The sequence below is a fragment of the Planobispora rosea genome (assembly GCF_014648175.1).
GTDB lineage: Bacteria > Actinomycetota > Actinomycetes > Streptosporangiales > Streptosporangiaceae > Planobispora > Planobispora rosea.
In genome coordinates, this window is the sequence record NZ_BMQP01000012.1 from 113539 (window position 1) to 200746 (window position 87208).

Genomic DNA, 87208 nt, shown 5'->3' on the forward strand with positions numbered 1-87208 from the left:
AGGCCGACCTGCGCAGCCTGATCGCCTACGTCCCCCAGGAACCCGCCATGTTCCACCGGTCCGTGCGCGACAACATCGCGTTCGCCCGGCCGGGCGCCACCGAGGCGGAGATCCTCCGGGCCGCGCGGGCGGCGCATGTCACCGACTTCGTCGAGGCGCTGCCGGACGGGTTCGACACCCTGATCGGCGAGCGGGGCGTCAAGCTCTCCGGCGGCCAGCGGCAACGCGTCGCCCTCGCGCGGGCCATCCTGCGGGACGCCCCGATCCTGCTGCTGGACGAGGCGACCAGCGCCCTGGACTCCGAGAGCGAGATCCTCGTCCAGGAGGCCCTGTGGCGCCTGATGCAGGGCCGTACCACGCTCGTCATCGCGCACCGCCTGAGCACCGTGGTCCGCATGGACCGGCTCGTCGTGCTCAACCGGGGACGCATCGTGGAGCAGGGCAGCCACAACGAGCTGCTCCAGGCCCAGGGCCCCTACGCCCGGCTCTGGCACCACCAGTCCGGAGGCTTCCTGCTGGACGACGACACCGCATCCGCCGACGGTTCCGTCGCCGCGCGCTGAGGGAACCCGCCTGTGGTTCCGCCGGCGCGGGCGGGCGCAGGTCGAGGAAGCAGGCGCAGGCCGAGGAGGAGGGAATGACGCCGGGATGCCAGCCGATGCGTGCCTCTATTATTTGCGACTTATTTGCAATAGCAAGTCCTAGGCTCTACGGTCGCCAGCATGAGGCGCAGATTCGTACTGATCGGGGCAGTCGCCTTCGCGCTGGCCGGATGCTCGGCCCCCTCGCAGTCCGCGGCCCCCCGCGGGGCGCAGGACACGGTGGTGCTGGGGCTGGGGTCGGAACCGGACTCGCTCAGCCCGGTGCTCGGCTACACCCCGGACGGCGGTTCGCTGATCTTCGACGGGCTGGTCCGCCGGACACCGGACCTGAAGCTGGAGCCCGCGCTGGCCGAGGCGCTGCCCGAGGCGTCGGGCACCACGGTGACGTTCACGCTGCGCCAAGGGGTCACCTTCCACGACGGCAGGCCGCTGACCGGCGCCGACGTGGCCTACACCTACAACGAGGTGCTCGACCCGGCCAACAACTCGCCGATCCAGGGTGACTACGCGGCCATCGAGCGAGTCGAGGCGCCGGACGCGCGGACGGTGGTCTTCCGCCTGAAGTACGCCTACGCGCCGATCCTGCAACGGGCCACGCTCGGCATCGTTCCCGACAAGTCCGATCCGAAGGCCGACCCGGTCGGCACCGGCCCGTTCACCTTCGTCTCCTGGACGAAGGGAGACAAGATCACTCTCAGGGCCAACGAGCGTTACTGGGGCGGCGCTCCGGCTGTGAAGAACCTGGTGCTCGCCTACACCGCCGACGACAACGCCCGCGCGACGCGGATGGCCGCCGGGGAGTTCACCGCGACCGAGCTGCCGCCCAAGGCGGTCACCCGGTTCAGGAACCAGCCCGGCCTGACCGTGTACGAGGCGCCGAGCGCGGACTACCGCGGCGTCATGTTCCCGCTGGATCAGCCGGTCACCGGCGACCTGGCGATCCGTAGGGCGCTCAACCTGGCCCTCGACCGGGAGGCGATGGTGTCGGTGATCCTGGCGGGTGCCGGGCAGGCGGCGTTCGGGCCGATCCCGCCGGGCACCGACTGGCACAACCCGGCCGTCCGGGGGTCGGCGGCGCCGGACCGGGCCGGGGCCGTACAGGTGCTGGAGGAGGCCGGGTGGAAGGCGGGCGCCGACGGCGTCCGGGTCAAGGACGGCATGACCGCGGCGTTCACGCTGATGTATCCGGCGGGCGACTCGCTGCGCAAGGAGCTGGCGCTGGCCGTGGCCTCCGACGCCAAGAAGATCGGCATCGACGTGCGGCTGGCCGGGCTGGACTGGGACGCGATCGAGCCGCGCATGGCGGAGGACGCGTTGATCATGGGCTGGGGCACCCCGTTCGACCCCGACTACATCAACTACGAGCTCTTCCACTCCTCCTTCGCGGGCAAGGGCTTCTTCAACCCGGGCCGCTACGACAACCCCGAGGTGGACGAGCTGCTGGAGCAGGGACGGCGGAGCACCGACCCGGCGGTGCGCAAGAAGGCCTACGACGAGGTGCAGCGGCGCATCCACGACGACGCGGTCTGGTTGTACCTGGTCTACCTCAAGCACACCTACGTCGTACGCGGTGACTGGAGCGGCCTGACCGTGGGCGTGGAGCCGCACGCCCACGCCACCGGCGGCCTGCTGGGCACGGTGGTCGGCTGGAGGCCCGCCTCGTGACCTGGGTGCGGATCGTCGCCTGGCGGGCGGCGATGGCGGTGCCCCTGCTGCTGGCGGTGACGTTCGCGATGTTCGCCCTGGCCAAGGCGTCACCGTTCGATCCGGTACGGCAGTACCTGGGCGACCGGGCGATGACCACCAGCCCGGAGATCGCGGCGCAGATCCGCGCCAACTGGGGACTGGACCGGCCGCTGGTCGAGCAGTACGCCACCTGGCTGGGCAATCTGGTCACCGGCGACCTGGGGGAGTCGCGGTCGCTGCGGCTGCCGGTCACCCAGGTGATCGGTGAGCGGCTCGGCTGGACCCTGCTGGTGGTGGGCTGCGCGCTGGTGCTGATGCTGGTGGTCGGCCTGGTGGCCGGCACGCTGGCGGCCTGGCGCCGGGACTCGTGGCTGGACCGCCTGGTCACCGGTACGGCGTTCGCCAACGAGGCCGCGCCGGTCTTCTGGGTCGGGCTGCTGGTGATCTGGGTGTTCGCGGTCAAGCTGGGCTGGCTGCCCGCGGGCGGGCTGACCGACGCCGCCTCGGCCACGGTGACGCTGCCCGACCTGCTGCACCACCTGGTGCTGCCGGTGGCGGTCCTGGCGTTCTCGCAGTCGTCGTGGTTGCTGCTGTTCGTCCGCGAGTCGGTCATCGGTGTGCTGCGGGAGGACTTCATCCTCGGGGCGCGGGCCAGGGGCCTGCGTTCCCGGACCGTTCTGGTACGGCACGCGCTGCGCTCGGCGCTGCTGCCGTTCATCACGATCATGGGGGCGCGGGTGCCCGAACTGGTGACGGGGGCGATCCTGGTGGAGGCGGTGTTCTCCTGGCCCGGGGTCGCGGGAACGACGATCAAGGCGGCGCTGGCCGTGGACTTCCCGCTGCTCGCGGCGCTCACCCTGCTGGCGACCGTCGCGGTGGTGCTCGGCAACCTGCTGGCCGATCTGGCCTACACCGTGGCCGACCCCCGGGTGCGCGTGCTGGGGGTGAGCTGATGGCCGCACCGGAGACGCCGAAGACACCGAAGCCGACGGAGGCGACCGAGACGACGGGGACAGCCGGGACGCCGGAGACGCCGGAGACGCCGGAGACGCGGTGGCAGGCGCGGGCGGAGGTATCCGGCCGGGCCGCGGGACGGCCCGCCCGCCGCCGCCTGCTGGCCCTGGGCACCCTCGCCGTGCTGGTCACGGCCGTGCTGCTGGTGCCGCTGTTCGCCCAGCTCGACCAGCAGCTCGTGGACCTGCGCTCGGCCGGGCGGCCGCCGTCGTGGGCGCATCCGTTCGGCACCGACGAGGTCGGCCGTGACGTGCTGCTGCGCTCGATCTACGGCCTGCGGGTCTCGCTCCTGGTCGGGCTGACCGCGGCGCTGGTCAGCGTGGTGATCGGCGGGCTGGTGGGGCTGCTGGCGGGTGCGGCCGGAGGGGTCGTCGACAGGCTGCTGATGCGGATCGTGGACGGCTTCAACTCGCTGCCGCACCTGTTGTTCGGCATCTTCATCGTGGCACTGTTCGCGCCCAGCGCGACCGCGGTGGTCGTGTCGGTGGCCGTCACGCACTGGACGACGGCCGCCCGGATCGTCCGCTCCGAGGTGCTGTCGCTGCGCGGACGCCCCTTCGTGGACGCCGCGATCTCCGGCGGTTCGTCGAGGGCACGCATCGTTCACCGTCATTTCCTGCCGAACCTCGCGCCGCACCTGCTGCTGGCCACCGTACTGATGGTCCCGCACGCGATCTGGCACGAGACTGCCCTCAGCTTCCTCGGCCTGGGCCTGCCCGCCCACCTCGCCTCGCTCGGCAACATGATCAATGACGGGCAGCGCTCCCTGCTGGCGGGAGACTGGTGGTCCAGCCTCTTCCCCGGCCTGCTGATCCTGCTGCCCACCCTGGCGATCTCCGCGCTCGCCCAGCACCTGCGCGACCGGAGCAACCCGCGCCACCGATCGGAGCTGACCCTGTGAAGCTGCGTGTCGACGGCCTGTCGGTCCGTTTCCGGCTGCCCGGCGCGGTCGTGCAGGCCGTCACCGACGCCCGGTTCGAGCTGCGCGAGGGCCGCTGCCTGGCGCTGGTCGGTGAGTCCGGCTGCGGCAAGTCGGTCATGGCCCACGCCCTGCTCGGCCTGCTGCCCGCCAACGCCACCGTGACCGGTCACGCCTGGCTGGACTCCCTGGACCTGATCACCGCCGGTGAGCGGACGCTGGCCCGCGAGGTGCGCGGCCGCCGCATCGGCCTGGTCCCGCAGAGCCCCGCGGCCCATCTCACCCCGGTCCGCACGGCACGCGCCCAGCTGGCCGAGGCGCTGCGCGAGCTCGACCGGCCCGAGACCCCCGACGAGCTGGCCCGGCGGGCCGGTCTGCGCCCCGGCGACCTCGACCGCTACCCGCACCAGTTGTCCGGCGGCATGGCCCAGCGCGTCGCCAACGCCCTGGCCCTAGCCGGGGACCCGCCGCTGATCCTCGCCGACGAGCCCACCACCGGCCTGGACCGCCCGCTCGTCGAGGCGACCATGGCCGAGCTGCGCCGCCTGTGCGACGAGGGCAGGGCGGTCCTGCTCATCACCCACGACCTGCGCGCCGCCGAACGGGTCGCCGACGACGTCGCGGTCATGTACGCCAGCCGCGTCGTCGAGATCGCCGAGGCCCGGACCTTCTTCACCGCCCCCCGCCACCCGTACGCCGCCGGGTTGCTGGACGCCCTGCCCACACGCGGCTTCACCCCGATCCCCGGCCGGCCGCCCGAGCTCACCCGCCTGCCCGCGGGCTGCGCCTTCCAGCCACGCTGTTCACGCGCCACCGCCCTCTGCGACGAGCAGCCCGTCCTGAACGGAGTGGCCTGCCACCATGCTTGAAGCCGCCGACATCACCGTCACCTTCGGCCGTCACCGGGTCCTCGACCGGGCGGCCATCACCGTCCGCCCCGGCGAGGTCGTGGGGCTGGCCGGGCCGAGCGGGTGCGGCAAGTCCACCCTGACCCGGGTCCTCGCCCTGCTCCTGCGCCCCTCCGGCGGCCGGGTGGTCCTCGACGGGCAGCCGGTCCACCGCTGGCGGCACCGCGCGCCCCGGCGGACCGCCATCGGCCTGGTCTTCCAGCAGCCCCGCCTGGCCGTGGACCCCCGCTTCACCCTGATCGAGGTCATCGCCGAACCGCTGCGCGCCAACCGCCGTCCCCTGGCCCGCGCCCATGAGCTGGCCGAGGAGCTGGGCCTCACCCCCGAGCTGCACTCCCGGCGCCCCCACGAGGTCTCCGACGGCCAGCTCCAGCGCGCGTGCGTGGCCCGCGCGCTCGCGCTCGAACCCCGCTACCTGATCTGCGACGAGATGACGACCATGCTGGACGCCTCCACCCAGGCGCACCTGGTGGCCAGGATCGAGGCCTACCGCGCGCGTACCGGCGCCGGAGTCCTCGCCGTCAGCCACGACCTCGAACTCCTGGAGCGCTGGTCGGGCGGGAACGTGCGCGAGCTCGCGCACCGCTATCCGGCGTAGGTCTCGTACTCGGCGATCTTGGGCGTGCCGGTCGAGCCGGTGATCTCGAAGGTGAGCTTGCGCAGCGAGGTCCGGGGGAAGGTGATGACGCCCGCACCGCTGCCGGAGGTCAGGACGGCGCCGGTGTCGCCGTTGACGACCCGCCAGGTCTTGATGCTGCCCGCGGAGCCCGGCGCCTCACGGACGTTGATCTTGGAAACCGCGGTGGCGGAGCCCCACTTGATCGAGATGGAGCCGGTCGAGCCGGCCGGCGACCAGTACGTGCTCATGTCGCCGTCCCGCACGTTGCCGTAGCTCGTCCCGCCGGCCTTGCTGGAACCGTCGGAGCCGGCGCCGATGCTGAGGTTGGTCCCGCTGGGCTGGGTCGAGGTCGGCGTGGCGGTGGGGGTGACGGTCGGCGTGACGGTGGGGGTGACGGTCGGCTTCGACGTGGGCGTCACGGTCGGCGTCGGTGTCGGCGTCTGCGCCGAGCAGCTGCCGTTCGACACCTTCAGTCCCTTGTTGGCGCCCGCCGTCTGCGTCACGATGCCCGGCACGCAGCTGGCCGCGTCGAGGCTGTAGGGGTACGGGATGGTGACGGTGGTGTTGGACTGCGGGTTGGGGCCGGCGGGCTTGTTGTCGGTCCCGGGGCTGGACCAGGTCACGTTGTCGAAGATGTTGCCGCTGACCTGCCAGTAACCGGCCGCGTCGGTGTAGAAGGTGCCCAGGACGTCCTTGGAGTTCTTGAAGTAGTTGTTGTCCACCTTGGCGCGTGCCCCGGCCCGGGAGTTGATGCCGGACTCGTTGAGGCTCACGTAGTAATTGTTGTAGATGTGGGCGACGCCGCCACGCAGCAGGGGCGTACGGGAGTCGATGTTCTCGTACAGGTTGTGGTGGTAGGTGATGAAGCCGTTGGAGAGGTCGCTCTCACTGGACCCGACGAGGCCGCCGCGGCCGGAGTTGCGCAGGACGCTGTAGGACAGGGTCACGTACTGGGTGTTGCCCTTCATGTCGAAGAGGCCGTCGAAGCCCTCCGACTCCCCGCCTGACGCCTCCAGGGTGGTGTGGTCGACCCAGACGTTGCGGACCGTGCCCTCCATGCCGATGGCGTCGCCGCCGTTGGACGTGGGCGAGCCCGACTTCTTGACGTTCCGGACGGTCACGTTCTGGATGATGATGTTGCTGGAGTCGCGGATGTGGATGCCCAGCTGGTCGAAGACGGCTCCGCTGCCGACGCCGACGATCGTGACGTTGCTGATCTGCTTGAGCTCGATCAGGCCGGCGGCGGTGCTGCAGCTGTCGCCCGAGACCTTGCCGGTGTTGCCGTGGTTGATGGTCCCCTCGACCTCGATGATGATCGGGGTGCTGCTGCTGGCCCGGTTGCACAGGGCCGCGTGGATCGCGGTTCCCGTGGTGGCCCGTACCGTCTGCCCGCCCGCGCCGCCGGTGGTCCCGCCGTTCTGGGTCGCGTAGCCGGTGGCGCCGGCGGCTGCCGCCGACGCCGCGGGCATCGACAGAACCACACCGGTCGCGGTCGCGATGGCCGTCGTGGCCAGCGCCGCACAGAGCCGCGGTGCGACTGATCGTCTCATTCTCGTGTTCCCTTTCAGCTTCGAACGCCGGGTACTGCTACGTGTCGTGGTCGTCTCGGCGGGCCGTCGAGGCCGCCGGTCTGTCGCCGGGCAGGCCCGCGGCCCGGCCCGGAGGCGGGTGGTCTTCTCGGTGTGGATCGGTTCGGGGGTTCCGCTGCGGTCCGGGTCACGGGGAGCCGTCGCCGTTCACGTCGTGAGGGTGGCGCGATGGTCGCCTCCACCGGAAGAATCCTGATAAGTTAGGAAAGCGCTTTCCATCCGGGAGGATAGGGTGGCGTCTGTCGGGTTGACAAGACTGTCGTTGCCGAAAATTCATCTGCCCAGGTCAGTGGCGTGCTCGTACGCCCAAGGGAATAAGGGCTGTCAGGGCGCACGGTCATGATCGCGCCGGAGGCCCCCTGTCCCGCTCCGGCCGGCCCGTCGGCGAAGGGCCCGCCCGGCGTTCCGGCGACGGGGATCACCTCCGGAGCCGGGGCGATGTCATCGGACGGCAGCCGTGTTCCGCTCGGCCGGTTCCCGAGAGGGAGCAGATAGTTCGCTCGGCGAACAATGAGACGGGTGAATGTCACCCGGGCCGGGGCGTATCGCCCCGGCCGTACGCGAGGCGGTCGCGAAGGAGAACGGCCGAGCCGCGCATCGCCGCTCCTGAGGCCGTCACGGAGTGACCGCGGTGTACTCCAGGTCGATCTGATCCATCTCGGCGGCGGGCCCCTCGGCCAGGACGCGTACGGGGCGGCCCTGGAGATCGAGCACGACCACCTCCTTCTCCCTCCCCCCGGACCTGACCGCCAGCAGGTTGCGCCCGCCCAGCCAGCCGGCGAAGGCCGTCCCCTCGGCGAGGGGTACCGTGGCCTTCTTCGCGCCGGTGACGTAGTCCCACAGGCAGATGTTTCCGGATTCGTCGGGACAGACTGTGGTGACAACCGTGCCCAGCGGGGTGACCGCGACGTCACTCCACGTCATCTCGCCGACCGAGGGCAGCGTGCGGACGAGTGTGCCGTCCAGGTTCCTGACCCGGACCGCGCCGCCGGGAGCCTGCTGGATCACGGTGGTCCCGTCGGGACCCCAGGCGTAGATGCGGGGCTCGTCGTTGTCATCGGCGACGGGGACGTGCCGCCCGCGGCGCGTGGCCATGTCCACGATCGTGAAGCCTGTGCTCCGCCCTATCAGCTGCTTCGCGCCGACCGTCCCGAAGGTCGTCAGCAGCACCAGGGAGCCGTCGGGCGACCAGCGCGGGTAGCGGCTCTGCGCCGGTCGCTGGACCGTCCGCACGACGGACTGCTGCCCGGTGACCCGGTCGACGATCCGGACCTGGTCGAAGTCGAAGAAGTCGGTCTTGAAGTGCGGACTGGCCACGAAGAACGAGCCACCCGGAGACACGACGAGGTCGTGCCTGCCCTCGAACCGCTCGAAGGTGTCCCCGTCCCGGGCCCTGACGGACGCGAGGCCCGAGAGCACGGTGTCCCGGTTGTCCTCGTAGGAGGTGACCCGCCAGGAGTCCGCGGGGTTCTCCCGCAGGGTGATCCGCGTTCCCGGAATCCGTACCGACGTGGTCGACTCCGGGGCCATGGTTCCGTCGGTCCTGCGCTGCGCGAGCGGGGCCGCCGTCTCTTGATCGGCCGCCCCGCGATCCGCCGTACCGGCACCCGGGCCCTCCGGCCGTTCGCCCGCGGCCCGCGCCAGATGGATCCCCACCCCGGCGGAGAGCGCGAGCGCCACCGCGGCGAGGCCCGCCACGGCCGTACGGCGACCCCGCGCCGGAGAACCGGGACCCGGCGCGGGAAGCGTGTCCCGGAGCCCGGCCGGGTTCTCCTGGCCACCGGTCTCCCCTCCACCGGTCTCCCACCCGCCGGTCTCCCGTCCGGCGCCTTCCCGCTCACCCGCCTTCCGCCCGCCGGCTTCCCGGCCGCCGGTCCTCTGCCTCCCGGTCTCCTGCCCGGCGGCCCCGTACCCTCCCGCCTGCGCGCGTCCCTCGGCCAGCAGGCGCGGCGGCGGCACGGAATGGCCGAGCAACCGCAGCAGCGCGGTCGTGGCGGTCGGCCGCGCCGCCGGATCCTTGGCCAGGCACTGCAGGACCAGCTCCCGCAGCTCCCCCTCCAACTCGCCCAGCTTCGGCTCACCGGACAGGATCCGGTGGATGGTCGCCGGCACCGGTCCCGTCCCGAACGGGGGCGTTCCGGTCGCCGCGCAGGTCACCGTGGCCGCCCAGGCGAACATGTCGGAGGCCGGTCCGGTGGGCGCCCCGTTGAACTGCTCGGGCGCCATGTAGGGCGGAGTGCCGACGACGTGCTCGGCGGTCGCCTCGGAGTCCGCCGCCCGGGCGATGCCGAAGTCGATGACGCGGGGCCCGTCCCTGGCCAGCAGCACGTTGGCGGGCTTGAGGTCCCGGTGGACCACCCCCGCCTGGTGGATCGCCGACAGCGCGGTGAGCGTCCCGACGGCCAGCCTGCGCAGCTCGGTGCCACGCAGGACCCCGCGCTCGGAGATCACCCGCGCGAGGCTGGGGCCGTCGACGTACTCGCTCACGATGTACGGCATGCCGCCGAACTCGCCGTGCTCCAGCACCTGCGCCGTGCAGAAGGCCTTCACCCGCAGCGCCAGCTCGATCTCCCGGTGGAACTCGCGGAGCCCGGCCGAGTCGGAGTCGCCGACGCCGGTGCGCAGGAGCTTGACCGCGACCCGCTCGCCCGAAGGCGACTCGGCCAGGTAGACCACGCCCTGCCCGCCCGCGCCCAGCCTGCCGATGATGCGGTGGTGACCGATCCGTGCGGGATCGGCGGTACGCAGGGGATCGACCGGCATCAGGGGGCCGACCTGCGGGTGAAACTCAGGACCGCGGTGATGTCCTTGCCCTTGGCCTTCTCGTCGACCCTGCCCTTGATGTCGGCGAGCACCCGATGCGTCCCGCCGACGAAGTCGATCACCTGGGCCTGGCGGTTCTTCCCGACGTTCTTCACCACCAGCAGGTGGTTCTCGTTGAACCAGCCGATGAGCTCGGTCACACCGTCGTCGGGAACGGTGTGGCGGCGGTTGCCCGTCACCGTGTCCCACACGCAGATGCCCTTCTCCTTGGGACAGATGGTGGTGAAGAGCCTTCCGGACGGGGAGAACCAGTCCGTGCCCCGGGGGGTGCCCACCCAGCGCATGGTCCGGACGATCTGTCCCTGGAGGTTGTAGAAGTCGGCCCCGGGGGTCTTGCCGTCGAAGAAGCGCCGGGCGACCGTTCCGTCGGGGGCGAAGGTGAAGGGGGCGGTGGAGGAGCCGACGACCTCGGTCACCACGAGGGTGGACTTCTTCGCGGCCACGTCCACGATCACGAATCCGCCGCTCACCGGCTTGTCCTTCTGGATGACCGTGAGCAGCACCTTGGAGCCGTCCTTCGACCACACCGGGAAGGCGCTCTCGAACGGCTTCTTCACGGTCGGCACCGTGAAGGACTCACCGGTCGAGACTTTGGTGATCTTGAGGTAGTCCGTGTCCGACTGGGTGAACTTCAGGCCGGGGCTGAGGGCCACCAGTTCCTCGTCGGGTGACAGCGCCGGGGACGTCAGGTTGTCCACCTGGCGGTAGGAGTCCTTCCCCCGTTCCCGGACGTAGGTGTTGAAGGGCTCCTTCACCCACATGTACCCGCTGAGCCTGACCGGGTCCTTCGGGTGCTCGTGCAGGGTGATGCCGACCTCGGGCAGGACGATGTCCTTGGACGCCTTCTCCACCTCCTCCAGCGGGGAGAGGACGATCTCCGGCCCCGTGGCGCCGGGCGCGGCGGCGGGCAGGAGCTCTCCGGCCGGGGACGGCGTGCCCGCCGCGGCGGGCGCCGAGGCCGCCGACGGGGACGTGAGCAGGTACACGGCGCTCCCGGAGAGCAGCGCGACGGCCACGGCCCCCGCGCCGAGCAGCAGCGGCCGGCCGCGCCGTACCGGACGGGGGGCCGCCGGGGGAGGGCCGAGGTCGGTGGTGAGCAGTTCGCCGACCAGCTTGAGCAGGACGTCGCTCGCCGTGGGGCGGGCGTGCGGATCCTTGGACAGGCAGGCCGCGACGACGCCGCGCAGGTCGTCCTCCACCGCTTCCAGGTCCGGTTCGTCGTTGAGGATGCGGTTGACGGTCCCGGCCATCGAGCCGCCGTCGAAGGGGGAGCGCCCCGTCGCGGCGAACGCCAGGGTCGCGGCCCAGCCGAACAGGTCGGCCGCGGGCGCGGGCGCCTCGCCCCGGAGCAGTTCCGGGGCGGTGAAGGCCGGGACGCCGACGCTGCGGGTGTCGGCGGCGTCGGTCGAGGAGAGGGCCCTGGCCACCCCGAAGTTGATCACTCGTGGCCCGTCGGGGCCCAGCACCACGTTGTCGGGGCGGATGTCACCGTGCGTCATCCCGGCCTGGTGGACGGCGACCAGCGCCGTCATCATGCCGACCGCGAGCCGGTGCAGCGCCGGGCCCCGCAGGGTGCCCGAGGAGGCGACGGCCTCCTTGAGGCTGGGGCCGTCGATGTACTCGCTCACGATGTACGGCCGGCCGTCCGCCACCCCGGTGTCCAGGATCTCGGCGGTGCAGAACGCCGAGATCTCCCGCAGCGGCCCGGTCGCGGCGAGGAAACGCCCCGGATCGAGATCGGCCGGGAGCAGCCTGACGACGACCCGGTCCCCGCCGGGCGGGCGTCCCAGGTAGACCGCCTCCCCGAGCCGCCCGGCGATCTCGTACCCGTCCACGCTCCCGGGATCTCCCGGGCCGATCGGCGCGACATCCGGCATGTCGGCTCCCCCCTGCGGCGGTCATTGCGGATCATCAATTATGAGGATCAAGAGCGACAGGGAGCAGCATTTCGTGACTACGGGCCGGAAGCGGCCATCCAGGCGGCGATCTGCGCCCGCGAGTTGAAGCCCGGCTTGTTCATGATCGTCCGTACGTGGCTGTCCACCGTGTGCTCCGAGATGAACAGCCGCTCGCCGGTCTGCCTGTTGCTGAGCCCCTCGGCGACCAGCCGCGCCGTCACCGGCTTCCGGCCGGGGGACGAGGTGTACGGCGGCTGCGGCCTGGACCTCGTGCCGGGCACGACGGGCCTGGCCGAGTACGCCTGTCTGCTTCAGGACGGCATGCTGCGCGCGATGCCGGCCGGGCTGACGTTCGAGCAGGCCGCGGCCGTCCCGGTGGCGGCGCTCACCGCACTCCAGGGGCTGAGCGACAAGGGCCGGGTCCGGCGCGGGCACCGGGTGCTCGCGCCCACGGGCGTCTTCGTGGAGGCCGTCCGTTATCTCGAACGGGGACACGCGAGGGGCGAGGTCGTGGTCACCATGGACGGCTGACGGCTGACGGCTGACGGCTGACGGCTGACGCCGGTCCGGGCCCCATCGCGGCCGGTCCGTGCCGTGCGATCTAGGATCGGTGCATGCCCCTGACCGCGAGCGACGTCGACCGGTTCGAGGCCTCCAGACCGCGTCTGCAGGCCATCGCCTACCGCCTCCTCGGCTCCGCCGGGGAGGCCGAGGACGCCGTGCAGGAGACCTTCCTGCGCTGGCAGGCCGCCGACGTCGACCGCATCGAGGTCCCCGAGGCCTGGCTGACGAAGGTCCTCACCAACCTGTGCCTCAACCAGCTCACCTCCGCCCGGGCGCGCCGCGAGACCTATGTGGGCCAATGGCTTCCCGAGCCGCTGCTGGGAGGGGACCCGATGCTGGGCCCGGACGACACCGCCGAGCAGCGCGAATCGGTCTCCTACGCGGTCCTCACCCTCATGGAGCGCCTGTCCCCCAACGAGCGGGCGGTGTACGTGCTGCGGGAGGCCTTCGACTACCCGCACCGGGAGATCGCCGAGATCCTCGACATCACCGAGGCCGCCAGTCAGCAGATCTTCCACCGCGCCAAGAAGCACGTCGCGGAGGGCAGGGCCCGTACCGAGATCGACGAGGTCACCGCCCGGCGGATCGTCGAGGAGTTCCTGGCGGCCGCCACCAGCGGCCGGATCGAGCCGCTGGTGCGCCTGCTCACCGAGGACGCCGTCTCGATCGGCGACGGCGGCGGGAAGGTCCCGGCCCGCGCCAAGGCGTTCGAGGGCGCCGTCGCGGTCGCCACGTTCCTGCGGGGCCTGTTCAAACCCGGCCCGGCCAAGCGCGCCCTGGTCGGCGGCACGGCCGAGGTCTACGCCTGGACGGCCAACGGCGACCCCGCCGTCGTGGCCGTCGTGGACGGCCGGGTCGTCGGCATCATGTGCCTGGAGGTCACCGCCGAGGGCATCGCCGCGTTCCGCAACCAGATCAATCCCGACAAGCTCGAACGCGCGACCGCGCTCTGGGCGGCCACCGACCACGGGGAACCCCTGTTCACCGCCTTCTGAGCGTCGTGTGAGGTGCTTCACATCGCGTTCCTGTCAGGAAAGGGCGGGCTGCCCGGTTCAAGGGGCGAACCCGCGAACCCGCGGGCCCGCGTGAGACAGGAGCAAGCACATGCGGCACCGCATCATCGTCCTCGGAGCCGGATACACCGGAGCCATCGCCGCCGGCCGCCTCGCCAGGCGGCTCCGCCGCGAGGATGTCGCCATCACTCTCGTCAACGCCGAGCCCGACTTCGTCGAACGTGTCCGCATGCACCAGCTGGCGGCCGGCCAGGACCTCAAGCCCCGGCCGCTCAGCGAGATGTTCGCGGGCACCGGTGTCGAACTGAGGCTCGCCAGGGTCACCGGCGTCGACGTCGATCGCAGGACGGTCACCGTCGCCGGGACCGGGACTGAGGCCGGGGCCGGGACCGAAGAACTCGCCTACGACACGCTCGTCTACGCCCTCGGCAGCGGCTGGAACGCCCAGGGCGTCCCCGGGACCGCCGAGCACGCCTACGAGATCGCGAGCCGCCCCGGAGCGCTCCGGCTGCGCGAGCGCCTGGCCCGCCTCGACACCGGGCAGACCGTGGTCGTCGTCGGCGGCGGCCTCACCGGCCTGGAGGCCGCGACCGAGATCGCCGAGGCCCGCCCGGACCTCGACGTCGCCCTCGTCGCCCGTGGCGGCCTCGGCGACTGGCTCTCACCCAAGGGCCGCGAGCACCTGCGGAAGGTCTTCGGCAAGCTCGGGATCACCGTGCACGAGCACGCCGTCGTCACCGGAGTCGGAGCCGACCGCGTCACCACCGCCGAGGGCGAGGTCATCCCGGCCGCGGTCACCGTGTGGACCACCGGCTTCGCGGTCCACCCGATCGCGGAGGCGACCGCCCTGGAGGTCACCGGCACCGGTCAGATCGTGGTCGACGGGACCATGCGCTCGGTCTCGCACCCGGACGTGTACGCCGTCGGCGACGCGGCCATGGTGACGGGCCCCGGGGACAAGCCGCTGCGGATGTCGTGCGCCTCGGGAACGCCGACCGCGTGGCAGGCCGCCGACGCGATCGCGGCACGCCTGACCGGAGGGAAGCTCCCCGACGTGCCGATCCGCTACTTCAACCAGTGCATCTCGCTGGGCCGCAAGGAGGGCCTGATCCAGTACGTCACCGCCGACGACCGCGCCGTGCGGGCGGCCCTGACCGGACGGCTCGCCGCCGTCTACAAGGAACTGGTGTGCAAGGGCGCCGCCTGGAGCGTCGCCAACCCGACGCTCGGACTGCCGGCCCGGCGCCGCCGCGTCACGCGGGAGGAGGCCGCCGCTCGCTCGGCCGTCAAGGCGCCGGCGTAGAGCACGAGGCGCGGCGGGCGCCCTCGGGTGCGGGCGTTCTCGGGTGCGGGCGCCGGGCACCCGGGCGCGGTGTCGTGTCAGCGGCCGTGTCAGTACGGCGACGGCCCGGTATCAGGGCGGCCGACGACGGTGGACGCCATGAACGGTTCAGCGATCGCGGCCTCGGGGCTGCGGAAGGCTTACAAGGACAAGACCGTGCTCGACGGCATCGACCTGGACGTCCGGGCCGGAACGATCTTCGCCCTGCTCGGGCCCAACGGCGCCGGGAAGACCACGACGGTGAACGTGCTGACCACGCTGCTGACCCCCGACGCCGGGAAGGCGGTCGTCGCCGGGCACGACGTGGTCACGGAGACCAGGGCGGTGCGCGCGGCGATCGGGGTCACCGGGCAGTTCGCCTCGGTGGACAACCTGCTCACCGGCGAGGAGAACCTGCTGATGATGGCCGATCTCCTGCACCTGCCCAGGAAGGAGGGCAGGCGGATCACCGGCCGGTTGCTCGACCGCTTCGAGCTGGGGGAGGCGGCGGGCAAGCCGGCGGCGTCCTACTCCGGGGGCATGCGCCGCAAGCTGGACCTCGCCATGACGCTGGTCGGTGACCCGCAGATCATCTTCCTGGACGAGCCCACGACCGGACTCGATCCGCGCAGCCGCCGCACCATGTGGGAGATCATCCGGGAACTGGTCGCCGACGGTACGACGATCTTCCTCACCACCCAGTACCTCGAGGAGGCCGACCAGCTCGCCGACCGCATCGCCGTACTCGATCAGGGCCGGCTGGTCGCCGAGGGCACCGCCGACGAGCTCAAGCGCCGGATTCCGGGCAGCCACGTCCGGCTGCGGTTCACCGATCGGCACGACTTCGACGCCGCGGCACGGGTCCTGCCCGAGTCCGCGGGCGACGACGAGGAGCTGACCCTGCGCGTCCCCGGCGACGGCGGCGTCAGGTCGCTGCGCGCGCTGCTCGATCGGCTCGACGCGCATTCCATCGAAGTCGATGAGCTGTCGGTGCACACCCCGGACCTGGACGACGTCTTCCTCGCCCTCACCGGCCACGGGAACAAGGAGGTCAACGTACGATGAACGCCATCTCGGCTTCCCTGGCGGACTCCGCGACCATGCTGCGGCGCAACTTCCGGCACACGACGCGGAATCCGGTGGCGCTGTTCAACGGCATCGTCATGCCGGTCTTCCTGATGTTCCTGATGGTCTACGTGTTCGGCGGCGCGTTCAGCGTCGGCGTGGACTACGCCGACTACGCGACGCCGGGGCTGATCCTGACGACCATCTGCTACGGCATCGGCTCCACCGCGATCGCGGTGAACTCCGACATGACGAACGGGTTCATCAACCGGCTCCGCGTCATGGACGTCTCCCGGGCCGCGGTGCTGAACGCGCACGTGATCGAGAGCGTGCTCCGGAGCCTGGTGGCCATCACGCTCGTCACCGGGGTCGCGTTGCTGATGGGATTCCGGCCGTCGGCGGGTTTGGCGCAGTGGCTCGGCGTGGTCGGCATCGTCGTGCTGACGGTGGTGGCGATCAGCTGGCTGACCGTCGCGGCCGGTCTCGCGGCGAAGACGCCGGAGAGCGCGGGCATGACCGTCGTCCCGCTGATGCTCCTTCCCTTCCTGAGCAGCGCGTTCGTGCCGGCCGACAAGATGGGGCCGGGCGCGCGGCAGTTCGCGGAGCACCAGCCGTTCACCTCGATCATCGAAGCCCTGCGCGGGCTGCTGACCGGCGCGCCGTCGGCGAGCTCGATCGTCACGGCGATCGCCTGGTGCGTGGGGGTCACGCTGATCGGCTACCTGTGGGCGCGCAGGGCGTTCACGAGGCAAGGGTGATCTCGGCCAGCTCACGCCAGTCCTGCCGTCCGCCGGCACGGATCGCCTCGGTGAACACGGGTTCACCGAGGCGATCGCGCGTCTCCGCGGCGATCCTGGCGACGTCCGGGTGCGAACGATCCGGCGTGCCGCGCACGCCGTCGCTCGCCGCGAGCAGCCGCACGGCCTGCTCGTACTGTCCCCGGCGCAGGGCGAGGTCCGCGATCCCGATCAGGATGTCGGCGATCGTCGGCGGATGCGTGTGCTCCGAGACCGTGGCCGCGCGCAACGCCTCGGCCCGGTACGCGCGGGACTCGTCGAGATCCTCGGTGAGGTAGCCGTACAGGTCCATGGTCGCGGCACGGACGGAGTCGGACATCCCCTCATCGCCCAGCGCCGCCCGCACCGTGGCCAGATGCTCGCGTGCCTGGTCCGGCTCGCCGCGCCAGTACGCCAGCTGCGCCTGTGCGAGAGCCAGCTGGGCCAGGGCGTCCGGCCAGGTGATCCCGCTCACGCACCGCTGCGCCTCCGCCATGGCGGACACGCTGGAGCGCTCATCGCCGAGCAGCCAGTACAGCTGGGCCTGCCGCGCCCGCATGCCGACCACGTCCTCGATCGCGCCCGCCTCGGTCGTCGCCGTGATCGCCTCTCCGTAGTGCTCGCACGCGCGTGCGAACTCACCGCGCGAGGCGAGGCGATCGGCCAGGAAGGTCAGCGCCAGCGACATCCCCATCCGGTCGCCCAGTGCGCGGAACTCGGCGAGGGCGATCTCGGCGTCGGCGTCCACGTCGGTCTCGTCGCCGCCGAGCACGAGCCGGAACCGGCCGCGAGTGAGCCTGGCCTGCGCGCGCACCCACGGATCCTCGTCGGCGATGAGCGGCTCGACCGCGGGAAGGAACTCCGTCGGGCCCCGCAGCGTCGCCTCCAGCAGCCCGGCGAACCCGAGCATCGGGTGGCGGGACCCGCTGCGCAGGGCGAGCCGGTGCGCTTCCTGGATCCACTCCCGCGCCTGGTACTGGTCGCCGCTGACCCCGGCGGTCAGGAACATCGTCACCATGAGGTACGCCAGCGCCCGGACCTCGTCGGGCACCTCACCGCGCAGCGAGGCCGCCGCGACGCACAACTCGGTGCCCTCGGCCCGGTGCCCGCTGAGGTACCAGTACCAGCCCGAGGCCGCGACCAGCCGCATCGCCTCCTGGGCCCATCCCTCGGCGATCGCCCCGCGCAGGGCCGCGCCGATGTTGTCGTGTTCGGCCTCCAGTACGGCCAGCCATTCCAGTTGCCGGGCCGTGCGCAGGTGCGGATCGGCCGTCTCGGCCAACTCGGTGAAGTAGGCGAGATGCGCCCGCCGCGCCGACTCGCTCTCCCCGGCCTCGACGAGCCGGTGCGCCGCGTACTCCCTGATGGTGCCGAGCATCCGGTAGCGCGGCGTGCCCTCGCCGTCGGCGACCAGCAGCGACTTCTCGATCAGCGCGGTCAGCAGGTCGAGCACCTGCTCCCCGGCGACCGTCCCGTCGCCGTCCCCGTCTCCGTTCCCGTCCCCGCACACCCGCTCTGCCGCTTCCAGGCTCGCCCCGCCGGAGAAAACCGACAGCCGCCGCAGCACGCCGCGTTCGGCCTCGGTGAGCAGATCCCAGCTCCAGTCCACGACCGCGCGCAGCGTCCTGTGCCGGGCGAGGGCCGTACGGCTGCCGCCGGTCAGCAGACGGAACCGGTCATCGAGCCGGCGTGCCAGCTGATCGACGGACATGGTGCGCAGCCGTGCCGCGGCCAGTTCGATCGCCAGCGGGATCCCGTCGAGGGCCCGGCAGATCCGCGCCATGGCCGACAGGGTGTGCGCGTCGGAGCCGATGTCCTTGCGCACCAGCTCCGCGCGGTCCCGCAGCAGCCGGACCGCGGGTGAGGATCCGGCCTCGGAGGGGTCGGCTCCCCGTGCGGGCAGCGCGAGCGGCTCGACCTGCCACAGCACCTCTCCGGTGATCCCGAGCGGTTCCCTGCTGGTGGCCAGGATCCGCAGCCTGCGGCACTCTCCCAGGAGCCGATCCGCGAAAGCCGCGGCCGCCTCGATCACGTGCTCGCAGTTGTCCAGGATCAGCAGGATCGAGCGTTCCCGGATCGCGGTGACGAGCCGATCCACCGGTTCCCCGCTCGGCGCGGCACCGAGCAGTGCGTGGTCGCGCAGGCCGATCGCGGTGAGAACGGCCTGCGCCAGATCACCGCCTTCCCGCACCGGGGCCAGTTCGACCAGCCACGCCCCGTCCGGCAGCTCGGCGAGCATCGTCCGCGCGGTCTCCGTGGCCAGCCTCGTCTTGCCGGAGCCTCCCGGTCCCGTCAAGGTGACCAGCCGGTGCCTGACGACCAGACCGGTGACCGCGGAGACGTCGTCGTCCTTGCCGACGAAGCTCGTCAGCTCGGCGCGCAGGTTCGTCCTGTGGTTGTCCGCCCGCTCACCCAGCTCTCCCCGGAGCAGCGCGGTGTGCAGCGCGGAGAGCTCGGCCGACGGATCGGTGCCCAGCTCCTCGGCGAGCCGCTCGCGCGTCCGCTGGTACACGGTCAGCGCCTCGGCCGCCCGTCCCGCCTCGGCGAGCGCTCGCATCAACGCCGCCACGAACCCCTCCCGCAGCGGGTACGCGGCGACCAGCTCGGTCAGCTCGGAGACCAGCTCCGAGCCGCGGCCGAGGCGGATGTCCGCATCCACCCGGTCCCCGAGCGCGGCGACGTGGAGCTCGTCCAGACGCGCGACCGCGGCGTCGAACAGCTGGCTGTCCTGCAGCGCGATGTCCGCCATGGCCGTGCCGCGCCACAACGCCAGGGCCGAGCGGAGCAGGTCCGCCCGCGCCGCGGGCTCGGCGGTGCGGGCCTGACCGACCAGCTGCTCGAACCGGCACACGTCCACGGCGTCGGGAGCCACGGCCAGCCGGTACCCGCCGGACTCCGCCTCGATCACCGCCTCCGGCACCGCCCTGCGCAGCCGGGACACCAGCGCCTGCAGGGCGTTCACCTCGTCCGCGGGCGGCTGCCGCCCCCAGATCCAGTCCACCAGCCTCGCACGCGTGACGATCCGGCCGGGTTCGAGGGCGAGCGCTGCCAGCAGCGCACGCAGCCGAACTCCGGGAACCTCCACCACGACCCCGTCGCGGTTGCGGACCTCGAACGGTCCGAGCAATCCGACTCGCACACCGGCAATTGTGCCGTGGCCGGCGGCCGAGGTTCGTAAGGGGGAATCTTCCGTCACGGTTGGACATGGTACGCGTAGCCGCGATATATCGCGGCTTCCCCGGTGCGCTGTGCGGGCGGCCGTCCGCGCACTCACCGCTCAGCCGGTCGCGTTCGCCGGTCGATGCGCGATGCCGGTAACCCGGTAAACCGGACGCGATCACGGATTTACGGTAGGACATTCCTTGTGCCTGCCCTGCCCCTCGCCGGCACGAGGAGTGTCATCATGTCATCTGACCCCGACTCCGATCCCGAATCGATCTTCACCGTCACCGTCGGCCTGTACGCCGGCGTCCTGGTCGTGCGCGCGACCGGGCAGCTCACCGAGGTCTCCGCCCCGCTGTTACGCGCCCGGCTGTCCAGCCTGTGGGACTTCGCGGACATTCCCACGATCATCATCGACCTGGACGACGTGGTCTTCTGCGACTCGGCCGGACTGGCCGAGCTGATCGACGCCCAGCGTCACAGCCGCGCCCACGGCCGCCACCTGATACTGGCCGGCCCCGGCACCCAGCTGACGCAACTGCTGGAGATCACCGGGCTGCGGACCCACTTCGAGATCCATCCCGGGACGGCCCCGGCCCTGCGCGCGGCCATCCGGGCCCGCGCCCGGCCCGGGACGGGCGTCCCTCTGGCTCAGGCGGGGACGGACTCTAGCTCGGCGCCGTCGAAGGGCGGATAGCTCTCGCCGCCGGTCCGCTCGGCCGCGGCGATGTAGTCGGCGAGAGCGGTGCGGGACTGGGCGAGCCGGTCCATCTGGTCGTCCAGCCGCCGCAGCCGTGACCGCATCGCGGTCAGCAGCTCGGGACACCCCGGCAGTTCCGGGGCCTCTCCGACCGCGCAGGGCAGCAGGTACGCGATGTCCTCGGAGGACAGACCCGCGCCGAGCAGGTGCCGGATCTGCTTCACCCGCAGCACGGCGCTCTCGTCGTAGTTGCGGTAGCCGTTCGCGCCGCGGTCCGCCCTCAGCAGGCCCTGGGCCTCGTAGTAGCGCAGCTGATGGGTGTTGACGCCCGTACGACGGCTCAGTTCCCCGATCCGCATCGGAAATCCCCCTTGACCTTCACACCGATATCAACGTTGACGATGCTGCCATGAACCACAGAACCGATACATCCGTGACGGTCATCGGACTCGGGCTGATGGGCCAGGCCCTCGCCGGAGCGTTCCTGAAGGCCGGGCATCCCACGACCGTGTGGAACCGCACGGCCTCCAAGGCCGACCACCTGGTGGCCGCAGGCGCACGACTGGCGCCGACGGTCGGCGACGCGCTCAAGGCGAGCTCCCTGACGATCATCTGCCTCACCGACTACCAGGCCGTGTACGAGCTGCTCGGCGCGGGCGAGGCCGAGCTGGACGGCACGATGCTGGTCAACCTGACCTCGGGCACCTCGGCCCAGGCCCGGCAGGCCGCCCGATGGGCCGCGCAGCGCGGCGCCCGTTACCTGGACGGCGCCATCATGGCCGTCCCGCCGGCGATCGGGACCGCCGAGGCGGTGATTCTGCACAGCGGGCCGCAGGCGGACTTCGAGGAGCACAAGCCGGCCCTCGACGCGCTCGGCACCGTCACCTACCTCGGTGCGGACCACGGACTGGCGTCGCTGTACGACGTGGCCGGCCTCGTCATGATGTGGAGCATCCTGAACGCCTGGCTCCAGGGCACCGCCCTGCTCAGGACGGCCGGTGTCGACGCCGCGACGTACGCGCCGTTCGCCCGGCAGGTCGCCGCCGTCGTGGCCGGGTGGCTGCCCGGATACGCCGAGCAGATCGACAGCGGCTCCTTCCCGGCCGAGGTGTCGGCCCTGGAGACCGACGCACGGGCGATGGAGCACCTGATCGAGGAGAGCGAGGCGGTGGGGGTCAACGCCGAACTGCCACGGCTGATCAAGGCGATGGCCGACCGCGCGATCGCCGCCGGGCACGGCGGGGAGCAGTATCCCGTGCTGATCGGAGAGTTCGGCAGGCCGCACGCCGGCTGACCGGATCCGGCCCGAGGGGCACGGCCTCCGAGGGCCGGATCAACCGATCGGTTGATGGCCGGATCCACCGTACGGAATCCCGCTCGGACGATCCGGACGAGCCTCAGCCGGAAGATCCTCGTCCTATGACGACACATGAGGCGCCCGCGCTCCGGGCCACCGGCCTGCGCAAGGTCTTCGGCGACCGGGCGGCGGTCGAGCAGGTCGACCTGTCGGTCCCCGCCGGGTCGCTCTACGGGCTGGTCGGCCCGAACGGCGCGGGCAAGACGACGACTCTGGCGATGGCGGTGGGCCTGCTGCGGCCGGACGCGGGGCACGCCGAGATCTTCGGAGTGGACGTGTGGAAGGACACCGTCCGGGCGAAGTCGCTGATCGGGGTGTTGCCGGACGGCCACGCGATGCCCGAGCGTCTCACCGGGCGGGAGGTGCTCACCTATCTGGGGCTCCTGCGCGGCATGGCCCCGGAGGTCGTCGTGGAGCGGACCGAGGAGCTCCTGCAGGTCCTCGAACTCGACACCGCCGAGGGCACACTCGTCATCGAGTACTCCACGGGCATGCGGAAGAAGATCGGGCTCGCGGTGGCCCTCCTGCACGCACCGCGCCTGCTGGTTCTCGACGAGCCGTTCGAGGCCATCGATCCGGTCTCCGCCATGACGATCCGGACCATCCTGCGGCGCTTCGTCGAGGGAGGCGGATCGGTGGTCATCTCCAGTCACGTGATGGCGCTGGTGGAGGGGATCTGCGACCACGTCGGCGTCATCTCCGGCGGCCGGGTGGTGGCCGAGGGCCGCCTCGACGAGGTCCGCAGGAGCAGGTCCCTCGAGGAGGCCTTCGTCGAGCTGGTCGGCGCCCGAGCGGGCGGGACGGAGGGGCTGTCGTGGCTGTCGTCCTGATCCGGATGAGACTGGCGCTCCTCCGGCATGCGCTGCGCGGCGACCGCGCGTCCTCGCTCGTCCTCGGCACGGTGATCGGCCTGATCCTGGCGGTGGGCACGGTCGCCGTCGCCGTGTTCTGGCCGCCGCTGCTGCCGGCGGCACTGGCCGTCTGGCTGATGGGCTGGATCTTCGGCCCGATCTTCACGGGCGGCGGCGAGGCGCTGCGCCCCGAGTACTTCACCATGATCCCGGCCGCACCCCGCCGGATGGCCACCGCACTGCTGGCCGGGGCCTTCGCGAGTCCCGCGGTCATGATCACATCGGTGGCGCTCACCTCGATGGCGGTGTACGGCTGGCGCTTCGGCCTCCTGGCCACGCTCGTCGCCCTGGTGGCGGCGGTGATCACATTGATCACGATGGTGCTGGTCTCCCGCGTCACGGTGGCGATCTTCGGGCTGCTCGTCCGGTCCCGGGCGGCGGCGGTGCTCGCCGCCTTCGTCACCGGGACGGTCCTCGCGCTGAGCGGCAACGGCTGGGCCCTGCCCGTCGCCGCCGCCACGGCCGAGGACCTGTCGTGGGCCGGGGCGCTGGTGCGGCTGCTGCCCTCGGGGTGGGGCATCGCCGCGATCGAGTCCTCCCCGCCCGCGGCGCTCGGCATCCTGGCCGCATCCGCTCTCGTGGTCGTCCTGCTCGTGGCAGTGTGGGCGGTCCTGCTCACGCGGCGCGTCACCTCGGCCGCCCGCGGCGGCGTCCCGGCGCGCCGCCGCAGGCCGCGCCCGTTCCCCATGGTCCGGGGCGTCCGCGCCGTCGCCGCCAAGGAACTGCGCACCTGGTCACGCGATCTGATCAGGGTCCACCTGCTCAGCTTCGCCTTCTTCTACGCCGTGGTGTTCACCCTGCTGCCGGTGGCCATCGGCTGGTGGGGCATGGTGCCGTTCGTCGGTCTCATCGCGGTGCTGATGGGCGCGGGCGTGTCGGCCAACCTCTACGCCACCGACGGGACCGCGCTGTGGCTCACGCTGATGACGCCCGGCGCGGAACGCGCCGACGTCCGCGGACGGCAACTGGCCTGGCTGCTGGCCGTCGGACCGGCCACCGCCCTGCTCTCGGTCGCCGGAGCCGCCGCGAGCGGTGAGACCTGGGCCTGGCCGTGGGTGGCCGGACTGTTCCCCGCCGTCCTCGGCGGGGCGGCCGGGCTGGTGGTCCTCGTCGCCGTCACCGCGCCGGTCCCGGCGACCGATCCGCACAGGCGCGGCGGCGATCCGCTCAGCAGCGGCGCCGACGAGGGCGGGGAGACCGGGCTGGTCTGGCTGATGCTGATCGCCGTTCCCGTGACGGCGCTCCCGGCGGCGGCCGCGGTTCTGATCGAGCCCTGGGCAGGGGTGCCCGTGGGCGTGGCGACCGGGGTCCTGTGCGTCTGGGGGTTCGGCAGGATCGCCGCCAGGCGGCTCGCGTCCGGCGGGACCGAGCTGCTCGCCCTGCTGAAATACGGCTCCGCCGCCGGACGCACGGTCCGTGAGGAGGAGGCGGCGGCAGCCGCGCCCGACCTGCCCCTCGGCCACAAGATCGCGGTCATCGTGTGCTACTCCCTCGCCTGGCTGCCGCTGTTCCCGCAGGGAATCGTCCCGATGTTCTTCAAACTGTTCGGGGTGGAGGACCGCGTCTGGTTCCTGGCGCTCTACCTGCCCGACGCCTGGCAGTGGCCGACGATCACACTCATGATCTCTATCGGCCTGCTCATGTACGGCTATGCGATCCTGTTCCCCATGCGGTACAGAGCCCCCGAGACAGAACAGGCATAAGGTCGCCACCATGGCTGATCCCTTCCCCCTGTCCCGCTGGGAGCGGCGTTTCGACAGAGCCGCCGAGCTGATCCCCTACTTCTGCCTGGGCATCTCGACGATCATCAGCCTCACGACCCCGGACCGACCCGGTGGCACGGCACTGGTGACGCTGGCGCTGGCGTCCGTGGCCCTGGTCTGGCTGGTCTCGCGGACGCTGCTGCCCGGACGGTGGCGGCAGCGGCGCGGAGTCAACGCCGGCTACTTCATCGGGGTGCTCGCCACCGCGGCGGTCCTCGCGCTCCACGATCCGGTCTTCACCATCTACACGATCTCCGGGTTCTTCCTGGCCTTCCTCTTCGCCCCGTCCAGATGGACCTTCGTCGCGGTCGCCGTGACCTCCCTCGTCCTGTACGGCACCGTCCTGGACTGGTCGCAGGTGAGCGTCCAGATCGTCCTCTTCCATGTCGCGATCGTCATCGTCCAGACCTTCTCGATCGGCGGCGGCCACATCGCGGCCATCAAGATCGATGAACGGCAGCGGAGATACCGCAAGGCCCTCGACGACCTGGAGACGGCGATGAAGGAGAACGCCGACCTGCACGCCCAGCTGACGACCCAGGCCCACGAGGCGGGGGTGCTCGACGAGCGCCAGCGGATGGCCCGCGAGATCCACGACACCCTCGCCCAGGGCCTCATGGGGATCATCACGCAACTCCAGGCCGCCAAGCGGGCCGGGGACGTGAGCGACCACGTCGATGTGGCGCTCTCGCTGGCCCGGGACAGTCTGTCCGAGGCCCGGCGGTCCGTACAGGCCCTGCGGCCGCGCGAGCTGGAGGTCGCCCAGCTGCCGGACGCGCTGTCGGCCATGGCGCGGCGCTGGGCCGAAGGCTCGGGGATCGACCTGCGCTTCGAGGTGACCGGGGAGAGCGTGCCGCTCAGCTCGGCGATCGAGGTCACCCTGTTCCGCGTCGCCCAGGAGGCCCTGACCAACGTCGCCAAGCACGCGCGCGCCTCCCGGGCCGGGCTGACGCTCTCGTACGCGGGCGACGTCGTCCTGCTGGACATCCGCGACGATGGAGACGGCATCAGCGGCGTCGGCGGCGTCGGCGGTATCGACGGTGAGAACGGAAAGGGCCGGGGATTCGGGTTGAACAGCATGCGGCAACGGGTGCGGGGAGTCGGCGGCACGCTGGAGATCGAGAGCACCCCCGGAGAGGGCACGGCGGTCAGCGCCAGCGTCCCGGCCCTGCAGGCGGCCCAGAAATGATCCGGTTGCTGATCGTCGACGACCACCCGATCGTGCGCGGCGGCCTGCGCGGCGCCTTCGCCGGAGAACCCGACATCGAAGTGGCGGGTGAGGCGTCCAACGGGCGCGAGGGCGTCGAACGGGCGGCGGCCCTGGCCGTCGACGTCGTGCTCATGGACCTGCGGATGCCGGTGATGGACGGCGTCGCCGCGATCGCGGCCCTGCGCGCGTCCCATCCCGAGATCAGGGTGCTCGTGCTGACCACCTTCGACGGCGACGCCGACGTGCTGCCCGCGATCGAGGCGGGGGCCACCGGTTACCTGCTCAAGGACGCCCCGCCCGATGAGCTCCTGCGCGCCGTCCGCGCGACCGCCGCCGGCGAGGTCGTGCTGGCGCCGTGGGTCGTCGAACGGCTCGTGGGCCAGGTCCGCAATCCCGTGCGGGCCACCCTCACCGATCGGGAGCTTCAGGTGCTGCGGCTCGTCGCCGACGGCGCCTCCAACCGTCAGGCCGCCGCCCGGCTGTTCATCAGCGAGGCGAGCATCAAGACCCATCTGCTGCACATCTACGACAAGCTCGGCGTGCGCGACCGGGCCGCCGCCGTGGGCGAGGCGTACCGGCGCGGCATCCTCACCTCATGATCCGGCTCTAGCGCTGCTTGAGGCGCTGCGCCTCCTTGCGCACCTCGGCCTGGACCGCCCGCTCGCGCTGCAGCCACTCGGGGTTCTCCGCCTTGATGGCGTCGATCTCGGCGGTGGTGAGCGGCCCGGTGATGCCGCCCCTGGCCAGGCCCGAGTTGGAGACGCCCAGCTTCGCGGCGACGACCTGCCGGGGGTGCGGCCCGTTGCGCCGGAGATCCGCCAGCCAGGCCGGCGGGGCGGCCTGCAGCGCGTTCAGCTCATCTCTGGAGACGACTCCCTCCTGGAACTCGGCGGGAGTGGCCTCCAGGAGCACACCCAGCTTCTTGGCCGCGGTCGCGGGCTTCATCGTCTGGGTGGTCTTGAGCTTGGTCATGGTGTCAAGGGTATGGCGCGAAGCCGTCTCCTCTGACATCGGTACTCTGGGCAAGTGACCGACAGGGAGTTCCGGCTTGCTTACGTGCCCGGGGTGACGCCCGCCAAATGGGCCGGCGTCTGGGCCGAGCGTGTGCCCGGCGTGCCGCTCACCCTGATCCCCGTCGCCGCCGCCGACGTGGTGCGGCTCCTGCGCGACGGCGGTGCCGACGCCGGTTTCGTACGGCTGCCCGTGGACCGCGAGGGGCTCAGCGTGATTCCCCTCTATGTCGAGACCACCGTGGTTGTGGTGCCGAAGGATCACATGGTGGCCGCCGCCGACGAGGTGACCGTCGCCGACCTCGCCGACGACGAGGTGCTCCATCCGATGGACGACACCCTTGAGTGGACGGCCCTGCCGGGGCTGCCGGCCTTCACGCGTCCGGACACGACGGCGGAGGCGATCGAGCTGGTGGCGGCGGGGGCCGGGCTGCTGCTGGTCCCGCAGTCGCTGGCGCGCCTGCACCACCGCAGGGATCTGACCTACCGGCCGGTCGTGGAGACGCCGCGGTCGCAGGTCGCGCTGGCCTGGCCCACGGAGGCGACGACCGAGCTGGTGGAGGACTTCATCGGCATCGTCCGGGGACGTACGGCGAACAGCTCGCGGGGCCGTACCCCCGCGCCCGCCCAGCAGAAGACGCGGAAGCAGCCGCGGAGTCCCGCTCCGGGCGGGTCGGGCCGCCGGGGCGCGCAGACCGGCCGGGGCAGGAAGGGCCACCGCCCCCGCTGACCCGGGAAGACCGGCTGCCTGCGCCGCCCCCGGCCGGACGCGAGACGCCCGGCGCGGATCATCCCACCTGGGAGAGTAGGGCCAGCCCTACCCCGAGAAGCCTGCCGGCAGGATCGATCCTGCGACCCCCGGCTCGTAGCGTCGGTTCCATGAGATCCCTCCTGCACCGCATCGGCACCGACACCCGCTACCTGATCATCAGCTTCCCCCTGGCCGTGATCGCCTTCTGCCTGATGGTCGTCGGCCTCACGGCCGGCGTCGGGACGGTGATCGTGTGGATCGGCGTGCCGATCCTGGCGGCGACCGTGATGCTCGCCCGGGGCTTCGCCGACCTGGAGCGCCGGATGCTGCCCGAGGTGCTCGGCCGCCGGGTCGCCCGGCCGCGCTACCGGCGGGTCCCGCGGGACGCCGGGTTCTTCCGCCGGGTGGTGAACCCGCTGACCAGCGGGCAGTCCTGGCTGGACCTGCTGTACGGCATCGTGAACCTCCCGGTCGCCATCGTGACGTTCTGCCTCACGGTGACGTGGTGGGCCGGGGCGGTCTTCGGGCTGACCTATCCGATCTACGGCTGGATCCTCGAAAGGATCCCGGACAACAACAACCTGCCCGAGCTGCTCGGCCTCGGCGACAGCGTCCTGGTCGGCGTGATCTTCACCACCGCGATCGGTGTGCTGTTCGCCGTCACGCTGCCGGTGGTGGTCCGCGGCGCGGCGCTGGTGCAGTCGGGGCTCAGCCGGGCCATGCTGACCGGCATGACCGAGTCGCACGAGCGCGACGACCTGACCCGCACCGGTGAGCCCCTCACCTTCGCCGACTGGGTCCGCGATCACCCCGCCGCCTTCACCGACTGAGAGAGGCCGCCGGCCGTTTCCGCCGGTCCGAAGTCGAGGGCGGAGAGGTCGAGGAGGTGCAGCGCGGCCTTCGACGGCGAATCGGACTCAGCGCTGTAGGCGATGATGCGCTGCCCCGACTCGCCGGGGATGAGGAGGTTGTCGAAGGAGAGCTCCATCGGGCCGACGACCGGGTGGTGGAAGTGCTTGACGCCCGAGGTGCACGTGCGTACCGGGTGGCGGGCCCAGCGCGTGGCGAACTCCTCGCTCTGGATGACGAGCCGGCCGATGAGCTCGGCCAGGCCGCGGTCGTCCGGGTGGCGTCCCGCCGCCAGGCGCAGGGAGGCGACGGCGAGCGTGGCCTCCTCGGACCAGTTCGGATAGAGCTCGCGGAAGTGGCCGTCGAGGAAGAGCAGCCGGGTCAGGTTGGGCCGCGTGGCCGGGCTGCCGGGGGCCGCCGGGTCGAGGTGACCGGCGAGCAGCGCGTGGCCCAGCCTGTTCCAGGCCAGGATGTCGTTCCTGCGGTCCAGCACCAGGGCGGGCACCTCGGTCATCGCGTCCAGCAGCCGCCGGACCGAGCGGCTCGCGTGCTCGGGCCGGGCCGGGGCGGGCCGCGCGGGCGCCGAGGGCCGGGCGAGGTGCTTGAGATGGGCCGTCTCGTCCTCGGTCAGCCGCAGGGCACGGGCCAGCGCGCCGAGCACGGCGTCGGAGGCGCCCGCCGCCCTTCCCTGCTCCAGCCGGGTGTAGTGGGTCACGCTCACACCCGCGAGCATCGCGAGCTCCTCGCGGCGCAGTCCTGACACGCGGCGGCGCGCGCCGTAGACCTTCAGCCCCAGCTCCTCGGGATTCAGCCCGGCCCGCCGGCTCTTGAGGAAGTCGCCCAGTTCCTTCGCCCTGTCCATGTGTCTCATGATGCGTGATGGACGGGGCGCAGGGGCGGCGGAAGCCTGGTCATGAAATGACCACCCTCCCGGATGCCGGTCTGGGCCCGGTTCTGGCTGGCCGGGGCGGAGCGGATGAGCCTTCTCTCGTCACAGTGACCGAGAGGAAAGGCTTTCTCCGACCATGTCGACCGCTGACACCGCCGGCACGACCGACATCACCGGCGCCTGCGCCCCCGGGACCGCACGGCCGGGAACGGCCCAGCGGCTCACGCCCCGGCTGCTGCTGGTGCTGGTCGTTCTGCTGGCCGCCCAGTTCATGCTGGCCGTGGACTTCTCCATCCTCAATGTGGCCCTGCCGGTCATCGGTGAGGGCCTGGGATTCTCCCTGGCGTACCTGCAGTGGATCGCCACCGCCTTCGCGCTGTGCGCCGCCGGGTTCACGCTGCTGTTCGGCAGGCTGGCGGATGTTTTCGGCCGCCGCAGGATCTTCCTGGGCGGGCTCGTCGTCCTGGGCGCAGCCTCACTGGTCGGCGGCCTGGCCCAGAGCCCGGAAGCGCTGATCGTCGCCCGCGTCTTCCAGGGACTGGCCACCGCGGCGGTCACCCCGGCCGGCCTCTCCCTGCTGACCACGTCCTTCCCGGAGGGGCCGCTGCGGGAGCGGGCGCTCGGCCTCAACGGCGCACTGATGTCGGCCGGGTTCACCACCGGCGCCATCCTGGGCGGGCTCCTGACCGACCTGCTGTCCTGGCGGTGGGCGTTCTTCATCAACGTGCCGGTGGCCGCGCTCGTTCTCGTCACCGCGCCCATCGTGATCAAGGAGTCCAGGCCGGACAGCCGCCCGCGGCTGGACGTGCCCGGCGCCGTCAGCGTCACTCTCGGCCTGCTCGCCGTCGTCTTCGGCCTCACCCAGGCAGGAGAGCACGGCTGGGATACGGCCGGGGCGCTCATCCCGCTGGCGGTGGGCGGGCTGCTGCTGGTGGTGTTCCATCTCGTCGAGCTGCGGGCCCCCGCGCCCCTGGTGCCCCCCGCGGTGCTGGGCAGGCGCACGGTCGCCTGGGGGAACATCGCCGGACTCATCGCGTTCCTGACCGAGACGTCCCTGGTCTTCCTGCTGACGCTCTATCTGCAGAACGTGCTGGGCTTCTCGCCGCTGGCGGCCGGCCTCTCCTTCGGCGTACTGGGGCTGGGGACCGTGCTCGGCGGCTCGATCGCACCGAGGGTCATCGGCGGGATCGGCGCCCGGGCCACGCTCATCGCCGGCGGCCTGGTGCAGGCCGTCTCCACCGCCGCCCTGCTCGGCCTGGGAGACGACCGGTCCTGGATGTGGCTGCTGCTGGCGGCCACCTTCGCCGGCGGCGTCGGCAACATGCTGGTCATCGTCGGATTCATGGTCACCGCCACTTCCGGCCTGCCCGACCACGAGCAGGGTCTGGCGACCGGCCTGGCCACCATGACCCAGCAGATCGGCATCACCATGGGCACTCCGATCATGAGCGCGATCGCCACGTCGGCGATCGCCGGGACCGGCGCGGCGGCCGTGCTCGGCGGGCTGAAGGCGGCCATCGCGGTGAACGCCGCCGTCGTGCTGCTGGGAGTCCTCACCAGCCTGGTCTTCCTCCGCGGGCCGGCCGGCCCGGCGGGGGGAGCACGCCTGCCGCGCTCGAACCCGGAACCCATGGATTGAGGGAACCGCCCTGTGTCCGGGCTCCGGCGGCTTGGACACAGGGCGGTTCCCGGCTGTCGGTACAGCTAGACGGCCGACTTGTCGAGGATGGCCGCCACTTCCGCCGCCGCTGTGAACACGAACCCCGCGTGGGTGGTGTCCAGGGTGTGGACGTCGTAGGGATTGCCGGGGGTCAGCGCATCCGCTTCGGCGATCAACCTGTCCTGCATGGCCAGGGGGATGGACCGGTCGTCGGTGAGGCGGACGTAGGTGCGGGGGATCGTGCCCCAGGTGTCGGCGTGCCCGCGGGCGTCGGCCGTCATCACCGCGATCGACTCGTCCGGCTGCAGGATGTTGAGGAAGGCCCTGAACCGCTCGTCGGTGACGTCGGCCATGGTCGCCGCCTTGAGGCCGGCCAGCAGCTCCGGATCGGCGGTGCGGTAGTTGGCCCGGCCGACGCCGAGCCGGGCCGGATCCCCGACGTTGAACGCGGCCAGGGACGGCATCAGGCTGTCCGCGTACTCGGGCTCCTGCATGTACTCGATGGGGTTCGACCGTCGCACGCACGCCCACGCGGAGATGTAGACCAGCCGGTCCACCAGGCCGGGAAGCGTGTTGCCGACTCCGGTGACGGTCACCCCTCCGAGGCTGGCGCCCACCAGCACCATCGGCCCGTACTCGGCCACCCGGCGGACGACGTCGGCGACCATGTCGACGTTGTCCTGGAGGGTGACCCCGGCCAGGGTCGAGGGCTCGGCCGCCCACGCGTCGAGGTCCTGCGGAGCCTGGTAGGCGACGGGGTACTGCGCGTCGAGGCCGTGTCCCGGCAGGTCGACGGCGAGGCTGCGGTGGCCGAGCAACGCCAGTTCACGCTGGACGGAGGACCACATGAACGAGTTGGAACCGGAACCGTGGACCAGCACGAAGGTGGGAGCGGTGCCGGATGCGGATCGAGGGTGTGACGAGCTGGTGGGGATGGCAGGCACGTGAATCAGTCCGATCGGATCGAAGGTGGAAGACGGCGTGGCGCCGGATGAGGACGCGTCGAGCCGCTGATGACGGGAGGGCCGGCATGCCCGCCGGGGGAGCTCGCCGGAAGCCGATGACGGCGCAGGCGACTGTGGACCCCGGTGGCAACGGGCCGGACCGCGGCAGACAGCCGGAAACGGAACGCGGCTGCCTACGCCGGCGGGCGGGTGCGTGAACGACGGGTCGGCCGGGCGGAACGCGGCACGCGGGATCCGGACCGTGACGTCGGCGGGATCACTTCAGCTGCCGCTGATCGCTGAGCGACCGGTGGGACACCGTCTCAGACGGTCCGGAGACGGATGAACGCGTAGACCATGATCGAGACCATATCAGGCCGCGGACGCCGCGGGCGACGGGAAATCCGACGCCGGCCGCGCGGCCGTACGGCCGGTCATCGCTCCCGGTCGAGATGGAGATCGAATCCCTCGGCGGCGAGTTCGGTCAGGAAGGCGACGGGGTCCACCAGCTGCTCGATGTGCCGGACGCCCGGATGCGGGGCGGGCAGCTGACGGATGAGCAGCGCGGCGGTGCGCCCGGTGGCGCGGCTCTGCAGCCGTCCGCTGAAGGAGGCCCGGGCCGTACCGGCCTGGACCGTCACGGCGAACCCGTCCCCGCCGAGACGGATCTTCTCCAGCGCCTTGAACAGCAGGCTGCGGACCTTGGGGCGGCGCAGCAGGCCGGTGACGGGAGGCCGGCGGGCCGCGGCGAGCAGACCGGTGGTGAGGCGGGAGTCCAGGCACAGCCCCGTGCTCGCGGAGGCCACGCCGAGGGTGCCGGGCAGCGTGTACTGGTCGGAGAACGGGAAGCGGTGGACGGTGCGCTCGCCGTACGGTGCCGGAAAGCGCATCGTCCACGAGCCGTCGAGCCGGCCCAGTCCGTCCAGGGTCCAGGCGATCGCGGCCGGACCGTGTTGTTCTCCGGAGCCGAGCAGCACGCCGATGCGCAGGTCCCGGCCCGGTGAACGCCCGGCGCAGATCCGCGCCAGCAGGTTGGTGACGCCGGGGACGAGGCCGACGCTGAGAGCGGCCGTCGCACCGCGTTCCGCGGCCAGGCCGTCGAGTTCCTGGATCCCGGTGAGCAGGTGCCGGGAGGCCGAGACGTCCACGTAGTCGATGCCGCGCTCCAGGCAGGCGCGGGCCACGGCGACGTTGCCGGGTTCGACGCACATGAGCACGGTGTCCACGCCTTCCAGCGCCCTGTCCAGCCCGGCGGGGTCGGATACGTCCACGCGCAGCGCGGTGGTCCCCGGGACGGGGCGGGCCCGGCCGGGATCGCGTCCGGCCACGATCACCGTCATGCCCGGACGCTCGGTGAGCGCGGTCGCGGCCTCGCGGCCGACGGCGCCGTATCCGCCGAGAACGAGGATGGTGCTCATCGCTGGGATGCTCCTTGACGCTGGACGGGAACGGTCGCGCTGTCCGCGCGGTGGCGGGTGAACATGGTCAGGGCGCACACGACGCCGAGGATCGCGAGACCGGCCGCGACGGCGAATCCGATCCGCAGCCCGTCGGCGAGCGCGCCGGTGGTGCCTCCGTGGGCGGCGGTCCACGCCGCCGAGGCGAGGAGCACGCCGGTGATGCCGAGGGAGGCGCCCAGCCGCTGGGCGGTGTTGAGCAGTCCGGAGGCGGTCCCCCTCTGCTCTTCGGGGGCGGCGCGTACGGCGGAGGCGGTGGAGCCGACGAACACCGCCGGCAGCCCGACGGCGAAGGCGAGACTGGGCGGGAGGACGGCGGTGAGGAATCCGGCACCCGGGTGCAGGAACGCCGCGTATCCGGCCAGGCTGAGCGCGAGCAGGCCCATGCCGGCCGCCAGTACGGCACGCGTTCCGAAACGTCCTGCCGCCCAGGGCACCACGGTACGGGCGGTCACCATGTTGACCACGGCGATGGGCAGGACGGCGAACCCGGCGGCGATCGCGGAATAGCCCATGGCGTCCTGCAGCATCAGCGACAGCAGCACGAACGCCGGGACGTGGGCGGCGCCCACCAGGGCGTTGGCGACGGTGCCGGCGCGCACCTCCGGCTGCCGCAGCAGCGCGGGAGGCAGGATCGGCTGAGGGTGGCGGCGCTGACGGGCCCAGAAGGCGACCGCGAGCACCACGGTGACCGCGGTCGCCACGCCGGTGAGCGCGTCCCAGCCCCGGGCGGGGAGCTCGGAGGCCGCGAGCACCATGGCGAGCAGGCTTCCGGTGCCGGTGAGCGCGCCCAGCAGGTCGAAGCGCGGCCCGCCGGCGCCGCCGCGCGCGGCCGGCAACCGGTCCGCGGGGAGCAGGCGCGGGCTCACGGCCAGTGCCACCAGACCGATGGGGACGTTGATCAGGAAGATCCACGGCCAGCCGGCCGTCTCGGTGAGGATTCCTCCCAGCGCCACGCCGGAGCCGGCTCCGGCGGCCGCCATGGCGCTCCACACCCCGAACGCGCGGCGGTAGGCGGCGGGCTCGGTGAAGATCGCTGAGAGCAGCGCCAGCTCGGCCGGGACCACGAGCGCCGCGCCGACGCCCTGCACGGCCCGGCCCGCCAGCAGCGTGCCGGCGTCGGGCGCGAGGCCGCACAGCAGGGACCCCGCGGTGAACAGGGCGATGCCGGCCTGGAACATCCGGCGGCGGCCGAGCACGTCGGCGGCGCGTCCGCCCACCAGCTGAAAGCCGCCGAAGGTCAGCTGGTAGGCGTTGACGACCCAGGCGAGGCCCGTGTCGGCCAGGGCCAGAGCCGCACCCATGGCCGGAAGGGCGACGTTGACGATCGACACCTCAAGGAAGACCACGAGTTCGACCGAGGTGAGCAGCAGGAGAGCCGCGAGGGCACCGGGCGCCCAAGTTTTTGTAGTCACACTTCAATAATGTTTTTAGAGTACCGCTATAGTCAAGTCATGAGCGAAACACCACAACGTGCGGGCGGGCGGGGCACGGGGAGAGAGGACGGCCGGACCGCGCGGGCCCGGGCCACCCGCGCCCGCATCGTCGCGGCGGCCACCCGGCTGTTCACCACGGCCGGCTACACCGCCACGAGCATCGCCGCCATCGCGGCCGAGGCGGGGGTGAGCGAGCAGACCGTCTACTACGCCTTCGGTACCAAGCGAGCCGTCCTCACCACCGCCCTCGACCTGGCCATAGCGGGTGACGACGAGCCCGTTCCCACGCTCGGGCGGTCCTGGGTCCGTGACGCGCTCGACGACCCCGAGCCGCTGGGACAGATCCGCCGCCAGGTCGCCGGAGCCGGAGACATCTACCTGCGCGTCGCGCCGCTCCTGGACGTCGTGCGCAGCGCCTCCACGACCGATCCCGACCTGGCCGAGGTCTGGACCGCCAACATCCGGCAGCGGCTGAGCGTGCAACGCGTCTTCACCGAGGCCCTGGCCCGCAAGACGGCCCTGCGCGACGGTCTCTCCGGCGACGACGCCGCCGACATCGCCCTGACGGTCCTGTCGCCTGAGACCTACAACCTGCTGGTCCGCGACCGCGGCTGGGACCACTCGCGCTGGCAGGCGTGGGCCGTCGACGCGCTCACACGCCTGCTCACGGAGCTGTGACCTCCGCCGGCCTCGCTCGTCCGGCGGGTGGTGCAGGATGCGGTCACCTTCTAGATTCGGGGTGTGCGGAAACGGGTGCTCCTTACGGTGATCCTGGCGGCCGCGCTGCTGAGCGGTTGCTCCGAGGACGTGGTCGTGCCATACGGACCGGCACCCACCCCGCGCGGCCCGCTGGCACTGGCCGCGCCCGACAACGGCAGGCTGCGAGCGCGGGACTGGCCGCGCGCCTGCGACCTGTTGACCGAGGCCGACATCCGAGCGATCCTGCCCTCCACCACCCGCGTCAGCAGTACGTCGGAGGATGGCAAGTTCATCAGCACCGGCGGCGAGGCCCCGTACAACTTCGTCGTGCCGGACGCCAGGTGCGGATACGAGGTCTTCTTTCCCGGCACCTACGATCCTTCCCGCGGCGCGTCGGTCTTCGCCGAGGTCCACTTCGCCGGCAGCCCCGAACTGGCCCGACAGAACTGGGACAAATTCGTCGCCGACCCGGGCAACTTGCAGTGCACCGCTGACTTTCCCGGCCTGGGCGCCGACGCCTGCTTGCGGGACAGGCTGACGAAGTATTTCACCGTGCGGAAAAAGGGGGTGATCGTTCAGATCGGCTCGCACGATCCGAACCTGGCCCAGGGCACCCGCCTGGCCGGTCAGAGCGCTGAAGACGCCGCCGCCAGTGCCTGGAATGCCACCCGTGTCTGGGAGGCCGAGGTGACCCCCCTGTTCGTCCGCCCCGTCCTCGCCCGGCTGCCCTGAGGCGTGGTCCCGCAGCTCCGTTCCGTGGGGACGGTGGGTTCTCATTTGAAGCTGATAAGGACGTTGCGTGGTGGAAAAGGGGAACTAAAGTAATACGCATGTATTGAGTCGGCCATCGTTGGCGCCCAGGCTGCACAGCCTCCCCGAACGGCATTCGGACCCCGGCGCAAGGGACTTGACCTCTTGTCTCCAAAGACCCGGAGGCCCGAGGAAGGTCTTTCGCGCCTTTGGAGGGTCGCAGATGCCGTCTTGGTGGCCGTTGCCGGAGATCCCAGCCTGGGCTTGCTTCGTTCTGGCGACACTCACGATCGTCACCACGTTCCTCATCCGCCTGGCGAAGGCTCTCTGGCCGCAGGACTCTGCACACCGCGCAGAAGTTCTCAAGGGCTTCATCGCCTTCCTTCATGAGCGCTCTCGGCGTCGGGTCGCCACGAAGAGGCACCAGCCGAGCCCGCTTCGAGGTTCAGCTTCCCCCGCCGAATCTTCCGGTGATGGTTTGTAACTTTTGGGGATCCCGGACCACTTCCTCCTGTCAATGGTTTCCGGGACACGTGAGGGGCTGGGGCGGTGACGAGCGATCGAGAGCGCTTCACCACCATCTACGACGAGTGCCGACAACGCGTCTGGGCCTACGTGGTCAGCCGCACCGGCCGGCAGGTGGCCGACGAGGTGGTGAGCGAGACGTTCGCCATCGCCTGGCGCAAGTTCGACCAGGTGCCGCAGAACGCCCTGCCATGGCTGCTGGGGGTGGCGCGCAACGTGCTGCGCGACAACATCAGGGCCGAGGTCAGGCGGGAGGGGGTCCGGCGCGAGATGCGCGAGTGGATCACCGGTGACGTGGCCGACCACGTGGCCGAGCGCCTGGGCGTCCTCAAGGCCATGGCCAGGCTCACCCAGGACGAACGGGAGATCCTCATTCTCGTCGCCTGGCAGGGCCTGAGCCCGAGAGACGCCGCCAGAGTGCTCGGCTGCTCGGTGCCCACCTTCCGGGTCAAGCTGCACCGGGCGAGGAAACGCCTGCAGGCCGAGCTCGAATCGTCGGCGCCGTCCCAACCCCGGCTTGTGGAGGAGTTGTCATGAATGCGATGGAAGAACTGCGTGCCGCCCGCCCGGCCCATCTGACCGGCGGGCCGGTCGACCCGCGGACCCGGCAGGCCGAGCTGGCCCGTGCCCTCGCCCAGCCCAGGCAGGTGCCGCGGCGCGGCAGGAAGTCACTGGGCTGGGGGCTGGGCCTGGCGGGCGCGGCGGCGACCGTGAGCGCGGTCGTGCTGGTCGGTGGGCTGGCCCAGGGACCCGCGTCCGTCGTGTCCCCGACGGCATCGGGTACGGCGGCGCGGCCGGTCAGCCTCTCCGCGAAGGAGGTGCTGCTCGTGGCCGCGGCCGGCGCGGAGCGCCAGCCCGCCGCCACCGGCGACTACTGGCACGTCTCCAGCCGCTCCCGCACCCTCCAGCCGGTCGGCGAAGGCTTCGTGATCTCCATAGAGCAGGAGAGTGAGAGCTGGGTGGGCGCCAGGGAGCAGTGGGGCTCCATGCGGACCCTGGCCATCAAGCCCGCGACCGACGCCGACCGGGCGGCCTGGGAGAGGGCGGGTTCACCGCGCGAGCTGACCTTCGCGGGCCGCAAGGGGATCACGATCAGGGAGCGGGGACAGAAGCCCTACACCGGTCACACGAAGAGCGAGGAGATCTTCTGGCTCGGCCGCAATGTCACCATGGCCGACCTGCGGAGCCTGCCGACCGATCCGGAGGCGCTCAGGGCCGACCTGCTCCGTTTCTACGAGGGCAAGGACACCGAGGCCGATGTCCCGATGGCGGAGGACCCCTGGCTGTTCCGGGTGACCGAGGGGCTGATCATGGACATGCCGGTGAGCCCGGAGGTGCGCGCGGCGGCCTTCCGGATGCTGGCGGACCTGCCGTCGGTCACCTCGCTCGGCCAGGTCACCGACGCCGCCGGGCGCACGGGCACCGCGATCGCGATCGACGGCGCCTCGCAGCGCTCGCCCGGTGACACCGACGAGGGCGTGGTGCAGATACGGCTGATCATCGACGAGCGGTCCGGCCGCGCGCTGGCGCGCGAGAGCGTGGTCGTCAAACCGGGCGGCATGCAGGCCGGGCTGGAGCCGGGGACGGTGTGGAACACCACCACCGTCCTCGAAACGGGCTGGACCGACGAGCACCCGTAGCCGCTCGGCCTGCATCGGGACCCAGGACCGCCGGGCTCGTCGGATGGGGACGACGCCGGTCGGCGTGACCGTGACACGACCATGACACGGCGCTGACGGGGCGGGGACACGGCCGGCCGACAGTGGACGGGGCCGACCGGCGGCTGCTCCTGGCAGCGGATCCGGTCGGCTCCGTGCCGCTGAGGAAGGCTGATCGATCGTGACCGAACGCGTACGCGTGGCCGTGCTGGCCGGCGGGCCATCCGCCGAGCACGAGGTGTCGCTGCAGTCGGCGCGGGCCGTGCTCGATGCCCTGCCGAGGGATCTGTACGAGCCCGTCCCCGTCGTCATCGACCGGCAGGGCAGGTGGCCGGTGGAGCTACGACGCGATCTGGCGGACGTGGTCTTCCCCGTGCTGCACGGGCCGTTCGGTGAAGACGGCGTCGTCCAGGGGCACCTGGAGACCCTGGGCATCCCGTACGTGGGCTGCGGCGTCCTGGCGTCGGCCGTGGCGATGAACAAGGTCGCGATGCGGCGCGCGTTCCTGGCGGAGGACATCCCGGTCACCCCGCATGTGTGGTTCACCGAGCACGAATGGCGCGCCACGACCGACCACTGGGGTCTGGTGAAGGCGCTCGACTGGCCGATGTACGTCAAACCGGCCGCCATGGGCTCCTCCATCGGCATCTCGCGTGTCACCTCCATGGAGGAGCTGCGCGCGGGAGTGGACCTGGCGCTGACCTACGACCGGACGGTCGTCGTCGAGCAGGGGGTGACCGCACGCGAGCTCATCTGCGGCGTGCTCGGCGGGCATGACGCGCCGGCGGCCTCGGTTCCCGGCGAGCTCCTCGTGCCCGGCGACTGGCTCGACTACGGGGCCAAGTACCTCAGCCAGGCGGAGATCGCCACCATCCCCGCCGTGCTGCCGGAACGGGTGGCCGAGGATGTGCGCGAGCTGGCCCTGCGCGCCTTCCGGGCGATCGACGGCTACGGCCTGGCCCGGGTCGACTTCCTCTACGGGGAGGACACGGGACGCCTGTACGTGCTGGAGATCAACACCATGCCCGGTTTCACCTCCCGCTCCGTCTACGCCAGGGCCTGGGCCGCCAGCGGTGTCGCGTATCCGGACCTGCTGCGCCGCCTCCTCGACCTCGCGTTCACCAGGCGCGGCTCGTGATCCCCATGACGCTGAACGAGATCACGCAGGTCGTCGGCGCGAGCATGCACGACGTGCGCGACCCGGAGGCGACGGTGACGGCGCCCTCGGCGGTCGACTCCCGCGAGGCGGTGCCTGACCAGCCGACCAGCACAAGCCAACGAACGGAGTTCCATGCGCGTTATCGGCCTCATCGGCGGGTTGAGCTGGGAATCGACGGTGATCTACTACCAGATCATCAACCGGCGGGTACGCGAGCGACTCGGCGGCAGCCATTCCGCCAACAGTCTCATCTGGTCGGTCGACTACACGACCGTCGAGGACCTCATCTTCGCCGACCGCTGGGACGAGGTGGGTACGCTGCTGGCCGGTGCCGGCAGGAAACTGCAGGATCTCGGCGCCGAGGTCCTGCTCGTCTGCAGCAACACCTTCAGCCGGGTGAGCGACGACGTGGCGCGGGCCGCGAGCGTGCCCGTGCTGCACATCGCCGACGCCGTGGGCGCGCAGGTCCGTGCCGGGGGGATGCGCAAGGTCGGTCTGCTGGGCACCCGCTTCACCATGGAGCAGCCCTTCTACCGGGACCGGCTGGCCGCCCACGGCTTCGACGTGGTCGTCCCGCGGCGCGATCATCGGGAACTGGTCCACCGAGTGATCTTCGACGAGCTGGTGCGCGGGGTGCTCCGGGAATCGTCCAGGGACGCGTACGTCCAGATCATCGCCGATCTCGCAGCCGACGGGGCCGAAGGCGTCATCCTGGGCTGCACGGAGATCGAACTCCTGATCACCGAGAAGGACACGGCCATCCCGCTGCTGCCGAGCGCCCGGCTGCACGCGGAGGCGGCGGCCGTCTTCGCGCTGTCCGGCTGACGTACCCTCGGGCGGGCCCTTCCAGGGCTCGGGTACAGACGCCGATGCCGGTGAGGCGGGAGCCTCACCGGCACTGCTCCGGGTCGTCATCCTCGCGGGCCGAAGCCGGTCATCAGGACGTGGACGGCGATGAGGACGGCGACCCAGATCATGGCGCGCCGGGACGGTGCGGGACCGTTGCGCAGCAGCGAGACGCCCAGCGGGATGAAGGCGAGGCACAGGCCGCCCACGGCGATGAAGGACTGCGGTTCGGTGCCCTTGAGGGGGCCCAGGGCCAGGGCCGACATCAGGCCCAGGGCGATGGAGCGGCCCAGGCCCAGGGCGCCGGAGCGCCAGGCGCCGACGGCCAGCACGATCCAGCCGAAGAAGGCCGGTCCGGACATGGTCCTGAACGGGTGCCACAGGGTCTCACGCCAGGCGTCGTAGTAACCGGTGATGCCCTCCAGCATGGCGGGCAGGCCCAGGACGTCGGTCAGGTGGAAGGCCAGGTGGTCGATGCCGAACTGGAAGGTCCGGGTGAACAGGCCGATCATCACCAGGCAGCCGCCCCACATCCCCCACAGCGGGTGGGTGGCGGAGATCCTCTGCGCCAGCGTCATCACCGCCGGCCACAGCAGCACGAAGCCGAAGGCGAAGCAGGCGTAGGCGGCGGTGATGAGGGCGGGCTGCTGGCTGTAGGCGTGCAGCTGGTAGGGGACGAAGTAGTAGAACTCCGAGCGCAGGATGGTCCCGGCCAGGATCAGGGTGGGACCGACGATCAGCGAGATGCCGCTGACCCATCGGCCGGGAAATGCGGGCTGGCGGTCCAGGTTGGCGGCGGCGTTGGCGGACCGGCGGTCCGTGCCGGTCCGCCGCCAGCGGGTGATGCGTTCCTGAAGATCAATGCTCATGATTGCCGTCCATCGTGTCCGTGTTCAGTGCGCCCCGGGCCGGTCCGCCGGGCACATGAGAATGGTGCTGGCCGGGGCGGGGCGCGCGCGTCTGGCTCGGGTCGCATCTTGACGGGCGGGCACGGGCGGGCGGTGCGACTGCAGACGGATGCGGATGTCTGACCGTGGGCAGATGCCGAGTGATCTGTTGCGGCGATGACTTCCGCCGTGGAGTGGCGGCGGAGCCGCACTCCACGGGGTCGGGCCCTCGCTGGTTCCGCAGACGCCACCACAAGGCCGCTGTCGATCAAACCAATGGATTCTTGGGCAAGTCAGTGGAGGAGAAGTCACTCCCGCCCATGGCTGATCAATATGGTGGAATAACGATCAAGCGACAGCCCGTGGAGTGACACGCTATCCAGGCCACAGGTCTGGCACGAGGACGACGACGGTGACGGTCAGAAAGGTGGTGCCGATGTCCGGCGCGCAGTTGTACGACACCATCGGAGCCGACTACACCGTGACACGGCGCACTGAACCGCGCATCGCCGCGCAGATCTGGGCCGCCCTCGGCGACGCCCGGACCGTGCTGAACGTCGGGGCCGGCCGGAGGCGTACCTGGAGGAGAGCGTCCGTCGCGGGGTGTCGGTCTGGGCCAGAGTCGGGCCGGACGCCGAGCGGCGCGCGGTGCACAGCCTCCGCCAGGACCTCGCGTCCGGTCACTGGGCCGAACGCAACCGGGACCTCCTCGATCTCGACGCGGCAGATCTCGGCCTCCGCCTGCTGATCGCCTGAACCCGCGCCGCGGCCGGTCACCGGCGATCGCCTGAACCTTCGCCGCGGCCGGTCACCGGCGGCCGTCCGGGTTGGTGACCAGCCCGCCCTCGTAGGCGGCGATGACGAGCTGGGCCCGGTCCCGGGCGTTCAGCTTGGCCAGGAGACGGCTGATGTGGGTCTTGACCGTGCCGACGGTGAGGTGCAGGTGCCCGGCGATCTCGGAGTTGGACATGCCCCTGCCGATGAGGGCGAGCACCTCGCGCTCGCGTCGGGTGATGTCGTTGAGGTCGCGTGAGGCCGGGGCGTGGCGGGGACCGTGCAGGAACTCGGTGATGAGCCGGCGGGTCACGGTGGGCGCCAGCAGCGCCTCGCCGGAGGCGACGACGCGGATGGCGGCCAGGAGCTCGCCGGCGGTGGCGCTTTTGATCAGGAAGCCGCTGGCGCCGGCCTGCAGCGACGCGTACACGTAGTCGTCCTGGTCGAACGTGGTGAGGATCAGTACGCGCGCGCCGGCACTGGCAGGGTCGGCGCAGATGCGTCTGGTCGCCTCGATGCCGTCCATGTCGGGCATGCGCACGTCCATGAGGATGACGTCGGGCCGATGCCGGTGGGCCAGGAGTACGGCTTCGGCCCCGGTGCCCGCCTCGCCCACGACGGACATCCCCGGCGTGGCGTCGATGAGGACCTTGAAGCTGTCGCGGATCAGAACCTGGTCCTCGGCGAGCAGGACCCGGATCGGCCGGGGCGGGTTGTGCGGGGCGTCGCCGACGCTCATGTCGTCGCCGCTCATGTCGTGGGTGCTCATGTGGTCGCCGCTCATGTCGTGGGTGCTCATGCCGGGGCGCCTTCCGGGTCGTAGGGCAGTCGGGCCGACACGTGGAAGCCTCCTCCGGGCCGGGGTCCCGCGCTGAACGTGCCGCCGTACAGCTTGGCCCGTTCGCGCATGCCGATCAGGCCGTGACCGCCGTGCTCGGCGCGCGGCGGCCGGCCGTGGCGGGGACCGTCGTCGATGACCTCGATCACGGCCTCACGCCCGTCGACGTCCACGGTGACCGCGCAGCGGGTGGGTCCCACGTGGGTGACGACGTTGGTCAGGGACTGCTGAACGATCCGGTACACCGACATCGCGACCGCGGCGGGCAGCGCGGCCTCCTCGCGGACGGCCAGCTCCACCTCGATCCCGGCCGAGCGGGCGTGAGCGGCCAGTTCGGGCAGGTCGGCCAGGCCGGGCACGGGAAGATGGGCCTGCTGGGGATCGCCGTCGGCGCGCAGCAGGTTGAGCACCCGGTGGATCTCGGCCAGCGTGCTGCGGCTGGTCTGCTCGATGACGGCCAGCGCGGCGCGGGCCTCCTGCGGGCGGGCCTCGGCGACGTGGTTGGCCACGGTGGCCTTGACCGCGATCAGGCTCATGCTGTGGCCGATGACGTCGTGCAGCTCCCGGGCGATGCGCCGGCGCTCGTCGGACACCGCGGACTCGGCCAGGTGGCGCACCAGGCGGGCGGTGGTGTTCCGCTTCCAGCGCGCCACCGCGCCGATGGCCCATGCGGCGGTCAGGAGCACACCGATCATGCCCATCTCGATCGGCCAGGCCGGTGGCAGCTCACTGGGCGTGGCCGGGGGCGCGAGGCCGGGGAACACCTGCGCGTAGAAGACCAGGACCGCGGTCGCCGCGGCGGACAGGCAGGCCGCCAGGGCCGCTGCCGACCACGCGACCGGGGCGGTGGAGGCCACCAGGTACAGCACGAGCACGGTCGGCACGAACGACACCCAGATCGCGCCCGCCGCGACGGCGCCGGCCACGGTCGTCGCCAGGGCCGCGGCGCACGCGAGAGCGAGCATGACCCGCGGCCGGCGCCGCCGGAGGACGATCGGGAAGCCCAGGACCACCGCCACCGGCCAGGCCAGCCAGGCGGGCCAGGGCGAGGACGGCCCCGGCGGATCGACCATGGCGTACCTGATGAGGAGCGCCACGGCGACCGCCGCCACCGCGTCGGCGACATCCCTCGCGCCGAGCCGCCATCCAGCCCATTTCATGAGGTGAAGGTATCGCCTTATAGATCATCCGGCATCTGCCCACGGTCGGACATCCGCATCCGCCCAGGGTCATACCACCGGCCGGCACGGGCCCGCACCGCTTCAAAAGTCGTTGCAGGGAACCTCGATCCGCGGGCCGGCCGGAGATCGCCGATCACTCCCAAGTCGTACGGAGATCGGCCCTCCCAGGTGATCATGAGGCCGATCCCATGGCGTAGCCTGCCGAGGGCGGACAGGCCGGCGGAAGAGGTGCGGGTGAATGACGATCGGGATGACGGGCTGGCTCGCGGTGGTGGGCTTCTGGCTGATCATCGGCCGTAGGACCTGCGACGGGGCGGGCCGTATCGCCCCGGACGGCGAACGCCGGGAGTGATCCGCCGGACGGCCGACGTGGCGGTGGAAGGTGGGAGGCGTCAGGTGAGCCCCGCCTCGCGGGCGCGGGCGATGGCCTCGGCGCGGTCGGCCACGCCCAGTTCGGTGAAGATGTTGGACAGGTGGTTCTGCACGGTCTTCGGCTTGATCCGTAGCTGCCGGGCGATCTCGCCGTTGCGGAACCCGGCGGCGACCAGCGCGAGGACCTCCCGCTCCCGGTTGGTCAGCTGCGGGAAGTGCGGTGTCGGGCCGGGTCGCCGGAAGTGGTGCGCCACCTGGGTCGCGATCCCGCTGCCGAAGACCAGGTGACCCGAGGCGACGGCGGTGATCGCCTGCACCAGCTCCGGCAGCGGCGACGTCTTGAGCAGGTAGCCGCAGGCGCCCGACCGGATCGCGGAGACGACATACTCCTCCCGGTCGAAGCTGCTCAGGATCATCACCCGGGCCTCAGGGCGGCCCGCCACGATCTGGGCGGTGGCTTCGATGCCGGAGAAGTCCGGCATCCGGATGTCCAGCACGACCACGTCGGGCCGCTGGTCGGCGGCGAGCGCGACGATCCCGGCGCTCGTGGTGGCGGTGCCCACCAGCCGCATGCCGGGCGAGCACGACACGACCAGCTTGAGCCCTTCGAGAAAGGTCGGGTGGTCGTCGGCGATCGCCACGCTGAACGGCTCACTCATGGCCGCTCACCGGGATGACCACGACCAGTTCGGTGCCGCCGCCCGGCGCCGGATGGATCAGGCAGGACCCGCCCAGCTCCGCGGCGCGCTCGCGCATCGACCGCATCCCCGATCCCGGCTTCAGCGGGGTCGGCAGCCCGGTCCCGTCGTCGCGGACCCGCAGGCGGAGCGCTCCGTCGAAGGTGAGACGCACCGTGCAGTGCCGGGCCGAGGCGTGCCGCACGACGTTCAGCATCGCCTCGACGGCGATCCGGAAGGCCGCGACCTGGACACCCACCGGCAGCGACGGCAGGTTGTCGGCGGTCAGGGAGATGGCCGGACCGGCCTGGCCGCTGAAGGTGATCGCCTTCTCCTGCAGTGCCCGGACCAGGCCCAGCTCGTGCAGTACAGGCGGGCTGAGGTCGTGCATCACCCGGCGCACGACCTCGGCCGCCGCGAGGGTCTCGGCGACCAGGCGGCCGAGGGTGTCGCGCAGCCCGGCCTGCTCGGATGTCAGCGCGCTCTGCGCGATCTGCAGGTGCAGCGCGGTCGCCGCGAGCGTGGCCGTGGTGCCGTCGTGCAGGTCGCGGTAGATGCGGCGGCGCTCCTCCTCGCGGGCCAGCACGAGCCGCTCGCGCGAGCGGCGTACGTCGGCGGTCAGCCGGGCCACGTGGACGGCCGCGCCGAGTTGCGGCGCCAGCCGGTCGATCAGCTCCCGGTCCAGCGAGGACGGCGCCCGCCCCGGAGGCCACTCGACCAGCAGCAGGGCGACCTGCGCGCCCTGGTAGGTCAGAGGCACCGGCTCGGGCCGTACGGGACGGCCCGAGCCGGTGCGGGCGCCGTCGGACGGTTCGGCGGTGATGCGTGTGCCGTCGGGCAGCTCGACGGCGACGGCCGGGAGACGCAGCTGGGCGCCGATCAGCCGGACGGCCTCCGAGAGCGCCTCGGCGGGCGTCTGCGCCTGGTCGATCCGTTGCGCGAGCCGGTTCGCCAGCCGGTACGGATCTCGCTCGCCGTAGGTCCACCTGTTGACCACCGCCTGGACGCGTTCCCTGATCGGTTGGAAGGCCAGGGCGACCACTCCGCTGGCCGCCACCGACGAGACGGGATGGAACCACTGCGCGAACAGCACGCTCAGCACGGCGACCACCGCGGCGTACCCGCAGACGACCACGGCCGTCATCGTCAGCCACACCGCCGACCGGTTGACCGCGACGGTGATGTCCAGCATGCGGTGGCGCAGCACGGCCGCGACGATGGTGGCCGGGACCGGCAGGAACAGCAGCGGTTGCAGCGGCGGGGCCAGCAGCGGTTCACCGGTGACCGACTCGGGGACGATGGCCAGACAGGTGAACGCGGCCGTCGCCACCGCGATGGTGAGCCCGACCAGGCGCGCCTGGTCGTGCAGGTGCGTCCCGGCGCAGGCCCGGTAGCCCAGGGCGAGGAAGGCCATCAGCAGGACCGCGGGCGTGATCTGCTCGACCGGTGAGGAGGTCAGCGCCGCCTCGGCCGACCGCTGTGCGAGCGCGCCGATCGGCCGGATCGCGGGCAGCGCGAGGTACACCGCCGGGATCAGCCACCGGTGCCGGACCGCCAGCGGCTGCCGTTCCGGAAAGACCAGGGCGAAATGGATGCCGCAGGCCCACAGGAGTTGGTAGGCGGCCCCGCTGAGCACCCAGCTCGCCAGGCAGGCCGGCCTGGTCAGGTCGCTGGCGGTGAACCCGAAGACCCACGCGACCGCGGCCACCGCCTGGAACGCCGAGCACCAGGCCAGCAGCCGGCCGGCCAGCGCCTTCGGGCGCCGCCGCAGCAGGAAGGCGCTGACCAGGGCCAGCGTGGCGACCCACAGGATCGCGGGCCAGTTGTCGGCCAGCTGGCGGTCGAGCGGGTATCGCCGCAGGGGAAGGGTGACCTCCCGCGTGCCGCCGCCGGGATCCCGTACCAGGTAGGTGATGTCGCCCGCCGGGGCGGGGAGGCGGTGGGGACGGACGATCCAGTCGGCGGGAGGGCGGCCCTCGACGCGCAGGATCTCGGTGCCCGGCGCGAGCCCGGCGGCGGTCGGCCACTGGACGGTCAGTCTGCCGTCCGGCCAGAGTCTCTCGCCGTCGTTGACGAAGACGCCGTCGGTGGGCGTCGCGGCCCGCACGCCGACCAGGGCCAGAGCCAGCAGGAAGAGCACCGCCAGGAGGGGCACGGGCGAGCGTTCCTGCGCCAGCATGACCCCTATCATCCCCACCCGGTCCGGAGCGGGCCATGGGGTCGGGAAGAAATCCCGGTTCCCTGGGACCCCGCACCCATGACACAGGGAGTCACGCTCGTCACGATGGGTGACATGTTGCGATTACGCTGGATTCTCGTCCTGTCACTGGCCCTGACGCCCATGGTGCTCACACCCGCCGCCCATGCGACGGAGGTCCGGCAGATCTGCCGTGTCACCTTCGAGATCACGATCGGCCAGGACGGCTTACGCGACGACTCCGAGGAACGGATCAGTCTGGGCGGTCAGGAGTTCCTCTTCGAGGACCCGGACGGCGACGGCGTGCTCGACGAGAACCGTGACGGGGCCGTCGACGAGGCTCCCGTCCACCGGGGCGGAACCGGTGACATCGCCGGGGCCGCCTTCCGGTGGAACGGCCGCCTCGCGGACTGCGTCTCCAGCGAGGCGCTCCTCGACGGCTTCACGCTCTCCCATCGTTCTCCCTCCGACGACATCTCGGCGGACAACTGGAACCTCCAGGCATTGAAGATCATCGACCGGGCCGACGGTGTCATCCTGGTCGATCTCACCAGCCGGGGACCCGCCGAACCCTGCGTCGCCGGTGACCCGCGGCCTCCTGGCGACCCGGTCTTCCGGTTCTGCAAGAACGCCCACCAGACGTTCAACACCAATCAGGGGCGACCCGACGCCGACACCGACGGTGACGGCCTGACCGACCGGGTCGAACTGCGCGGCATCCCCAAGCCGGACGACACGCTGGACACCTGGCTTCCCGATCACGGCTCCGACCCCTGCCGGAAAACCCTGGCCGTGGAGATCGACTGGCTCGCGGACGGTACGGTCTCCGACCGGCCGGACCCGGCCGCGCTGGCCGAGGCCCGGCACATGTTCGACACCGCCCCGATCGAGGCCGCGGCGGGATGCCCCTACGGCACCGGCGGGACCGGCATCCAACTGCTGATCGACGAGTCGAACGAGATCACGGTCTCCCCCGAGCAGCGCCGCCGCCCGCTCCTCGGACGCGGAGACCAGGAGCGTGACTGGGACTTCACCGCCTACCGGACCGCGAACTTCCCCGCCTGGAGGCAGGGCTTCTTCTTCTACAACCTGTGGGGCTACCGGCACAACGGCACGACGAGCGGCGGCAGCTCCGGCCACGGCCCGAAGGACAACGACTTCGTGGTGACCCTCGGCGTCTGGAAGAAGAAGTCGGTGCGGACCCAGAGCGCCACGTTCGTCCACGAGCTGGGGCACGCGCTCGCGCTGCGGCACGGAGGCATGCAGGACGAGCCGAACTTCAAGCCCAACTATCTGTCCGTCATGAACTACCGCTACGCGACGATCGGGTTGCCCGACTGGAGCGCCTGGCGCGAGGCGCTCGACCGGATCCCGCAGGGAACGGACTTCGTGCCGGAGCAGGTGCTGGAGTCGGTCAGCACGATCGACTACTCCCGGGACGTGTTGAGGCCGCTGTTCCGGGAGGAGGATCCGCCGTACGCGCTCAACGAGAGCGCGGGCGTCGGCGGCGGCACCGACACCGTCGTGGCCTGGTGGGACGACAAGGCCGTGCTGCATGTGGGCCCCGCGAACGGACCGCTCGACTGGGACTGGAGCGGGAAGGGCACCGCCGACCCCGATCCCGCCCACCGCACCCACGCCGACCTGCTCAGCGGCTTCCAGGAGTGCATCGGCCCCGAGGACCCGAGCCCCGGCGGCACCCGGAACGGGCTGGACACCCCCGTGCACCCCGACGACATCGCCGTCTCGGTGAGAAACCGCGGCACCGTCATCCTCTCCGGCCCCGACGGGGTGTGCGACTCCCCTGTCACGGCGGGGGACACCTCACGCTCCGTCAGGGACTACCCGAGGGAGAAGAAGTACGGCCGGGAGGGCGAGTGGACCTTCGGGATCCTCGGCTTCGACGACTGGGCGGCCGTCAAGTTCCGCATCGGCGTCTCTCCCGACGCCGGCCAGCCGCTGCCCGAGCCGGGGGAGCCGGCGATGACCGAGGAGGAGCGCGACCGCACCGTCGGCGAGCTCGTCGACGCGCTGCTGGCGGCCGAGGCCCCGGCGCTCTCGCCCACCCCTCGATGGGCGTACGCGTACATGGACCGGGCCACCGTGGCGGAGGCCCCCATCGGGGTCGTGACCGAGCTGACGCCGATCGGCCAGTGGAGCACCGGTGGTACGGGCGCGACCGTGACGCACACCGGTACCGGTGCGTACGAGGTGCGGCTGCCCGGGGTCGCCTCCGCCAGGGGCATCGCCCACGTGACGGCCTACCGGACGGTCTACCGGGGCCGGACGTGCGCGGTGACCGGGTTCGAGCCGTCCGGCGCGGACGAACTGGTCCGGGTCCAGTGCCGCGACCAGGCCGGGGAACCGGTCGACTGGTGGTTCACCGTCCTGTTCACGGCCCCTTCGGCGACCGGTCATCCGTACGCGACGATCCAGCACTCCGGCTCGCCCACCGCCCCCGGCACCTACAACTCCGACGGCCGGGTCAACCGGGTGCTGCACGACGGGACCGGACGTTACCGCGCCGTCATCCCCGGCGGGTCGTTCACCCGGGGCACCGGCCACATCAAGCTGACCCCGTACGGAACGACCGCGGCGCGCTGCGCGGCGCGGCCGGGTGAGGCGGCCGGGGACACCCTGGAGATCGGAGTCTCCTGCTACGCCATCGCCACCGGCCGTCCGGTCGACGCGCGATGGCTTCTGTCGTACGCCGACGGCGGCGGCGCGGCAGCCTACACGAGGGTGACGGGCGGCCCGGCCGTCGACCCGGTCCACTCCTACAGCGTCACCGGTGAGACTCCGGGGGTCGAGCGGTTGGGGATCGGCTGGTACCGGGTCACCTGGGAGCGGGCCGGACGGCTGTTCGGCAGCGCCCAGATCACCTCGATGGCCGCCGACGGGAACTACTGCCACCTGGGCGGGGTCTTCGACTACGGCGCACCCCCGCGCGTCTCGATCGACGTCTACTGCCACACCCCGGAGGGCATGCGGGCCGACAGCGAGTTCGGCGTGGCCTATCTGCGGCGACCGGCGTAGCCGCGGGGAGGGCTCCCGGTCAGGGCGGCCGATCAGTAGCGGTCACGCTACACATCGGGGGACGCGGGGCTCCCGCGCCGTTCCGGTCAAGATCAGCTGCCTGGCCGGGAGCCACCGGCCACCGCGGGCTCGCGCGCGAGGCGGCGGGCGCGCATGGCCCAGCGGTGCCCAGGAATGTCCCAGGTCGTGATCGCGGGTTCTCCCGGGTGGGAGAACCCGCGGGTGGAAGCGGCAGGGCCCTGGAACTCGGACCCGGAACCTACGGATTGAAACGTCTGATGACCGGGGGCACGAGAACGGCCAGCACACCGCCGGTCCACAGCACGCTCACCGTCGAGACGGTGTCGACCGCCCAGCCGCCGAGGAAGGCGCCCAGGGCGATGGACAGGTTGAACGCCGATACGTACAGGGAGGACGCGGCCTCGGTGGCCGTGGGGGCGGCGTTCAGGATCCAGGTCTGGAACGTGACCGGGACGGCGCCGTAGCCCAGGCCCCAGACGATGAGGATCACGGCCGCGGAGAGGACGCCGTGGCCGGTCACGGCGAGGGCGGCCATGGCCGCGGCGAGGAGTACGGCGATGCCGTACACGGTCTGCCGGAGACGCCTGGTGATCAGCACACCGGCGATGAAGTTGCCGCAGACGCCGGCGACGCCGAAGGCCAGCAGCAGCACACCGATCATGCCGTCGGCCACGCCGTCGTCCTGGAGAAGCGGCCGGACGAACGTGTAGGCCGTGAAGTGCCCGGTGATGACCAGGAAGGTCATGGTGATGCCGGCGCGTACCGCGCCGTGCGTCCGGAACACCCGCGGTAGGTCCCCCAACGTCATCACCCGCTCCGGTTCCAGCTTCGGCATCACAACGATCATGCAGGTCAACGACATCAGGCCCAGGACGCCCACGGCCGCGAACGCGGTGCGCCAGCCGCTGAGGTCGCCGATCAGGGTGCCGGCGGGCACACCCAGCACGGAGGCGGTCTCGACGCCGCCGAAGACGACGGCGGTGGCGCGCGCGACATGGCGCTGCGGCACCAGGCGCAGAGCGATACCGCCCGCCAGCGACCAGAACCCGCCGACGCTGACGCCGATCAGGAAGCGGGCGAGCAGGACCACCGCGAAGCTCGTGGCGAAGGCGGAGGCGAGGTTGGCCGCGCCCACCACCCCGATCAGCAGAGTCAGCACCACCCGGCGGTCGATCCTGCCGGTGGCCACGGTGACCAGCGGCGCCGCGGCGGCGGCGACCAGGCCGGGCACGGTGACCATCAGGGCGGTGGTGCCCGCGGAGACGTCCAGCGCGGCGCCGATCGGGGTGAGCAGTCCCACGGGCAGCAGCTCGGAGGTCATCAGGGAGAAGATGCCCAGCGTCACGGCGAGGACCGAGAGCCAGCCCCGGACCGGTGAACGGCTGGTGTCCTGCGGCGCGTCCGGTGCCGGGACGTCGGCGGATGCCACGGTATCGGCCTTTCTGAGGAGTCATGCGAAAGGGCGGTGGCCGCGGGGGACACGGCCACCGCCCGGAGTCGGAGAGAACGGAGGCGCGGGTGCGGTCACTCGGTTCCGGGGGTCTTGCGCGTGGTCACGTTCATGCGGTTCCACACGTTGACCGTGAAGATCAGCGCGATGAGCTGGGCGAGCTCCTTGTCGTCGAAGTGCCGCGCCGCCTCGTCGTACACCGCGTCCGAGACCCCGTGGGGGAGCAGGGTGATCGCTTCGGTCAACGCGAGGGCCGCCCGCTCCTCGGCGGTGTAGAGGCTGGACTCCTCCCACGCGCTCAGCTGGTAGATGCGCGCCTCGCTCTCACCCGCCCGGCGTGCGTCACCGGTGTGGTAGTCGATGCAGTACGCGCACCGGTTGATCTGGGAGGCGCGGATCTGCACCAGTTCGAGCAGGGCCGGGTCCAGACCTTCGCGGGCTGCGGCGTCCAGGGACAGAACGGCCTTGAAGACCCGGGGAGCGACATCGGAGAAGTCCATGCGCGGGGAAACGGCGATGTTCGTCATGCCCCTGAACCTAAGATCGAGAGTGACCGGAAGTATGGTGCATTCGCGTGGATGATTCGTGGGTCAATTCCTGGCGTGCCGGCCGTCCGGACCGATGCGAGGAGGGGAGCGCCGGTTCGAAGAGCGGCAGCGACCTGCATCTGGAGCTCACCGGCGAGGGCGGCGCGCGAGTGCGGTTGATCCGGGCCCTGCGCGAGGCGATCCGTTCGGGACGGCTGGCGTCCGGCACCCGGCTTCCCCCCTACCGCGCTCTCGCCCTCGATCTGGGCATCGCCCGCAACACCGCCGCCGCCGCGTACTCGGAACTCATCGAGGAAGGATGGCTCATCGCCCGTCAGGGATCCGGCACCCACGTCGCGCGCCGCGCCGTGCCACTGGAACCCGATCGGCGGGGCCTGTCCGCCCGCCCGGCCCGCCGCGGACCGGCGTACGACCTGATGCCCAGTTCCCCCGACGCCTCCGCCTTCCCCCGTTCCTCCTGGATCGCCTCGGCCCGGCGCGCGCTGGCCGGCGCGCCCAGCGAGGCGTTCGGCGTCGGCGACCCCCGGGGCCGACCGGAGTTGCGCCGGGCGCTGGCGGAATACCTGGCGCGCACCAGAGGCGTGCGCAGCGACCCGGACCGCATCGTGATCTGCTCGGGCTTCGCCCAGGGGCTCCGGCTGGTGTGCCAGGTGCTGCGCGGCCCCGTCGCGGTCGAGTCGTACGGACTCGACTTCCACCGCTCGGTCCTCACCGACGCGGGTCTGGCGACCGTGCCGCTCGCCGTGGACGCCCACGGCGCACGGATCGAGGAGCTCGCGGCCACCGGCGCGCGGGCCGTCCTGCTGACGCCCGCGCACCAGTACCCCACCGGAGGGGCGTTGCACCCGCGGCGCCGGACCGCGGTCATCGACTGGGCACGCACCACGGGCGGCCTGCTGCTTGAGGACGACTACGACGGGGAGTTCCGCTACGACCGCGAGCCGGTCGGCGCCGTCCAGGGCCTCGATCCCGATCGGGTGGTGTACTTCGGATCGACGAGCAAGAGCCTGTCGCCCGCGCTCCGGCTCGGCTGGATGGTGCTGCCGGGCCGGCTGGTGGACGACATCGTCGCGGCCAAGGGCCCGCGTGAACTGTGGTCGGGTGTGACGGACCAGCTCACGCTCGCCGACTTCATCGCGAGCGGCGCCTACGACCGTCACCTGCGCCGGATGCGCAGGATCTACCGGCGCCGCCGGGACATGCTCACCGCCGTGCTCGCCGAACGCGCCCCGCACATCACGGTCAGCGGCATCGCGGCAGGACTGCACGCCGTCCTCGAACTCCCTCCGGGCACCGAGCAGGCGACCCTTCGCGCCGCACGCCGCCTCGGCATCGCTCTGGACGGCCTGGGCCCCTACCTGCATCCCGGCAGCACGATGCCGCCGCGCGACGGCCTGGTCATCGGATACGGCACACCACCCGAGCACGCGATCACCGCCGCGCTGGAGGCCCTCTGCCTCGCCCTGCCCGACCCGCGGCGCCCTCCCCTGCGGTCCGCCGGGCGCATCCCCCAGGTGCGCTCCGGCAGAAAGTAAGACGTTAGTTCGTCCTGCGAATTTGTTACCCTTGGCCGGTGAGTGAGCATGTTGACGGTCCGATCGGGGTGGTGGCCGCGCTGGTGCGCTCCGCCTTCCTGGTGGACGCCGTGTACGCAGCGTCCGCCCGCGAGTACGGCCTGACCCAGCAGCAGGGCCAGTTGTTGTGCGTCCTCATGCCGCAGCCGTACGGCATGAGCGAGCTGGGTGCGATGCTCGGCCTGGCCAAGTCGAGCCTGACCGGCCTGGTCGACCGCAGTGAACGCAACGGCCTGGTCCAGCGCAGGCCCGACCCGCGCGACTCCCGCGCGGTTCGCGTGGCGCTCACCCGGCGGGGGGCCAAGCTGGTCGAGGAGTTCTACGCCGAGACCTGCCGCCGCATCGAGGAGCTGACCGCCGGGTTCGCCCCCGAGGAGCGCGACACGCTCGCAGCCCTGCTCGGCCGCGTCGTGGAGGAGAACAAGGTGCCCAGCGTGTTCATGGAACCGGACCACCCACGCTGACCGGAAAGAGGGTTGAAGTTCGTATCACGAACTAATATGGTTCGTGATACGAACTTCAACCCTCTTTCCGGGAGCGGAGTGTCAGAAATGAGTCGTACGGTTGTCATCATCGGCGGCGGTTACGGTGGTTCCGCACTCGCCAAGGCACTGGACCCTGTGGCCGACGTCGTCCTCATCGAACCGCGTGAGGCGTTCGTCAACTCCGCGGGCTCGCTGCGGGCGCTGACACAGCCCGGCTGGGCGGCCCGCATGTTCTTCCCCTACGAGCAGTGGCTCAGGCGCGGCACAGTGGTGCGCGAGCGGGCGGTCGCGGCGGACCCCCGCGGCGTCACCCTGGCCTCGGGCCGGCGGATCGAGGCCGACTACCTGGTTCTCGCCACCGGTTCCAGCTACGCCTACCCGGCCAAGCCCGCCTCCGACTCCACCGCAGAGGCCATGGACGACCTGCTACGGACCCACAAGGAGCTGGCCGACTCCGAGCGGGTGCTCATCCTCGGCGCCGGACCGGTCGGACTGGAACTGGCCGGCGAGATCAAGGAGGCGTGGCCGTACAAGCACGTGACCATCGTCGACCCCGTCGAGCGGCTCCTTCCGGCCTTCCCCGCCGAGATGCGCGACGAACTGCACCGCCAGCTCGACGAGTTGGGCATCGACCTGCGGCTGGGCACCGGCCTGAGCGCGCCCCCGGTGACCGAGCCCGGTCAGGCGGGAACGTTCACCGTCGCCACCACCGCCGGAGACGAGATCACCGCCGACATCTGGTTCCGCGCGCACGGCGTACGGATCAACAGCGACTATCTCGCGGGAGGCGAGCTGACGACGCGCACGCCCTCGGGGCAGGTGGCCGTCACCGACGCCCTCAATGTGCGCGGCTACGAGCACGTCTACGCCATCGGCGACATCACCGACGTCGACGAGGCCAAGATGGCCGGATACGCGATGCAGCACGCCGAGGTGGTGGCCCGGAACATCCTCGCCCAGTTGCGCGGCGAGCGGCCGACGGCCACCTACCGGCCGCTGCCCCACCCCATGATCCTGCTGCCCCTCGGCCCGCGCGGAGGCGTCGGCCAGTTGCCCGGCCCCGAGGGGCCGATCGTCGTCCCGGCCGAGACGGTCTCGGCGTACAAGGGGGCCGACCTGTTCACCGGCCGTTTCACCGAGCAGTTCGGCGCGGCCTGAGACGGACCGCACCCGGCCGGGCCGCAGCGGAGCCCGGCTCCCCAGCACCCCCAGCACCCCAGCACGCGCCGGAAGCACACGCCCGGTGAGCATCTTCTTTGAGAGGTGAGGCAGTGTCTGCACAGGACGTCGTCTTCGGCTTCGGCGCGCACAGCGGCATCGGCGAGATGCCGGAACTGCTGCGCACGATCCGGCAGGCCGACCGTGACGGGCTCGACGTCTTCTCCCTGTCGGACCATCCCTACATCGGCGGGCGCCTGGACGCCTACGCCGCACTCGGATTCGTCCTCGGGCGGACGGAGCGCATCGCGGGATTGGCCAACGTCACCAACCTGCCGACCCGGCCCGCCCCCATGCTGGCGCGGACGGTGACGTCGCTGGCGGCGCTGTCGGAGGGCCGGATCGTCCTGGGCATGGGCGCGGGCGGGTTGTGGGATCGGATCTCCGACATGGGGGTGCCGAGGCTCTCACCCGGCGACGCCGTGGACGCCTTCGAGGAGGCGATCGTCCTGGTCAAGCTGCTGTCGGGCGGCGGGCCGCCGGTGACCTTCCGCGGCCGGCACTACCGGGTGGAGCGGATCGAGCCGGCCCCGGTGGCCGCGCCTGCGGTGTGGACCGGGTCGGTCGGCCCGAAGTCCCTGGCCGCCACCGGCCGGGTGGCCGACGGCTGGATCCCCGGCCACGCCGCGGACTGGCTCAGCGAGCGCTACCGTACGTCGCGGCCGATCATCGACGAGGCGGCGGCGGCCGCGGGCCGCGATCCGCGCGAGATCCGTACGGTCTTCAACTTCCCCGGGCGCATCACCGACCGGCCGCTGCCCGCCACACGCGACCGCGACGGCCGCTGGATCGGCGGCTCCGTCGGCCAGTGGGCAGAGGAGCTGACCGGCGCCGTGCTGGAGCACGGTGCGTCGGGCTTCACGCTCTTCGCGGCCGACCACGGCATGCCGGACCCCGTCACGCTCGGCCGCTGGGCGGGAGAGATCGCCCCGGCCGTACGCGAGGCCGTCGCCAAATAGCGCGTCCCGCACCAGTCCCACGTGCAGCGAACGCCTGTGGGCCGCCTCCCGACAGGCCGTCGGCAACCCGCCCTGCGCCTGGTGAGGACTGGCGGACTGGCGGACTGCCGAACCGCCGGACTGCCGGACTGCCGGACTGCCGGACTGGCGGACTCCATCGAAGGAGACTTCGCTGACCGCCGGTCCCGTCCGTTCCTCGCCGGTCGCCTGCTGTTACGGTTGGGGGCGGTGCGCCGGGAAGTCTGGTCGGCAATGCGATGGTGATCTGACCGGATCGGAGGCGTTCTCATGGTGCGACGGCAGCCGGTATCCCCGGCGGGAAAGACCCTCCGATGAGCGCATTCCTGACCGTGTTCGCCTGCGTGCTGCTGCTGGCGGTGCTGCTGTCCAGCCTGGCCCACCGCACGATCCTGTCCACGGCGGCGCTGTTTCTGGTGGCCGGGTTCATGCTCGGCGACGGCGTCCTGGGCGTGGTGTCGATCAGCGCCGCGGACGAGGCCGTCGGCATGCTGGCCGAGCTGGCGCTGTTCGCCGTGCTGTTCACCGACGGCATGCGCCTGGGCTGGGCCGAGCTGCGCAGCGCCTGGCGGCTGCCCGGGCGCGCGCTCGGCTGGGGCCTGCCGCTCACCCTGGTCATCACCGCACTGGGCGCGCACTACCTGATCGGCCTGGGGTGGATCGAGTCCCTGCTCATCGGGGCGATCCTCGCCCCCACCGACCCGGTCTTCGCGGCCGCCCTGGTCGGCAACGAGAAGGTGCCGCCCCGGCTGCGCCAGTTGCTCAACGTCGAGTCCGGCATCAACGACGGCCTGGCGCTGCCGTTCGTCATGGTGTTTCTGGCCGTGGCCGCCGGATCGGCCGATCTGCACCTGGGAGAGCTCGGCCTGGAGCTCGGCCTCGGCGTGCTGATCGGCGTCGCCGTACCGTGGGCGGCGATCAAGTTGGAGCAGACCCGCTGGTTCTCCGCCTCCACCCAGTACGAGCCGCTCAACGCGCTGGCCATCGGTCTGCTGGTGCTGGCGCTGGGCAAGGCCACCCACGGCAACCTGTTCCTGGCCGCCTTCGCCGCGGGCATCACGGTGGCCACCTTCGGCCGGCGGCAGCGCGAGTCCTTCGAGCACTTCGGCGAGCTGATCGCCGAGCTGTTCAAACTGGCCGCGCTGCTGGTCTTCGGCGCGCTCATCACCCCGGCCCTGCTGGGCGCGGTCGGCTGGCGCGGCTGGCTGTTCGCGGTGCTGGCACTGGTGCTGGCCCGGCCGGTCGCGATCTGGATCTCCTTCCTGGGCTCCGGGCTGTCGGTGCGCGAGCAGGCCGCGGTGGCCTGGTTCGGCCCCAAGGGTTTCGCCTCGGTGGTGTACGGCCTGATCGTGCTGGGTTCGGGCATCGCCGCGGCGGACGAGGTCTTCCAGCTGGTCGCGGTGACCATCGTGCTGTCGATCCTGCTGCACTCGTCCACCGACATCGTCGTGGCGCGCTGGTTCGACGACGAGCGTGAGGTGCCCGCCTGGTACGGCGCCGCCGGCCGGGTCCGCGCCCGCCTGCGCGGCAAGGAGCCGGACGGCGACGGATCACCGTAGCCTCACCGGGGCGGGGGAGGACGCGTCTCTCCCACGTAATGGTCAAGACCGTTTCATCCCGGTGGCGCCTGATACGGTGACGGCAGGTGCGCCGGGAAGTCTGGTCGGCATGTGATGACTCGCTGACTGAAGGATGTGCCGTGCGCGCTCGTGATCTGCTTGCCGATTTCCCGGTGGTGGGACTGGACTCACCCGTCATCGACGCGGCGAGGTTGCTCGCCGAGCAGGACCTGCCCGGCCTCATCGTGGTCGATCACGACGGCTCGCCGCTGGCCATCCTGCCCGGCACCGAGGTGCTGGCCCTGGCCGTGCCCGCCTACTGCCAGGATGATCCGGCCCTGGCCCGGGTGGTCGATGAAGCCCATGCCGACGGGTTCCTGCGCGCCCTGAGCGGCCGGACGGTGCGCGAGTGCCTGCCGCCCCGGCCACGTGAGCTGCGTGAACTGCCGGTCGCCGACCCCGACGCCACCGTTCTGGAGCTGGCCGCGCTGATGGCCCGCACGCACAGCCCGCTGGTGGCCGTGCTGGAGCAGGGGCGGTTGGCCGGCGTGGTCACGCTGCAGGCGCTGCTGGAGCGGGCGCTGGCCGGATGAGCGTACTCGCCTGGGTGTCGGTGGCGGTGTTTCTGGGCGCGTACGCGCTGATCGCCACGGAGAAGATCCACCGGGTCGCCGCCGCCCTCGGCGGCGCCGGCATCATGCTGGCCATCCACGCCACCGACGCGGAGGCGGCGTTCTTCTCCGAGCACGCCGGCATCGACTGGAACGTCGTCTTCCTGCTGCTGGGCATGATGGTCATCGTCGGGGTGCTCAAGGAGACCGGTGTCTTCGAGTATCTGGCGATCTGGGCCGCCAAGAAAGCCCGCGGCAGGCCGTTCCGGCTGATGGTGTTGCTGGTGCTCATCACCGCGGGTGCCTCGGCGCTGCTGGACAACGTCACCACCGTGCTGCTGATCGCGCCGGTGACGTTTCTGGTGTGCGAGCGCCTGGCGCTGCCGGTGGCGCCGTTCCTCATCGCCGAGGCGATGGCCTCCAACATCGGCGGGGCCGCCACCCTGGTGGGCGATCCGCCCAACATCATCATCGCCAGCCGGGCGAACTTGAGTTTCAACGACTTCCTGGTGCACATGGCGCCCATGGTGATCGGGCTCATGGTCGTGTTCGTCGGGCTGTGCTGGTTGATGTTCGGCCGCTCCTTCAGCTACGACCCCGAGCGGGCGGCGCAGATCATGGCGCTGGACGAGCGCGAGGCGATCGCCGACCGGCGGCTGCTGTGGCAGAGCCTGGCGGTGCTCGCGCTGGTGATGGCCGCCTTCGTGCTGCACCCGGTGCTGCACTACGAGCCGTCGGTGGTGGCGATTCTGGGCGCCGGGATCCTGGTGGCCGCCACCAAGGTCACCACCGAGCAGGCCATCGCCGAGGTGGAGTGGCCCACCCTGGTGTTCTTCGCCGGTCTGTTCGTCATGGTCGGCGCCCTGGTCGAGACCGGCGTCATCGGACAGCTGTCGCAGGCCGCGGTGGATGCCACCGCCGGTCAGCTGGAGCTGACCACCATGGGTCTGCTGGGCGCCTCGGCCGGACTGTCGGCCATCGTCGACAACATCCCGTACGTGGCGACCATGAGCCCGATCGTCGAGCAGCTGGTCCAGGCCAACGGAGGCAACGAGACGGCCCAGGTGCTGTGGTGGTCACTGGCCTTCGGCGCCGACCTGGGCGGCAACGCCACCGCGGTGGGCGCCGCGGCCAACGTGGTCGTCCTCGGCATCGCCGCGCGCAACCGCACGCCGATCAGTTTCTGGCAGTTCACCAAGTACGGCCTGATCGTCACGGTGGTGACCGTCACGCTGGTCGCGCCGTACCTGTGGTTGCGTTACCTGATGTGACCCGGTGCCTGCGGCCGACCGGTCCGGCCGCAGACCGGGTACAACCCACCCGAGAACCTCGGTGCCGGGAAGGGACCGACGTCGCCGGCCGGGTAGTCGATCCCGGCTCGTAGGGGCCCAGGACCGAGCGGGAGCGGGCGACGGTCACCTGGTGCTCCCCGCTCGTGCCGCCCGGGTTGCGGGCTCACCGGCTGCTGACGCCGGGCACCCCGCTGGCCTGGCACCGCCGCCTCGAACGGCGCCGGCGAACTGCTACGCCGAGCGGTGGGTGCGCACCGTACGGGCCGAGTGCACCGACCGCATGCTGATCTCCAGCGAACGGCACCTGCGGTCCGTTCTGACCAAGAATGCCGCTCACTACAACGGGCATCGACCGCACCAGTCCCGCGCGCAGCGACCACCCGATCACGACGAGCGGACCGTCGTACCGCTGGAAGGCCGGATCGAACGCCCGAGGGCGTTCAGCGGGCCGATCGACGCCTACCACCGAGCCGCGTAGCCGTTCCAGAGAACTCCCAGATCAAGCCCTATGCGATGAGTTTTGAAGCGGTACAGGGCCTTCCCCCCTGGACGCAGTCACGATCGTCGCGGCTCTGCGTTCTGCTCGGTGCGTTCACTGGGCGGTCTCTTCCAACGGGTCATCGCGGAGTGTGCAGCAGCTGCAGCTTGCGCGGATGAATATTCGGCACTCGCGGTGCTCACTTCCGAGGGCGGATGGGACCGGCGGCGCGGTACCAGGCGGTGTCGCGCAGCAGGCGCAGCCCGTTGAGGGCGACAATGACGGTGGAGCCTTCGTGCCCGGCCACGCCGAGCGGGAGGGGCAGCTCGCCGAACAGATCCCAGGTGACCAAGACGGTGATGAAGGCGGCCGCGATAACGAGATTGGCGATCACGATGCGCCGGGCGCGCCGGGCCAGCGCGATGGCGGTGGGAACGGCGGTCAGCTCGTCGCGGGTGATGACCGCGTCGGCGGTGTCCAACGCAAGGTCGGATCCGGCACGGCCCATCGCGATGCCGACGTGAGCGGTCACCAGGGCGGGGGCGTCGTTGACGCCGTCACCGACCAGCGCCACCCGGGCACCGCGGCGCTGCAGGTCGGTCACAGCGTTCACCTTGTCCTCGGGCAGCAGTTCGGCGCGCACGTCGCCGATGCCCGCCTGACCGGCCAGTTGGACGGCGGCTGGCGCGTTGTCGCCGGTCAGCAGTACAGGCGCGGCACCCGTCAGGACGGTCAGGCGGGTGACGGCCTCGGCGGCGCCGGGGCGGATCTGGTCAGCCAGGGCCAGCACACCGACAGCCGTGCCGTCGAGGCGGACCACGACGGCGGTGTATCCACTGTTCTGCAGATCAGTGATCGCCTCGTGTGCGGCCCGGTTCCGGTCGTGCCGGGGACCGGTGGGGCCGGCGACCTCGACGAGCAGGCCGCCGACGCGGGCACGCACGCCCCGGCCGGGCTCGGAGGCGAACTCGTCCGCCGGTGCGATCGCTAGACCGGCCGCGTGGGCGGCCCGTACCACGGCGCGGCCCAGGGAATGCTCCGAGGGTTGCTCGGCGGCGGCCGCCAGCGCCAGCAACCGCTCCTTGGTAAGGCCCCCGGTGCGGCCCGTGGCGGCACCGGGCAGCAGGCGGACCTCGGCCAGGTGCGGACGGCCCTCGGTCAGGGTGCCGGTCTTGTCAAAAGCCACCCGGGTGACGGTGCCGAGCCGCTCCATCACGAGTGCGGACTTGACCAGCACCCCGTGCCGTCCGGCGGTGGCGATCGCGGCCAGCAGCGGTGGCATGGTGGCCAGCACCAGCGCACACGGAGAAGCGACGATCATGAAGGTCATCGCGCGTAGCAGGCTGTCTTGCACGTCGGCGCCCCACAGCAGCGGCAGGGCGAACAGCGCCACCGTGGCGGCGACCATGACGACGGAGTAGCGTTGTTCGACCTTCTCGATGAACAGCTGGGTGCGTGCCTTGGTGGTGCTGGCTTGCTCCACCAGGGCTGCGATCCGGGCGATGACGCTCTCGGCGGCCGGGCGCGTCACCCGCACGTGCAGCACGCCGGTGCCGTTCAGGGTTCCGGCGAAGACCTCGTCGCCGGGTTGCTTGTCGACCGGCAGGCTCTCGCCGGTGATGTTCGCCTGGTCGACGTCGCTATGCCCGGTGATGACGTGGCCGTCGGCGCCGATCCGCTCGCCCGGCCGTATCAGGATCACCTCACCGGCCCGCAGTACGGCTGCCTCCACCACCTCCTCCGCCGCCCGGTTCCCGGTAACGGTGAGCCGGGTGGCCCGCTCGGGAGCCAGGTCCAGCAGGCCGCGTACCGAGTCGGCGGTGCGCTTGGTGGCCACGGCCTCCAGTGCGCCGGAGGTGGCGAAGATGACGATCAGCAACGCGCCGTCGAGGACCTGCCCGATCGCGGCGGCGCCGATCGCCGCGACGACCATCAGCAGGTCCACGTCCAGCGTCCGCTCGCGCAGCGCCCGCAGCCCGGCCAGGCCCGGCTCCCAGCCCCCGGCGGCGTAACAGGCCAGATACAGGGTCCACCACAGCCACGGCGGGGTTCCGGCCAACTGACACAGGCCGCCGGCGGCGAACAGCGCGGTGGCGACCGCCGCCCAGTGCACCTCGGGTAGCGACCACATGGCCGACCGCCATGACGTCATATTCCGCGTCGTGGGAACGACTGTGGTCTCAGGGGTGGGGGAGGTTCTCAGCTCGGTCACCGGAGCATCGTATATGCGCAGCTACGCATATACGCAAACAATAAGGTCGAGAGCTATATGCTGGCGTCATGCACACCTCGCTGCCCGACTTCGAGATGCCCAGTGAGGAGCAGGTGCACCTGGCCGCCGAGTCGTTCCGGCTGCTGTCCGACCCCACCCGCATCAAGATCCTCTGGGCGCTGCTGCAGGGCGAGTCGTCCGTCGCCTGTCTGGCTGAGCTCGCCGACGCCGCCCCCACCGCGGTCAGCCAGCACCTGGCCAAACTCCGCCTTGCCGGGTTGGTCAAGGGCCGCCGCGAGGGCACGTTCGTCTACTACAGCGCCGCCGACGAGCATGTACGCCGGCTGCTGAGCCAGGGCCTCTATCACGCCGACCACATCGACCGGGATGACTCGCCTACCGCTCCGGGACGTGCGGATGGCGCGCAACCAGCCAGACACCACCGGCGATCGCCATGATCGAGCCAAGAGCGACGAACACCGTGGTCACGCCCAGCCGGTCGATGAACATGCCGGTGACGGCGGAGGAGACACCGAGACTGAAGGCGGCTGTGGCGCTCCATAGAGAAATGACTCGTCCACGGGTCTCGTTCGACGTTGCGGACAGCAGGACGGCCATGGCCGCCGGGCCGTACACCTGTACCGCTTCAAAAGTCATCGCATGGTGTTTGACCTTCATATCGACCTGATGCGGCGGCTCAGGAAAGATCGGTTCTTGTGTCTCTCCGTCTCCTCTACCTGTCGGAGTCGATCGCGGCGTCGACGTCGCTGCGGAACTCGGCGTAGTCGATGCGCGGCAGGCGGGCGGCGGTGCGCCTGAGCTCGCTCCACGGCACGAAGGTCCGGCGGCCGGTGACCAGCCGGAGCGCGTGGGCGCAGACCTCGACCAGCTGGCCGGGGGTCAGCTGCCCGACGAGGTGGTGCACGTCGTCGTAGTCATGGGCGGCGGTCATGTCTTCGGGCGTACGCACGACCCTTGCCCGGGTGGTGGGAAATACCGTGGGCACTGGAGCCGAGGCCCGGTGGTCTCGCGGATCCGGATCGTGTCGTGCAGGGGTCCTTCGCCTGGTCTTGCGGGGGCCGGAAATTCATCCGCGCAGGCCAGAGCGCTGACTGGTGATCACGTACCTCGAGTCTCGGAGCCGTGAGATCCACGCCGCCGCGGCCTGCACGCCCCGGCGTCGAGGGCGTCCGCGTACCATCTCCTCCATCCGTCTGCTGGTGCTGCGTCTGGCCCGGGAGAATCCCTGCTGGGGGTACCGGCGTATCCACGGCGAGCTGGCTGGGTTCGGCGTCACGGTCGCCGCCTCCACCGTGTGGGAGATCTTGAAGGTTCACGGCATCGACCCGTCACCCGAGCGGCAGCACACCGCCTGGGCCGATTTCTTACGCAGCCAGGCGTACGCCCTGCCGGCGTGCGACTTCTTCGAAGTCCGCACCCTGACCGGGGCCCGGCTGTACGTCTTCGTTCACTGCGGCCTTCGACGCGGTGCTGGCCGATACCGGACTTCGCGTCGTTACGACCGGCATCCGGAGATCCCCCGGATGAATGCGATCATGGAGCGGTGGATCCAGACCTGCCGCCGTGAACTGCTGGACCGCACCCTGATCTGGAACCACCCGCGACACCTATACCAGCGTCTACCCGCAGGGGGTCCAGGCCGCCGCCGAATCCACCGCCGCTCTGATCACTACCGCCACCAGCGGCTCCACCGCGCCGAAAGCACACCTGATCGGTCTGCCCCCGGTGGCGAAAAAGCAGTAACCCCCGGTACCCGGTCAGCGGAGATTCCGGTCCCGGGCAGAATCCAGCTGACAGGGAATCGGCACTGGCCGTTGTGTCCGGGCATACCCGCACCCGGTTCCTGGTGAGCTCGCTTACGGGCGTCGGTACGGGGCGGGCCGACGCTGGTCGCCGCGGCGGACGCCATTACGGTGGCCGGTCAGCTGGGGGACGGCGCTGGTCGGGCTTGTGCCGGTGCGCAGGGAGTGGATGCTCGCCACAGTCCGAGGACGCTGGAGGTCGCCAGGGGTATGCCAGTGCACGTGGTCGGCCCAGCGCAGGCGTTCGAACAGGCGGATGAGGGTGGCCGAGGGGTCGATCTGGCGCCGGCCGCGACCGTGGCGGGCGCAACTGGGCTGGCTGTGGTGGCCGTTGTGCCAGCTCTCTCCGAAGGACAGCACCGCCAGCGGCCACAGGTCGGTCGAGCGATCGTGCTTGCGGGTGGCGTGGGGCCGGTCGCCGATCATGTGGCACAGGGAGTTGACGCTCCAGGTGACGTGCTGCAGCAGGGCGATGCGGACCAGGCCGGCCCATAAGAACGCGGTCAGCCCGCCGTACAGGCTGCCGCTGATCGCCCACCCGGCCGCGAACGGCAGGAGCAGGGAAGCGGCGCACAGGACGGGGAAGGCACGCGCGATGCGTACCATCATCGGGTCGCCGAGCAGGTCGGGGGCGTAACGCCCGGCGGGGACGTGCTGGTCGGTGAACAGCCAGCCCAGGTGGGCGTGGGCCAGGCCGCGCAGCTGCCCGCCGAGGTGGGCGCCGTAGCGGTAGGGCGAGTGCGGGTCGCCGGGACGGTCGGTGAAGGCGTGATGGCGGCGGTGCACGGCGACCCAGTCGATGAGGTTGCCCTGGAAGCTCATGGATCCGGCCACCGCCAGGGTGGCACGCAGCCAAGGGCGGGCGGTGAAGGAGCGGTGGGTCAGCAGCCGGTGGAAGCCGACCGTGACCCCGAACCCGGTCACGACGTAGAAGGCGACGGCCAGCAGCAGGTCGGTCAGGGTGATCCCGTTACCCCAGGCCAGCCAGACGCCGACGGCCAACGCCAGGAACGGGGTCAGCACGATCGCGGTTGTCAACGCCACCTGCCCGGTGTGGGCGGTGGGGTGCTGCGCGGCCTGCGGGAACGGCGAGCGCCCGTCGTAAGCTTCGGCGGGGGAGTGAGCGCGCATCCGATCACGCCGCCATCAGCATGCTGCGATCCAGGCCGGTGATGTGCAGGATCCGTGACATGCACGGACTCGGCGCGGTCAGGACGAGGGTGATGCCTTGCGTCCGGGCACGGCGCTGGACGTCGATCAGCGCGCTCAGCCCGGAGGCGTCGCAGAACGACACCTCCGACAGATCGAGGACGAGCAGGTTGGTGCTGTAGTGCAGGGCACTCAGCAGACGGCGGCGAAGTGCTGTGCGGGTGAGGATGTCGATTTCCCCGGACAGGCGGATGACGGTGGGAGCTGATGAGCCGACCCCGCTGGGCGGGGAGGCTGTGGCGACGGTCATGAGATTCTCCGATCGGAGAAGAGAAGGAAGCAGAAGAAGCGAGGCGACTTCCGGCCGGCTGCCGGATCGCGACATCGGTGCCGCTTGAGCCGGCTGCCCGGTCAGGCTCGGGAAGTCAGGGCGCGGCCGGGTGATCGGCGAGGTGTCCGCCCTCGTTCTCCCAGCCGGCAGGGCCGTCATCGTCCAAGGCGCGGACGGCCGGTACGGCGGAGCGTCGCGCGAGGGTGACGATGTCGGCCGGCCGGAGGCCGAGCGTGCCTGCGGCGGCGAGTGCGAGAGCGAACCTGGCGGGACCGGCCGCCGTGTCCGGTGTGATGACCAGCAAGGTGACGGGCTCGGCACCTGCGAGGATAAGCGTGATCAGGTGGGGGTGGGTGTGGCGGAACCATCCCACCTTGATCTGACGTCCCCGGGCCGGGATGCGGCGCGGGATGTGCTCCCAGGCGTTCAGGTGCAGGCCGACGCGGACCGTGTTCCGGCCGAGTCGCTGATCGACGGCGGCGATGAGCCCGGGCAGTTCGGCGGCGGCGTCACGAGAGTACGGCCACCACGCCCCGTCCAGGGTGCCCCGCCGGCAGGGAAGGGGATCCAGACTGATCCGGACCGGTGAATCGACCGTGGGAACCCTGGCAGCGGCGGCGCCCAGCGGTGTGAGATGAGAAAGCAGCATTGGCGTCATGGTCATGATCGCCTGGCCTATCCAGGCCCTCCAGCGGACCCCGAACGGTCTATCGCCGCGGGCGACGCCGACCTGAATGCCAACGTGCGAAATGTCCTCGGTAATCTCCAGCCTACCTCATCCGAGGGAGATCTCCTGGGGAACGGCGTGGCTCCGGAAGCAGGCATCAGGCGACGGCGTGCGGAAACAGGGTTCCGACCAGCCCCGGCGTCATGAATATATTCCCGGGCGTATGTCTGGTTCCTGGAACGGTGCAGTGATGCTGCGGTGCCAGGTTCGCGGCCGCCGGCGGCTGAGGCCGGAGTCGTTGCGTCGGTTCGGCGCCGGTCACCGCCCTGCACGCTCATTGACTGAATTATTCGCTCTGGCCACCTTTTGGGGCTGCTGTCATATTTTCTGGATCCTGTCGGGCGGGAAACGGAGGAAAAGGGGTAGGCTGGAATCGAAGATCGTATCCTTCGGGAAGTCCGCTCTACTGTGATGTTGCGGCTTTGGCCAGGTGGGCCGGTGCCGCTGATCCGCAGCGTGTTCGCGGGTGCCGGTGGATGTGCCACCGGCTGGGGCACGGCGGGGGACGATCGGCGGATCGAGCCGGGAGGCCACGATGAGCGAGCCCAGTGATGCCGATATCCGAGCCATGATGCTGGTGATGATCCGCAGGGCGGGCGGCGTAGTGGAGATCGACAACGCTGACCTGTATGACGCGATGATGCCCGAGGGGGGAAGTTCCACCGCTCGTTTCACGGTAGAGGAAACCTCTTCCGGCATCAGACTGACGTGTACGGATCCGCTCGGAAAAAGATGATCTGAGCTGGACGGTGCGCCTGCCGATAATGCCATCTGTCCAGTTCGTAGCCTTTCTGGGGATCGCCTGACGCGCGTGATCCCCAACCGCGCTCCGGTGTCGAGATGGTGCTGCGGCGTCAGGGTGCCCGGTCGAAGCCAGGCTGGATCGATCGAGCGATCCCGGCCGCCCCGGTGCGGCCAGTGGTGTCGCGCGTCGGACTGATCCAGCTCGTCGGGAGCCGGCTCAACGATGGCTCTGTCGTCCAGGTGCTCGCGTTCATGCAGGTCGCTCACGCTGGTCTCGACCCGCGCGGGGTCGTCTTCGCCGAGGGTCCAGGTGATGTCGCGCCGCGCGGACTCGGCCAGTTCGGTGACCAAGAAGGGTTGCTCGTGCACGGTGGAGCCCTCCTGTGTCGCTGGATCCGCTGTCGGGGACGAGCGGTGCGAGATGGCGGCCGAGCGGGACGGTCGCGTCCCTGGTTGCCGTACCCGCCGGGCACGGCAACCAGGTAAGGAGATCCGGGAACGGGTGGTGCGCCTGGCGCGGGAGAACTCGGCCTGGGGATACCGCCGGGTGCACGGCGAGCTGGTCCGGCTCGGCTATCGCGTGAGTGAAGCGACCATGCGGCGGATCCTGCGGAGCCGGCGGGTCGGTCCGGCTACGCGAAACACCGGCACCTCGTGGAGGACCTTTCTACGCACCCAGGCGCATGGGCTGCTGGCCGTCGATCTCTTCCACGTCGACACGGTGTTCTTGAAGCGCCTGCATGTGCTGTTCGTCATGGAAATCACCACCCGGCGCGTGCACATCCTCAGTGTGACCGCCCACCTGACCGGAGCGTGGACGGTTCAACAGGCCCGCAACCTGCTCATGAACCTCGGTGACCAGGTCAGTGCCTTCCGCTTCCTCATTCGTGACCGAGGTACCACGTTCACCGGCGCATTCGACGCAGTCTTCGCCGGCGCGGGCGTGAGGGGGCTGAAGACGCCGCCGCGCACGCCGCGGGCCACTGCTACGCCGAGCGATGGGTCGCACCGTACGGGCCGAGTGCCCTGGCAGCATGCTGATCTCCAACGAACGGCACCTGCGGTCGGTGCTGACCGAGTATGCCGATCACTACAACAACCATCGGCCGCACCGGTCCCGCGCGTAGCGGTCACCCGATCACAACGAGCGGACTGTGAACCCCTCCATCATCGGTGCAGACGGCACAGCCCGCCATGGGCGGGCAGGATACATCGGCGAAGTGGTGAGCGGGGTCCGGGACCGGTCCGGTCCTGATCTTTGCCTGACATGCCGCAGGCGGCGGACAACCTCAGGGCGAAACCGGGTAGATCTGCCCGTACGGACACGCCGATCAGGCGGAGCGCGGGGGAGGCGTGTGATGAGTGACGAGGTGCCCGATGCCCGCGCCGATCCGCGCTTCCGTGACGATCCCCTGGTCACTGGCGAGCCGCATCTGCGCTTTTACGCGGGGGCCCCACTGATCAGCGGCCACGGGCACGCGCTGGGCACGGTGTGCGTGGCCGATCACCAGCCGCGCCGGTTGAACGCCGGACAGCGCCAGGCCCTGCACACCCTGGCCACCCACGCCGTCACGTTGATGGAGCTGCACGGCCGCGCCCACCAGGCCGATGAGGTCACCCGGCAGCGGCACGCCCTGGAAAACCTCAAAGACCAGTTCCTGTGCAACATCAATCACGAGCTGCGCACGCCGCTGACCTCGATCCGCAGCTATCTGGAACTGGTCCAGGAGGGCGGCCTGGATGAGGCCACCGAGCGGTGGTTTCTCCACGTCATCGAGCGCAACGGCGATCGCATGCTGCACCTGATCGACACGCTGCTGCTGATGGCCAGCCTGAATGCCCAGACCGCCGCCTTCACCCCGGCCCGCATCGACCTGGCCGACCTCGCCCGCCAGGCAGTTGAGCAGACCGCCCCGGCCGCCCGGCTCAAGGAGCAGGTGCTGAACCTGCACGCCTTGGAGCAGGTACCGGCGTGGGGCGATGCCGAGCAATTGCAGACCGCGCTGATGCAGGTGCTGGACAACGCGGTCAAGTTCACCCCGCCCGGCGGCGCCATCGACGTGATCGTCACCGCCGACCCCGCGCCGCACGTGGAGGTCCACGACACCGGTATCGGCGTCGAGCCCGAGGAACTGCTGCACGTCTTCGAGGATTTCTACCGCGCTCCGCAGACCGAGGAACAGGCTGTCGAAGGCACCGGGGTGGGCCTGTCCATTGTGGAGAAGATCATGGACCTGCACGGTGGCACGGTGAGCATGGAAAGTGGGCAGCATGAAGGCGCGTGCGTGCATCTGACCCTGCCAGAGCCGCTTCCGCCCCCGCTCCTGAAGCCTTCCGGCTGACGCGTCCGGCCTGCCGGGACCGACGTCTCAGGTGTCTGGGGCGTCCTGGTGTGGAAATCGGGTGAGGAGGCGGATCGTCGGGGCGATGGATGCGGGCCGGAGTACGACACGAGGGATACATGGTCCGGGGAAGTACGCCGTGCCAGGCCGGAGGGCTTGTGTGGCGGGAAGAGCGGCTTGACCGAGGACTCACCGAGGATTCGACCCTCTGAGGGCTGACAGCCCTCAGAGACCTGCTTTCTCGGTGTTCCGATGACCTTCTGCGAGGTCTGACGTGGAAGAGGTCCCCTGGGCGATCTCGCGGGGCCGGGTTGCGATACACGCGAGCAAACATAGGATCCTTGACTATTATTCACCGGATGCTGATCGTCAACGCCCGTCATCTACGACGGGTGCTGACCGCGTACGAGGCTCACTTCAACGAGCACCGGCCGCACCGATCCCTGAGGCAAGCCGCTCCGCTCCGAGCCCTGCCCGACCCGGTCGAGGCCGATATCGAGGTCATCCGCCGTGATCGTCTCAGCGGGCTGATGCATGAGTATGTGCAGGTCGCATAGGGTGGCCGAGTTTCTGGCACCCACATCCCGCCACCCCGCTTAAAAGCGAGAAATGTCCACTATATGGTGGAAGTGGAGTTTCTTGCCGTCAGGAGGAGCAGTCCGGCCGCGGTCCACTCCGTTGGGCTCCGGCGCGGAGGATTCATCACCCGGTCGCCGTGCCCGACGGGCACAGAAACCGGGGACGCGACCGTCTGCTCGGCCGTCATCTCGCACCACCCGTCCCCGACAGCGGATCCAGCGGCACAGGAGGAACCACCGTGCACGAGCAGCCCTTCATGGCCACCGAACTGGCCGAATCCGCCCGACGCAACATCACCTGGACCCTCGGCGAAGACGACCCCGCGCTGGTCGAGACCATCGTGAGCGACCTGCATGAACGCGAGCACCTGGACGACAGGGCCATCTCCGAGCTGGCCCCCGACGAACTGGATCAACTCGACGCGCGATACCACTGGCCGCACCAGGTCTGAGATCCCGCAAGTACCGCAGCAGGCGGCGCCGAGCCGGCAGGGTGCCCGCCTGACCGGCCGGTGGGCGCACAGTCCATACGGCGAGAGCCGCGTCAGGGCGACCCGCATGTCTCAAGCTTCTGAAGCGGCCCAGGACGTCACCTGTCTCCGCCGTCTCTTGAAAGGTCGTTCCCGGCTCGTTCGCCGGTGGCGGCTCGATCACGCCGGGATACATCATGTCTGGTTTGCGGGGTAGCAGGCTCGCACCGGCGGACAGGAAGCCTGTCGGGCCGGGAAGGTGCCGTCACACCTTCCCGGCCAAGGCTCCGGTTGGTGCGAAGTCATCCGTCCGGAGCCGCCGGAGCAACGGGAGACAGCACAGCATGGTCGACGACGGCGGTGACACGGCAGGTGACGGGCGGCAGGGGTGGCCGTCATCGCGTTATCGCGGCCGGGCGTCGGATGATGATCTGGCCGTCAAGCTTCAGACGGACCGGATCCAGTGCGAGACCGGCCAGGGGCCGTGCCTGGACGCCGTCTACGACCAGCGGACGGTACGGTTGCCGGATCTGACCGAGGAAGAGCGCTGGCCCGCCTTCACCGAACGCGCGGCCGAACTCGGCGTGCGGAGCATGCTGTCGTTTCAGCTGTATGTGCAGAACGACAACCTGGGAGGGCTGAACCTGTACTCATGCCGGAAGAACGCCTTCGGCGACGAGTCCGAACACGTGGGCCTGCTGTTCGCCACGCACGCCGAGGTGGCGATGTCCGGTGCCCAGCAGGAGGAGCACCTGGCCCGTGCCGTCGCCATGCGCGACCTGATCGGGCAGGCCAAGGGCATCTTGATGGAGTGCCACCGGATCACCGCCGAGCAGGCGTTCGCGCTGCTGGTGCGCGCCAGCCAGCAGACCAATACCAAGCTGGACGATATCGCCCGATACCTGGTCGACACCGGGGAGCTGAGCGGGCGTCGCGGCCGGTGACCGGTCACGACGCCCGCTGTCCTAGAACGCGGGCCGCGGTAAGGGCACCGGTGAGGGCTCAGCGAGAGCTGAACCGCTCCAGCAGCCCGACGATTTCCAGGATCCGGTGCACGATCCGGCTGACGCGGATGATCACCACGCGGCAGTCGATCTCGGCGGCGTCCTGCTGGCTCCTCAAGAGCGCAGTGATGCCACGCCCGTCGAAGAACGTGATCCCGGCGAGGTCGATGTCGATTCGCTGTTGAAGGCAGGGACCGGACTCGATTCCAACGTATCCGACCTTCTGCCCGCCAACCCCCTGCCCGACAGAATCTTTACGGCCCCGACGGCAGCGCGACGGGGCTTTCCCACCTCGCCTTGGCGTCACGGGTGCTCCGGGCCTGGAAGCGGCCGCCACGCACCCGCAGGCCGAGCAGACCGGTCCGCCGCCGGCTCAGCTCGGGCACATCGCAGTGGCCGTAGGCGAGCACGGTCGGCGCACCGGTCGCGATGCGCCATTCGGCATAGACGGCCGATGCGTCCGCGGGGGACAGATGTCCACCACCGCGAACCCGGCCGCCTGCACTCGGCCGTGGAGACAGCACACCCGCACCAGGACCGAAGACTTCTATAAGCGAACCGTTTGGCGCAGCTGCTTTCTGGGGTCGTGTGTGCCGGGTCGGTCCTTGGCGGGCCGGGTCAGGCCGGTGTCGAGGCGATCTCGGCCTCGATCGCGGCCTGGCTGCTGTTTCGCAGGTCGGGTGCTTGGTCACGGTGCCCGTTCAGGTGACGGGCGTCATCGAAAGCCTCGACTTCGGGGCTTTGCGCGATGGCCGGGCTGATGTGGCCGCCCCGATGGTCGTGGTAGTCGGCCTCGGCGTCGTCGAACCACACCCCGCCGGCGGCCAGGTACCGGAAACAGATCTCCTGGCTGGCCGGGACGGTCAGGCTCACCTGGTAGCGGTCGCCGGCCAGCTGCATCGGGTGGGCGTAGGGGTCCCAGTCGTTGAAGTCGCCGACCACCGACACCCCGCCGAACACCTGGTCGGCCGGGACGGTGAAGGTGAGTTTGACCTGACCGTTCTTGGTCGGCTTGGCACGCTTGATCACTGCATATCCTTTCAGTGGGCTCGGTGATGGGCAGCCGGTCACCATCCGGCACGAGCACCGGGGCCGCTGCGATCGCTCGGCGGTGCGCGCATGCGAACGGCCGCCCCCGGCTGGGGTGGCCGCAGCTGCGATCTACCCGTCGCCCCAGAGCGCAACCTCTGTTTTCCGCCGCCTTTCACCCGTGGCCGGGTAAGCATCACCGGGCCGCACGCTGCACAGGAGCCGCCATTGGGGTGAGGCGGTCTCGCCATGGGAAAACCCGCTCGCCATGGCGGAACCTGAAGGTCCGGGCCCTTTGCGGCAAGCGCCACCCGTGCGGGCCGGGCAGGCGGGTGAAGGTGTGAGGCGCCTGTTGGAGGGCAGCCCGTTATCGCAGCTCAAGGCAGCCATGCAGGCGGTTGCCGGTCGGGGGTGGGCATGATGGCACAACGGCGTTCGGCGGCGCGGCGGTGCGAGGCTCGCGGGTTCCCTGCCTCCGCCGCGTCGCGATCGGTACGGCGCGGCTCGTCTTGCGGCATGGAAGTACCACCGATGGGGGTGGAGGAGGAATTCTTCCTGCTGGAACCGCACACCGGGCAGACGGTCCCGGCCGTGGAGCAGATCCTGGCCGGGATCGGTTCCCATGAGCTTCTACAGCGGGAGATCGCCACCTGCCAGATCGAGACGGCCACCCATCCGCACACCGACCTGGCCGCGCTGCGGCGGCAGCTGACCGGCCTGCGCGCTGAGCTGGCCGGCGCGGCACGGCAGGCGGGCTGCCGGCTGGCGGCCTGCGGCACGGCCCCGCTGGAGCACTCGGCCAGCGACGCCCCCCTCACCGACGACGCCCGCTACCGGCGCATCGCCCACGCCTACGGCGCCACCTGCCGCGGCGAGAAATGCTGCGGCTGCCACGTGCACATCGAGGTGCCCGAGCGCGAGGAGGCGGTGCAGGTGGGCAACCATCTGCGGCCCTGGCTGCCGACGCTGCTGGCGCTGACGGCCAACTCCCCCTTCACCGCCGGCGGCGACAGCGGTTATGCCAGCTGGCGGGCGATGACCTGGGGACGCTGGCCCAGCGCCGCCCTGCCGCCGTATCTGCAGGACGCCGCCGAACACCGGATGGCCGTCGAGTCGCTGATCGGCTCCGGCGCCATCCTGGACGAGGGGATGCTGTACTGGCTGGTACGGCCCTCCCATCACCTGCCCACGGTCGAGGTGCGGGTGGCCGACGTGTGCGCCACGGCTGATGAGGCCGCCCTGTTCGCCGCGATCGTGCGGGGGCTGGTGATGAGCGTGCTGAGCGACATCCGCGCCGGGCGGCCCGCGCCGCGCCCACCTGAGACGCTGCTGGAGGCCGCCTACTGGCGGGCGGCCCGCGACGGCCTGGAAGGCCAGGGCCTGGATCTGATCACCGGAGCGCTGGTGCCGGCCTGGCACCTGGTCGAGGCCCTGCTCGCCCGCATCACTGCGGCGCTGGAGACGGCCGGTGACCTGGGCACGGTCCGCGACGGGCTGGCCCGGCTGCGCGTTTCGGGCTCGGGGGCGGTCCGCCAGCGCGCGATCTACGCCCAGCGGCGCGCCATGGGCGATGTGGTGGCGTGGCTGAGCCGCCAGAGCGCCGGTGAGGTGGCCCTGGCCGCCCACTGACGGCGCCGTCCATGGCACAGGTGGTGAGGGCCGGGCGGTGGCGCGCATGCTGTTCACCCCGGGACCGGCGGCGCAGGTCATCCCGGGTGCCGACCTCTTGGCCGCCTCCGGCTCACCGCAACGACTGCACCCGGTAGAACGGACCCTCATCCGGGTTCCGCGGATCGTCCATCGCGATGACCAGGCCCAGCTCGCGGGTGAGCTCGTCCAGCACCTGACGGGCACGCTCCGGGCCGACTCCCGCCTCCCGGGCGATCTGCGGCAGATGGCCCGGCCCGTCGGCGCTGCTCTCCAGCTGGGACACGGCCTGGAAGACCGCCGCCTGGTCGGGTGACAGATCGAACGTCTCATGGCTCATCTGGCTCATCGTGACCACCTCTCCAGTCATCGGTCATCGACCGGGCCGTCCGGACCGAGCGGACGAGTGAGGTCATCGCGATGCCCCCACCGAGTCACCGCTCGGATACCGACTCCTACCCGCTCCGGAAGCCGGGTATCCGATTCCCCGGCGGAGCGCATCGAGACCGAGGGCAGAGGCGGCCCCGTCGGCCTTTGGTAAAACGGCATGTCGCCGGGGTGGGACCGGTATCCGCGCGCCTAGCCTCACCGTTATGACGGCAGACGACGGCGACGAGGCGGTACGGCGGTTCCTTCGCGAGTACCGGCAGGAGTTCCTGCGCGAGCTCGGTGACTGGGTGCGCATCGCCTCGGTCTCCTCCGACCCCGAGCACGGCATGGACGTGGTGCGCTCGGCCAACTGGCTGACCGGCCGGCTGCGTGAGATCGGGTTCCCCGTCGTGGAGCTGTGGCAGACCCCGGGCGGAATGCCCGCGGTGCACGCCGCCTGGTGCGCCGCACCGGGCGCGCCGACCGTGCTCGTCTACAGCCACCATGACGTACGCGCCGTACGCGCCGACGTCTGGGGGGAGTCGCTGCCGTTCGAACCGCAGGTGCGCGACGGCAAGATGTACGGCCGCGGCGCCTCCGACGCCAAGGGACAGGTGCTGGCCCACCTGTGGGGGTTGCGCGCCTACCTGGCCGCGAGCGGACGCGACGCGCCGCCGGTCAACCTCAAGCTGCTCGTCGAGGGCGAGGAGGAGATCGGCTCCCCCAACCTGGCCGCGTTGCTGGACGACCACCGCGACGAACTCGACGCCGACCTGGTCGTGTTCTCCGACACCTTGATGTGGTCGCCGCAGGCGCCTGCGGTCTGCACCGGGCTGCGCGGCATGCTCAGCGCCAAGCTCCAGGTGTTCGGGCCGTACCGGGACATCCACAGCGGCGCCGTCTCCGGGGTCGCGCCCAATCCGTGCGCCGAGCTGTGCAAGCTGCTGGCGCAGCTCTACGACGAGCACGGCCGGGTGACGCTGCCCGGCTTCTACGACCGGGTGGTCGAGCTGACGCGGCGGGAACGGGAGCTGATCAACGCCTTGCCCTACAGCGACGCCGACTGGCTGGAGCGCACCGAGACCCGCACCATCGGCGGCGAGGACGGCTACAGCGTGCTGGAGCGGGCCTGGACCCGCCCGGCGGCCGAGATCCTCGCCTTCATCGGCGGTGATCCCGACGGGCCCTCCCGGGGCGCGATCGCCTCGGTGGCCTCGGTGGACGTCAACCTGCGGCTGGTTCCCGACCAGAAGGCGGCCGAGACGGCCGAGCAGTTGAAGACCTGGGTCGCCGAGCGGATCAGCGACGAGGTCGTCTACGAGCTGAGCATCTCGCTGGAGGCGGCGCAGGAGCCGTACCGCACCCCGCCGGACCATCCGGCGCTGGAGGCGCTGGGCCGGGCAATGGAGCGGGGGTTCGGCGCCCCGGTGGCCGGGCAGATGCGCAACGGCGGCGGCGGCCCGGCCGAGCTGCTGTCCGGGACCCTGGGGGCACCGGTGATCTTCTTCGGTACCGGTCTGCCCCAGGACCGCTGGCACGACAGCGACGAGAGAGCCGAGATCGACACGCTGCTCGGCGGAGCGGCCACGCTGGCGTTCCTCTGGCCCGAACTCGCCGAGACCCTGACGGACGGGCAGGCCGGGGCGCGGTGACGGCACCGGCGGAGTCGGAGCCATGATCAGGGGCGTTCCGGATCGGGGAGATCGGAGCGCAGGAAGCTGTACCGCACGCCGTCATGCCATTTCCCCGCACGGAAGCCGGCACCGCGCAGGACACCCTCCCGGGTGAATCCCGCCTTCTCCAGCGCCCGCTGTTCGGCCACGTTGGTGATCTCGGTCCCGGCCTGGATCCGGTGGACCGTCGAATGGTCGAACAGGTACCGCACCAGGGGTTTGTGCGCCTGCGTCCCATAGCCCCGGCCCCGGAACTCCGGAGCCGGGATCAGCCCGATCTCCCAGCAGTGACCGGCTCTCGTGATGATCGCCTTACTCCATGAGACGAAGCCGATCCGGTCGCCTCCCTTGACGACCAGGAGAACCCCGCCGTCCGCCCTCAGCAGCCCGTCCTCCTGCGGGCGCCTGCGATGCCGGTGGGGGCGTGCCGGCCGTACCACTGGTGGAGGCCCACCCCGTCGGGGTCGTTGGTCAGCCGGTTGAGGAAGGGCAGGTCGTCCTCCGCGACGGCGCGCAGCTCGATCGTCATGATCGGGGTGCTATGCAGAACGCCTGCGCCGCCGGCCCATCGCCGACGTCACCGAGGCCGCCGTGGACTTCAGCCGAGCTCTGCGGAGGCTCAAGGGGGACTCAGGTCAGGAGTCGGTGGTGACGCTGGGTCTGCCATTCGACCCGCAGCACGGTGGCGTCGTCGTCGAGATGGTCGTGCTGATGGTCCAGCAGGGTCTGGATCAGCCGGCGCAGCGTCTCGGGGGCCGGCATGCCGTCGGCTTCGCGGCGGATGATGAAGTCGGCGAAGCGCTCCAGGCCGAACTCGTGGCCGTCGGGGCTTTTGGCCTCGATGACGCCGTCGGTGTAGAACAGCAGCCGATCGCCCGGCTGCAGCTGGTAGTGCGAGGACTCGGTGCACGCGCCCATGCCCAGGCTCATCGGCGGGTCGGGCTCGGCCTCCAGGCTGGCCACCACGTGGCCGCCGCGCAGGACCAGCGGCGGGTGGTGGCCGCGGTTGACCCACCTCAGCGCTCCGGTGCGGATGTCGAGGTCGGCCAGGATGCCGGTGGCAAAACGGGTGCCGCCGAACTGCTCGGCGATGGCGGCATCGATCGCCTCGGTGACGGCCAGCAGGTCGGCGCCCTGGCGGCGGTTGTTGCGGCAGGCGCCCATGGCGATGGTGGCGGTCAGCCCGGCGGCGGTGTCGTGACCCATGGCGTCGAAGATCGACAGGTGCAGGGTGTCGCCGGCGTTGTCCAGCACCTGGCTCAGCACCTGGTGCAGCCGCCGGGCATCGGCCCAGGCGCTCACCTCGGTCTTGGCGTGCGCGGTGAGCATCACGCTGGCATCCCAGGCCTTGCCCAGGGACTCGATGACCACCTCGCGCACCAGCGCGGCCACATCCACCGGGCCGGGTTCGAAGGTCACGGTGCGGGTGGTCAGGCTGGCCAGGAGCAACAACCCGTCGATCAGCTCCCGGATGCGGTCGCTGTTGCGTTCGATCATGCTCAGGAACTCGTGCCCGGTGGCCGGGTCCAGGTCACCGTCCTGGAGCAGCTCCAGGTAGCTGCTGATCGCGGTCAGCGGGGTGCGCAGCTCATGGTTGACGGTGCGCAGGAACTGGTGCTTGAGCTCTTCGGTCTCGTGCAGCTGCTGGGTGACCTGGCCGAAGCGGCGGTCGTAGTGGCGCAGCCGGAGCACATCGGCCGCCAGCCGTGTGGCCTGGTCAGGCGGCATCGGCCCGTCCGTCATCGCCTCGTGTCCCCGCCCTGCCGCCCTCCGGCGTAGGCAAGATCCTCGCGGTGCCCGGGGCGCAAAAGACGGCAGGCGCCCGGTGCGGCAGTTGAAAATCCTGCACAGGCTGGTCGACCCCGGGGCCTACATGCGCCTGGGCGAGGAGATCTCCATCGGTCCTCGGCGGACGTGGTCGTTCCGGTGTTCCCGGCGGGCCGCTTAGCCGGCCAGGGACAGATTGGGCGGTGGGGGGACGGCCAGGACCCAGCGACCACGGCCGGCGCGTTTGGCCTCATACATCGCCGTATCGGCGGCGCGCAGCAGCTCGCCGGCAGCGATGCCGGCCGTGGGGCCGGCCGTGGGGTCGGCGGTGCGTACGGCGATGCCGACGCTGGCCCCCACCCGTAGCTCACGACCGTGGTAGGTGATGGGCTCGGCGATGGATTGCAGCAGGCGTTCGGCCCGGGTGATGAGGTCGTGGCGGTCGAGCGCCTCAGGATGCAGCACGACGAACTCATCACCGCCCAGCCGGGCGATGAGGTCACCAGCGCCGGCGGCGGCGCGCAGTCGGCTGGCGATCTCCACCAGCAGGGCGTCGCCGGCCTCATGACCGTGGGTGTCGTTGACGGCCTTGAAGCCATCCAGGTCGAGGTAGAACACGGCCTGGCCGGAGGTGTAGTCCTCCAAGTGGGCGGTGAGGGTGCGGCGGTTGGCCAGACCGGTCAGCGGATCGTAGGCGGCCTGGTAGGCCAGCAGGCGTTCGGCGCGTTCTTGCTGACGCACGGCTCCGGTGAAACGGGCCAGCACGAAGCCGCTGGCGGCGATGGTGGCAAGGAGCAGGGCGATGCGCTCACCGGTGGCGGCGCTGCCGTGGATGACGGCCACGGTGGGAGCGGTCAGCAGGGCCAGGCCCAGGAAGAACACGCGCGCGGGGTGCAAGGTGCGCATCCGGCGGCCGGGATGAGTCAGTTCGGCACGCTGGGGGTGCAGGGCGACGATGACCATCAGCGCGTTGCCCAGCAGCACGACCCCGGCCAGCCGGGCCAGATCACCGGGGTCGATCAGAGCCGGCAGCGTGGCGTAGCCGACATCGGTCAGCAGCCGGATGCAGGCCGCGGTGATCAGCAGCCGGGTCGGGGCGGTGCGGGTGCCGGGCGAGAGCGCCAGCAGCAGCACCGCGGCGGCGATCAGCACATCGCCGACGGCGTAACCGGCATCCAGCCAGATGCCGGCGGTGTACAGGCCGCCGGCCTCCTGCAGGGCCGGTACCACCAGGATCTGCCACATTCCCAGCGCCACCGCGCTGGTGAGGGTGAGCATGTCCAGCAGCGGTTCGCGCAGCTGGCCGCGTGCCCGGCGGCGGGCCATCATCATGATCGCGACAACGATCGCGGCGTATCCGGCCAGCCACGGGGCGTCGATCAGACCGGTCGGATCGACGGTGGGAAACATCCAGTAGAGGATGGAGTAGACCAGGTCGCCGATCAGCCACAGGCTCTGGGCGGCGGCCAGCCACAGCCAGGGCCGGCGGCCATCCGGGCCGGCCGGGCGCAGCGCCGCCCACCAGGCCGCACCGCACACCAGACCGTACCCGGAGAAGTAGACCACCTCCCCGCGCAGGTCCCCAGCTGTGGCCGCGGCCAGCAGCGAGATCAGCACCGCACCCACGAGCAGCCCGCCGGTACGGCGGGCCGCCGGCGCAAGCAGTCGGCTGCGAACAGAGTCCATGCCCGCGTCATCGGCCGGCTGCCGAAAGTCCTTAGCCAATGCCCGGGTGAATCTCTGGCGCGAGCGATCTGGGAGAAGCGCTGTCAGGGCGGGTTGTCAAACCCCCCTGGGGCGGGCCTACGGTAAAAGACAAGCGGTTACCGCCGACCGGCGCCTGTGCCGGTCGACGTTGCCGATGGCCGCTGAAAGGGGGGAGCCCCCCGCATGACCATGCTCTCGCTCACCACCACCGATCACCCGGCCGCCACGGTGATCACCCTGGACGGCGAGATCGATGCCCTGAGCGCCGATCACCTGCGCCAGGCGATCGACCAGGCCCTGGCCCGCGGCCGCACCCGCCTGGTCGTCGATGCCGCAGGCCTGGGGTTTTGCGACTCGCGCGGCCTGCACACCCTGATCGCCGGCCAGCGCCAAGCCGTCTCTGCCGGCGGGTGGCTGCGCCTGGCCCACGCCCACGGTTATCTGCGGCGGCTGCTGGAGCTGACCCAGCTGACCGCGATGTTTCCGCACGATCCGCAGCTGGAGCGCCTGCTGCGGCGGTGAGGACCTGGTCGCCTCGATGCAGCAGGCCCCGCCTGCCCTCCCGCCGCACACCGGGCGGCTCTTCGCGGGAGCCTCTGTCAGGCGGGCGCCAGTGTCATGACCATGCGCAGGCGCGAGGTTGCGGGCCGGCGATCGACGGCCACCGCATCACACACCCGGCCGGCCGATCAGCCACAAGCCGGCGCCCCGGTCGCGGCCCGAGGCGGGCGGACCGGCCGGCAGATGGGCGGCATCCAGCCCGGCACTGATCGCACACTGGTGCACCCATGCGCGCATCCCGGCGAGATCACCACTGACGAGCCAGTGCCCGATCGGGACGGCCATCGACCCCGCCCTGTCCCGCACACCGCGCCGATCCGCGATTGCCCTGCCAGAAACTGACGGCAGGTCGACGGCGCCGGTGTCGCCTGCTTGGTACTCGCGCATGCCACCCGCCCCCTTTGCCCAGTGGTTCACCCACCTACCCGGCCGGGTGGCGACTTCGCTGTCGCCCGCGTGTGCTCGGTGTGCGCCGTACGCATCGGCGGTCATGGTGCGTGATGGTCGGATGCCGGAATGTGGTGGAACATTGTCGCCGATGCCTTCGGATTTTCCGACCGTAGTCCAGGCACCTCCCGCTCCTGGCAGGTGGCCTCTACGGCGGCCAGCTCATGCGCCGGAGCCGGCGGCCTGGATGGCCTGGATGGCCTGCTGGACGTCATCGTGGATCTCGAAGGCCTGTGCCAGGCCGGTGAGTGCCAGCAGCCGCGCCAGAGTGCCATGCACGCCGCTGAGCGCCAGCCGCTTGTGCGCGGCCTGACTCTGCTTGAGCACGCCGATCAACGCGCTGAGACCGACCGAGTCGCAGAAGGGCACCCCGGCAGCATCCAGCACCACGGCGGTCAGGTCGCTGCGCACGGCAAAACGCCGAACGGGCGAGGTACGCCTGTGCACCCCGACACCTGACGGGCCGCCCGCCCTTCAGTCTTGTTCGTGATCTCTTGATCGATCCTGCGGCGGGTGGTGGGACGTCGAGATGGTCGAACAGGTGCCGGAGCGCAATGAGGAGGCGCGGGCTCGCGCGCAGCGGGCTCGTGAGCGGGCGCAGCGTGCTTACGGCGACGGGGTGGCAGAACCTCGGTGGCCTCGGCGATGGCCTCGGGCCCGGGTTTGACGTAGCGGATGGCGGTGCGGAGATTCTTGTGCCGCTGGGCCAGGACAGGACGCCGTATCGACAGGAACAGCGGACCGCGTGTGCGCGTGCTGCCGTCCGGGAGCCGGAGGAGCCGGGGCAGCAGGCGGGCGGTGCCGGACTCCCAGTACAACCCACTCGATCGCGCCGCCCTTGGACCGGACAGGCGCCCGCCGATGCTCCAGGTCCAATTCCTCGACGTTGAGCGCCAGGACCTCCGCGGCCCGGTGCAGACGGCCACCGGAGTCACGGCCAGGTTCGGCATCGGTGTGGTCGCCGCTCTCCGCTTCGTCGCGGCCATGATCGCTGGGTCGGTAACCGATGCTCTGCTCAGTGGCTTGCTGCTCGGAGTGATCCCCGGCCTTGTCCTGATCCTCACCCTTGCGCTCGTGCTGCTGATCTCAGCGATCAAGCTGGCCCGGCATCCCGTACCAGGGCATGATCGTTAGGCTGGGGGCACCCCTTCAGGCGGACATCGCCGGCGCCGGAACTCACCGACATCCAGGGCGGTAGATGATCGGTGGGTGGTGCCCAGATTCGGCAGCAAATGACTCCCGAACTCATCGACGAACCCACCCGGCCCCGGACAGGTGATCAAGCCGGCCGGTGACAGGAGGCCGCTGCCGGGTACAGGGACCTCATGCTGAAACGCGCGGTGTGGCAGGGGCTGGTCGCCGGGACGGCCGGGGCCGTGGTGATGACACTGGCGGAAAAAGCCGAGCAGCGCCTGACCGGCCGGCCGGACTCCCATGTCCCGGCGCGGGTCCTGCAACGGCTGACCGGGATGGCCGAGCGGCCCGGACGGCAGAGCCTGCCGGTGAACTGGACCATGCACTTCGGACAGGCAGCCGTGCTGGGCGTGCTGCGTTCGGTGATGGCCCACGCCGGGCTGCGTGGACCCTGGTCCTCGGCCAAATTCGCGGTGGTCCGGCTCACCAACGACCAGATCCTGGAGAACGCCACCGGGGTCGGCGCGCCTCCTGAGTCGTGGCCCCGTCGCGAGCTGGCGGTCGACCTGCTGCACAAGGCGATCTACGCCTTCGCCACCGGCGTGGTGGCCGATGCGCTGGCCGCCCGCTCCGGACCCGGCCCAGGCCAGCGGCACGCGGCGATACGCCCGGGCCGGCAGTCCGACGTCGGACCCGTGCCACGGGCCAAGGTCCACAGCCTGTGAACGGCCGGTTCGGCCCGGCGCCGTGCTTCCCGGCAGACCGGCTCCGGCTGAGCGCGGGCGGACGGGTCAAGGGCGGACCAAGATACGCATGCTCTTCACGCCTCTGGGTCGGCGGCGTCGGGGATGCCCGGTGGACAGGGGGTCAGCGGCTCGGCGCTGATCCGGCTCGGTGTGCCTCCAGCCAGCCCAAGAGACCTGCACGGTGAACAGCTGAGCGGGCGCGATCGCAAGCGTGCGCTGTCGGCAGTACTCCTTGCCCGTAGGCCCTGAGGTCGGATGTGATCCTGGATCGCGCCGGGGGCGCGTCGGCCGGTTGGCTGGCTTGGCATGAGTTTTGCCGAGGATCCAGCGGTGTGAGACCCGGCGGCCCGCAGGGATTGTCTTTCTTGGTCTTTCGTGGCCGTCTGCCGGGTCTGATGTGGAACAGACTCCGTAGTCGATCTTGTGGGGACCGGGTTCCGATACACGCGAGCAACCACCGAGCAAACATCGGCGATCTCCGGCTCGCGCAGAGCCCGTCTGGACCGAGAAAACGCAGGTCAGACGGTGTGCGAGTGGTAGGGCGCCTGGGACTCGAACCCAGAACCTACGGATTAAAAGTCGATTTGATCAATGACGCCTACTGTCACGGCGTGCCGCCTGATGACATCCCGTCCGGAGATGTCCTTTTTGTCCTGTCGGGCTGTGTCATTGCGTGCCACACCGTACCGCGACATGCGAGCAACCACCGAGCAAACATAGGACCCTTGACTATTATCCACCATCGGCCAGCGCGAGCAACCTGATCCGGCGAATCACTGAGTAAAGCCTCGCGAGAGGGGTGCTGAAGCGGTACGCGCCCCGCTCCGACCCCTACCTGATGCAAGTGCCCCCGTACAAGCCGGATCGCCCGGCTCGATGTCCGCCGATGTGATCGACTCGGTGGTGTCCGCAGGGAGTACTCAGGTTGAATTCGTAGAGCCCTCCTCGGCGTAACAGGGTTCGAGGGTCAGGCCGGTCCCGGCCAGGCATCCGCTGATCAGGTGGGGCCGATACTGGATCTTCTTCAGCTTGCGCTTGACGATCCGAACGAGACCTTTGAGATCAGCGACGATGAAGTTGGCCAGGGCGCGCTTGAGCAGCGACCAGACCCCTTCGGCGGGGTTCAGCTCCGGCGCGTAGGCGGGCAGATGATAGATCCGCAGCCAGTCGTCATGCTCACGGGCGAAGTCGACCAGCTCCTGCACATGGTGGCGGTTCAGGTTGTCCCAGCACCACACCAGCGGCGCACCGAGCTGCTGATGGGTGGTGAGGATCAGGTCACGGTAGTCCTGCCAGGCGAAACTCTTCGGCTCGCCGGGACGGCCCCGATACAGCTGCAACCGGTAGAACAAGCGCGGGCGCTCCCCAGCACGGAAGCAGACCACGCCGGCCACGGTCACCCGTCCCTTGCCACCGCGGGTATGCACCACCGGCCGGGCACCCCGCGGAGCCCAGGTCCGCGCTTTGGGCGGCCTCAGCCCCTGACCCGCCTCGTCGGCGAAGCAGATCCAGGCACCCAGGTCCGCCGCGGTGGTTTTACCTGCGGCCACACCTCGTTCTTCCACACCGCGATCGCGGTCTCGTCGCGTTCGGCGGCCCGCCGTACCGGCACCTGCCAGGACCAGCCATGCCGCTCCCAGCAGCTTGGCCACCCCCTCGATGGTGTAGCCGACGTGGAACATCCGCCCGATCACCGTCTTGACGCGGCCCAGCGTCCAGCGCTGGTCATCGGCGAACCCGTGCGCCAGCGGCCCTCGGTTCAGCTCGGCCTCCAGCTTGGCCCACGAGACGGGCGACAGCTTCTCCCGCGAGACCGGCCCGGTGGATTTCAGTGCCGCTGTCCCCCGGCGCGCCATCTGGCCTTCCACCGCCGCACCGTGCGCTCGTCGACTCGCAGGTCCCCCGCGATCGTCTTGGTGGGCTCGCCTGCCGCGAATCGTTCGGCCGCCTTCAGCCGTACCCGCTCGCGGCGCTCCTGCTCGGCGGGGGTGTACCCGCCCCTCTGCGCATACCGCATGACCCAGTCGTACCGCAACACCGAGCAGCCGTCACGCCCCGGGCTCTACGAATTCAACCTGAGTACTGGCACACCACTTTGACTGGGACGGATGAATTTTCGGCACCCACACCGGCGACGAGTCGTCGACCAGCCCGCCTCTGCCAACCCCAACAACGAAAAGGACGTCAACTCGCGAATCACCCTGTCAGAAGGTAAGGCGCGGTTCTCCACTCAACCGGCCCGGACCACGAATCCCCAGCTCAGTTGCTCCCTCAGAACGAGCTGCACCCATATCTGATCCGGAGGAGTCTTGGATCGAAGCCGGTGTGACGAGTTCTGACGCGGCGGATGCTCTGCAGGTTGCTCAACGCGTACCGTCCCGAGCCGCATGACCACTCCAGAGAAATCCCAGCTCAAGCCCCTTATCACGGATTTCGACACGGTACGGGACTGGATGGCCACAGATCGGCATCCTCATCCAAGGTCTCGCACCCACATCTGCCAGGTCAACTATCGATTCGACCATGAAGATCATCTTGATCATGGATTTTTCTTTAAGTAAACTTTACTGATAGCTTCTGCGAGTCAAACATGAGTTCGAGTCGCCTGCGCCTCTGGCGTGGGCTACTTCGCATGCACGCAGGAGATCTGAGTGACCTTACTGATAGGAAGCGGAGAGCCCTTATCGCTCTCCTCCGGCCCCCGAAGGCGCAGACGCCGCCTGGCGAATGCCACCGCCGTCACCCTGGCCGCAACCATGGTCGTCAGCCTGACCGCGGTCCCGTCCTGGGCCGAACAGAAACCCGAACCGGCCCCGGCCCAGACCTCCGCTCCGCCCGCCCCGAAGAACGGCGGGCAGCCCATCGTGGACGAGACGGTGGAGGCTGCCAAGAAGAAGGCCCGCGAGACCGGCAAGCGCGTCGAGATCCCCGAGCGCAACACCGAAACCACGACGCTGTTCGCCAACCCCGACGGCAAGACCCTGCGCATGGAGCTGTCCACCGAGCCCGTGCGAGTCAAGAAGGTCAAGGGCGAGGGCTTCACCCCGATCGACACCACACTGGTGCAGCAAGACGGCGTCATCAAACCCAAGGCCGTCAAGGGCGACCTGACCCTGTCGGCGGGCGCGGAGACCGTTCTGCTGAAGAGCAAGATCGCTCAGGACACCACCGAGATCGAAGCCCCCGGCGGCAAGCTGCCCAAGCCCAAGCTCAAGGGCAACACCGCCACTTACCGGTCCGCCTACGGCAAGGGCCGCGACCTGATGGTGACCGCGAACCCCACCGGGTTCCAGCAGCAGATCACCATCACCGAACGGCCCACCGGTCCGCTCTCCTTCCGGGTCCCACTTGACCTGCCCGAAGGATTGTCATTCAAGAACAACGCCGCGGGCCGGCCCACCATCGTGGGCAAGGACGGCAAGACGCTGACCGAGGTACGGCCGACCCTGCTGCAGGACGCCAAGGCCGCCGACGCAAGCGCCCCGCTTGATTCGGGCAAGACTGGCAAGGCCGTCGTCACGCTCGCCGAAGACGGCAAGACCCTGGTGTTCACACCCGACGCCGCGTTCCTGGCCGATCCGGCAACGACGTACCCGGTGACGATGACCGCCGCGGCCTCTGACTGGTACGAAGGCCACACCGGCGAGCAGGATAAAGACGGCCGGGACACCTACATCAACGATTACGACCTCACGGACAGCTGGAACAACTTCAACAAGACCGAGATCGTGGTCGGCAAGTCCTACGCCGGTGGCATCGCCAAGCGCTGGCGCGGCTACCTCAAGTTCCCCGACATCCCCGCCGAGCTTATGGGCGGCAAGGTGGAAAACGCAGACCTGCACCTGTGGAACTACCAGTCCCATGACTGCGGGGCGGGCGGCGGCTCCGGCATCACCGCGCGGCGGATCACCTCCGACTGGGAGGAGATACCCCTGAGCTGGAGCAACCAGCCGTACGTTACCAGTGTGGGCGCCGACACGGGGTGGCGTCCTCGGGGCGGTGTAAAAAGCTCGACGAGGTAGGTGCCGCGGGTGGATCTT

87 protein-coding genes (1 of these 87 cut by a window edge) are annotated in these 87208 nt (G+C 70.8%); 49 read left to right on the forward strand and 38 right to left on the reverse strand.

Annotated elements, in window-relative coordinates:
* The 6 genes from IEZ08_RS14425 to IEZ08_RS14450 all read left to right on the forward strand — a co-directional run.
* Window positions 1–563 carry the end of an ABC transporter ATP-binding protein gene (locus IEZ08_RS14425; RefSeq protein ID WP_068927968.1) on the forward strand. It extends 1279 nt beyond the left edge of the window, so the window shows 563 of its 1842 coding nt (coding positions 1280–1842); the start codon falls outside the window, past its left edge; its stop codon occupies window positions 561–563.
* A gap of 159 nt (window positions 564–722) precedes the next feature.
* A complete protein-coding gene (locus IEZ08_RS14430; protein WP_189242296.1) occupies window positions 723–2267 on the forward strand; it encodes an ABC transporter substrate-binding protein in 1545 nt (514 codons plus the stop codon).
* Window positions 2264–3241 carry an ABC transporter permease gene (locus IEZ08_RS14435; protein WP_229803106.1) on the forward strand — a complete coding sequence of 326 codons (978 nt, stop codon included), beginning with the start codon at window positions 2264–2266 and terminating at the stop codon, window positions 3239–3241. Before IEZ08_RS14430 ends, IEZ08_RS14435 begins: the two co-directional genes overlap by 4 nt.
* Window positions 3241–4203 (forward strand): ABC transporter permease, encoded by a 963-nt coding sequence (locus IEZ08_RS14440; protein ID WP_084780791.1) that lies wholly within the window; start codon window positions 3241–3243, stop codon window positions 4201–4203. The genes IEZ08_RS14435 and IEZ08_RS14440 overlap by 1 nt, the downstream gene beginning before the upstream one ends.
* Window positions 4200–5090: an ABC transporter ATP-binding protein gene (locus IEZ08_RS14445; RefSeq protein ID WP_203863177.1), complete on the forward strand. Its 891-nt coding sequence runs from the start codon at window positions 4200–4202 to the stop codon at window positions 5088–5090. Before IEZ08_RS14440 ends, IEZ08_RS14445 begins: the two co-directional genes overlap by 4 nt.
* Window positions 5083–5727, forward strand: coding sequence for an ABC transporter ATP-binding protein (locus IEZ08_RS14450; protein ID WP_068927966.1), 645 nt, complete (start codon window positions 5083–5085; stop codon window positions 5725–5727). Before IEZ08_RS14445 ends, IEZ08_RS14450 begins: the two co-directional genes overlap by 8 nt.
* On the opposite strand, the gene IEZ08_RS14455 is transcribed toward IEZ08_RS14450, so the two are convergent.
* The 4 genes from IEZ08_RS14455 to IEZ08_RS14470 all read right to left on the reverse strand — a co-directional run bounded on the left by IEZ08_RS14455 (window position 5715) and on the right by IEZ08_RS14470 (window position 12279).
* On the reverse strand, window positions 5715–7298 hold the full coding sequence (locus IEZ08_RS14455) for a pectate lyase family protein (RefSeq protein ID WP_189242297.1): 1584 nt from the start codon (window positions 7296–7298) through the stop codon (window positions 5715–5717). The two genes, IEZ08_RS14450 and IEZ08_RS14455, sit on opposite strands and share 13 nt — an antisense overlap.
* A gap of 654 nt (window positions 7299–7952) precedes the next feature.
* Window positions 7953–10100, reverse strand: coding sequence for a serine/threonine-protein kinase (locus tag IEZ08_RS14460; RefSeq protein WP_189242298.1), 2148 nt, complete (start codon window positions 10098–10100; stop codon window positions 7953–7955).
* Window positions 10100–12037, reverse strand: a complete 1938-nt coding sequence (locus IEZ08_RS14465; RefSeq protein WP_189242299.1) for a serine/threonine protein kinase — start codon at window positions 12035–12037, stop codon at window positions 10100–10102. Before IEZ08_RS14465 ends, IEZ08_RS14460 begins: the two co-directional genes overlap by 1 nt.
* Window positions 12038–12114: 77 nt before the next feature.
* Entirely contained in the window at window positions 12115–12279 is a 165-nt protein-coding gene (locus IEZ08_RS14470; RefSeq protein ID WP_229803108.1) for a response regulator transcription factor, read from the reverse strand.
* Here IEZ08_RS14470 and IEZ08_RS14475 point away from each other — a divergent pair.
* The 5 genes from IEZ08_RS14475 to IEZ08_RS14495 all read left to right on the forward strand — a co-directional run bounded on the left by IEZ08_RS14475 (window position 12218) and on the right by IEZ08_RS14495 (window position 16779).
* Window positions 12218–12589, forward strand: a complete 372-nt coding sequence (locus tag IEZ08_RS14475) for an MDR/zinc-dependent alcohol dehydrogenase-like family protein (protein WP_229803121.1) — start codon at window positions 12218–12220, stop codon at window positions 12587–12589. The genes IEZ08_RS14470 and IEZ08_RS14475 overlap by 62 nt on opposite strands.
* A gap of 83 nt (window positions 12590–12672) precedes the next feature.
* Window positions 12673–13617, forward strand: a complete 945-nt coding sequence (locus tag IEZ08_RS14480; RefSeq protein ID WP_068927961.1) for an RNA polymerase sigma-70 factor — start codon at window positions 12673–12675, stop codon at window positions 13615–13617.
* Window positions 13618–13726: 109 nt separating this feature from the next.
* On the forward strand, window positions 13727–14938 hold the full coding sequence (locus IEZ08_RS14485; protein WP_068927960.1) for an NAD(P)/FAD-dependent oxidoreductase: 1212 nt from the start codon (window positions 13727–13729) through the stop codon (window positions 14936–14938).
* 138 nt (window positions 14939–15076) lie between these two features.
* Window positions 15077–16021, forward strand: a complete 945-nt coding sequence (locus tag IEZ08_RS14490) for an ATP-binding cassette domain-containing protein (protein ID WP_068927959.1) — start codon at window positions 15077–15079, stop codon at window positions 16019–16021.
* Window positions 16018–16779, forward strand: coding sequence for an ABC transporter permease (locus IEZ08_RS14495; protein WP_068927958.1), 762 nt, complete (start codon window positions 16018–16020; stop codon window positions 16777–16779). The genes IEZ08_RS14490 and IEZ08_RS14495 overlap by 4 nt, the downstream gene beginning before the upstream one ends.
* Here IEZ08_RS14495 and IEZ08_RS14500 read toward each other — a convergent pair.
* Entirely contained in the window at window positions 16763–19936 is a 3174-nt protein-coding gene (locus IEZ08_RS14500) for an AfsR/SARP family transcriptional regulator (protein ID WP_189242301.1), read from the reverse strand. The genes IEZ08_RS14495 and IEZ08_RS14500 overlap by 17 nt on opposite strands.
* 264 nt (window positions 19937–20200) lie before the next feature.
* Here IEZ08_RS14500 and IEZ08_RS14505 point away from each other — a divergent pair, with 264 nt between their 5' ends.
* On the forward strand, window positions 20201–20656 hold the full coding sequence (locus IEZ08_RS14505; RefSeq protein WP_068927956.1) for an STAS domain-containing protein: 456 nt from the start codon (window positions 20201–20203) through the stop codon (window positions 20654–20656).
* Here IEZ08_RS14505 and IEZ08_RS14510 read toward each other — a convergent pair.
* Window positions 20611–21018, reverse strand: a complete 408-nt coding sequence (locus tag IEZ08_RS14510) for a MerR family transcriptional regulator (RefSeq protein WP_068927955.1) — start codon at window positions 21016–21018, stop codon at window positions 20611–20613. The two genes, IEZ08_RS14505 and IEZ08_RS14510, sit on opposite strands and share 46 nt — an antisense overlap.
* Before the next feature lie 50 nt (window positions 21019–21068).
* On the opposite strand from IEZ08_RS14510, the gene IEZ08_RS14515 reads away from it, so the two are divergent.
* The 5 genes from IEZ08_RS14515 to IEZ08_RS14535 all read left to right on the forward strand — a co-directional run bounded on the left by IEZ08_RS14515 (window position 21069) and on the right by IEZ08_RS14535 (window position 26499).
* A complete protein-coding gene (locus IEZ08_RS14515; protein ID WP_068927954.1) occupies window positions 21069–21953 on the forward strand; it encodes an NAD(P)-dependent oxidoreductase in 885 nt (294 codons plus the stop codon).
* Window positions 21954–22078: 125 nt separating this feature from the next.
* Window positions 22079–22846, forward strand: a complete 768-nt coding sequence (locus IEZ08_RS14520; RefSeq protein ID WP_068927953.1) for an ABC transporter ATP-binding protein — start codon at window positions 22079–22081, stop codon at window positions 22844–22846.
* The gene (locus IEZ08_RS14525) at window positions 22831–24630 is read left to right on the forward strand and encodes a hypothetical protein (protein ID WP_068927952.1); all 1800 of its coding nucleotides are present in this window, start codon (window positions 22831–22833) and stop codon (window positions 24628–24630) included. Before IEZ08_RS14520 ends, IEZ08_RS14525 begins: the two co-directional genes overlap by 16 nt.
* 10 nt (window positions 24631–24640) lie before the next feature.
* Window positions 24641–25879, forward strand: a complete 1239-nt coding sequence (locus tag IEZ08_RS14530; RefSeq protein WP_068927951.1) for a sensor histidine kinase — start codon at window positions 24641–24643, stop codon at window positions 25877–25879.
* Window positions 25876–26499, forward strand: coding sequence for a response regulator (locus IEZ08_RS14535; protein WP_068927950.1), 624 nt, complete (start codon window positions 25876–25878; stop codon window positions 26497–26499). The genes IEZ08_RS14530 and IEZ08_RS14535 overlap by 4 nt, the downstream gene beginning before the upstream one ends.
* Window positions 26500–26506: 7 nt before the next feature.
* Here IEZ08_RS14535 and IEZ08_RS14540 read toward each other — a convergent pair whose 3' ends face one another.
* The gene (locus tag IEZ08_RS14540) at window positions 26507–26872 is read right to left on the reverse strand and encodes a DUF5997 family protein (RefSeq protein WP_068927949.1); all 366 of its coding nucleotides are present in this window, start codon (window positions 26870–26872) and stop codon (window positions 26507–26509) included.
* Window positions 26873–26926: 54 nt separating this feature from the next.
* Here IEZ08_RS14540 and IEZ08_RS14545 point away from each other — a divergent pair, with 54 nt between their 5' ends.
* Both IEZ08_RS14545 and IEZ08_RS14550 read left to right on the forward strand, forming a co-directional pair.
* Complete coding sequence (locus IEZ08_RS14545; protein WP_084780785.1) at window positions 26927–27640, forward strand: LysR family substrate-binding domain-containing protein; 714 nt, start codon at window positions 26927–26929, stop codon at window positions 27638–27640.
* Window positions 27641–27789: 149 nt separating this feature from the next.
* The gene (locus IEZ08_RS14550; protein WP_189242302.1) at window positions 27790–28491 is read left to right on the forward strand and encodes a sensor domain-containing protein; all 702 of its coding nucleotides are present in this window, start codon (window positions 27790–27792) and stop codon (window positions 28489–28491) included.
* Here IEZ08_RS14550 and IEZ08_RS14555 read toward each other — a convergent pair.
* Window positions 28467–29372 carry a helix-turn-helix transcriptional regulator gene (locus tag IEZ08_RS14555; protein ID WP_189242303.1) on the reverse strand — a complete coding sequence of 302 codons (906 nt, stop codon included), beginning with the start codon at window positions 29370–29372 and terminating at the stop codon, window positions 28467–28469. The genes IEZ08_RS14550 and IEZ08_RS14555 overlap by 25 nt on opposite strands.
* Window positions 29373–29535: 163 nt before the next feature.
* On the opposite strand from IEZ08_RS14555, the gene IEZ08_RS14560 reads away from it, so the two are divergent.
* Window positions 29536–31038: an MFS transporter gene (locus IEZ08_RS14560; RefSeq protein ID WP_189242304.1), complete on the forward strand. Its 1503-nt coding sequence runs from the start codon at window positions 29536–29538 to the stop codon at window positions 31036–31038.
* Window positions 31039–31103: 65 nt separating this feature from the next.
* Here IEZ08_RS14560 and IEZ08_RS14565 read toward each other — a convergent pair whose 3' ends face one another.
* From IEZ08_RS14565 to IEZ08_RS14575, 3 genes are all read right to left on the reverse strand, one after another.
* A complete protein-coding gene (locus tag IEZ08_RS14565) occupies window positions 31104–32003 on the reverse strand; it encodes an alpha/beta fold hydrolase (protein WP_084780783.1) in 900 nt (299 codons plus the stop codon).
* Window positions 32004–32437: 434 nt separating this feature from the next.
* A complete protein-coding gene (locus tag IEZ08_RS14570) occupies window positions 32438–33421 on the reverse strand; it encodes a saccharopine dehydrogenase family protein (RefSeq protein WP_189242305.1) in 984 nt (327 codons plus the stop codon).
* On the reverse strand, window positions 33418–34875 hold the full coding sequence (locus IEZ08_RS14575) for an MFS transporter (protein ID WP_084780782.1): 1458 nt from the start codon (window positions 34873–34875) through the stop codon (window positions 33418–33420). Before IEZ08_RS14575 ends, IEZ08_RS14570 begins: the two co-directional genes overlap by 4 nt.
* Before the next feature lie 39 nt (window positions 34876–34914).
* Between IEZ08_RS14575 and IEZ08_RS14580 the strand changes: the two genes are divergently transcribed.
* From IEZ08_RS14580 to IEZ08_RS14605, 6 genes are all read left to right on the forward strand, one after another.
* On the forward strand, window positions 34915–35574 hold the full coding sequence (locus IEZ08_RS14580) for a TetR/AcrR family transcriptional regulator (RefSeq protein WP_068927944.1): 660 nt from the start codon (window positions 34915–34917) through the stop codon (window positions 35572–35574).
* 63 nt (window positions 35575–35637) lie between these two features.
* A complete protein-coding gene (locus tag IEZ08_RS14585; protein WP_189242306.1) occupies window positions 35638–36327 on the forward strand; it encodes a hypothetical protein in 690 nt (229 codons plus the stop codon).
* Window positions 36328–36894: 567 nt separating this feature from the next.
* Window positions 36895–37407, forward strand: a complete 513-nt coding sequence (locus IEZ08_RS14590) for an RNA polymerase sigma factor (RefSeq protein ID WP_189242307.1) — start codon at window positions 36895–36897, stop codon at window positions 37405–37407.
* Window positions 37404–38510, forward strand: coding sequence for a CU044_5270 family protein (locus IEZ08_RS14595; RefSeq protein ID WP_141704302.1), 1107 nt, complete (start codon window positions 37404–37406; stop codon window positions 38508–38510). Before IEZ08_RS14590 ends, IEZ08_RS14595 begins: the two co-directional genes overlap by 4 nt.
* A 199-nt stretch (window positions 38511–38709) precedes the next feature.
* Window positions 38710–39666 carry a D-alanine--D-alanine ligase family protein gene (locus IEZ08_RS14600; protein ID WP_068927941.1) on the forward strand — a complete coding sequence of 319 codons (957 nt, stop codon included), beginning with the start codon at window positions 38710–38712 and terminating at the stop codon, window positions 39664–39666.
* Window positions 39667–39819: 153 nt separating this feature from the next.
* The gene (locus IEZ08_RS14605) at window positions 39820–40512 is read left to right on the forward strand and encodes an aspartate/glutamate racemase family protein (RefSeq protein WP_068927940.1); all 693 of its coding nucleotides are present in this window, start codon (window positions 39820–39822) and stop codon (window positions 40510–40512) included.
* 86 nt (window positions 40513–40598) lie between these two features.
* Here the strand turns inward: IEZ08_RS14605 and IEZ08_RS14610 are convergent, their stop codons facing one another.
* Window positions 40599–41402, reverse strand: a complete 804-nt coding sequence (locus IEZ08_RS14610; RefSeq protein WP_084780781.1) for a hypothetical protein — start codon at window positions 41400–41402, stop codon at window positions 40599–40601.
* A 621-nt stretch (window positions 41403–42023) separates the two neighbouring features.
* Between IEZ08_RS14610 and IEZ08_RS39560 the strand changes: the two genes are divergently transcribed.
* Window positions 42024–42176 carry a hypothetical protein gene (locus IEZ08_RS39560; protein ID WP_203863178.1) on the forward strand — a complete coding sequence of 51 codons (153 nt, stop codon included), beginning with the start codon at window positions 42024–42026 and terminating at the stop codon, window positions 42174–42176.
* Window positions 42177–42228: 52 nt separating this feature from the next.
* Here the strand turns inward: IEZ08_RS39560 and IEZ08_RS14620 are convergent, their stop codons facing one another.
* From IEZ08_RS14620 to IEZ08_RS14635, 4 genes are all read right to left on the reverse strand, one after another.
* On the reverse strand, window positions 42229–42948 hold the full coding sequence (locus tag IEZ08_RS14620) for a response regulator (RefSeq protein ID WP_068927939.1): 720 nt from the start codon (window positions 42946–42948) through the stop codon (window positions 42229–42231).
* A gap of 41 nt (window positions 42949–42989) precedes the next feature.
* Window positions 42990–44192: a sensor histidine kinase gene (locus tag IEZ08_RS14625; protein ID WP_189242308.1), complete on the reverse strand. Its 1203-nt coding sequence runs from the start codon at window positions 44190–44192 to the stop codon at window positions 42990–42992.
* Between the two features lie 413 nt (window positions 44193–44605).
* A complete protein-coding gene (locus tag IEZ08_RS14630) occupies window positions 44606–45244 on the reverse strand; it encodes a response regulator (protein WP_068927937.1) in 639 nt (212 codons plus the stop codon).
* The gene (locus IEZ08_RS14635) at window positions 45237–47441 is read right to left on the reverse strand and encodes an ATP-binding protein (protein WP_068927936.1); all 2205 of its coding nucleotides are present in this window, start codon (window positions 47439–47441) and stop codon (window positions 45237–45239) included. The genes IEZ08_RS14630 and IEZ08_RS14635 overlap by 8 nt, the downstream gene beginning before the upstream one ends.
* Before the next feature lie 114 nt (window positions 47442–47555).
* On the opposite strand from IEZ08_RS14635, the gene IEZ08_RS14640 reads away from it, so the two are divergent.
* On the forward strand, window positions 47556–50495 hold the full coding sequence (locus tag IEZ08_RS14640; RefSeq protein WP_141704301.1) for a hypothetical protein: 2940 nt from the start codon (window positions 47556–47558) through the stop codon (window positions 50493–50495).
* 259 nt (window positions 50496–50754) lie between these two features.
* On the opposite strand, the gene IEZ08_RS14645 is transcribed toward IEZ08_RS14640, so the two are convergent.
* Both IEZ08_RS14645 and IEZ08_RS14650 read right to left on the reverse strand, forming a co-directional pair.
* Window positions 50755–51945 carry an MFS transporter gene (locus IEZ08_RS14645; RefSeq protein WP_229803110.1) on the reverse strand — a complete coding sequence of 397 codons (1191 nt, stop codon included), beginning with the start codon at window positions 51943–51945 and terminating at the stop codon, window positions 50755–50757.
* A 95-nt stretch (window positions 51946–52040) separates the two neighbouring features.
* The gene (locus IEZ08_RS14650) at window positions 52041–52493 is read right to left on the reverse strand and encodes a carboxymuconolactone decarboxylase family protein (RefSeq protein WP_203863179.1); all 453 of its coding nucleotides are present in this window, start codon (window positions 52491–52493) and stop codon (window positions 52041–52043) included.
* A gap of 47 nt (window positions 52494–52540) precedes the next feature.
* Here IEZ08_RS14650 and pdxR point away from each other — a divergent pair, with 47 nt between their 5' ends.
* From pdxR to IEZ08_RS14690, 8 genes are all read left to right on the forward strand, one after another.
* Window positions 52541–54049, forward strand: coding sequence for a MocR-like pyridoxine biosynthesis transcription factor PdxR (pdxR, locus tag IEZ08_RS14655; RefSeq protein ID WP_189242309.1), 1509 nt, complete (start codon window positions 52541–52543; stop codon window positions 54047–54049).
* A 38-nt stretch (window positions 54050–54087) separates the two neighbouring features.
* Entirely contained in the window at window positions 54088–54552 is a 465-nt protein-coding gene (locus IEZ08_RS14660) for a MarR family winged helix-turn-helix transcriptional regulator (RefSeq protein WP_068927932.1), read from the forward strand.
* A gap of 87 nt (window positions 54553–54639) precedes the next feature.
* Complete coding sequence (locus IEZ08_RS14665; RefSeq protein WP_189242310.1) at window positions 54640–55731, forward strand: NAD(P)/FAD-dependent oxidoreductase; 1092 nt, start codon at window positions 54640–54642, stop codon at window positions 55729–55731.
* 113 nt (window positions 55732–55844) lie between these two features.
* Window positions 55845–56750 carry an LLM class flavin-dependent oxidoreductase gene (locus IEZ08_RS14670; RefSeq protein WP_068927930.1) on the forward strand — a complete coding sequence of 302 codons (906 nt, stop codon included), beginning with the start codon at window positions 55845–55847 and terminating at the stop codon, window positions 56748–56750.
* Between the two features lie 332 nt (window positions 56751–57082).
* Window positions 57083–58327, forward strand: coding sequence for a cation:proton antiporter (locus IEZ08_RS14675; protein ID WP_068927929.1), 1245 nt, complete (start codon window positions 57083–57085; stop codon window positions 58325–58327).
* 140 nt (window positions 58328–58467) lie between these two features.
* The gene (locus IEZ08_RS14680; protein ID WP_068927928.1) at window positions 58468–58920 is read left to right on the forward strand and encodes a CBS domain-containing protein; all 453 of its coding nucleotides are present in this window, start codon (window positions 58468–58470) and stop codon (window positions 58918–58920) included.
* Window positions 58917–60209, forward strand: coding sequence for an ArsB/NhaD family transporter (locus IEZ08_RS14685; protein ID WP_068927927.1), 1293 nt, complete (start codon window positions 58917–58919; stop codon window positions 60207–60209). Before IEZ08_RS14680 ends, IEZ08_RS14685 begins: the two co-directional genes overlap by 4 nt.
* Window positions 60210–60360: 151 nt before the next feature.
* On the forward strand, window positions 60361–60708 hold the full coding sequence (locus tag IEZ08_RS14690; protein ID WP_189242311.1) for an integrase core domain-containing protein: 348 nt from the start codon (window positions 60361–60363) through the stop codon (window positions 60706–60708).
* Window positions 60709–60907: 199 nt separating this feature from the next.
* On the opposite strand, the gene IEZ08_RS14695 is transcribed toward IEZ08_RS14690, so the two are convergent.
* Complete coding sequence (locus IEZ08_RS14695) at window positions 60908–62860, reverse strand: heavy metal translocating P-type ATPase (RefSeq protein ID WP_189242312.1); 1953 nt, start codon at window positions 62858–62860, stop codon at window positions 60908–60910.
* 128 nt (window positions 62861–62988) lie between these two features.
* Here IEZ08_RS14695 and IEZ08_RS14700 point away from each other — a divergent pair, with 128 nt between their 5' ends.
* The gene (locus IEZ08_RS14700; RefSeq protein ID WP_068927924.1) at window positions 62989–63378 is read left to right on the forward strand and encodes an ArsR/SmtB family transcription factor; all 390 of its coding nucleotides are present in this window, start codon (window positions 62989–62991) and stop codon (window positions 63376–63378) included.
* On the opposite strand, the gene IEZ08_RS14705 is transcribed toward IEZ08_RS14700, so the two are convergent.
* Together IEZ08_RS14705 and IEZ08_RS14710 are read right to left on the reverse strand one after the other, a co-directional pair.
* Entirely contained in the window at window positions 63317–63598 is a 282-nt protein-coding gene (locus IEZ08_RS14705; RefSeq protein ID WP_141704299.1) for an MFS transporter, read from the reverse strand. The two genes, IEZ08_RS14700 and IEZ08_RS14705, sit on opposite strands and share 62 nt — an antisense overlap.
* A 55-nt stretch (window positions 63599–63653) precedes the next feature.
* Window positions 63654–63872 carry a hypothetical protein gene (locus IEZ08_RS14710; RefSeq protein WP_068927923.1) on the reverse strand — a complete coding sequence of 73 codons (219 nt, stop codon included), beginning with the start codon at window positions 63870–63872 and terminating at the stop codon, window positions 63654–63656.
* A 163-nt stretch (window positions 63873–64035) separates the two neighbouring features.
* Between IEZ08_RS14710 and IEZ08_RS40625 the strand changes: the two genes are divergently transcribed.
* Window positions 64036–64791, forward strand: coding sequence for a helix-turn-helix domain-containing protein (locus IEZ08_RS40625; protein WP_373294351.1), 756 nt, complete (start codon window positions 64036–64038; stop codon window positions 64789–64791).
* Window positions 64792–64797: 6 nt separating this feature from the next.
* Here IEZ08_RS40625 and IEZ08_RS14715 read toward each other — a convergent pair whose 3' ends face one another.
* The 5 genes from IEZ08_RS14715 to IEZ08_RS14735 all read right to left on the reverse strand — a co-directional run bounded on the left by IEZ08_RS14715 (window position 64798) and on the right by IEZ08_RS14735 (window position 68742).
* A complete protein-coding gene (locus IEZ08_RS14715) occupies window positions 64798–65874 on the reverse strand; it encodes an acyl-CoA desaturase (RefSeq protein ID WP_189242313.1) in 1077 nt (358 codons plus the stop codon).
* A 4-nt stretch (window positions 65875–65878) separates the two neighbouring features.
* Window positions 65879–66202, reverse strand: coding sequence for an STAS domain-containing protein (locus tag IEZ08_RS14720; protein WP_068927922.1), 324 nt, complete (start codon window positions 66200–66202; stop codon window positions 65879–65881).
* Between the two features lie 115 nt (window positions 66203–66317).
* Complete coding sequence (locus IEZ08_RS14725; RefSeq protein ID WP_068927921.1) at window positions 66318–66872, reverse strand: DUF5994 family protein; 555 nt, start codon at window positions 66870–66872, stop codon at window positions 66318–66320.
* Window positions 66873–67268: 396 nt separating this feature from the next.
* A complete protein-coding gene (locus tag IEZ08_RS14730; RefSeq protein WP_141704298.1) occupies window positions 67269–68063 on the reverse strand; it encodes a hypothetical protein in 795 nt (264 codons plus the stop codon).
* A 298-nt stretch (window positions 68064–68361) separates the two neighbouring features.
* On the reverse strand, window positions 68362–68742 hold the full coding sequence (locus tag IEZ08_RS14735) for a hypothetical protein (protein WP_176728634.1): 381 nt from the start codon (window positions 68740–68742) through the stop codon (window positions 68362–68364).
* Here IEZ08_RS14735 and IEZ08_RS14740 point away from each other — a divergent pair.
* The 5 genes from IEZ08_RS14740 (at window position 68729) to IEZ08_RS14760 (ending at window position 72028) form a co-directional block, all read left to right on the forward strand.
* On the forward strand, window positions 68729–68821 hold the full coding sequence (locus IEZ08_RS14740; RefSeq protein WP_176728633.1) for an integrase core domain-containing protein: 93 nt from the start codon (window positions 68729–68731) through the stop codon (window positions 68819–68821). The genes IEZ08_RS14735 and IEZ08_RS14740 overlap by 14 nt on opposite strands.
* Window positions 68822–69052: 231 nt before the next feature.
* Window positions 69053–70036, forward strand: a complete 984-nt coding sequence (locus tag IEZ08_RS14745) for a GAF domain-containing sensor histidine kinase (RefSeq protein WP_189242314.1) — start codon at window positions 69053–69055, stop codon at window positions 70034–70036.
* 359 nt (window positions 70037–70395) lie between these two features.
* Complete coding sequence (locus IEZ08_RS14750) at window positions 70396–70593, forward strand: integrase core domain-containing protein (RefSeq protein ID WP_189242315.1); 198 nt, start codon at window positions 70396–70398, stop codon at window positions 70591–70593.
* Between the two features lie 260 nt (window positions 70594–70853).
* Window positions 70854–71066 (forward strand): hypothetical protein, encoded by a 213-nt coding sequence (locus IEZ08_RS14755; RefSeq protein WP_189242316.1) that lies wholly within the window; start codon window positions 70854–70856, stop codon window positions 71064–71066.
* A gap of 362 nt (window positions 71067–71428) precedes the next feature.
* Complete coding sequence (locus IEZ08_RS14760; RefSeq protein WP_189242317.1) at window positions 71429–72028, forward strand: GAF and ANTAR domain-containing protein; 600 nt, start codon at window positions 71429–71431, stop codon at window positions 72026–72028.
* A gap of 58 nt (window positions 72029–72086) precedes the next feature.
* Here the strand turns inward: IEZ08_RS14760 and IEZ08_RS40245 are convergent, their stop codons facing one another.
* From IEZ08_RS40245 to IEZ08_RS14775, 3 genes are all read right to left on the reverse strand, one after another.
* Window positions 72087–72425 (reverse strand): STAS domain-containing protein, encoded by a 339-nt coding sequence (locus IEZ08_RS40245; RefSeq protein WP_084780776.1) that lies wholly within the window; start codon window positions 72423–72425, stop codon window positions 72087–72089.
* Window positions 72343–72612, reverse strand: coding sequence for a hypothetical protein (locus IEZ08_RS14770; RefSeq protein ID WP_189242331.1), 270 nt, complete (start codon window positions 72610–72612; stop codon window positions 72343–72345). The genes IEZ08_RS40245 and IEZ08_RS14770 overlap by 83 nt, the downstream gene beginning before the upstream one ends.
* A gap of 94 nt (window positions 72613–72706) precedes the next feature.
* Window positions 72707–73117 carry an isoamylase early set domain-containing protein gene (locus tag IEZ08_RS14775; protein WP_068927916.1) on the reverse strand — a complete coding sequence of 137 codons (411 nt, stop codon included), beginning with the start codon at window positions 73115–73117 and terminating at the stop codon, window positions 72707–72709.
* A gap of 516 nt (window positions 73118–73633) precedes the next feature.
* On the opposite strand from IEZ08_RS14775, the gene IEZ08_RS14780 reads away from it, so the two are divergent.
* Window positions 73634–74746, forward strand: coding sequence for a carboxylate-amine ligase (locus tag IEZ08_RS14780; RefSeq protein WP_189242318.1), 1113 nt, complete (start codon window positions 73634–73636; stop codon window positions 74744–74746).
* 112 nt (window positions 74747–74858) lie between these two features.
* Here the strand turns inward: IEZ08_RS14780 and IEZ08_RS14785 are convergent, their stop codons facing one another.
* Window positions 74859–75113: a hypothetical protein gene (locus IEZ08_RS14785; protein ID WP_189242319.1), complete on the reverse strand. Its 255-nt coding sequence runs from the start codon at window positions 75111–75113 to the stop codon at window positions 74859–74861.
* Window positions 75114–75357: 244 nt separating this feature from the next.
* On the opposite strand from IEZ08_RS14785, the gene IEZ08_RS14790 reads away from it, so the two are divergent.
* Window positions 75358–76785, forward strand: coding sequence for a M20/M25/M40 family metallo-hydrolase (locus IEZ08_RS14790; protein WP_068927913.1), 1428 nt, complete (start codon window positions 75358–75360; stop codon window positions 76783–76785).
* 26 nt (window positions 76786–76811) lie between these two features.
* Here the strand turns inward: IEZ08_RS14790 and IEZ08_RS14795 are convergent, their stop codons facing one another.
* The 4 genes from IEZ08_RS14795 to IEZ08_RS14805 form a co-directional block, all read right to left on the reverse strand.
* Window positions 76812–77246, reverse strand: a complete 435-nt coding sequence (locus IEZ08_RS14795; protein ID WP_203863181.1) for a GNAT family N-acetyltransferase — start codon at window positions 77244–77246, stop codon at window positions 76812–76814.
* Window positions 77186–77335, reverse strand: a complete 150-nt coding sequence (locus IEZ08_RS39570; protein WP_203863182.1) for a hypothetical protein — start codon at window positions 77333–77335, stop codon at window positions 77186–77188. The genes IEZ08_RS14795 and IEZ08_RS39570 overlap by 61 nt, the downstream gene beginning before the upstream one ends.
* A gap of 101 nt (window positions 77336–77436) precedes the next feature.
* Window positions 77437–78534 (reverse strand): SpoIIE family protein phosphatase, encoded by a 1098-nt coding sequence (locus tag IEZ08_RS14800; RefSeq protein WP_229803113.1) that lies wholly within the window; start codon window positions 78532–78534, stop codon window positions 77437–77439.
* A gap of 216 nt (window positions 78535–78750) precedes the next feature.
* Window positions 78751–80259 (reverse strand): GGDEF domain-containing protein, encoded by a 1509-nt coding sequence (locus IEZ08_RS14805; RefSeq protein ID WP_189242320.1) that lies wholly within the window; start codon window positions 80257–80259, stop codon window positions 78751–78753.
* Between the two features lie 204 nt (window positions 80260–80463).
* Here IEZ08_RS14805 and IEZ08_RS14810 point away from each other — a divergent pair, with 204 nt between their 5' ends.
* A complete protein-coding gene (locus tag IEZ08_RS14810) occupies window positions 80464–80802 on the forward strand; it encodes an STAS domain-containing protein (RefSeq protein WP_084780775.1) in 339 nt (112 codons plus the stop codon).
* 147 nt (window positions 80803–80949) lie between these two features.
* Here the strand turns inward: IEZ08_RS14810 and IEZ08_RS14815 are convergent, their stop codons facing one another.
* Both IEZ08_RS14815 and IEZ08_RS14820 read right to left on the reverse strand, forming a co-directional pair.
* Window positions 80950–81228 carry a hypothetical protein gene (locus IEZ08_RS14815; RefSeq protein ID WP_189242321.1) on the reverse strand — a complete coding sequence of 93 codons (279 nt, stop codon included), beginning with the start codon at window positions 81226–81228 and terminating at the stop codon, window positions 80950–80952.
* A 222-nt stretch (window positions 81229–81450) separates the two neighbouring features.
* Window positions 81451–81699: an STAS domain-containing protein gene (locus IEZ08_RS14820; RefSeq protein WP_189242322.1), complete on the reverse strand. Its 249-nt coding sequence runs from the start codon at window positions 81697–81699 to the stop codon at window positions 81451–81453.
* A gap of 450 nt (window positions 81700–82149) precedes the next feature.
* Between IEZ08_RS14820 and IEZ08_RS14825 the strand changes: the two genes are divergently transcribed.
* Both IEZ08_RS14825 and IEZ08_RS14830 read left to right on the forward strand, forming a co-directional pair.
* Entirely contained in the window at window positions 82150–82422 is a 273-nt protein-coding gene (locus IEZ08_RS14825; protein ID WP_084780773.1) for a hypothetical protein, read from the forward strand.
* A gap of 191 nt (window positions 82423–82613) precedes the next feature.
* A complete protein-coding gene (locus tag IEZ08_RS14830; RefSeq protein ID WP_068927908.1) occupies window positions 82614–83147 on the forward strand; it encodes a hypothetical protein in 534 nt (177 codons plus the stop codon).
* A gap of 941 nt (window positions 83148–84088) precedes the next feature.
* Here IEZ08_RS14830 and IEZ08_RS14835 read toward each other — a convergent pair.
* Both IEZ08_RS14835 and IEZ08_RS14840 read right to left on the reverse strand, forming a co-directional pair.
* On the reverse strand, window positions 84089–85036 hold the full coding sequence (locus tag IEZ08_RS14835; RefSeq protein ID WP_229803115.1) for an IS630 family transposase: 948 nt from the start codon (window positions 85034–85036) through the stop codon (window positions 84089–84091).
* Complete coding sequence (locus IEZ08_RS14840) at window positions 84997–85185, reverse strand: helix-turn-helix domain-containing protein (RefSeq protein WP_189242324.1); 189 nt, start codon at window positions 85183–85185, stop codon at window positions 84997–84999. Before IEZ08_RS14840 ends, IEZ08_RS14835 begins: the two co-directional genes overlap by 40 nt.
* A gap of 739 nt (window positions 85186–85924) precedes the next feature.
* On the opposite strand from IEZ08_RS14840, the gene IEZ08_RS14845 reads away from it, so the two are divergent.
* Entirely contained in the window at window positions 85925–87190 is a 1266-nt protein-coding gene (locus tag IEZ08_RS14845) for a DNRLRE domain-containing protein (protein ID WP_189242325.1), read from the forward strand.
* Window positions 87191–87208 lie beyond the last annotated feature (18 nt).

What these genes read in the sequence shown, in the direction of transcription:
- IEZ08_RS14650 (WP_203863179.1), bottom strand. Translation starts at nt 52,493, where the DNA reads ATGACGAACATCGCCGTTTCCCCGCGCATGGACTTCTCCGATGTCGCT.
- IEZ08_RS14700 (WP_068927924.1), top strand. Translation starts at nt 62,989, where the DNA reads ATGCACACCTCGCTGCCCGACTTCGAGATGCCCAGTGAGGAGCAGGTG.
- IEZ08_RS14625 (WP_189242308.1), bottom strand. Translation starts at nt 44,192, where the DNA reads ATGAAATGGGCTGGATGGCGGCTCGGCGCGAGGGATGTCGCCGACGCG.
- IEZ08_RS14780 (WP_189242318.1), top strand. Translation starts at nt 73,634, where the DNA reads ATGGAAGTACCACCGATGGGGGTGGAGGAGGAATTCTTCCTGCTGGAA.
- IEZ08_RS14760 (WP_189242317.1), top strand. Translation starts at nt 71,429, where the DNA reads ATGGTCGACGACGGCGGTGACACGGCAGGTGACGGGCGGCAGGGGTGG.
- IEZ08_RS14715 (WP_189242313.1), bottom strand. Translation starts at nt 65,874, where the DNA reads ATGCGCGCTCACTCCCCCGCCGAAGCTTACGACGGGCGCTCGCCGTTC.
- IEZ08_RS14665 (WP_189242310.1), top strand. Translation starts at nt 54,640, where the DNA reads ATGAGTCGTACGGTTGTCATCATCGGCGGCGGTTACGGTGGTTCCGCA.
- IEZ08_RS14555 (WP_189242303.1), bottom strand. Translation starts at nt 29,372, where the DNA reads ATGGACAGGGCGAAGGAACTGGGCGACTTCCTCAAGAGCCGGCGGGCC.
- IEZ08_RS14640 (WP_141704301.1), top strand. Translation starts at nt 47,556, where the DNA reads ATGTTGCGATTACGCTGGATTCTCGTCCTGTCACTGGCCCTGACGCCC.
- IEZ08_RS14610 (WP_084780781.1), bottom strand. Translation starts at nt 41,402, where the DNA reads ATGAGCATTGATCTTCAGGAACGCATCACCCGCTGGCGGCGGACCGGC.
- IEZ08_RS14635 (WP_068927936.1), bottom strand. Translation starts at nt 47,441, where the DNA reads ATGCTGGCGCAGGAACGCTCGCCCGTGCCCCTCCTGGCGGTGCTCTTC.
- IEZ08_RS14705 (WP_141704299.1), bottom strand. Translation starts at nt 63,598, where the DNA reads ATGAAGGTCAAACACCATGCGATGACTTTTGAAGCGGTACAGGTGTAC.
- IEZ08_RS14745 (WP_189242314.1), top strand. Translation starts at nt 69,053, where the DNA reads ATGAGTGACGAGGTGCCCGATGCCCGCGCCGATCCGCGCTTCCGTGAC.
- IEZ08_RS14485 (WP_068927960.1), top strand. Translation starts at nt 13,727, where the DNA reads ATGCGGCACCGCATCATCGTCCTCGGAGCCGGATACACCGGAGCCATC.
- IEZ08_RS14455 (WP_189242297.1), bottom strand. Translation starts at nt 7,298, where the DNA reads ATGAGACGATCAGTCGCACCGCGGCTCTGTGCGGCGCTGGCCACGACG.
- IEZ08_RS14465 (WP_189242299.1), bottom strand. Translation starts at nt 12,037, where the DNA reads ATGCCGGATGTCGCGCCGATCGGCCCGGGAGATCCCGGGAGCGTGGAC.
- IEZ08_RS14620 (WP_068927939.1), bottom strand. Translation starts at nt 42,948, where the DNA reads ATGAGCGGCGACGACATGAGCGTCGGCGACGCCCCGCACAACCCGCCC.
- IEZ08_RS14710 (WP_068927923.1), bottom strand. Translation starts at nt 63,872, where the DNA reads ATGACCGCCGCCCATGACTACGACGACGTGCACCACCTCGTCGGGCAG.
- IEZ08_RS14460 (WP_189242298.1), bottom strand. Translation starts at nt 10,100, where the DNA reads ATGCCGGTCGATCCCCTGCGTACCGCCGATCCCGCACGGATCGGTCAC.
- IEZ08_RS14480 (WP_068927961.1), top strand. Translation starts at nt 12,673, where the DNA reads ATGCCCCTGACCGCGAGCGACGTCGACCGGTTCGAGGCCTCCAGACCG.
- IEZ08_RS14790 (WP_068927913.1), top strand. Translation starts at nt 75,358, where the DNA reads ATGACGGCAGACGACGGCGACGAGGCGGTACGGCGGTTCCTTCGCGAG.
- IEZ08_RS14430 (WP_189242296.1), top strand. Translation starts at nt 723, where the DNA reads ATGAGGCGCAGATTCGTACTGATCGGGGCAGTCGCCTTCGCGCTGGCC.
- IEZ08_RS14785 (WP_189242319.1), bottom strand. Translation starts at nt 75,113, where the DNA reads ATGAGCCAGATGAGCCATGAGACGTTCGATCTGTCACCCGACCAGGCG.
- IEZ08_RS14550 (WP_189242302.1), top strand. Translation starts at nt 27,790, where the DNA reads ATGAGATCCCTCCTGCACCGCATCGGCACCGACACCCGCTACCTGATC.
- IEZ08_RS14800 (WP_229803113.1), bottom strand. Translation starts at nt 78,534, where the DNA reads ATGCCGCCTGACCAGGCCACACGGCTGGCGGCCGATGTGCTCCGGCTG.
- IEZ08_RS14450 (WP_068927966.1), top strand. Translation starts at nt 5,083, where the DNA reads ATGCTTGAAGCCGCCGACATCACCGTCACCTTCGGCCGTCACCGGGTC.
- IEZ08_RS14815 (WP_189242321.1), bottom strand. Translation starts at nt 81,228, where the DNA reads ATGCGCGAGTACCAAGCAGGCGACACCGGCGCCGTCGACCTGCCGTCA.
- IEZ08_RS14560 (WP_189242304.1), top strand. Translation starts at nt 29,536, where the DNA reads ATGTCGACCGCTGACACCGCCGGCACGACCGACATCACCGGCGCCTGC.
- IEZ08_RS14675 (WP_068927929.1), top strand. Translation starts at nt 57,083, where the DNA reads ATGAGCGCATTCCTGACCGTGTTCGCCTGCGTGCTGCTGCTGGCGGTG.
- IEZ08_RS14845 (WP_189242325.1), top strand. Translation starts at nt 85,925, where the DNA reads ATGGTCGTCAGCCTGACCGCGGTCCCGTCCTGGGCCGAACAGAAACCC.
- IEZ08_RS14830 (WP_068927908.1), top strand. Translation starts at nt 82,614, where the DNA reads ATGCTGAAACGCGCGGTGTGGCAGGGGCTGGTCGCCGGGACGGCCGGG.
- IEZ08_RS14740 (WP_176728633.1), top strand. Translation starts at nt 68,729, where the DNA reads ATGCTGATCTCCAACGAACGGCACCTGCGGTCGGTGCTGACCGAGTAT.
- IEZ08_RS14570 (WP_189242305.1), bottom strand. Translation starts at nt 33,421, where the DNA reads ATGAGCACCATCCTCGTTCTCGGCGGATACGGCGCCGTCGGCCGCGAG.
- IEZ08_RS14495 (WP_068927958.1), top strand. Translation starts at nt 16,018, where the DNA reads ATGAACGCCATCTCGGCTTCCCTGGCGGACTCCGCGACCATGCTGCGG.
- IEZ08_RS14490 (WP_068927959.1), top strand. Translation starts at nt 15,077, where the DNA reads ATGAACGGTTCAGCGATCGCGGCCTCGGGGCTGCGGAAGGCTTACAAG.
- IEZ08_RS14805 (WP_189242320.1), bottom strand. Translation starts at nt 80,259, where the DNA reads ATGGACTCTGTTCGCAGCCGACTGCTTGCGCCGGCGGCCCGCCGTACC.
- IEZ08_RS14595 (WP_141704302.1), top strand. Translation starts at nt 37,404, where the DNA reads ATGAATGCGATGGAAGAACTGCGTGCCGCCCGCCCGGCCCATCTGACC.
- IEZ08_RS14840 (WP_189242324.1), bottom strand. Translation starts at nt 85,185, where the DNA reads ATGCGGTATGCGCAGAGGGGCGGGTACACCCCCGCCGAGCAGGAGCGC.
- IEZ08_RS14630 (WP_068927937.1), bottom strand. Translation starts at nt 45,244, where the DNA reads ATGAGTGAGCCGTTCAGCGTGGCGATCGCCGACGACCACCCGACCTTT.
- IEZ08_RS14520 (WP_068927953.1), top strand. Translation starts at nt 22,079, where the DNA reads ATGACGACACATGAGGCGCCCGCGCTCCGGGCCACCGGCCTGCGCAAG.
- IEZ08_RS14540 (WP_068927949.1), bottom strand. Translation starts at nt 26,872, where the DNA reads ATGACCAAGCTCAAGACCACCCAGACGATGAAGCCCGCGACCGCGGCC.
- IEZ08_RS14530 (WP_068927951.1), top strand. Translation starts at nt 24,641, where the DNA reads ATGGCTGATCCCTTCCCCCTGTCCCGCTGGGAGCGGCGTTTCGACAGA.
- IEZ08_RS14580 (WP_068927944.1), top strand. Translation starts at nt 34,915, where the DNA reads ATGAGCGAAACACCACAACGTGCGGGCGGGCGGGGCACGGGGAGAGAG.
- IEZ08_RS14685 (WP_068927927.1), top strand. Translation starts at nt 58,917, where the DNA reads ATGAGCGTACTCGCCTGGGTGTCGGTGGCGGTGTTTCTGGGCGCGTAC.
- IEZ08_RS14475 (WP_229803121.1), top strand. Translation starts at nt 12,218, where the DNA reads ATGAACAGCCGCTCGCCGGTCTGCCTGTTGCTGAGCCCCTCGGCGACC.
- IEZ08_RS14510 (WP_068927955.1), bottom strand. Translation starts at nt 21,018, where the DNA reads ATGCGGATCGGGGAACTGAGCCGTCGTACGGGCGTCAACACCCATCAG.
- IEZ08_RS14535 (WP_068927950.1), top strand. Translation starts at nt 25,876, where the DNA reads ATGATCCGGTTGCTGATCGTCGACGACCACCCGATCGTGCGCGGCGGC.
- IEZ08_RS14440 (WP_084780791.1), top strand. Translation starts at nt 3,241, where the DNA reads ATGGCCGCACCGGAGACGCCGAAGACACCGAAGCCGACGGAGGCGACC.
- IEZ08_RS14505 (WP_068927956.1), top strand. Translation starts at nt 20,201, where the DNA reads ATGTCATCTGACCCCGACTCCGATCCCGAATCGATCTTCACCGTCACC.
- IEZ08_RS14810 (WP_084780775.1), top strand. Translation starts at nt 80,464, where the DNA reads ATGACCATGCTCTCGCTCACCACCACCGATCACCCGGCCGCCACGGTG.
- IEZ08_RS14825 (WP_084780773.1), top strand. Translation starts at nt 82,150, where the DNA reads ATGCTCCAGGTCCAATTCCTCGACGTTGAGCGCCAGGACCTCCGCGGC.
- IEZ08_RS14720 (WP_068927922.1), bottom strand. Translation starts at nt 66,202, where the DNA reads ATGACCGTCGCCACAGCCTCCCCGCCCAGCGGGGTCGGCTCATCAGCT.
- IEZ08_RS14725 (WP_068927921.1), bottom strand. Translation starts at nt 66,872, where the DNA reads ATGCTGCTTTCTCATCTCACACCGCTGGGCGCCGCCGCTGCCAGGGTT.
- IEZ08_RS14750 (WP_189242315.1), top strand. Translation starts at nt 70,396, where the DNA reads ATGCTGATCGTCAACGCCCGTCATCTACGACGGGTGCTGACCGCGTAC.
- IEZ08_RS14515 (WP_068927954.1), top strand. Translation starts at nt 21,069, where the DNA reads ATGAACCACAGAACCGATACATCCGTGACGGTCATCGGACTCGGGCTG.
- IEZ08_RS14695 (WP_189242312.1), bottom strand. Translation starts at nt 62,860, where the DNA reads ATGACGTCATGGCGGTCGGCCATGTGGTCGCTACCCGAGGTGCACTGG.
- IEZ08_RS39570 (WP_203863182.1), bottom strand. Translation starts at nt 77,335, where the DNA reads ATGACGATCGAGCTGCGCGCCGTCGCGGAGGACGACCTGCCCTTCCTC.
- IEZ08_RS14605 (WP_068927940.1), top strand. Translation starts at nt 39,820, where the DNA reads ATGCGCGTTATCGGCCTCATCGGCGGGTTGAGCTGGGAATCGACGGTG.